Annotated in this window: 112 protein-coding genes, 2 tRNA genes and 3 riboswitches (2 of these 117 only partly in view); of the genes, 54 read left to right on the plus strand and 60 right to left on the minus strand. The window is 63.6% G+C overall.

Translation table 11 applies throughout. From position 1 onward, the window contains the following. The 18 genes from HCO70_RS16050 to HCO70_RS16135 all read right to left on the minus strand — a co-directional run. Positions 1-93, minus strand: the start of a protein-coding gene (locus HCO70_RS16050) for a PTS sugar transporter subunit IIA (protein ID WP_172297984.1). Its footprint begins 372 nt before the window's first position; 93 of the gene's 465 nt are visible here — the first part of the coding sequence; its start codon is at positions 91-93; its stop codon lies beyond the left edge, outside the window. Positions 94-136: 43 nt separating this feature from the next. Continuing rightward, positions 137-712: a ribosome hibernation-promoting factor, HPF/YfiA family gene (gene hpf, locus HCO70_RS16055; RefSeq protein ID WP_172297986.1), complete on the minus strand. Its 576-nt coding sequence runs from the start codon at positions 710-712 to the stop codon at positions 137-139. 274 nt (positions 713-986) lie between these two features. Next, a complete protein-coding gene (gene lptB, locus HCO70_RS16060) occupies positions 987-1,748 on the minus strand; it encodes an LPS export ABC transporter ATP-binding protein (RefSeq protein ID WP_172297988.1) in 762 nt (253 codons plus the stop codon). Next, positions 1,748-2,254, minus strand: a complete 507-nt coding sequence (gene lptA / locus HCO70_RS16065; protein ID WP_172297990.1) for a lipopolysaccharide transport periplasmic protein LptA — start codon at positions 2,252-2,254, stop codon at positions 1,748-1,750. The genes lptB and lptA overlap by 1 nt, the downstream gene beginning before the upstream one ends. Before the next feature lie 7 nt (positions 2,255-2,261). Beyond that, positions 2,262-2,870 (minus strand): hypothetical protein, encoded by a 609-nt coding sequence (locus HCO70_RS16070; protein ID WP_172297992.1) that lies wholly within the window; start codon positions 2,868-2,870, stop codon positions 2,262-2,264. A gap of 26 nt (positions 2,871-2,896) precedes the next feature. Continuing rightward, entirely contained in the window at positions 2,897-3,856 is a 960-nt protein-coding gene (locus HCO70_RS16075) for an SIS domain-containing protein (RefSeq protein WP_172298269.1), read from the minus strand. 20 nt (positions 3,857-3,876) lie between these two features. Further along, complete coding sequence (locus HCO70_RS16080) at positions 3,877-4,488, minus strand: ribonuclease D (protein ID WP_172297994.1); 612 nt, start codon at positions 4,486-4,488, stop codon at positions 3,877-3,879. A 69-nt stretch (positions 4,489-4,557) separates the two neighbouring features. Next, positions 4,558-5,052 (minus strand): gluconokinase, encoded by a 495-nt coding sequence (locus HCO70_RS16085; RefSeq protein ID WP_216665465.1) that lies wholly within the window; start codon positions 5,050-5,052, stop codon positions 4,558-4,560. Between the two features lies 1 nt (position 5,053). Then, positions 5,054-5,827: an SDR family oxidoreductase gene (locus HCO70_RS16090; RefSeq protein ID WP_172297996.1), complete on the minus strand. Its 774-nt coding sequence runs from the start codon at positions 5,825-5,827 to the stop codon at positions 5,054-5,056. Positions 5,828-5,876: 49 nt separating this feature from the next. Further along, complete coding sequence (cueR, locus tag HCO70_RS16095; RefSeq protein ID WP_172297998.1) at positions 5,877-6,269, minus strand: Cu(I)-responsive transcriptional regulator; 393 nt, start codon at positions 6,267-6,269, stop codon at positions 5,877-5,879. After that, positions 6,266-8,731, minus strand: coding sequence for a heavy metal translocating P-type ATPase (locus tag HCO70_RS16100; protein ID WP_172298000.1), 2,466 nt, complete (start codon positions 8,729-8,731; stop codon positions 6,266-6,268). The genes cueR and HCO70_RS16100 overlap by 4 nt, the downstream gene beginning before the upstream one ends. A 160-nt stretch (positions 8,732-8,891) precedes the next feature. Next, positions 8,892-9,833 carry an N-acetyl-gamma-glutamyl-phosphate reductase gene (argC, locus tag HCO70_RS16105; RefSeq protein ID WP_172298002.1) on the minus strand — a complete coding sequence of 314 codons (942 nt, stop codon included), beginning with the start codon at positions 9,831-9,833 and terminating at the stop codon, positions 8,892-8,894. A gap of 84 nt (positions 9,834-9,917) precedes the next feature. Then, the gene (locus HCO70_RS16110) at positions 9,918-11,033 is read right to left on the minus strand and encodes a 5-methyltetrahydropteroyltriglutamate--homocysteine S-methyltransferase (RefSeq protein WP_172298004.1); all 1,116 of its coding nucleotides are present in this window, start codon (positions 11,031-11,033) and stop codon (positions 9,918-9,920) included. A gap of 33 nt (positions 11,034-11,066) precedes the next feature. Beyond that, entirely contained in the window at positions 11,067-12,773 is a 1,707-nt protein-coding gene (locus HCO70_RS16115; protein ID WP_172298006.1) for a thiamine pyrophosphate-requiring protein, read from the minus strand. Further along, positions 12,773-14,131 carry a TRAP transporter large permease gene (locus tag HCO70_RS16120; protein ID WP_172298008.1) on the minus strand — a complete coding sequence of 453 codons (1,359 nt, stop codon included), beginning with the start codon at positions 14,129-14,131 and terminating at the stop codon, positions 12,773-12,775. Before HCO70_RS16120 ends, HCO70_RS16115 begins: the two co-directional genes overlap by 1 nt. A 9-nt stretch (positions 14,132-14,140) precedes the next feature. Next, on the minus strand, positions 14,141-14,650 hold the full coding sequence (locus HCO70_RS16125) for a TRAP transporter small permease (RefSeq protein WP_172298010.1): 510 nt from the start codon (positions 14,648-14,650) through the stop codon (positions 14,141-14,143). A 1-nt stretch (position 14,651) separates the two neighbouring features. Next, positions 14,652-15,689, minus strand: a complete 1,038-nt coding sequence (locus HCO70_RS16130) for a TRAP transporter substrate-binding protein (protein ID WP_172298012.1) — start codon at positions 15,687-15,689, stop codon at positions 14,652-14,654. 24 nt (positions 15,690-15,713) lie between these two features. Further along, positions 15,714-16,469: an FCD domain-containing protein gene (locus tag HCO70_RS16135; protein WP_172298014.1), complete on the minus strand. Its 756-nt coding sequence runs from the start codon at positions 16,467-16,469 to the stop codon at positions 15,714-15,716. 211 nt (positions 16,470-16,680) lie between these two features. On the opposite strand from HCO70_RS16135, the gene HCO70_RS16140 reads away from it, so the two are divergent. After that, on the plus strand, positions 16,681-17,376 hold the full coding sequence (locus HCO70_RS16140) for a fumarylacetoacetate hydrolase family protein (protein WP_172298016.1): 696 nt from the start codon (positions 16,681-16,683) through the stop codon (positions 17,374-17,376). Positions 17,377-17,431: 55 nt separating this feature from the next. Here HCO70_RS16140 and HCO70_RS16145 read toward each other — a convergent pair whose 3' ends face one another. Next, positions 17,432-18,418: a 2-hydroxyacid dehydrogenase gene (locus tag HCO70_RS16145; RefSeq protein WP_172298018.1), complete on the minus strand. Its 987-nt coding sequence runs from the start codon at positions 18,416-18,418 to the stop codon at positions 17,432-17,434. A 303-nt stretch (positions 18,419-18,721) separates the two neighbouring features. On the opposite strand from HCO70_RS16145, the gene HCO70_RS16150 reads away from it, so the two are divergent. After that, positions 18,722-20,560, plus strand: coding sequence for an ABC transporter ATP-binding protein (locus HCO70_RS16150; protein ID WP_172298020.1), 1,839 nt, complete (start codon positions 18,722-18,724; stop codon positions 20,558-20,560). Between the two features lie 159 nt (positions 20,561-20,719). Here HCO70_RS16150 and HCO70_RS16155 read toward each other — a convergent pair whose 3' ends face one another. Continuing rightward, positions 20,720-21,316 (minus strand): hypothetical protein, encoded by a 597-nt coding sequence (locus HCO70_RS16155; protein WP_172298022.1) that lies wholly within the window; start codon positions 21,314-21,316, stop codon positions 20,720-20,722. Positions 21,317-21,991: 675 nt separating this feature from the next. On the opposite strand from HCO70_RS16155, the gene HCO70_RS16160 reads away from it, so the two are divergent. Together HCO70_RS16160 and HCO70_RS16165 are read left to right on the plus strand one after the other, a co-directional pair. Then, on the plus strand, positions 21,992-22,228 hold the full coding sequence (locus tag HCO70_RS16160) for a hypothetical protein (RefSeq protein ID WP_172298024.1): 237 nt from the start codon (positions 21,992-21,994) through the stop codon (positions 22,226-22,228). A 70-nt stretch (positions 22,229-22,298) separates the two neighbouring features. Next, a complete protein-coding gene (locus HCO70_RS16165) occupies positions 22,299-22,688 on the plus strand; it encodes a hypothetical protein (RefSeq protein ID WP_172298026.1) in 390 nt (129 codons plus the stop codon). 383 nt (positions 22,689-23,071) lie between these two features. Here HCO70_RS16165 and HCO70_RS16170 read toward each other — a convergent pair whose 3' ends face one another. The 3 genes from HCO70_RS16170 to HCO70_RS16180 form a co-directional block, all read right to left on the minus strand. After that, entirely contained in the window at positions 23,072-25,591 is a 2,520-nt protein-coding gene (locus HCO70_RS16170; protein WP_172298028.1) for a tetratricopeptide repeat protein, read from the minus strand. An 826-nt stretch (positions 25,592-26,417) separates the two neighbouring features. Beyond that, positions 26,418-26,504, minus strand: a tRNA-Leu gene (locus HCO70_RS16175). Positions 26,505-26,659: 155 nt separating this feature from the next. Further along, on the minus strand, positions 26,660-27,460 hold the full coding sequence (locus tag HCO70_RS16180; RefSeq protein ID WP_172298030.1) for a hypothetical protein: 801 nt from the start codon (positions 27,458-27,460) through the stop codon (positions 26,660-26,662). A 223-nt stretch (positions 27,461-27,683) separates the two neighbouring features. Between HCO70_RS16180 and HCO70_RS16185 the strand changes: the two genes are divergently transcribed. Continuing rightward, a complete protein-coding gene (locus tag HCO70_RS16185) occupies positions 27,684-28,664 on the plus strand; it encodes a complex I NDUFA9 subunit family protein (protein ID WP_172298032.1) in 981 nt (326 codons plus the stop codon). Positions 28,665-28,755: 91 nt separating this feature from the next. Here HCO70_RS16185 and HCO70_RS16190 read toward each other — a convergent pair whose 3' ends face one another. After that, entirely contained in the window at positions 28,756-29,559 is an 804-nt protein-coding gene (locus HCO70_RS16190) for an undecaprenyl-diphosphate phosphatase (RefSeq protein WP_172298034.1), read from the minus strand. A 219-nt stretch (positions 29,560-29,778) separates the two neighbouring features. Here HCO70_RS16190 and HCO70_RS16195 point away from each other — a divergent pair, with 219 nt between their 5' ends. The 4 genes from HCO70_RS16195 to gltB all read left to right on the plus strand — a co-directional run bounded on the left by HCO70_RS16195 (position 29,779) and on the right by gltB (position 36,701). Then, positions 29,779-31,212, plus strand: a complete 1,434-nt coding sequence (locus tag HCO70_RS16195) for an NAD(P)-dependent oxidoreductase (RefSeq protein ID WP_172298036.1) — start codon at positions 29,779-29,781, stop codon at positions 31,210-31,212. Positions 31,213-31,287: 75 nt separating this feature from the next. Continuing rightward, positions 31,288-31,749: a GFA family protein gene (locus HCO70_RS16200; protein ID WP_253913329.1), complete on the plus strand. Its 462-nt coding sequence runs from the start codon at positions 31,288-31,290 to the stop codon at positions 31,747-31,749. A 52-nt stretch (positions 31,750-31,801) separates the two neighbouring features. After that, on the plus strand, positions 31,802-32,176 hold the full coding sequence (locus HCO70_RS16205) for a GFA family protein (RefSeq protein WP_371742244.1): 375 nt from the start codon (positions 31,802-31,804) through the stop codon (positions 32,174-32,176). Continuing rightward, the gene (gltB, locus tag HCO70_RS16210) at positions 32,163-36,701 is read left to right on the plus strand and encodes a glutamate synthase large subunit (protein WP_172298040.1); all 4,539 of its coding nucleotides are present in this window, start codon (positions 32,163-32,165) and stop codon (positions 36,699-36,701) included. The genes HCO70_RS16205 and gltB overlap by 14 nt, the downstream gene beginning before the upstream one ends. A gap of 50 nt (positions 36,702-36,751) precedes the next feature. Here gltB and HCO70_RS16215 read toward each other — a convergent pair whose 3' ends face one another. Further along, positions 36,752-37,414, minus strand: a complete 663-nt coding sequence (locus HCO70_RS16215) for a TetR/AcrR family transcriptional regulator (RefSeq protein WP_172298042.1) — start codon at positions 37,412-37,414, stop codon at positions 36,752-36,754. A 107-nt stretch (positions 37,415-37,521) separates the two neighbouring features. Here HCO70_RS16215 and HCO70_RS16220 point away from each other — a divergent pair, with 107 nt between their 5' ends. The 8 genes from HCO70_RS16220 to HCO70_RS16255 all read left to right on the plus strand — a co-directional run bounded on the left by HCO70_RS16220 (position 37,522) and on the right by HCO70_RS16255 (position 42,901). Beyond that, positions 37,522-38,307: an SDR family oxidoreductase gene (locus tag HCO70_RS16220; protein WP_172298044.1), complete on the plus strand. Its 786-nt coding sequence runs from the start codon at positions 37,522-37,524 to the stop codon at positions 38,305-38,307. A 140-nt stretch (positions 38,308-38,447) separates the two neighbouring features. Then, positions 38,448-38,729: a putative quinol monooxygenase gene (locus HCO70_RS16225; RefSeq protein WP_172298046.1), complete on the plus strand. Its 282-nt coding sequence runs from the start codon at positions 38,448-38,450 to the stop codon at positions 38,727-38,729. Continuing rightward, positions 38,726-38,998 carry a putative quinol monooxygenase gene (locus HCO70_RS16230; protein WP_371742246.1) on the plus strand — a complete coding sequence of 91 codons (273 nt, stop codon included), beginning with the start codon at positions 38,726-38,728 and terminating at the stop codon, positions 38,996-38,998. Before HCO70_RS16225 ends, HCO70_RS16230 begins: the two co-directional genes overlap by 4 nt. A 49-nt stretch (positions 38,999-39,047) precedes the next feature. Then, positions 39,048-39,767 (plus strand): monofunctional biosynthetic peptidoglycan transglycosylase, encoded by a 720-nt coding sequence (gene mtgA / locus HCO70_RS16235; RefSeq protein ID WP_172298048.1) that lies wholly within the window; start codon positions 39,048-39,050, stop codon positions 39,765-39,767. Between the two features lie 55 nt (positions 39,768-39,822). Continuing rightward, positions 39,823-40,488 (plus strand): glutathione S-transferase family protein, encoded by a 666-nt coding sequence (locus HCO70_RS16240; RefSeq protein WP_172298050.1) that lies wholly within the window; start codon positions 39,823-39,825, stop codon positions 40,486-40,488. Positions 40,489-40,575: 87 nt separating this feature from the next. Next, a complete protein-coding gene (queG, locus tag HCO70_RS16245) occupies positions 40,576-41,634 on the plus strand; it encodes a tRNA epoxyqueuosine(34) reductase QueG (protein ID WP_172298052.1) in 1,059 nt (352 codons plus the stop codon). A gap of 81 nt (positions 41,635-41,715) precedes the next feature. Further along, on the plus strand, positions 41,716-41,913 hold the full coding sequence (locus tag HCO70_RS16250) for a hypothetical protein (protein ID WP_172298054.1): 198 nt from the start codon (positions 41,716-41,718) through the stop codon (positions 41,911-41,913). A gap of 73 nt (positions 41,914-41,986) precedes the next feature. After that, positions 41,987-42,901, plus strand: a complete 915-nt coding sequence (locus HCO70_RS16255) for a DMT family transporter (RefSeq protein WP_172298056.1) — start codon at positions 41,987-41,989, stop codon at positions 42,899-42,901. Positions 42,902-43,084: 183 nt separating this feature from the next. Here HCO70_RS16255 and HCO70_RS16260 read toward each other — a convergent pair whose 3' ends face one another. From HCO70_RS16260 to HCO70_RS16270, 3 genes are all read right to left on the minus strand, one after another. Beyond that, positions 43,085-44,065: a hypothetical protein gene (locus tag HCO70_RS16260; RefSeq protein ID WP_172298058.1), complete on the minus strand. Its 981-nt coding sequence runs from the start codon at positions 44,063-44,065 to the stop codon at positions 43,085-43,087. After that, positions 44,062-45,219 (minus strand): hypothetical protein, encoded by a 1,158-nt coding sequence (locus tag HCO70_RS16265; RefSeq protein ID WP_172298060.1) that lies wholly within the window; start codon positions 45,217-45,219, stop codon positions 44,062-44,064. Before HCO70_RS16265 ends, HCO70_RS16260 begins: the two co-directional genes overlap by 4 nt. Positions 45,220-45,469: 250 nt before the next feature. Then, entirely contained in the window at positions 45,470-46,339 is an 870-nt protein-coding gene (locus HCO70_RS16270; protein ID WP_172298062.1) for a branched-chain amino acid aminotransferase, read from the minus strand. 163 nt (positions 46,340-46,502) lie between these two features. Between HCO70_RS16270 and HCO70_RS16275 the strand changes: the two genes are divergently transcribed. The 3 genes from HCO70_RS16275 (at position 46,503) to HCO70_RS16285 (ending at position 48,299) form a co-directional block, all read left to right on the plus strand. After that, a complete protein-coding gene (locus HCO70_RS16275; RefSeq protein ID WP_172298064.1) occupies positions 46,503-47,018 on the plus strand; it encodes a MarR family winged helix-turn-helix transcriptional regulator in 516 nt (171 codons plus the stop codon). Further along, a complete protein-coding gene (locus HCO70_RS16280; protein WP_172298066.1) occupies positions 47,015-47,713 on the plus strand; it encodes a response regulator in 699 nt (232 codons plus the stop codon). Before HCO70_RS16275 ends, HCO70_RS16280 begins: the two co-directional genes overlap by 4 nt. A gap of 79 nt (positions 47,714-47,792) precedes the next feature. After that, the gene (locus tag HCO70_RS16285) at positions 47,793-48,299 is read left to right on the plus strand and encodes a redoxin domain-containing protein (RefSeq protein WP_172298068.1); all 507 of its coding nucleotides are present in this window, start codon (positions 47,793-47,795) and stop codon (positions 48,297-48,299) included. A gap of 171 nt (positions 48,300-48,470) precedes the next feature. On the opposite strand, the gene sthA is transcribed toward HCO70_RS16285, so the two are convergent. Together sthA and HCO70_RS16295 are read right to left on the minus strand one after the other, a co-directional pair. Further along, entirely contained in the window at positions 48,471-49,862 is a 1,392-nt protein-coding gene (gene sthA, locus HCO70_RS16290) for a Si-specific NAD(P)(+) transhydrogenase (RefSeq protein WP_172298070.1), read from the minus strand. 144 nt (positions 49,863-50,006) lie between these two features. Beyond that, entirely contained in the window at positions 50,007-50,555 is a 549-nt protein-coding gene (locus HCO70_RS16295) for a hypothetical protein (RefSeq protein WP_172298072.1), read from the minus strand. Between the two features lie 28 nt (positions 50,556-50,583). Between HCO70_RS16295 and HCO70_RS16300 the strand changes: the two genes are divergently transcribed. From HCO70_RS16300 to dxs, 4 genes are read left to right on the plus strand one after another with little or no spacing between them, the layout of a single operon-like run. After that, on the plus strand, positions 50,584-51,519 hold the full coding sequence (locus HCO70_RS16300) for a histone deacetylase family protein (protein WP_172298074.1): 936 nt from the start codon (positions 50,584-50,586) through the stop codon (positions 51,517-51,519). Next, complete coding sequence (locus HCO70_RS16305) at positions 51,516-51,758, plus strand: exodeoxyribonuclease VII small subunit (protein WP_172298076.1); 243 nt, start codon at positions 51,516-51,518, stop codon at positions 51,756-51,758. The genes HCO70_RS16300 and HCO70_RS16305 overlap by 4 nt, the downstream gene beginning before the upstream one ends. Beyond that, positions 51,755-52,624, plus strand: a complete 870-nt coding sequence (locus tag HCO70_RS16310) for a polyprenyl synthetase family protein (protein WP_371742248.1) — start codon at positions 51,755-51,757, stop codon at positions 52,622-52,624. The genes HCO70_RS16305 and HCO70_RS16310 overlap by 4 nt, the downstream gene beginning before the upstream one ends. A gap of 28 nt (positions 52,625-52,652) precedes the next feature. Further along, positions 52,653-54,587: a 1-deoxy-D-xylulose-5-phosphate synthase gene (gene dxs / locus HCO70_RS16315; protein WP_172298078.1), complete on the plus strand. Its 1,935-nt coding sequence runs from the start codon at positions 52,653-52,655 to the stop codon at positions 54,585-54,587. 103 nt (positions 54,588-54,690) lie between these two features. Here dxs and HCO70_RS16320 read toward each other — a convergent pair whose 3' ends face one another. Next, complete coding sequence (locus HCO70_RS16320) at positions 54,691-55,560, minus strand: SDR family oxidoreductase (RefSeq protein WP_172298080.1); 870 nt, start codon at positions 55,558-55,560, stop codon at positions 54,691-54,693. A 77-nt stretch (positions 55,561-55,637) separates the two neighbouring features. On the opposite strand from HCO70_RS16320, the gene HCO70_RS16325 reads away from it, so the two are divergent. The 3 genes from HCO70_RS16325 to HCO70_RS16335 are packed head-to-tail and all read left to right on the plus strand — an operon-like array spanning position 55,638 to position 56,744. Further along, complete coding sequence (locus tag HCO70_RS16325) at positions 55,638-55,970, plus strand: helix-turn-helix transcriptional regulator (protein ID WP_172298082.1); 333 nt, start codon at positions 55,638-55,640, stop codon at positions 55,968-55,970. A gap of 2 nt (positions 55,971-55,972) precedes the next feature. After that, positions 55,973-56,407, plus strand: coding sequence for an SRPBCC domain-containing protein (locus HCO70_RS16330; protein WP_172298084.1), 435 nt, complete (start codon positions 55,973-55,975; stop codon positions 56,405-56,407). A 22-nt stretch (positions 56,408-56,429) separates the two neighbouring features. Beyond that, positions 56,430-56,744 (plus strand): YciI family protein, encoded by a 315-nt coding sequence (locus HCO70_RS16335; protein ID WP_172298086.1) that lies wholly within the window; start codon positions 56,430-56,432, stop codon positions 56,742-56,744. 38 nt (positions 56,745-56,782) lie between these two features. Here the strand turns inward: HCO70_RS16335 and HCO70_RS16340 are convergent, their stop codons facing one another. Beyond that, positions 56,783-57,535, minus strand: a complete 753-nt coding sequence (locus tag HCO70_RS16340; protein ID WP_172298088.1) for a class II aldolase and adducin N-terminal domain-containing protein — start codon at positions 57,533-57,535, stop codon at positions 56,783-56,785. A 476-nt stretch (positions 57,536-58,011) separates the two neighbouring features. On the opposite strand from HCO70_RS16340, the gene HCO70_RS16345 reads away from it, so the two are divergent. The 4 genes from HCO70_RS16345 to HCO70_RS16360 all read left to right on the plus strand — a co-directional run bounded on the left by HCO70_RS16345 (position 58,012) and on the right by HCO70_RS16360 (position 63,412). Continuing rightward, on the plus strand, positions 58,012-59,589 hold the full coding sequence (locus HCO70_RS16345; protein WP_172298090.1) for an ABC-F family ATP-binding cassette domain-containing protein: 1,578 nt from the start codon (positions 58,012-58,014) through the stop codon (positions 59,587-59,589). Between the two features lie 111 nt (positions 59,590-59,700). Further along, a complete protein-coding gene (ade, locus tag HCO70_RS16350) occupies positions 59,701-61,509 on the plus strand; it encodes an adenine deaminase (protein ID WP_172298092.1) in 1,809 nt (602 codons plus the stop codon). 17 nt (positions 61,510-61,526) lie between these two features. Beyond that, positions 61,527-62,990 (plus strand): AMP nucleosidase, encoded by a 1,464-nt coding sequence (locus HCO70_RS16355; protein WP_216665487.1) that lies wholly within the window; start codon positions 61,527-61,529, stop codon positions 62,988-62,990. A 134-nt stretch (positions 62,991-63,124) separates the two neighbouring features. Then, positions 63,125-63,412: an HU family DNA-binding protein gene (locus HCO70_RS16360; RefSeq protein ID WP_172298096.1), complete on the plus strand. Its 288-nt coding sequence runs from the start codon at positions 63,125-63,127 to the stop codon at positions 63,410-63,412. 63 nt (positions 63,413-63,475) lie between these two features. Here the strand turns inward: HCO70_RS16360 and cls are convergent, their stop codons facing one another. Both cls and HCO70_RS16370 read right to left on the minus strand, forming a co-directional pair. Continuing rightward, a complete protein-coding gene (gene cls, locus HCO70_RS16365; protein ID WP_172298098.1) occupies positions 63,476-64,918 on the minus strand; it encodes a cardiolipin synthase in 1,443 nt (480 codons plus the stop codon). A 95-nt stretch (positions 64,919-65,013) separates the two neighbouring features. After that, positions 65,014-65,628: a glutathione S-transferase family protein gene (locus HCO70_RS16370; protein ID WP_172298100.1), complete on the minus strand. Its 615-nt coding sequence runs from the start codon at positions 65,626-65,628 to the stop codon at positions 65,014-65,016. Between the two features lie 81 nt (positions 65,629-65,709). On the opposite strand from HCO70_RS16370, the gene HCO70_RS16375 reads away from it, so the two are divergent. The 4 genes from HCO70_RS16375 (at position 65,710) to HCO70_RS16390 (ending at position 68,513) form a co-directional block, all read left to right on the plus strand. Beyond that, positions 65,710-66,396: a YafY family protein gene (locus HCO70_RS16375; protein ID WP_172298102.1), complete on the plus strand. Its 687-nt coding sequence runs from the start codon at positions 65,710-65,712 to the stop codon at positions 66,394-66,396. A 55-nt stretch (positions 66,397-66,451) separates the two neighbouring features. Next, positions 66,452-67,315 carry a DMT family transporter gene (locus HCO70_RS16380; RefSeq protein WP_172298104.1) on the plus strand — a complete coding sequence of 288 codons (864 nt, stop codon included), beginning with the start codon at positions 66,452-66,454 and terminating at the stop codon, positions 67,313-67,315. A 68-nt stretch (positions 67,316-67,383) separates the two neighbouring features. Beyond that, on the plus strand, positions 67,384-68,097 hold the full coding sequence (locus HCO70_RS16385) for a cytochrome c biogenesis CcdA family protein (protein WP_172298106.1): 714 nt from the start codon (positions 67,384-67,386) through the stop codon (positions 68,095-68,097). Positions 68,098-68,108: 11 nt separating this feature from the next. Further along, entirely contained in the window at positions 68,109-68,513 is a 405-nt protein-coding gene (locus HCO70_RS16390) for a thioredoxin family protein (protein ID WP_172298108.1), read from the plus strand. Between the two features lie 10 nt (positions 68,514-68,523). Here HCO70_RS16390 and HCO70_RS16395 read toward each other — a convergent pair whose 3' ends face one another. The 4 genes from HCO70_RS16395 to HCO70_RS16410 form a co-directional block, all read right to left on the minus strand. Further along, the gene (locus HCO70_RS16395) at positions 68,524-69,468 is read right to left on the minus strand and encodes an AEC family transporter (protein WP_172298110.1); all 945 of its coding nucleotides are present in this window, start codon (positions 69,466-69,468) and stop codon (positions 68,524-68,526) included. A gap of 3 nt (positions 69,469-69,471) precedes the next feature. Then, a complete protein-coding gene (aroC, locus tag HCO70_RS16400; RefSeq protein WP_172298112.1) occupies positions 69,472-70,581 on the minus strand; it encodes a chorismate synthase in 1,110 nt (369 codons plus the stop codon). Between the two features lie 81 nt (positions 70,582-70,662). Beyond that, complete coding sequence (locus HCO70_RS16405) at positions 70,663-71,850, minus strand: MFS transporter (RefSeq protein WP_172298114.1); 1,188 nt, start codon at positions 71,848-71,850, stop codon at positions 70,663-70,665. Next, a complete protein-coding gene (locus HCO70_RS16410) occupies positions 71,851-72,432 on the minus strand; it encodes an NADPH-dependent FMN reductase (RefSeq protein WP_172298116.1) in 582 nt (193 codons plus the stop codon). A gap of 74 nt (positions 72,433-72,506) precedes the next feature. Between HCO70_RS16410 and soxR the strand changes: the two genes are divergently transcribed. The 7 genes from soxR to HCO70_RS16445 all read left to right on the plus strand — a co-directional run bounded on the left by soxR (position 72,507) and on the right by HCO70_RS16445 (position 78,642). Further along, entirely contained in the window at positions 72,507-72,974 is a 468-nt protein-coding gene (soxR, locus tag HCO70_RS16415) for a redox-sensitive transcriptional activator SoxR (RefSeq protein WP_172298118.1), read from the plus strand. A gap of 38 nt (positions 72,975-73,012) precedes the next feature. Further along, positions 73,013-73,111, plus strand: a riboswitch (TPP riboswitch). 33 nt (positions 73,112-73,144) lie between these two features. Then, positions 73,145-74,125 carry a thiamine ABC transporter substrate binding subunit gene (thiB, locus tag HCO70_RS16420; RefSeq protein ID WP_172298120.1) on the plus strand — a complete coding sequence of 327 codons (981 nt, stop codon included), beginning with the start codon at positions 73,145-73,147 and terminating at the stop codon, positions 74,123-74,125. Between the two features lie 36 nt (positions 74,126-74,161). After that, a riboswitch (TPP riboswitch) is annotated at positions 74,162-74,269 on the plus strand. Positions 74,270-74,303: 34 nt separating this feature from the next. Next, positions 74,304-75,296 carry a thiamine ABC transporter substrate binding subunit gene (gene thiB, locus HCO70_RS16425; protein ID WP_172298122.1) on the plus strand — a complete coding sequence of 331 codons (993 nt, stop codon included), beginning with the start codon at positions 74,304-74,306 and terminating at the stop codon, positions 75,294-75,296. A 149-nt stretch (positions 75,297-75,445) separates the two neighbouring features. Then, a complete protein-coding gene (locus tag HCO70_RS16430; RefSeq protein ID WP_371742249.1) occupies positions 75,446-76,999 on the plus strand; it encodes an ABC transporter permease subunit in 1,554 nt (517 codons plus the stop codon). Beyond that, positions 76,986-77,684 carry an ATP-binding cassette domain-containing protein gene (locus HCO70_RS16435; RefSeq protein ID WP_172298123.1) on the plus strand — a complete coding sequence of 233 codons (699 nt, stop codon included), beginning with the start codon at positions 76,986-76,988 and terminating at the stop codon, positions 77,682-77,684. The genes HCO70_RS16430 and HCO70_RS16435 overlap by 14 nt, the downstream gene beginning before the upstream one ends. A gap of 51 nt (positions 77,685-77,735) precedes the next feature. Next, complete coding sequence (locus tag HCO70_RS16440; protein WP_172298125.1) at positions 77,736-78,287, plus strand: RNA polymerase sigma factor; 552 nt, start codon at positions 77,736-77,738, stop codon at positions 78,285-78,287. Then, on the plus strand, positions 78,280-78,642 hold the full coding sequence (locus tag HCO70_RS16445) for a DUF6768 family protein (RefSeq protein WP_172298127.1): 363 nt from the start codon (positions 78,280-78,282) through the stop codon (positions 78,640-78,642). The genes HCO70_RS16440 and HCO70_RS16445 overlap by 8 nt, the downstream gene beginning before the upstream one ends. A gap of 146 nt (positions 78,643-78,788) precedes the next feature. Here the strand turns inward: HCO70_RS16445 and HCO70_RS16450 are convergent, their stop codons facing one another. The 3 genes from HCO70_RS16450 to petA form a co-directional block, all read right to left on the minus strand. Next, entirely contained in the window at positions 78,789-79,550 is a 762-nt protein-coding gene (locus HCO70_RS16450; RefSeq protein ID WP_216665489.1) for a cytochrome c1, read from the minus strand. A gap of 119 nt (positions 79,551-79,669) precedes the next feature. Continuing rightward, complete coding sequence (petB, locus tag HCO70_RS16455) at positions 79,670-81,007, minus strand: cytochrome b (RefSeq protein ID WP_172298129.1); 1,338 nt, start codon at positions 81,005-81,007, stop codon at positions 79,670-79,672. A gap of 11 nt (positions 81,008-81,018) precedes the next feature. Beyond that, positions 81,019-81,603 (minus strand): ubiquinol-cytochrome c reductase iron-sulfur subunit, encoded by a 585-nt coding sequence (petA, locus tag HCO70_RS16460; protein ID WP_172298130.1) that lies wholly within the window; start codon positions 81,601-81,603, stop codon positions 81,019-81,021. Between the two features lie 295 nt (positions 81,604-81,898). Here petA and HCO70_RS16465 point away from each other — a divergent pair, with 295 nt between their 5' ends. Continuing rightward, positions 81,899-82,579, plus strand: coding sequence for an outer membrane protein (locus tag HCO70_RS16465; RefSeq protein WP_172298132.1), 681 nt, complete (start codon positions 81,899-81,901; stop codon positions 82,577-82,579). A gap of 54 nt (positions 82,580-82,633) precedes the next feature. Here the strand turns inward: HCO70_RS16465 and HCO70_RS16470 are convergent, their stop codons facing one another. From HCO70_RS16470 to dapF, 5 genes are all read right to left on the minus strand, one after another. Continuing rightward, complete coding sequence (locus tag HCO70_RS16470) at positions 82,634-83,239, minus strand: glutathione S-transferase (RefSeq protein WP_172298283.1); 606 nt, start codon at positions 83,237-83,239, stop codon at positions 82,634-82,636. Positions 83,240-83,331: 92 nt separating this feature from the next. Further along, positions 83,332-83,751 (minus strand): cytochrome c, encoded by a 420-nt coding sequence (locus tag HCO70_RS16475; protein WP_253913330.1) that lies wholly within the window; start codon positions 83,749-83,751, stop codon positions 83,332-83,334. Between the two features lie 109 nt (positions 83,752-83,860). Beyond that, positions 83,861-84,484, minus strand: a complete 624-nt coding sequence (locus HCO70_RS16480) for an FMN-binding negative transcriptional regulator (protein WP_172298134.1) — start codon at positions 84,482-84,484, stop codon at positions 83,861-83,863. Continuing rightward, the gene (gene mtaB, locus HCO70_RS16485) at positions 84,484-85,746 is read right to left on the minus strand and encodes a tRNA (N(6)-L-threonylcarbamoyladenosine(37)-C(2))-methylthiotransferase MtaB (protein ID WP_172298136.1); all 1,263 of its coding nucleotides are present in this window, start codon (positions 85,744-85,746) and stop codon (positions 84,484-84,486) included. The genes HCO70_RS16480 and mtaB overlap by 1 nt, the downstream gene beginning before the upstream one ends. Next, positions 85,746-86,582 carry a diaminopimelate epimerase gene (gene dapF / locus HCO70_RS16490; RefSeq protein ID WP_172298138.1) on the minus strand — a complete coding sequence of 279 codons (837 nt, stop codon included), beginning with the start codon at positions 86,580-86,582 and terminating at the stop codon, positions 85,746-85,748. Before dapF ends, mtaB begins: the two co-directional genes overlap by 1 nt. Positions 86,583-86,689: 107 nt before the next feature. Here dapF and HCO70_RS16495 point away from each other — a divergent pair. Continuing rightward, positions 86,690-86,765, plus strand: a tRNA-Lys gene (locus HCO70_RS16495). A gap of 756 nt (positions 86,766-87,521) precedes the next feature. Here the strand turns inward: HCO70_RS16495 and HCO70_RS16500 are convergent. The 5 genes from HCO70_RS16500 to HCO70_RS16520 all read right to left on the minus strand — a co-directional run bounded on the left by HCO70_RS16500 (position 87,522) and on the right by HCO70_RS16520 (position 91,714). Beyond that, on the minus strand, positions 87,522-87,710 hold the full coding sequence (locus HCO70_RS16500; RefSeq protein WP_172298140.1) for a hypothetical protein: 189 nt from the start codon (positions 87,708-87,710) through the stop codon (positions 87,522-87,524). Beyond that, positions 87,703-89,532 carry a DUF927 domain-containing protein gene (locus HCO70_RS16505; RefSeq protein ID WP_172298142.1) on the minus strand — a complete coding sequence of 610 codons (1,830 nt, stop codon included), beginning with the start codon at positions 89,530-89,532 and terminating at the stop codon, positions 87,703-87,705. The genes HCO70_RS16500 and HCO70_RS16505 overlap by 8 nt, the downstream gene beginning before the upstream one ends. Next, positions 89,432-90,427, minus strand: a complete 996-nt coding sequence (locus tag HCO70_RS16510; RefSeq protein WP_172298144.1) for a toprim domain-containing protein — start codon at positions 90,425-90,427, stop codon at positions 89,432-89,434. The genes HCO70_RS16505 and HCO70_RS16510 overlap by 101 nt, the downstream gene beginning before the upstream one ends. Before the next feature lie 415 nt (positions 90,428-90,842). Then, positions 90,843-91,223 carry a hypothetical protein gene (locus HCO70_RS16515; protein ID WP_172298146.1) on the minus strand — a complete coding sequence of 127 codons (381 nt, stop codon included), beginning with the start codon at positions 91,221-91,223 and terminating at the stop codon, positions 90,843-90,845. 2 nt (positions 91,224-91,225) lie between these two features. Further along, positions 91,226-91,714 carry a hypothetical protein gene (locus HCO70_RS16520; RefSeq protein WP_172298148.1) on the minus strand — a complete coding sequence of 163 codons (489 nt, stop codon included), beginning with the start codon at positions 91,712-91,714 and terminating at the stop codon, positions 91,226-91,228. A gap of 775 nt (positions 91,715-92,489) precedes the next feature. Between HCO70_RS16520 and HCO70_RS16525 the strand changes: the two genes are divergently transcribed. From HCO70_RS16525 to HCO70_RS16535, 3 genes are read left to right on the plus strand one after another with little or no spacing between them, the layout of a single operon-like run. Beyond that, positions 92,490-93,092 carry an AAA family ATPase gene (locus tag HCO70_RS16525; RefSeq protein ID WP_172298150.1) on the plus strand — a complete coding sequence of 201 codons (603 nt, stop codon included), beginning with the start codon at positions 92,490-92,492 and terminating at the stop codon, positions 93,090-93,092. Then, positions 93,089-93,919, plus strand: coding sequence for a bis-aminopropyl spermidine synthase family protein (locus tag HCO70_RS16530; RefSeq protein WP_172298152.1), 831 nt, complete (start codon positions 93,089-93,091; stop codon positions 93,917-93,919). Before HCO70_RS16525 ends, HCO70_RS16530 begins: the two co-directional genes overlap by 4 nt. Then, entirely contained in the window at positions 93,919-94,503 is a 585-nt protein-coding gene (locus tag HCO70_RS16535; RefSeq protein WP_172298154.1) for a hypothetical protein, read from the plus strand. Before HCO70_RS16530 ends, HCO70_RS16535 begins: the two co-directional genes overlap by 1 nt. Here HCO70_RS16535 and HCO70_RS16540 read toward each other — a convergent pair. The 7 genes from HCO70_RS16540 to HCO70_RS16575 form a co-directional block, all read right to left on the minus strand. Next, the gene (locus HCO70_RS16540; protein WP_172298156.1) at positions 94,483-95,157 is read right to left on the minus strand and encodes a hypothetical protein; all 675 of its coding nucleotides are present in this window, start codon (positions 95,155-95,157) and stop codon (positions 94,483-94,485) included. The genes HCO70_RS16535 and HCO70_RS16540 overlap by 21 nt on opposite strands. After that, the gene (locus tag HCO70_RS24630; protein WP_216665468.1) at positions 95,138-95,665 is read right to left on the minus strand and encodes an ImmA/IrrE family metallo-endopeptidase; all 528 of its coding nucleotides are present in this window, start codon (positions 95,663-95,665) and stop codon (positions 95,138-95,140) included. The genes HCO70_RS16540 and HCO70_RS24630 overlap by 20 nt, the downstream gene beginning before the upstream one ends. Before the next feature lie 488 nt (positions 95,666-96,153). After that, entirely contained in the window at positions 96,154-96,918 is a 765-nt protein-coding gene (locus HCO70_RS16550) for a hypothetical protein (RefSeq protein WP_216665469.1), read from the minus strand. A 967-nt stretch (positions 96,919-97,885) separates the two neighbouring features. Beyond that, the gene (locus HCO70_RS16560; RefSeq protein ID WP_172298164.1) at positions 97,886-98,563 is read right to left on the minus strand and encodes a hypothetical protein; all 678 of its coding nucleotides are present in this window, start codon (positions 98,561-98,563) and stop codon (positions 97,886-97,888) included. 33 nt (positions 98,564-98,596) lie between these two features. Next, on the minus strand, positions 98,597-99,115 hold the full coding sequence (locus HCO70_RS16565; RefSeq protein ID WP_172298166.1) for an AlpA family transcriptional regulator: 519 nt from the start codon (positions 99,113-99,115) through the stop codon (positions 98,597-98,599). Between the two features lie 81 nt (positions 99,116-99,196). Continuing rightward, the gene (locus tag HCO70_RS16570; RefSeq protein ID WP_172298168.1) at positions 99,197-100,090 is read right to left on the minus strand and encodes a hypothetical protein; all 894 of its coding nucleotides are present in this window, start codon (positions 100,088-100,090) and stop codon (positions 99,197-99,199) included. 448 nt (positions 100,091-100,538) lie between these two features. Then, a complete protein-coding gene (locus tag HCO70_RS16575; RefSeq protein WP_172298170.1) occupies positions 100,539-101,807 on the minus strand; it encodes a site-specific integrase in 1,269 nt (422 codons plus the stop codon). 22 nt (positions 101,808-101,829) lie between these two features. Between HCO70_RS16575 and HCO70_RS16580 the strand changes: the two genes are divergently transcribed. The 7 genes from HCO70_RS16580 (at position 101,830) to HCO70_RS16610 (ending at position 108,635) form a co-directional block, all read left to right on the plus strand. Next, positions 101,830-102,129 (plus strand): hypothetical protein, encoded by a 300-nt coding sequence (locus HCO70_RS16580; RefSeq protein ID WP_216665470.1) that lies wholly within the window; start codon positions 101,830-101,832, stop codon positions 102,127-102,129. A 62-nt stretch (positions 102,130-102,191) separates the two neighbouring features. Beyond that, a riboswitch (cobalamin riboswitch) is annotated at positions 102,192-102,405 on the plus strand. A 132-nt stretch (positions 102,406-102,537) separates the two neighbouring features. Next, entirely contained in the window at positions 102,538-104,397 is a 1,860-nt protein-coding gene (locus HCO70_RS16585) for a TonB-dependent siderophore receptor (protein ID WP_172298173.1), read from the plus strand. 1 nt (position 104,398) lies between these two features. Further along, on the plus strand, positions 104,399-105,259 hold the full coding sequence (locus HCO70_RS16590) for an ABC transporter substrate-binding protein (protein ID WP_172298175.1): 861 nt from the start codon (positions 104,399-104,401) through the stop codon (positions 105,257-105,259). After that, positions 105,256-106,239: a FecCD family ABC transporter permease gene (locus HCO70_RS16595; RefSeq protein ID WP_371742250.1), complete on the plus strand. Its 984-nt coding sequence runs from the start codon at positions 105,256-105,258 to the stop codon at positions 106,237-106,239. The genes HCO70_RS16590 and HCO70_RS16595 overlap by 4 nt, the downstream gene beginning before the upstream one ends. Next, positions 106,236-106,994, plus strand: coding sequence for an ABC transporter ATP-binding protein (locus HCO70_RS16600; protein ID WP_172298177.1), 759 nt, complete (start codon positions 106,236-106,238; stop codon positions 106,992-106,994). Before HCO70_RS16595 ends, HCO70_RS16600 begins: the two co-directional genes overlap by 4 nt. Further along, positions 106,991-107,641 carry an adenosylcobinamide amidohydrolase gene (locus HCO70_RS16605; RefSeq protein ID WP_172298179.1) on the plus strand — a complete coding sequence of 217 codons (651 nt, stop codon included), beginning with the start codon at positions 106,991-106,993 and terminating at the stop codon, positions 107,639-107,641. The genes HCO70_RS16600 and HCO70_RS16605 overlap by 4 nt, the downstream gene beginning before the upstream one ends. Further along, entirely contained in the window at positions 107,631-108,635 is a 1,005-nt protein-coding gene (locus HCO70_RS16610; protein WP_172298181.1) for a hypothetical protein, read from the plus strand. The genes HCO70_RS16605 and HCO70_RS16610 overlap by 11 nt, the downstream gene beginning before the upstream one ends. 72 nt (positions 108,636-108,707) lie before the next feature. Here HCO70_RS16610 and nrdF read toward each other — a convergent pair whose 3' ends face one another. Continuing rightward, positions 108,708-109,685 carry a class 1b ribonucleoside-diphosphate reductase subunit beta gene (nrdF, locus tag HCO70_RS16615; RefSeq protein WP_172298183.1) on the minus strand — a complete coding sequence of 326 codons (978 nt, stop codon included), beginning with the start codon at positions 109,683-109,685 and terminating at the stop codon, positions 108,708-108,710. 79 nt (positions 109,686-109,764) lie between these two features. Then, positions 109,765-111,839 carry the 3' portion of a class 1b ribonucleoside-diphosphate reductase subunit alpha gene (gene nrdE / locus HCO70_RS16620; protein WP_253913348.1) on the minus strand. The gene runs 7 nt beyond the window's last position, so only the last 2,075 of its 2,082 coding nucleotides appear in the window; its start codon lies beyond the right edge, outside the window; it ends in the stop codon at positions 109,765-109,767.

Raw genomic sequence — 111,839 nt, forward strand, 5'->3', positions numbered from 1 at the left:
AATTTCGCCCAGTTCCTGGAACAGGCGCTTCTTGCTGGTCAAGGAATTGACGACCCGCACCGCGGACGGCTGCAAAATGCTCGAAAGTTCCATAAGCCTCTGCTCGTCTGCCATGGGTCTTTCGACCCTTCGCTATTCAGCTTGCGATGCTGGGATCTATCCAGCCGATGTTCCCGTCGTCCCGGCGATACACCACGTTCACACCGGAAGTACCCTCTTTACGGAACACAAGGACAGGCGCCCCGGCAAGTTCCATTTGCATCACCGCTTCACCAACGGACAGGGAGGGGATCTTCATCTCCATCTCCGCGACGATGATCGGCTGAAGCGACTCCGGTTCCTGCGCATGATCGTCCTCGCTTGCGGCGAGGATATACGAGGAAGCCTCGTAGAGTTCAACCGGCTGTGATCGCTCTTTATGGTGATCTTTCAACCTGCGCTTGTATCGGCGAAGCTGTTTTTCCATCTTTTCACAGCAGCTGTCGAAGGCGGAGTAGATTTCCGTCTCCTGCGCCTTGGCCTGTGCCGTCAGGCCCGTGGAGAGGTGTACGACCGCCTCGCAGACGTAGAGATGGGCGCTGCGAGAAAAGGTGATTACCGCCTCGGTGGGACGTTCCGCGTATTTGTCTACGACTTCGTCAAGCTCTGTCTCCACATGCGTTTGCAGGGCCTCACCGATGTCTATCTGTTTCCCACTGATCTGGTAGCGCATGGGTCCTCCCTCTGATGCTCTCAAGTAGACGCGACGTCGCCGTGTGCGGAAGATCCGCACGCCGGTGCCGAAGCGAAGAAATCCGGGTAATCCCAGCCGCTTTTGCGGCGGTAAGGCGTACATCCTGTGCGCGAATGGGAGCGCGGCGCACGAAGGGGAAATGACTGGTCACGCATCCCTTGCATTTGGCGCCTTCTTTGCCATCGCTGTCAACTGGACACGTAGCCACGGGGCGGAATCGTTAACCATTAGCTCAGATTTTGAACTGCAACTGTTAAGTGATTCTGAATGATTGGCCGAGATAGACCCGGCGCACATTCTCATCGCGTATTACCTCGTCGGTGGTGCCGCTCATCAGGACCTTGCCGTCATGTAATATATAGGCGCGGTCGACAATCTCGAGGGTTTCGCGAACATTGTGATCGGTGATGAGCACACCGATACCACGTGTCTTGAGGTCGGCGACAAGGCCGCGAATCTCTCCTACAGCGATCGGATCGACGCCGGCGAAGGGCTCGTCGAGCAGCAGATACTTGGGGTCTGCGGCAAGGCAGCGGGCGATTTCCACGCGACGCCGTTCGCCGCCCGACAGCGACAGGGCGGAGGCGCGGCGCAGGTGGGTGATCGAAAATTCCGACAGAAGCTCTTCCAGCCTGTCACGGCGGCGCTTCTTGCTGGACATCGAGATTTCCAGAATGGCGAGGATGTTGTCCTCTACCGTGAGGCCGCGGAAGATCGAGACCTCCTGCGGCAGGTAGCCGATGCCGAGCTTGGCGCGGCGGTACATCGGCAGATAGGTGACTTCGCGACCGTCTATGGTGACCTGCCCGCCCTCGGGCGAGATCAGGCCGGCGATGGCGTAGAAGCTGGTGGTCTTGCCGGACCCGTTGGGGCCGAGCAGCGCCACGACCTCTCCGCGGCCGAGTTCCAGGCTGACATCGCGGATAACGGTCTTTTTCCGGTAGCTTTTTCGCAGGTTGATGACACGCAGGCCGACCTGTCCTTCGGTGACGTCGAACTGCGGGCGCGAATCCATCAGTTCTGGCCCGGGTTCAGCACGGTTTTGACGTTGCCCGACACGGCACCGGAGCCCGACTGGAGATTGTAGGTCAGCTGGTTGCCGGAAATCGCGGTGGCACCCTGGGTGACGAGGACGTTGCCGGTCAGGACGATGGTGTCCTCGGCCAGGGTATAGACGGCTTCGTCTGCCTCGGCGGCCTCGCTGGAGCCGACGAAGGTGACGCCGCCGAACATGCGGATCAAGCGGATCTCGTTGTTGCCGCCGTCGCCGGAGCCGTATTCGACGAGCATGCGCTCGCATGTCATCACGAGGTCGCCCTGGCCAACGATGACGTTGCCGGTGAATTCCGCCTGGCCGGATTGCTGGTTTACCGACAGCTGTTCCGAGGTGATCTCGACGGGCTGGGTGCTGTCATGTCCCTCGATGCCGAGCGACACGGAGGTGCCCTGCGCCAGTGCGGGCGGCGTCAGGAGCAGGGCGAGCGAAACAAGCGCTGCGGAAATGCGTGCTGCGGCAATCATCGAAACCTCATTGGTCGAATTCGTATAGCAGGCGAACGTTGCCGTTGAAAACCAGCAGTTGCGGGCTGTCTTCGGTGCCGTCGCCCGTGAGTTCGAAACTGTCGGCGGTAAGGTTCACTCCGGGGCCGGTGACGGCGATGGCGGTGTCGGACCAGAGGCGCATCGTATCGAAGGTGACGTTCAGGCTGTCGCCATCGAGCCGGTAGCCGTTGGAGGCGATGACCGAAACGTCGCCGCCGAGGCCCGCGCTCTGGCCGTTGTCGCCGATCACGCCCTCACTGGCATTGATGCCGACATTGACACCGGAGGGCAGGTCGATATCGGCGGAGAGGTCGCTGGCTGTGAAACGGTCGGGCGTTTCGGGGTCGGGCCGGGCGCTTTCGGCCGAGACGGTGAAAGCCGCGCCGCCGCCGGTCATGCCGGTGAAGGTGGGCCGGCCTACGCGCTGTTCGCGGGTCAGTTCGTCGATGTCGACATCGGCATAGGGCAGGTCCTGCGCCGGATCGACGGCGCGGGCGACGAGGAACAGGGTCGACAGCAACGCCAGCGCCAACAGCGGCAGAAGTACCTTCAGCCACGAGACGACGCGGGAATAGGTATTGTCGTAGACGGCCATGCAGTCAGACGCCCGTTGCGGTGCGTCTAGACGATACCCGCGCGAAGGCAGTCATGCACGTGCAGGATTCCGACCACGTTGCGGCTTTTCGCCGGGTCCACGACGAAGAGACAGGTGATGCGGCGTTCGTTCATCACCGCCACCGCTTCCTCTGCCAGGGAATCCGGCCCGATGGTGCGGGGATCGACCGTCATCACCTCGCCCGCGGTGTGGGTCAGGAGGCCGTCCATGTGGCGACGGAGGTCGCCGTCGGTGACAATGCCGAGAAGCTTGCCGTCCGTGTCTGTTACGCCGACGACGCCGAAGGTCTTTTGCGTCATGACCAGCAGAGCATCGGCCATGACGGTGTCGCGCGGGACAAGCGGCATGTCGGTGTGCATCAAGTCACGCACCTTGGCGAGCTGGGCGCCGAGCTTGCCGCCGGGGTGGAATTCGCGGAAATGCGCGGGCGTGAACTGCCGGTGTTCCATCAGCGCGATGGCCAGCGCGTCGCCGAGGGCCAGCATCATCGTGGTCGAGGTGGTGGGCGCGATGCGGTTGCTGCACGCCTCTTCGACATTTGGCATCAGCAGCTTCACGTCGGCCTGGCGCATCAGGCTGCTGTCGGCGGCGCAGGCGATGCCGATCAGCGGAATCGAGAAGCGGCGGGTATAGGCGATGACATCGGCAAGCTCCGGGGTTTCACCGGATTTCGAAAGCACCAGCGCAACGTCGCCCTGCGCCATCATGCCAAGGTCGCCATGCGACGCCTCGGCGGGGTGGACAAAGTGAGCAGGGGTGCCGGTGGAGGCCAGCGTGGCCGCCAGCTTGCGCGCGATATGGCCGGATTTGCCCATGCCAGAGACGATGACGCGGCCGTGGGCGTTGAGGATCAGCTCTGCCGCCTCGACGAAGCTGTCGTCGAGCAGATCGGCAAGCATGGTCAGACCGGTAGCCTCGCTTTCGACGACGCGGCGACCGGCGGCAATAAAGGTGTTCTTGTCCATTTTCCTGAGCATTGCCGTTCCTAGTGCGCGAAGATGTCGATCTCGGGCCAGCCGGCAAGGTCGAGCCGGGCCCGGGTGGGGAGGAAGTCGAAGCAGGCCTGCGCCAGATCGGCGCGGCCCTCGCGCACGAGGCGCTTGTCGAGCTCTTCCTTGAGGCGGTGCAGGTAGAGAACGTCGGAGGCGGCGTAGTCGAGCTGTGCCTTGCTCAACTCTTCGGAGCCCCAGTCGCTCATCTGCTGCTGTTTGGAGATATCCACGTCGACCAGTTCCTGAAGCAGGTACTTCAGGCCGTGACGGTCGGTGAAGGTGCGGATCAGTCTCGAAGCGATCTTGGTACAATAGACCGGCGCGGCGAGCGTGCCGAAAGCATTGTACATCGCGGCGATGTCGAAGCGTCCGAAATGAAACAGCTTCAGCACGTTGGGATCGGCGAGCATGCGGCAGAGGTTGGGCGCGTCCGTCTGGCCCTTTGCCACCTGGATCATGTGCGCATGGCCGTCGCCGCCGGACATCTGGACCACGCATAGGCGGTCGCGGTGCGGGTTGAGGCCCATGGTCTCGCAATCGATGGCCACAACCGGGCCGAGATCGAGATCGTCAGGAAGGTCGTTCTGGTAGAGATGATTGGTCATGCGCCAATGTTCTTCGTGCTTCAGACCGCGAATAGGGGTTTCGCCCGGCCATGTAAACCGGGGCGGGACTCATGCGGACCGAAGTGCGGCTTCGAGGACCCGCACCAGCGCGGAAAATGGCCTGTCGATGTCGACGGTCAGGCCGATTTCGTCGTCCTGCAGCGGTTCGAGCGTGGCGAACTGGCTGTCGAGCAGGGAGAGCGGCATGAAGTGACCTTTGCGGGCCTTCATTCGCGTCTCTATTAAGGCCCGACTGCCGCTGAGATGCAGGAATCCGACCGGCTCCCGTGCGGCGTCCCGGATGATGTCGCGATAGGCCCGGCGCAGGGCGGAGCAGCCTATCAGGGTGCGGCCGGGGTGATCGCGAAGTTCTTCGCCGACGGCATGAAGCCAGGGCGCGCGGTCTGCGTCGGTCAGCGGTTGACCGGCGGACATCTTCGCAATGTTGGCGGGCGGGTGCAGGTCATCGCCGTCGATATAGGTAGCCCCAATCCTGCGCGCGACGGCGGCGCCGACGGTGGATTTCCCGCAGCCCGCGACGCCCATGACGACGAAGGCGCGCATGTCAGAGAGAGGCCGTGATACCGCCATCGACGTAAAGGATATGACCATTGACGAAGGTGGAGGCGGCGGAGGCGAGGAAGACGCAGGCGCCGACCAGTTCCTCGACCATTCCCCAGCGGCCGGCGGGCGTACGCTTTTCCAGCCAGCTGGTGAATTCGGGATCGTTGACCAGCGCCTGGTTCAGAGGTGTGTCAAAATAGCCGGGGGCGATGGCATTGCAGTTCAGGCCGTGCTGCGCCCAGTCGGTCGCCATGCCTTTCGTCAGGTTGGCGACGGCGCCCTTGGTTGCGGTGTAGGGCGCGATGCCGGGGCGGGCGAGCGCGGTCTGCACGCTGGCGATGTTGATGATACGGCCGGATCCGCGGGCGATCATGTGGCGCGCGGCGGCCTGCCCGGCATGGTAGACCGAGGCGATGTTCGTCTGCAGCAGGGCCTGGAACCTGTCTGGCGGAAAATCCTCCAGCGGTGCGCGGTGCTGCATGCCGGCGTTGTTGACGAGAATGGTGATCGGGCCGGTATGCGCCTCGAACCCGTCGATGGCGCGGCGGGTGGCATCGTGATCGGTGACATCGAAGCGTAGCTCGTGGGGCGAATGGCCTTCGTTGCGCAGTTCTTCGGCGGCGTCGCCCAGCTTGTTCGGGTCGCGGCCGTTGAGGACCACTTCGGCGCCCGCCTCGGCCAGCCCTCGGGCAAGGGCGAGGCCGATGCCCTGCGACGAGCCGGTGATCAGCGCGCGTTCGCCGCCGAGGTCGAATAGATCGGATCCGGTCTTCATGTGCTCCTCCGTGGAGGAGTGGTAGCAGGGCGGAATGCCGGGCGGAAGTCTACCGCAGCGTCCCGCCGAGATCCTCGAGGATCGGGCAGTCGGGTCGGTCATCCCCCGCGCAGCAATGGACGAGGTGCGAGAGCGTGCCGTGCATCGACTGCAGTTCGGAGATTTTCGTCTCTATCTGAGCCAGATGTTCCTTTGCGATGCGTTTGACGTCGGCGCTGGCGCGGGTCTCGTCCTCGTACAGCGCGAGCAGGGCGCGGCATTCCTCGATGGAGAAGCCAAGCGCCCGGGCGCGGCCTAGGAAGGTGAGCTTGTGCAGGTGCTTTTCGCTGAAAGACCGGTAGCCGTTGGCGCCCCGGTCGGGGCGGATCAGGCCGATATCCTCGTAATATCGGATCGTCTTGGGCGGCAGGCCGGACCTTTCGGCGACGTCGGAGATGTTCATGTGCGTGCCTCCTGTTTCGGGGCGACCCAGCGCAGGCGCAGGGCGTTGGAGAGGACGAAGACGCTGGACAGCGCCATGGCGCCGGCGGCCAGAATCGGCGAGAGCAGCAGGCCGGTGGCGGGATAGAGGACCCCGGCGGCGACGGGGATCAGCAGGATGTTGTAGCCGAAGGCCCAGCCGAGGTTCTGGCGGATGTTGCGCATGACGCGGTGCGACAGGTCGACGGCGTTGACCACGCCGGTCAGCTCGCCCGACATCAGCACGACGTCGGCGGCCTCGATGGCGATGTCGGTGCCGGTGCCGATGGCGATGCCGGTATCGGCGGCGGCGAGCGCCGGGGCGTCGTTGATGCCGTCGCCGACGAAGGCGAGCTTGCCCTGTCTGCGCAGATCCTCGACGGCCTGCACCTTGCCTTCGGGGAGAACCTCGGCGGTGACGTGGTCGATCCCGAGTTCCTGCGCGATGGCGTCGGCGGTGGCGCGAGCGTCGCCGGTGATCATGGCGACGGTAAGTCCGGCGTCGTGGAGGACCTGGATGGCATGTTTAGTGCCTTTCTTGATCGGGTCGGCGACGGAGAGGACGGCGGCGATCTGGCCGTCGGCGGCGATGTAGAGCGGCGTGCGGCCCCCGGCGGCGAACTCCGTTTCGGCGCTGCGCAGGTCGTCGGGGATGGCGACGTTTTCGCGTTCCATCAGGCGGCGGGCACCGATGAGCACGTGTTGGCCGCTGACGGTGGCGCGGGCGCCGAAACCGGTGATCGACTCGAAAGCGTCGGGCTGCGGCAGCTTGATGCCGCGGATCTCGGCGGCGCGGGTGATCGCCTGCGCGATGGGATGCTCGGACCGCGATTCGACGGCTGCCGCGAGGCGGAGGACGGTGGTTTCGTCATGCCCTTCGGCCAGATGCAGGTCGGTCAGTTCCGGGCGGCCCTCGGTCAGGGTGCCGGTCTTGTCGAGAGCGATGACGCGGGCCTCCTGCAGGGTCTGCAGCGCGTCGCCCTTGCGGAACAGTACACCGAGTTCGGCGGCGCGGCCGGTGCCGACCATGATCGAGACCGGCACGGCGAGGCCCATGGCACAGGGACAGGCGATGATCAGGACGGCGACGCCGGCGACGAGCGCGTTGCCGAGGGAGCCGGTGACGGCCAGCCAGACGACGATGGTCAGCAGGGCGGCAGCGATGACGGCGGGGACGAACCAGCCGGTGATGCGGTCGACGACGTTCTGGATCGGGAGTTTGGCGCCCTGGGCCTGCTCCACCATCTTGACGATGCGGGACAGCATGGTGTCGGCTCCGACGCGGGTGGCGCGGAAGGTCAGCGCGCCGGTGCCGTTGACGGTGCCGCCGGTGATCCCGGCGCCTTCCGCTTTTTCGACGGGGACGGGTTCGCCGGTGACCATGCTTTCGTCGACATAGCTGGTGCCGCCGGTCACCTCGCCATCCACGGCGATGCGTTCGCCGGGGCGCACGTGGATGATGTCGCCCACCGTGATCCCGGAAACGGGGCGTTCGACGATTTCGCCATTGCTTTCGACGCGGGCGGTGGCGGGCTGCAGGTCGATCAGCTTGCGGATTGCCTCGCCGGTCTGGCCCTTGGCGCGCGCCTCGAGCCAGCGGCCGAGCAGGATCAGCACGACGATGACGGCGGCGGATTCGAAATAGACGTTGTCAGAGCCTTCCGGCAGCAGGCCGGGAGCGAAAGTAGCGACTGTCGAGAAGCCATAGGCCGCGGCGGTGCCGAGGGCGACGAGCGAGTTCATCTCTGGCGAGCCGCGGAACAGGGCGGGGAAGCCGATGCGGTAGAATTCGCGGCCGGGGAAGACGAGGATCAGGGTGGTCAGGACGAATTGAATTAGGCGGCTGGCCTGCATGCCGATGGTGTTCATCACCAGCTCGTGCATGCCGGGGATCAAATGGCTGCCCATTTCCAGCACGAAGACCGGGAGCGCCAGCAGCGCGGCCAGAAGGGTGGCGCGGCGCAGGCGGGCGGCATCCTCGGCTTTCGTGTGGCTCATGTGGTCGTGGCCGCCGCGGGCGTGGTGCTCATGCCCGTGCGGCGTGGCCGGATAGCCGGATTTTCCGGTGGCCTCGGCGATCGACTTTGGCGTCGCCGTTCCGCAGAGGTAGCGTACCTGCGCCGTTTCGGTGGCGAGATTGACGCTGGCTTCCACCACGCCGGGGACGGCGCGGAGCGATTTCTCGACGCGGCCGACGCAGGAGGCGCAGTGCATGTTCTGGATATCCAGCGTCAGGTCGGCGACCTCGGCCGGGTAGCCGGTTTTTGCAAGCGCATCGACAAAGGACCCGGCAGTCGCCGGCGCATCGAAGGCGACCTGACCCGTTTCGGCGGCGAGGTTCACGTTTGCCTCGCGCACGCCGGGAACGGCGCGCAGAGCCTTCTCGGCCCGCCCGACGCAGGATGCGCAGTGGAGACCCTGGATGTGGAGTGTCAGATCAGTCATGTCGGCCCTGCCGGAGTGGTTACGGCAGGAGAGATAAGGCTTCCAGTCACTGGAAGGTCAAGGGATAGGCCAGGCGAAAGGCAAAATACTTTGTAAACCCCGAAGAAAAGTGGGCTTTTCCTCTTTTAGAGACATGTCAGATCCGCCTGGATGCGGAGAATTACTCCGCCGCGGCACGCAGACCGTCGTCGAGACCGGCTGCATCGTCGGCGCCGAGCATGATGTTCAGGTTCTGAACCGCCGCGCCTGACGCGCCCTTGCCGAGGTTGTCGAGCACCGCGACGAGCACGGCTGCGCCCGTTTCCGGATTGCCGTGGACCGACAGTTCCAGCCGGTTGGTGCCGTTCAGGCGCTGCGGCATTACGCGCGGGGCGTGGAGTTCAGCGGGAACGACCGCGACGAAAAGTTCGCCGTCATACGCGGTGCGCAGGGCGGTTTCGGCGGCGGCCATGCCGTCGGTGCCGAGGTTCGGCAGGTGGATCGCGACGGCCATGCCCTGAGCGTATTGCCCGACAGACGGCACGAAGACCGGCGGAAGGGATAGAAGCCCGTGCTTCACGATTTCCGGCAGGTGCTTGTGCGCCTGCGTGGTCGCGTAGAGGAAACTGCCGTCAATGCTGCCGCCTCCATACTCGGCGATCATCGACTTGCCGCCGCCGGTATAGCCGGAGACGCCGGAGATGGCGGGCGCCGAGCCGGGCTCGATGAGGCCGGCCCCGACCAGCGGGCGGATCAATGCGATTGCGCAGGTTGACCAGCAACCGGGATTCGAGACGTATTGCGCGGCGGCGATATCGGCGCGCTGGCTGCGTGTCATTTCGGGGAAGCCGAAGACCCAGCCGTCGGCCACGCGATGCGCGGTGGAGGCGTCAATGAACCGGGTGCCGCCATTGGCGAGGGCGACAGATTCGCGGGCGGCATCGTCGGGCAGGCAGAGGATGGCCACGTCAGCCTCGGCAAACGCCTCGGCCCGGGCGCCGGCATCCTTGCGGAGGGCGGGGTCGACCTGCACGAGCGTGATGTCCGAGCGGGTGGTCAGCCGGTCGCGGATCTGCAGGCCGGTCGTGCCGGCTTCGCCGTCGATGAACACCTTGTAGGACATAGCGCGCCTCCTGACGTCAGTGGGCGCGCAGATAGCAGAGACCGGGGCGAAAGGGAACGTTGCCGTTCGCCCCGGACCGGCGGATCAGACGCCGCCCCAGATTTCCTCGGCGCATTTGACGACGAGTTCCAGCTTTTTGCGCTGGTCGTCCTCGGTGACGGTGTTGCCTTCCTCGGTCGAGGAGAAGCCGCATTGCGGCGCGATGCCGAGCTGGTTGATGTCGCAGTATTTCGAAGCTTCCTCGAACTTCGACTTCAGCCAGTCCATCTTTTCCAGTTCCGGGGTCTTGGTGGTGATGAAGCCGGGCAGGACAATCTGTTTGCCCTTGGGCAGCAGGCTGAGCGGTTCCAGCCCGCCAGCGCGGTCGGTGTCGTATTCCATGAAGTAGATGTCGACGCCGGTGGAGAAGATCGCCTCTGCCGCCTGGTCATAGGCGCCTTCGGCGGCGTGGGTCGATTTGAAGTTGCCGCGGCACATGTGCATGCCGATGAACATGTCTTCGGGGCGGTCCTTGATCGATTCCCGCAGCATCCAGCCGTAGCGTTCGATCAGCCAGTCGGGATCCTGGCCCATCTCGGCCTTGGCGGCCCGGTGTTTCGGGTCGCAGAGATAGGCGAAAAAGATGTCGTCGAGCTGCAGATAGCGGCAGCCGACATCGTAGAAGGCCTGCACAACCTTTTTGTAGGTCTTCACAAGGTCGTCGAACATGTTCTGCGGATCGTCGCGATAGAGCGCGACGTGGTCATCCTCTGCCAGCGTGCGGAAGTGGCAGGCGGAAGGGCCGGGGATCGAGATCTTGGGGACGACGTTGGTGTGTTCCTTGACGAACCTGAAGTGCTCCAGCATCGGGTGGTCGGACGGGAAATCGAAGCGCTGGCGCACGACCGGGGTCACCGGGATCGCGGTGGTGTTGGAGAAGGTGATGCCGCCGGAGCGCTCCTCGAGCGAGAGACCGGTGAGGCCCTCCATGAAGTCGTAGTGCCAGTAGGCGCGGCGGGCTTCGCCGTCGGTCACGGCCTTGAGGCCAACCTCTTCCTGCATCTTGATGAGGGCCGGAATCTCGGCATCCTCGACCGCCTTCAATTCATCGGCGGAGATGGATTTGTCCTGAAAGAATTTCTTGCGCGCTTCCGCGATCGGCTTCGGGCGAAGAAGGCTGCCGACATGGTCGGCGCGGAACGGCGGCGTAAGGTCGCTCATGGGTTTCTCCCTGGAAATGTATACACCGGGGGGTTACCCCGGCAATGTTGCGATGTCGAGGAGGGCGAGGCGGCCGGTGTCGGCAATCTCGAGCGCCTCGCGGATCGCCTGGGCCACGTCTGCGGGGTCAGTGATCCGCTTTGCCCAGGCGCGGCTGGCCTCTGCCGTCCTGACGAAATCGGGCGTGGGTTTGAGGGCGGTCAGCGGCATGCGGTTAGCCTTGGCAGCGAAGCCGTCGGGGTAGAGCCCGGTGACGGACCCGCGGACGGCGCCCCATTCCTCGTTGTTGAGGATGATGACGACTATGCCGATCCCGTGCGCCTCTGCGATCTGGTGGCAGGCGGTGGGGTTGGCGAACATGTAGCTGCCGTCGCCCATGGTCGCAACGATGGTGCGCGACGGGTCGGCGAGCTTGGCGCCCATTGCGGCGGGGAAGGACCAGCCGAGGCCGCCGGAATGCGGCTCGACGAACCAGCTGATATGGTCTCGGCGGTCGAGCGGGCCGAGAAACGTCCCTAACTCGGAGAAAACCGAGGATTTCCGGCCTTCGAGAGCGTCACTGAGGCAGGCGCTGACATGGGCCTTTGTGATGCCCTGCGCGGTGTCGGCGGCGGTTTCGCGGGCGTTCTGGCGGGTCTTTTCGGACGCTGCCGCGATCTTCGCCCGGCGGGCGGCGATTGTGTCTTCGTCGCGGTCGCAGGCGGCGAGGGCGTCGGCGAGGGCGGGGATCGTCACTGCGTTCTCGCCTGCGATACTGAGGTCCGAGCGGAAGGTCCGGGTCGGGTAGCGGTGGAAGATCGGGTCGGGGCCGATGTTGATGACCTTTGCATCCGGGTTCAGGCGGTGCTGATCGGGCCACCAGGGGGCGAGGCAGTCTAGGACGACGACGACGTCGGCCCGTTCCAGCCAGGGCATCGGGTTGCCGCCGATATGGCAGGGATGGTCGGTGGGAATGGCGAGATGTGTCGCCCACCAGGAGCAGACCGGGATCGCCCATTTGTCGACAATCTGCGAGAAGCGCCGGAAACTGTCGGCATCGCCAGCGCCGCGCTGGGCGATGATCAGCGGCGCCTTCGCGCCGGCGAGCCAGCGGGCGGCGTCCTTTATCGCATGTATACCGGCGCCGGGTTCGGCGGGGCGCATGGAGGGACCGGCGCCGATGTCGGAGGCATCGATGGTTTCGCAGAGGATTTCGCGGGGGAGCGAGAGGTAGACCGGCCCCTTGGGGGTGGAATTGGCGACGGCAAGGGCACGGTCGAGAAACGGGGCGACCTGTTCCGGGAAGCGCAGCTCGTTTTCCCACTTGCAGGATTCGCGGACCAGCGCGCCCTGGTCGCGCATCTCTTGCCCCCAGCCGATCGGCACGGTGCGGGCGCCGAAGCGTTCGGATTCGGTGACCGGGGTCTTGCCTGACATCAGGATCATCGGGATGTGCTCGCAGGCGGCGTTGATTGCGCCGATGGCACCGTTGGCGAGGCCGACATTGGTGTGCAGCATCACCGCCTGCGCCTTGCCGGAGATCAGGTAATAGCCGTGTGCCATGCCCATCGCCGCGTGCTCGTGCGGGATGACGATGGCCTGCGGCAGGTCCTCTCCCTTGGCGGCGGCCTCGGCGAGGCCCTCGATGATTGGCGGGAAGTCAGTTCCGGAATTGGCGAAGACATAGTCGACGCCCAGCGCCTTGAGGCGGGGAAAGATCGCCCCGCCCGCGGTCAGCGTTCTGGTTTCACCCTTGGCCATTACCAGCCTTCCATGATCTTTGGCAGCCACAGCGTGATGGCAGGGAACAGGAACAGGATGGTGACGCGCACCATCTCTGCCCCGAAGAAGGGGAGAACGCCCTTGAACGTCTCTGACATTGGGGTTTCTTTCGCCATCGCCGAGATGACGAAGACGTTCATGCCCACGGGGGGCGTGATCAGGCCGAGTTCCACGACGATGAGTGCAAGGATCCCGAACCAGATCTTCAGGTCCTCGGTCGACATGCCGAAGCCGGAGCCGTCGGCGGGGGCATAGAGGCCGCCGTTGATTTCCACCAGAACCGGCCAGAAGAACGGGATGACCAGAAGGATCATCGACAGGGAATCCATAAGGCAGCCGAGGAAGATCAGCGCCAGCAGCAGGATCGCGACGACGGCCATCGGCGCCATGCCGGAATTGGCGATCCATTCCGCCATCGCCTGCGGCAGGCCGATGCGGGACATGAAGATCTTCATCAGTTCGGCGCCGAAGACGATCAGATAGATCATGCCGGTGGTGCCGGCGGTTTCCTTGAGCGAGTCGATCAGCTCGTGCCAGCCGATCTTGCGGCGAAGCAGGCCGTAGACCCAGACCAGCGCCGCACCGACCGCTGCTGCCGGGGTGGGGTTGAAGAAGCCGCCGTAGATGCCACCGAGGACAAGGCCGAAGATGACCGCAACAGGAACCATGCCCAGCGTCGCATCGCGCCATTCCTTGAAGTCGACGCCTTCGTGGCGCGGGCCGGCCTCTGGCTTGATGGCGACGTAGACGGCGATTGTCAGGATGAACAGGATCACGGCGAGGATGCCGGGGATCATTGCGGCTGCAAACATGGTGACGATGTTCGCCTCGACGATGATGGCATAGATGATCAGCACGACCGAAGGCGGGATCAGGATGCCGAGGACGCCGCCCGCGGCGAGCGAGCCTGTGGCGAGCGCGCCGGAGTAGTTGTAGCGCTTCAGTTCCGGAAGGGCGACCTTGCCCATGGTCGAGGCGGTGGCGAGCGACGAGCCGCAGACCGCGCCGAAGCCGGCGCAGCCGGCGATGGCGGCCATTGCGGTGCCGCCGCGGAGCCAGCCGAGCCAGGCGTTCGCGCCGCGGAACAGGGCCTGCGACAGCCCGGCACGGGCGGCCAACGCGCCCATAAGGACAAACATCGGCACGACCGAAAGGCCATAGTTAGAGAATGTTCCGTAGGCGAGCGTCTTGAGCTGCGCAAAGACCGGCAGCGACCCGGAATGCAGGATCGTGCCGACGCCGCCGACAAGGATCATGGAATAGGCGATGGGAATCCGGATCGCGATGAGCGCGACCAGGATGACGAGGCCGAGGATACCCAGAGTGATCGGATCCATCGTGCTGGCTTACCTTTTCATCATGCCGTGGCCGGCTTCGACGAGCGAGGCGAAGGCGGCGACGACGAGGAGTGCCAGCGACAGGAGACAGCCGGCGTAACCCCACCAGAGCGGGATCTGAAGAATGGCGGTGGTGGAGTCGTAGGTGCGCTGGTCGACCATGCCGTAATACATCCGCCACAGCAGGATCGCGCCGAAGGCCAGCGCCACTGTGGCGCCCAGCAGCGCGAAGAGCGACAGCCAGAATTTCGAGGCGCGGGCGGTGAAAATGTCGGCGGTGACATTCAGCCCTGCGATCTGGCAATAGGGCAGGAAGGCGAAGGCGGCGATGGCCACGCCCATTTCCGTGAGTTCGAAATCGCCGTCGAGCGCCTTGTTGTTGATGATCTGGTTGATCACCGAGGCGACGTTGATCAGCACGACGGCCAGTAGCACCAGACCACCCAGGATTGCCCAGGTGGTGCAGATGCGAAGGACGAGGCTGTGAAGCCTCGTCCCGGATTGAAGCGTATCGCTCATATCACATGCTGTTCTTTTCGATCAGCTCTTTGGCGGTGTTGACCAGACCGGAGCCGTCCATGCCCTTGCCTGTGACTTCCTCGATCCAGCGCTCCTGGACTGGGGTCAGGGTGTCGATGAAGGCCTGGGTCTCGTCTTCGTTCAGCATGATGTGTGTGCGGCCCGCATCCTCGGCCATCTTGATGCCGAAGTCGTCGCCGCCGCGCCAGACCTTGGCAACCTCGCCCCACCAGTCGCGGCCGGAGGCGTCGTTGAACGCGGCCTTGATGTCGTCGGGCAGGCTGTCCCATTTCGCCTGGTTCATCGAGACCTGGAAAGTGGTGGTGCCGAAACGGGTCTGATCGGCACCCTCGATGAAGTACTGGATCTGGTTCTGCAGCTTCAGCGGCGGAATGATCTCCCACGGCAGCAGGGTTGCGTCGACGACCTTCTTGGACAGGGCCGCAGGCACTTCGGGAACCGGCATGGCGATCGGCGAGGCGCCCAGCGCCTCGATCACCCAGGCGCCGGTGCGGGTCGGGATGCGGATCTTCATGCCGTCGACATCGGCGGGCGAGCGGACTTCCTTGTCGACCGTCATGATCGCCTGACCGGCGTGAACATGCAGCCAAAGCGGGTGCAGGCCCTTGTAGTCGTCGGCGAGGAACTCATCGAACATGTCGTACATGGCGAGGTTGGTCGCCTCGATGTCGTTCAGGTAGACGCCGGGCAGTTCGAACACCTCGGTGCGGGGGAACTGGCCGGGCGTGTAGCCATTCACCGTCCAGATGATATCGACCACGCCGTCGCGGGCCTGCTGGACGAGTTCGGGCGGGGTGCCGCCGAGGGTCATCGAGGGGTAGATCTCGATCTTGACCTTGCCGCCGGAGTTTTCCTCGACCTTCGCGGCCCAGGGCTCGAGCATGTTGGTTTGTGCCGGAGCCTGAGCGCCGAGCATGTGGTGCAGCTTGAACACGTATTCCTGCGCCGAGACCGACCCGGCCACGAGGGCCGAGACGGCGGTTGCCGCAAGTGTGGTGATAAGGGACTTCAGTCTCATAGATACCTCCCTGTTAGAGACTAATCAGGCCACCGGAATGGCTTCTCCGGCGACGATCATTGCGTATCCGGGGACCGTTTCGATCGATCTCCGGTCTTCGTACATAACGGCATCGTAGTTGGCCCCCGCGAGGCGGGCATGTTCGCGGCCCAGCGCCTCGGCGCGGGTGCCCTGGCCGTTGCGGATCGCCTGCAACATGCCGCGGTGCTGTTCCTGCGCACGGTAGAGCGAGATGCGGACGGCGGGCTTGTTGAACTTGCGGATCGGAAAGGCGTTGGGCGAGGCGAAGGGCAGGCGCAGGACCCGCATCAGCTCGCGCTTCATCGTCTCGGAGCCGGAGACGTGGGCGAGCCGTTCGTGGAAATCCTCGTTGAGCTGAGCGTAGCCTTCGAAATCTAGCCGTTCGATATCGGCGCCAAGCGCGATGTCGATCCGGTCGAGGATGTCCTCGCATTGTTTCAGTACGTCCGGTTCCGGCCCGCGTTCGGCAGCGAGGCGCAGGACCGTGCCTTCGAGCACGCCGCGCAGTTCGATGGCGTCGGTGATATCCTCGCGCGTGAACTGGCGGACGGTACACCGTCCGGACGAGGTGCGGGACAGGAGGCCCTCTTCGACGAGCTGCGCGAGGGCTTCTCGGGCGGGGGTTCGGGACGTGCCGGTCAGGTCGGCGGCGGCGGCCTCGGAAATATGCTCGTCGGGGCCGATATCGCCCGACAGAATCCGCGCACGCAATTCCCTAAGGGCATGCTCGGTGAGCTGTTTCTTTCCGGATTCGCGCACGACCCCTCCCAAAGTTCATGGCAGGACTTTGCTATACGGTATACCGATACCGGTCAATTGAATTCAAAACTTCCTTAACGATCGCGCGACCGTATACCGTTTGCCGGCGGGTTGTTTCGCATGCCGGAATATCCCGCCGCTGACGGGCGGGGCTGGCATTCGGTGGCGGTTTCTTTCACTGTCCGGGCGAACATCGTCCTGGAGGTCCGCCTTGTCTTTCGTTTTCGAACCCGCCCCCGTCCCTTCGGTCGCCGTTGCCGGCAGCGAGGCCCGTTTTCCTGTGCGCCGGATTTTCTGTGTCGGCCGGAACTATGCCGAGCATGCGCGGGAAATGGGGAACGACCCTGACAAGGAACCGCCGTTCTTCTTTACCAAGCCGGCGGATGCGGTGGTGGCGGATGGGGCGGCCATCGCCTACCCGCCGGAAACCGGGAACCTGCATTTCGAGGCGGAACTGGTGGTGGCAATCGGCAAAGCCGGGCGCGACGTACCGGAGGCCGAGGCGCCGGATCATGTGTGGGGCTATGCGGCGGGGAACGATTTGACCCGGCGCGACCTGCAGGCAAAGGCCAAGGAAATGCGGCGGCCCTGGGACTGGGCGAAAGGGTTCGACCGGTCTGCCCCGATTGGCGCGCTGCATCCGGTGGCCGAGGTCGGGCACCCGGAGACAGGGTTCATCCGCTGCGAGGTGAATGGCGAGGTGAAGCAGGATTCGGACCTGGCGGAGATGATCTGGAAGGTGCCGGGGATCGTCGCCTTCCTGTCAGCTTCGATGGAGATCCGTCCCGGGGACCTGATCATGACGGGGACCCCGGCGGGGGTCGGGAAGCTGGAAGTCGGCGACGTCTGCACGGTCTCGATTCAGGGGCTGGGATCGGTGACGACGACGATCGGGCCGAAGGGGTGAACTGAGGCCCGCGATTTCCGGACGGGACTTGCGGAATCGTCACTAAATCCGGGTTTCACTGTCTAGGTGGCCCATCGAATGCGGTGACCACGCTTTCAGGCTGCCGTCCCTCGCGCACCGCAAGGACGGCATCGACAGCGCCGTTCCAGCAGGAATTGTACATGTCGTCGGTGTTGCAGATGGCGTGGGGCGTGAGAATCACGTTTTCCAGTTGCATGAGCGGGTTTTCGGCGCCGGCCGGTTCCTCGGCGAAGACGTCGAGGGCGGCGCCGGCGAGATTGCCACCTGTCAGAGCCTCCAGCAGGGCGGGTTCATCCACGAGGCCACCGCGCGATGTGCTGATGAAGTAGGCGCCGGGCTTCATCGCGGCGAACTGTGAAGGGCCCATCATGCGGGCGGTTTCAGGCATCAGTGGGCAGGCGAGACAGAGGAAATCGGACTTTGCGACAACCGCGTCGAAGGGAAGCATCGTCACACCTTCCATCCCGCCGCGGCCTGAGCCGGTACAGGCGATGACATCCATGCCGAGACCCAGGGCGAGACGGGCGGTTTCCTTGCCGATGCGCCCGAGGCCGACAATGCCGAGAGTGCGGCCGTAGGGGGCGATGCCCTGAATCGCAGAGCGCTGGGACCAGCGGCCCGCACGGATCAGCCGGTCGAGCGGACGGATCTGTGTGGCGAGGGCGAGGGTCAGGGCGATGTTGCCCATCGCGACGGGCAGTGTGACGGCATTCGGCGTGGTCGAGACGGTGATGCGCAGGCGGTCGGCGCAGGCGATGTCCACCCGGTCGAACCCGGCGCCGAAACGGGCGACATGGCGGAGCGTCGGCGTTGCCTCCATCACCTCGGAGGAAACACGGGTCTGACGGACAATGAGGGCGGAGAGGCGGTCGAGATCGCCGGGCCGGTATTCGGTGCGTTTCGGCAGCGGGACGGGGATACAACCGGCGGTCTCGAGGCGGTCGTAGAGCGATTGCGGAATGATGGGCGTGCCGTCGAGGCGGTAGCAGTCGTGGGAAACACCCACGCGGTAATCGGTCATGGTAAGGTCCGGTCAGGTCTGATCCCCGTGGCTTACCGCCAAAGCGCGGCTTAATCCATTGATCGGATTGAGGCCGGAGGACGTAATCCCGCCGAGCGGGCTTTTTTGGGGTGACGGATCGGATCCAATCGGCTACACGGACCGCACACATGACGACGGAGAGATCGTAGGATGCGTAACTTTAGGACCCCATTTCAGCGTTAAGCGCCGGTCCTAAACGGGTGGGCGCGTGCCCCGCCCTTCTCTGACATCCCACGTCTCAATTTTCCGAAAATCCTGCTTCTACCCAACGGATGCATCGTCATGTTCCGATTCTTCGAAGACCTACTGGACCCGTTCAAGCCCTTTGACGAGGGCACACCCCCCGACCGTCTTGTGCCCTACATGTGGTCGCAGATCCGCACGCTGGGACCGTGGCTGCCGATCATGGCGCTGACCAGCCTGATCGTTGCCGTGGCCGAAAGCCTGCTGGTGTTCTATTCCGGCCGGGTCATTGACCTGATGGCCAGTGCCGGGATCAGTGATTTCTGGCAGGTGCATGGGATGGAGATGCTGGTGGCGGCGGTGGCGATCCTGTTGCTGCGGCCGGCGATGATCCTGGTCAACCACCTGCTGCTGGAGCAGACTCTGGTGGGCACCCTGCATGTTCAGTCGCAGTGGCGGGCGCATAAGCACATGCTTGGCCAGTCGATGAACTTCTTCCAGAACGACTTTGCCGGACGGCTGTCGAACCGGGTCATGCAGATGGGCCCGGCGACGGAGGATTCCGCCTATATGTTCCTGGAGGCGATCTGGTTCTCGCTGGTCTACATCATCGGCGCCGGGCTGATCGTGGCTCAGATCAACCCGTGGCTGGCGGCGGTGCTGGCAGTGTGGCTGGTGCTGTACATCCTCTACACCAAGTTCCTTGTGGTGCGGATCACCGTGGCATCCGAGAAGTGGTCGGACGGGCGGTCTGCCGTGACCGGCCGGGTCGTCGACGCCTATGCCAATATCGAGGCGGTGAAGCTGTTCGCCGGGGCGAAGGCAGAGGAGCGTTATGCGCTGTCCGCGTTCAAGCGGCTGCGGCTGCGGCTGCAGCGGTTCCTGCGGCTGGCGACCGAGATGCACCTGATGCTGAACCTGCTGAACGGCTTCCTGATGGTGGGCGTCGGCGGGCTGGCGATCTGGCTTTGGTCGCAGGGCATCATCACTATCGGCGAGGTGACGGCGGCGCTGGCGCTGACCCTGCGGCTGAACGGGATGAGCGGATGGATCATGTGGGTCACGATCCGGCTGTTCGAGCATTTCGGGGTGATCCGCGAAGGACTGCGCAGCATATCCGTACCGCATTCCGTGGTCGACGCACCTGCCGCGCCTGCGCTCATGCGGGGGCCGGGTGAGATCCTGTTCGACGATGTGAGCCATCACTTCGGCAAGGAGTCCGGCGGGCTGGATCACGTGTCGCTGCGGATCCGGGCGGGCGAGAAGGTGGGGCTGGTCGGGCCGTCTGGCGCCGGCAAGTCGACGTTGATCTCGTTGCTGCTGCGGTTCCGCGATGCCGAGGCGGGGCGGATCCTGATCGACGGGCAGGACGTGTCCGCCGTGACGCAGGAAAGCCTGCGCAAGGATATCGGCGTGGTGACGCAGGACAGCTCGCTGATGCACCGGTCGATCCGGGCGAACATCCTTTACGGCCGTCCGGATGCGGGCGATGCCGCGATGGTCGCTGCCGCGAAGCGGGCGGAGGCACACGGGTTCATCCAGGACCTGAAGGACCGGGAGGGGCGCGAGGGCTACAACGCCCATGTCGGTGAGCGCGGCGTGCGGCTGTCCGGCGGCCAGCGTCAGCGGATCGCGATTGCTCGGATGATCCTGAAGGACGCGCCGATCGTGGTGCTGGACGAAGCAACCTCGGCCCTGGACAGCGAGGTCGAGGCGGCGATCCAGCGGTCGCTTCATACGGCGATGGAAGGGAAGACGGTGATCGCGATTGCGCACCGGCTATCTACCATCGCCGAGATGGACCGGATCGTGGTGCTGAACGCGGGCCGGGTCGTCGAGGACGGGTCGCATGACGCGCTGCTGCGGAAGGGCGGGCTTTATGCCCGGCTGTGGCAGCGGCAGTCCGGCGGGTTCCTGGCCTACTCGGCGGCGGAGTAGGACGGGCCGCCTGTTCCGGATGTGAGCGAAAGTTACGCAGCCGCTGTGGTTCGCGCCAGCAACATGCCGGGCGATGGGCACCGATCCCACCGCCCGGACTGACTGAACCGGATCCGTTGCCGTCAAAAGGCAGCGACAGCAACGGGTCCGGACATGGCTTTAATGGCAGTCATGAAGGGGCACCAGGCCCAGACCCCAGCTATTGCGCTTGGCCCAGATGCCGTTGATCACCTCGCCGTCGACTACCGGAAAGACGAAGGGAACGTATTCGCCCTCTTCTTTTTCGTTGAATGACTTCCAGTGCGTGTCGCCACTCCATTTCACCTGGAAGTGAACTTCAAAGCCGTCCTCCCAAGGTACGTTGAAGATCGCAATGGTATTGGGCCGGTTTTTGACATGATCAACGAAAAGACCCTGAAAATCACGCACCTCCGTTTTCGTGATGTTTTCACTACGGGTTTTCTTGGCAACAAGGTTGCTGTCAGACGTGTTGCCGCCCTTGTAAACGGCCATCCTGATTTCGTTTATGTTCTTGTCTTCTCCATTTATGAGAAAGAACTTTCTTGTGGACGTCTCCGCGCTACCGCCGCGTTTCAGGTAGTCTTCCCAAAGGCCGGTATCCTCGTACTTTCGGGTGCCTTTGAATAACTTATCGCCTTCGAACCTGCACTTGGTTGCCAGAGCAGGGCTTGCAGCCGCAACAGCGAGCGGCAGGACCAGCGCGGCCAGGCTTAAGGGTTTCTTGAACCCGATCATGACATGCTTCCTTTCAGTATCGTTGCCGTGCCCCAAGCCCGCGGTGCCCACGGCTGAAAACACAGTTCGCCAGAATGGCCGATTGTGGCATCGATCTTTTCGCCGCGCTTGGAGAGTGGATGAAGAGTTCCGGGAGAAGATCTGCACAAGGCCCGGCGATTGGCAGAGGTTCGCTCTTCCATCTCGCCCGCATTGCATCGGCCCGGGCGCGGCCTATGGCGGGGGGCTGAAACGAAATGGCCCCGCAGTCATACCTGCGGGGCCCACTTGTCACCTGGAGCGGAGAGAGAATTTCGGGTGCGCTAAAGCGACAGCCAGAATGCGAATGCCGTCGCCGCGAACATCGCCAAATCGCCGAGCGGAACGCTCGACACATCAATCGAATGCATGAGTCCTGCCTTTGTGAACTGGTTAATTTTCTCCCCGTGCAGCTTCTATCGGCAGAAACCGATTCGATATATATAACCATTTGTACAGGCGTGATTTTCCAAGTCGGTAATGTCCGTAACCGTACACAGGGCCCGGCCGTCGACGGCCAAAAGCTGCCACCGATTGGCGCGATGCCGCCGCCCGTGCGATGGCGCCTTGGGTTTCGGCGGATCCAGCACATATGCTCTTAAAGAGTAGACGGTGCTGAAGTGTCTTCATGGCGGTTGTCTCATGCAGGAGGTGCCGATGAAATCCCCCGACCAGCGTGCAATCCAGGAATTCGAGGACAAGGCTGCCTACGTGGCCATGAACATCGAATCTCATCCGAAATTCAGTGTGAAGCAGTCCCGGCTCATGAACCTGATGATGGGCGCCGAGTTACCCGCCAGCTCGCCCGAAAGCGATGCGCTGGAAGCGGCGCTTTTCCTGCTCGAACAGGTGCATCCCGCCGAGGATTATCCAGCGCTGGCCCTTCGCCGATAATATGATAGCTGCACTGACTGTCTTTCGCCCAGGCGCGGCGCACGATGCAATGGAGCAGGTTGGCAGAATAATGTCGCTCTGCCGTTCCGGTCGGACCTTCGCCCTGTCCATCGTGCTGGCCGTTTGCATGGCCGTTCCCGGCCATGCGCAGGACCTGCCGCAGGCTTGGGTGCCGGAGCTCATCACGTTGCCAGCAGATACCGAAGTGATATCGAGCCGGGAGGTTGGCAGTGCAGTCAGGATGTTCTCCATCGCGACGGAGGAAGATCCGATTGCGCTGCTGGAAGGTTGGGCCGCGGCGCTGAGGGACGCTGGCTATGTTATCGAGACGGACCCGGACGAGAGTATTTTCGACGCGGTGGAGTTTTCCGGCGAAGGGCTGGTGAACGCGAAGATCGCGGTGTCTCCCACCCGGCAGGATGGGCGGGCCGTGATCGAGTTCGATGCGACGCTGCCGTAGGGAGGGTGGCGAGCCGCAGGGGTAACGTCGACAGTTCGATTGGTTCGTTCGCGCTTTGTCTTACCGGGACGCGTGCAGAACGTGCGCAGGCGTCCGGTGGAGCTTCGCCAAATTGGACGCCCGACGCGCCAGTCTCGCGGCGGGAGACGTCCGGACAGTCTCCGCCGGTTAGACTCTATTCGCGATACTCGGAGTGCACGGTGCCCAGGAGAGGACCATAGATCCATATCTGGGTGTACCGTGGAAAACCACTCGCCGGTCAGCCAGAAACCAAAAGGGATATCGGGCGCCTCGGTGAATCATCCCGAGCGCGGCCAACTTCGCAGCGTACGAAGCACCATAACCCGCCAAGAAACGGGACCTTCAGCAGATCGGGCTTAGCCTCACGGCTTCAGCAGCTCCGCGAAGGCGCGACATTGTTTTGCTTCTTGGAGCCGGCCCGATGCTTCCTGTGCGTCGGCAAGGACCCCGTATGCGGACCGGTTCGACGGATTGCTGACTAGCGCCTGCAGCGCGTAGAGTTCCGCGCGATCGAATTTGCCGACGCGGTACGCAGCGCGCGCTGCCAACAGCCAACGTTGAGAGATATGCGGAGTCGACAACGCGATATCCTCGCATAACCGCAGCAGTTTCGCGCCTTTGGCTTTGTCTTTGCTGAAGACGCGAAACAGCGTGGCGACTGGTGCGTTGTCGATTGGTGAAAGCCGATTGGCCCGTTCAAGTGCTGTTATCGCCTTACCGGTCCGGCCCTTTCGGGCCAGAACCTGGCCGAGCAGCAGATTTGCCTTCATGTTCTGCGGATGCAGTTCAACGGCGAGGCGGGCCTCTTTTGGCGAGGTCCTCTTTGCCGCCTCAACGCGGTCGCGGATCTTCCAAGACTTCCGGACCCGGCTGATTGATTTCAGCGCGCCGAGGACATAGATGGCCGCGCCGAATTTCACTCCAATTCGCAGTCGGGTAAGTCCGACGCCTGGCGGAAGGTCTGCATACTGCATAGCCGGTAGCTGCCGCGCCGTACGTTGTGTGTAAGCTTCCCACAGCCCGCGCAGGAATCGAGGTCGATTCGCAACAGTTGCCAATGGCGAATGCTGTCCAGCTCGGCGGCCCCGGACAAACATGTCGCGAGTGAACGCTTGCCAATGTGTATGCGCCGGGTGAATGGTCTGGACATCCCGAGCCCATGCGATGCAACTCCTGGGCCTGATGCGCCGATTGAATTCGGCATCTTCCGCGATGCGAAGGCCAGGGGCGAAATAGCCGAACCTCCGAAACAGGCGTCTGGCGTAGGACACGCCGAAATGGCCCACCTTGTCCGGCGGGGTATCGGGCAACCTCCAGGCATAAAGAGAGAGGTGTGACACCAGGCTGACTACTGTATCTCCCGGTTGCGGAACCACGGCCGAAGAGACTGCGTCCGCTCCGGCATGATGCCGTTGCAGCCGCCCGGATATCCAGCCCTGGCGCGCCCGACAGTCCGAAGCAAGAAATGCGACATACGCCCCCTCCGACGCATCGATGCCGATGTTACGCGCGGCCCCGACATACAGTCGTTCTTGCACATTGATCAGACGTATGTGGTCGAGGTGTTCAGCCAGCACAGCAATAGGGTCGCCGCCGCCCGAGTTGACGACAACTATCTCGGCGGCCGTGTCCTGAGCCCGAATTGATTTCACGGCCGATGCAAGGCCCTGCGGGGCTCTTAGACCGATGACCACGACAGCCATCTCGGCGGCCGTCACCAACTTCCCTTCGTGGATTTCGGCGTCACCCGAAACCCATCGCCGCCAGTTTGCGGTGTCCAATGAGAAGCGATCGGCGCCGTCCGACAGTTGGTGGAGCAGGCGGTCAGCCGGGATCATGCCCGGATCGACAGTCAGAAGCCGGCTTAGCCATTCGCGGGCCTCCACCGGTCGACCGGATGCCAAAAGCGCATTTGCCTTTAGCCAGAAGCCTGCAGTGAACTCTGGCCGGTTCCGAAGTAGTGCATCCGCAATCTCTACCGCCTCGCGAGCGGCACCCGCTTCGAGGGCAACTGCATTGCGCACGGCTTGCAGCGCAAGGACCTGTGGATTCCGGGACGCGAGCCTTTCCGCAACTTCGCCGGCCTGTTGAAGATTGCCCGTCCTGCGATGGTGTTGCAGAATGCCGAGTTGCGCGACCATAGGATCGTCGGCGGGAACACCTTTATTCTTACACGGGGCAGCAGCCCAGAGACCACAATCCTCAACATGGGCTGGACTGAATTCCCTTCCTGGGGGAATGGTCTCGAGTTGCAGGTCGGTTTCATCGGTCAGGTAATCATAGCCAATTGCTTGGTATCGGCGATCAGGATCGAGTCGGGCATATAGGTCCCTGCGAAGACGACGACGTTCTGGCAGTATCATTCTCAAGTGGTAAAGGTTCAGCCCGGTTTGCCTCATCTGCAGCCTTGCCTGCGGATCAACCCATCGTCCGTGCAGAGCCTCTCCGCTGGCTGCGACTCCGTCGAGCAAAGGAAAAAGCCGCATCTGCTTTTTTCGACCCCAGATCCCATCAACTCGATAGGCGTCCGGGGCATACAATTCCCGCGCGTCAAACACCCAGCCAACGGGCTCGGCCGTCGATGTCAGCGCCCGAATCTCGTCTGCCAAACGGTTCTCGAAGCGCTCGTCTGGATCGACTGCCAGCAACCAATCCGCCCCAGCCTTTCGGGCTGCGGCGATGAGGGCGCTTCGTCTCGCCGGTTCGCTGGAATAGGCATTCTCTGCGTCCCGGTCGTCCCAGGATACCCAGCCATCAACAATTGGTGTCAGGTTCTCAATCAGCGCAGGGACAAGATTGACGTCATAGCGAAAGGAAAAAGCGGCAAATACCGCGGTTGCTCTGGCAGCTCGCGGTCTTCCCGTAGTCTGGGTCTCAATCAATCATTCTGCTCCGGGGGATTCCTAGTATGTATCCTGCCTAGGCAATCTCCTTGCCGGGGTGGAATGTGCAGGTGCAAAGGCCGGCAGGCCCTTGTCCCATTCAGATTTGGAAAGGCGATAGTGGGCTGTTCAGCGGCGAGCTTTGATTCAGTGTATGTGATTTGTTAACTGCTTTTGCACCCTTGGGCTGGGCTTATGCAACCGCTTCCATATGTTCATCCGCGAGTGGCCCTCGCAGCGCCTCCCCCGCTCCATGGAGTGTTCGGCGCAGTCCCCCATTCCACTGGTATCCTCAGGTTACCGAATGGGTCGGTTGCGAAGTTGGTGTTTGGCGGAAAAGTCAGAAACCCATATGGGTCGTCTTCGGGTTTGCCGTCCTTCACCTTCCGAATTGATTTCGACTCGGGCACATGTTGGCGAGTCAGGAAAACGCACCGTCAGCGTCTCGGAGCTGAGAACTCTTGCTGCTGCGATTGATCGGTTCGGTGAACTGGCCAAACGGAACCACGTACGAGTGCTCGGGCCCCCAGCGCCGACAGTGCGGCGAACCGGTGTTGAGGATATTTGGTACGCCGCGATCCGCGTTCCTCTTGATGAACTGCGGTGGCGGCGCTCAGGGCAAATTCGATGCCGACGTGAAGCCATTACACAACTGGACCGCTACATGAGCAGCGGGAACCGTTCCGGTCCACCCGTATCTCGTAGGCGGATTCATGAACTTACTTCGCCAAACGGTTGTCTGGCGTCGCGAAGGTCGGCGGGAAAGTGGATTGGTTTCGCACTGCGGTCCATAAGATCCATATAACATGACGTTGCTTTGGATATATGGTGCCCAGGAGAGGACTCGAACCTCCACGTCCATACGGACACTAGCACCTGAAGCTAGCGCGTCTACCAATTCCGCCACCTGGGCCGGTGTCGTGAGAGCCGCATTTATACACCGTGCCGGGGGGTGTCAACGGGCGATCTGCGGGAAATCGGGAGGCGTGGAGGGGCGCATGTTACGGGCGTTCCAGGCGCCCGCCCCGGGGCATGATCCGGGGCGGGCGGGGATCGCGGGGCCCTGCGTCAGAGCAGGCTGGCGATGTTGTCGACGAAGGTGTCGCGGGTTTCTCCGAGCACGATTTGCGTCTCCTGGAAGGCGCGCTCGGTGAGGCTGATCAGAGCGTGATCCACCGGCAGTCCGAGCGCCGGGAACAGCGACACTTCGAGCACAGTGCGGTTGGTGTCCGTCGTGCGGACGCCTTCGACCACACCGATATGTTTCATGTCGCTGGACAGGACCGGCAGGCCGACCAGAATCGCGGGGTTGATCGGTTGACCGGGACCTGAGGCGGAACCGTTGCCGGTGCCGGCGGGCGAGGTGGCGACGAATTCAGCGGTGCCGGTCGCGGCCGAGGCGCCGGAGGTGCCTGTTCCGGCGGCTGGATCGGTGCCCGCAACGGCCGTGCCGCCGCCTTCAGATCCACCGATCTCGACATCGGTACCGACACCGGAGCCGGCACTGCCGTTAATGTCGGCTGTGGCTGTACCGCCGAGCAGGTCGATGTCGGCATTGGTTCCGTCGCCGCCGCCTATGTCCGCGTCGGCCCCGGCGACGTCGTTGCCGATATCGACATCTGCTTCGGCGCCGTCCCCGCCGCCGACATCCACATCGGCCTCGGCGACGCTGTCGCCGACGGAAGCGTCCGCCTCGGTCCCGCTGCCGCCGCCGATGCTGACATTTGCTTCGGCAGTGTCGGCGGCGCCCACATTGGCGTTGACGCCGTCATCGGTATTCACGTCGACATCGAGGGTTTGCGCATTGAGCACACCTGCGGCGCCCAGAACAGTTGCACTGACTACAAGGATTCTCGAGATACTACGCATGGTTCTCTCCTTTCAGTAGAGTTGGCCTGCGACGTAATGTCCCGATGCGCGACGGCGCGTATCTGCCATTTCAGCGCCACAATCTGAGCGGAAATCCGCCGATTCATGTCGACTCAGGAGTGGGTAAGTGGGTGGCTGGCCAGTACCGGCGCGACTTATTGGCGGGTTGTTCTGCGCGCGCGCGGCAGCTAAGGAATTGGCCAGCGAAAGGCGGAGGCTGGCCATGTCGAAACTCGTTACCATCTACGGCGGATCGGGCTTTATCGGGCGGTATATCGCTCGGCGGATGGCGAAAGAGGGCTGGCGCGTGCGGGTGGCCGTGCGGCGGCCGGAGCTGGCCGGTTTCGTGCGGCCCTATGGCGTGGTCGGGCAGGTCGAGCCGATCTTCTGCAATATCCGGGACGATGCCAGCGTGTGCGCGGCGATGCACGGATCTGACGCGGTGGTGAACTGCGTCGGCACCTTCGACGCGAAGGGCAAGAACAATTTCGATGCCGTGCAGCATGAGGGTGCCGAGCGGATCGCCCGGATCGCGGCGGAGCAGGGCGTTTCGCGGCTGGTGCATATCTCGGCGCTGGGCGCCGATGCCGAGAGCGAAAGCGGCTATGCCCGGAGCAAGGCCGAAGGCGAAGCGGCGGTTCTGTCGCATTTCCCCGGCGCTGTCATCCTGCGGCCTTCGGTCGTATTCGGCCCCGAGGACGAGTTCTTCAACCGCTTCGGGGCGATGGCCCGTTTCGGCTGGGTGCTGCCCGTTGTCGGCGGCGAAACGCGGTTTCAGCCGGTCTATGTTGACGATGTGGCGAGGGCCGCAGTCATGGGCGCGCTGGGACAGGCGGAGCCCGGCGTGTACGAGCTGGGCGGGCCGCACGTGGCGACATTCCGCGAACTGATGGAAGACATGCTGGAGATCATCCGGCGCAAGCGCCTGATCTTCAACATGCCGTTCTGGCTGGGCGGTCTGGTGGCCTGGCTAGGTGAGCTTGCATCCATCCTGACCGTCGGCCTGATCAATCCGCCGGTCACGCGCGACCAGGTGCGGCAGTTGCGCGCCGACAACGTCGTGTCGGAGGGCGCCAAGGGCTTCGCGGCGCTGGGCATTCAGCCGACGGCGATGGAAGCGGAACTGCCGGAATACCTGTGGGCCTACCGGCCATCGGGGCAGTATGCGGCGATCAAGGAATCGGCGCGGAACCAGCGGGCGTGAGCCGTTAGGCGCGCTGCCGCGCATGTGGATAGCGCGTTGTCAGCTTCTGGCTCACCATGGAAGATGCAGCCGTGGAAACCGTGTTCAGGGCCTAGCTGTACGCGTACCAGAGCAGGAATATGCCTAGGATGACCCGGTAGATCACATAAGGCGTGAAGCTTACCGTCTTCAGCAGCTTCATCATGAACCACAGGGCGAAAAGTGCCGCGAGGAAGGCGAAGACTGCTGCGATGGCGGCGTCGCGGGCGGCCTGTGCATCGGCATTGGCGGCGACTTCGGCGCCCAGCAGGAGGCCGGAGGCAAGGATGGTCGGGATAGACATCAGCATCGCAAGCTTGGCAGCGCCCTCGCGGCTGTAGCCGAGGAAACGTCCGCCGGTGATGGTGATGCCCGATCGCGAGGTGCCCGGGATCAGCGCCACCGCCTGCCAGAGACCCATGATGAAGGCGTTCTTGATCGACCAGAATTCCGCGGGCATGCCCTTGCCATCGCCGCGGTCGGACCACCAGAGCACGATACCGAAGATTAGCATCGTCCAGCCGATGACAGCGGTGGAGCGCATCATGTCGTCGAGGCCGGTGAGATTGAGGATCAGGCCGACGACGACCACGGGGATGGTGGCGATGATCAGGCAGAACATCAGCCCGGCGCCCGCGCCGTGGATGCGGCCGCGCAGCAGGTTCGGGATGCCGGACAGCGCCAGTTTCACGTCCTGCCAGAAGTATAGGATGACCGCGCCGAGGGTGCCGACATGGACGGCGACGTCGATGACCTGACCCTGATCTTCCAGCCCGGTGAGATTCGGCAGGAGAATCAGGTGACCGGATGAGGAGATCGGCAAAAACTCGGTAAGACCCTGGATGATGGCAACCAGAAGAAGGTGGAGTAGCGGCATACAGTGGGTTCCGGTGATTCGGCTCGCTCACACTAACCGCGTGCGAGTCAAAGGAAAGATGATAGATAGGTAAATATATATGACCTAAAATTGGGGCGGTTTGGGGTGCGGCGGGAATTTTGACCATTCGGACAGGAAATTATGGTCAGCATTTCTGACTTTATTTTAGTTTCGACTTTCCGTATAGCGTGCGGACACGGCTTTTGGAGGTTGGCCCGTATGGCTAAGCAGATGATGTTGAAATTCGTATCCGTGGAACGGGACATGCCCGAAAAGCGGCCGCCGGACCTGCGCCGGCAGGATTTCGACGAGATCTATGCGGAATACGCGCATGAGAAGGCGGCGATCCAGGCCGGGCGCTGCTCCCAATGCGGTGTGCCCTATTGCCAGTCGCATTGCCCGCTGCACAACAACATCCCGGACTGGCTGAAGCTGACTGCCGAGGGGCGGCTGCAGGAAGCCTACGAGATCAGCCAGGCGACCAATACGTTTCCGGAGATCTGCGGGCGGATCTGTCCGCAGGACCGGCTGTGCGAGGGAAACTGCGTGATTGAGCAGTCCGGGCACGGCACGGTGACCATTGGGTCGATCGAGAAGTACATTACCGACACGGCGTTCGAGATGGGCTGGGTGAAGCGGATCAAGGCAGCGGAAGACCGGGCCGAGAGCGTTGGGATCATCGGCGCCGGACCCGGCGGGCTGGCCGCGGCGGACCGGCTGCGCCGCGCGGGGCTGCAGGTGACGGTGTATGACCGCTACGACCGCGGTGGCGGGCTGCTGACTTACGGGATCCCCGGCTTTAAGCTGGAGAAGGACATCGTCATGCAGCGCGTGGAGCAGCTGCGCGAGGGTGGTGTCGAATTCGTGCTGAACTGCAATGTCGGCGAAGACCTGTCGTTCGAGGCGATCCGCGGCAAGCATGACGCGGTTCTGATCGCGACCGGCGTCTACAAGTCGCGCGGGCTGCAGGCGCCTGGCGTCGGCGCGCAGGGGATCGTGCGGGCAATCGATTACCTGACCTGCTCTAACAAGGTGAGCTTTGGCGACGAGGTCGAGGAGTTTGAGAGCGGCGAGCTGAACGCGGCGGGCAAGAAGGTCGTCGTAATCGGCGGCGGCGATACCGCGATGGACTGCGTGCGGACGGCGATCCGGCAGGGTGCAGAGAGCGTGAAGTGTCTCTATCGCAGGGACAGGGACAACATGCCCGGCTCGCAGCGTGAAGTGGCGAATGCCGAGGAAGAAGGTGTCGAGTTCGTCTGGCTGACCGCGCCGAAGGGATTCACCGGCGAGACCGTCGAGGGCGTGATGGTGCAGAAGATGCGCCTTGGGGCACCAGACGCGTCGGGACGACAAAGCCCGGAGCTGATCGAGGGCGCGGATTACATCGAAGACGCGGATCTTGTGGTGATGGCGCTGGGCTTCGAGCCCGAGGACCTGCCGAAGCTGTGGGGCGTCGAAGGGCTGGAAGTGACCCGCTGGGGCACGGTGATGGCCGATTTCCGTACCCATGCGACAAGCCTGGATGGCGTCTATGCGGCGGGTGACATCGTGCGCGGCGCGTCTCTGGTGGTCTGGGCGATCAGGGACGGGCGCGAGGCGGCGGACGCAATTCTCGACTATATCAATGCGCCGGCTCAGGTGGCGGCGGAGTGACATCGGCGACTGCCCGGAGGCGGGCAGCGTTTCGATCTGACAAGGGAACGACCCAATGACAATCCGGCGTGTCGGATGCGCGAAAGGGACGGCGCGATGAGCGGGCGCGAGGGCGGCTGCCTGTGCGGTGCCGTGCGCTTCGTCGCGGCGGCGGTGCCGGCGACGGCCGGGATCTGTCATTGTGAGATGTGCCGGCGCTGGACCGGCTCTGCCCTGATCGGGGTGACTGTGAAGGCCGAGGACCTGAGCTGGCAGGGCGCGGAGCATATCCAGGAAAAGCAGACTTCGGGCTGGGCAAAGCGCGGCTGGTGCGGGGAATGCGGGTCGAACCTGTTTTTCCAGGTGACGATGGACGGGCCCTATTTGGGCGGTGTCGAGATACCGATGGGGTTGTTCGACGATCCGAACGGGTTCGAGATCACCAACGAAATCTATATCGACCACAAGCCCCACAGCTATGCCTTTGCCGGTGAGGGCCGGCAGGTGCTGACCCGGCAGCAATGCGTCGAGAAATTCGCGGTGCTGGACGGTGAGTGAGATGCGCGGAAAATGCCTGTGCGGGGCGGTCAGGATCGCAGTGGCGGACCAAGTGGCGGAGATCAGCGCCTGCCATTGCGACCTGTGCCGTGGCTGGACCGGTGCCGCGCAATGGGGCTTCGAGGCACCCGCCCCGGGGGTGACCGTAACCGGCGATGTGAAGACCTATCGCGCGACGTCCTTTTCCGAGCGGGCGTTCTGCCCCAACTGCGGCACGCATCTTTGGCTGCGTGACGATGACGGCCCTTACGAATTCGTGCCGGGGCTCTTTGAAGAGCTCCGCGCTGTCCCGTTGGAGCGAGAAGTTTATGCCGACCGCGCCTTTGCCTGCGTCCGACTTGCGGGCGAGCACCGGCGCGTCACCCGAGACGCCTACGAGCGGGATCATCCGCACGTGAACACGGAGGTTTGCGATGACCAAGTATGACGCCGAATGGGTTGCCCGCGAGGAAGCGAAGCGTGCCTACATGGCAGAAAAGGGTCTGTACCGGCCGGATGACGAGCATGCCTCCTGCGGGGTGGGTCTTGTCGTGTCGGTCGACGGCAAGCCGAGCCGCAAGGTGGTGGAGAACGGGATCGCCGCGCTGAAGGCGATCTGGCACCGGGGTGCGGTGGATGCCGACGGCAAGACCGGGGACGGCGCGGGCATTCATGTGCAGATCCCGGCTCCGTTCTTCTTCGAGCAGATCGAACGCACCGGCCACAAGCCGCACGAGGATCAGCTGATCGCGGTGGGGCAGGTGTTCCTGCCGCGCACGGATTTCGGCGCGCAGGAGACCTGCCGGACCATCGTGGAATCCGAGGTCCTGCGGATGGGCTATTACATCTACGGCTGGCGTCATGTGCCGGTGAACGTGGATGTGCTGGGCGAGAAGGCGAACGCGACACGGCCGGAGATCGAGCAGATCCTGATCTCTAACTCGAAGGGCGTGGACGAGGAGACCTTCGAGCGCGAGCTTTACGTGATCCGGCGGCGGATCGAGAAGGCGGCCGCGGCGGCCGGTGTCGGCCAGCTCTACCTGGCGAGCCTTTCCTGCCGGTCGATCATCTACAAGGGGATGATGCTGGCCGAGCAGGTGGCGGAGTTCTATCCGGACCTGAAGGACGACCGGTTCGAGAGCGCGTTCGCGATCTATCACCAGCGTTATTCCACCAACACCTTCCCGCAGTGGTGGCTGGCGCAGCCGTTCCGCATGCTGGCCCATAACGGTGAGATCAACACGCTGAAGGGCAACGTCAACTGGATGAAGTCGCACGAGATCCGGATGGCATCCGGTGCGTTCGGGGATCTGGCAGAGGACATCAAGCCGATCATCGCGCATGGCTCGTCGGACTCGGCGGCGCTGGACGCGGTGTTCGAGGTGCTGGTGCGGGCAGGGCGCAACGCGCCGATGGCGAAGACCATGCTGGTGCCGGAGAGCTGGTCGAAGCAGGCGGTCGAACTGCCGGAATCCTGGCGCGACATGTATTCCTACTGCAACTCGGTGATGGAACCGTGGGACGGGCCGGCGGCGCTGGCCATGACCGACGGGCGCTGGGTTTGCGCGGGCATGGACCGGAACGGTCTGCGCCCGATGCGTTATGTCGTGACGGGCGACGGGATGGTTATCGCCGGGTCCGAGGCCGGGATGGTGCCGACCGACGAGTCGACCTGCGTCGAGAAGGGCGCGCTGGGCCCCGGGCAGCTGCTGGCCGTCGATATGGCGACTGGCACACTGTACCATGATGCCGAGATCAAGGACAAAATGGCCAACAGCCAGCCCTTCGGCGACTGGGTCGGCAAGATCCACGAGCTGGACGAAGAACTGGCCGGTTCTCCGGAGAAGGCGCTGTTTTCCGGCAGCGAACTGCGCCGTCGGCAGATCGCGGCGGGCTATTCGCTCGAGGAGCTGGAGTCGATCCTGTCCCCGATGGTGGAGGACGGGAAAGAGCTGGTCGCGTCGATGGGCGACGACACGCCATCGGCGGTGCTGTCGATGAAGTACCGGCCCCTGTCGCATTTCTTCCGGCAGAACTTCAGCCAGGTGACAAACCCGCCGATCGACAGCCTTCGCGAATATCGGGTGATGAGCCTGAAGACGCGGTTCGGGAACCTGAAAAACGTGCTGGACGAGGACTCGAGCCAGACCGAGATCCTCGTGCTGGATTCGCCATTTGTCGCGAACGCGCAGTTCGAGATTCTCGAGAAGAACTTCAACGCGCCCGCGGTCGAGATCGACTGTACCTTCCCGAAGGATGGCGGAATCGGCGCGCTGCGGGCTGAGCTGACGCGGATTCGGGAAGAGGCCGAGGATGCAGTGCGCTCCGGTGCCGGCCATATCGTGCTGACGGATCAGCACCAGGGGCCGGACAAGGTGGCAATGCCGATGATCCTGGCGACGTCGGCGGTGCATTCGTGGCTAACGCGCAAGGGGCTGCGGACCTTCTGCTCGCTGAACGTGCGGTCGGCGGAATGCGTGGATCCGCATTACTTTGCCGTGCTGATCGGCTGCGGGGCGACGGTGGTGAACGCTTACCTCGCCGAGGATTCAATTGCCGACCGGATCGAGCGCGGGCTGTTGGACTGTACGCTGAACGAAGCAATGGCGAATTACCGCGCCGCCGTCGATGCGGGCCTGCTGAAAATCATGTCGAAGATGGGAATTTCGGTGGTTTCGTCCTATCGCGGCGGGCTGAACTTCGAAGCCGTGGGGTTGAGCCGCGCGATGGTGGCGGAGTTCTTCCCCGGAATGCATTCGCGGATTTCGGGCATCGGTGTGTCGGGCATCCAGCAGAAGCTGCTGGAAGTGCACCAGGCCGGCTGGCTTGGCGGGCGCGACGTGCTGCCGATCGGCGGTTTCTACAAGGCGCGGAAGGCCGGCGAGACCCATGCATGGGAGGCGCAGTCGATGCACATGCTGCAGGCGGCGTGCAACCGGGCGTCCTATGAGCTGTGGAAGCAGTATTCGGCGAAGATGCGGGCGAACCCGCCGATCCATCTGCGCGACCTGCTGGATATCAAGCCGCTCGGTAAGTCGATCCCACTGGAAGAGGTGGAGTCTATCACCTCGATCCGCAAGCGGTTCGTGACGCCGGGCATGTCGCTGGGCGCGCTGTCGCCCGAGGCGCATAAGACACTGAACGTGGCGATGAACCGCATCGGTGCGAAGTCCGACTCAGGCGAAGGCGGCGAAGATCCGGCGCATTTCGTGCCCGAGCCGAACGGCGACAACCCGTCAGCGAAGATCAAGCAGGTCGCTTCCGGCCGGTTCGGCGTGACCGCCGAGTATCTGAACCAGTGCGAGGAACTGGAGATCAAGGTGGCCCAGGGCGCCAAGCCCGGAGAGGGCGGACAATTGCCCGGCATGAAGGTGACCGAGCTGATAGCGCGGCTGCGGCATTCGACGCCGGGCGTGACGTTGATCTCTCCGCCGCCGCACCACGACATCTATTCCATCGAGGACCTTGCGCAGCTGATCTACGACCTCAAGCAGATCAACCCGCGTGCCAAGGTGACCGTGAAACTGGTGTCTTCCTCCGGCGTCGGCACGATTGCCGCCGGCGTTGCGAAGGCGAAGGCGGACGTGATCCTGATCTCCGGCCATAACGGTGGGACCGGGGCGTCGCCGGCGACCTCGATCAAGTATGCCGGGCTGCCGTGGGAAATGGGCCTGACCGAGGCGCATCAGGTTCTGTCGATGAACAACCTGCGGAGCCGTGTGACGCTTCGGACCGACGGCGGGCTACGCACCGGGCGCGATATCGTAATGGCGGCAATGCTGGGGGCCGAGGAATACGGCATCGGCACCGCGGCGCTGATCGCGATGGGCTGCATCATGGTGCGCCAGTGTCAGTCGAACACCTGCCCGGTTGGCGTGTGTACGCAAGATCCGAAACTGCGCGAGAAGTTCACCGGCAATGCCGACAAGGTGGTCAATCTGATAACCTTCTATGCGCAGGAAGTGCGCGAGATCCTGGCGGATATCGGAGCGCGGTCGCTCGACGAAGTGATCGGGCGGGCGGATCTGTTGTCTCAGGTCAGCCGCGGCGCGGCGCATCTGGACGATCTGGACCTGAACCCGCTGCTGATCACGGTCGATGGTGCGAAGGACATCCGCTATGACCGGCTGAAGCCGCGTAACCCTGTGCCGGACACCATCGATGCCGAGATCGTCGAGGATGCCGCAAGGTTCCTTGAGGAAGGCGAGAAGATGCAGCTTTCCTACGCTGCGCGGAATACCGACCGAACCATTGGAACGCGGGTATCGAGTCATATCGTCAAGCGGTTCGGGATGAACAACAACCTGCAGCCAGACCACCTGACGGTGAAACTGTCGGGCTCTGCCGGGCAGTCGCTGGGCGCCTTTGCCGCTCCGGGCCTCAAGCTGGAGGTCGCGGGCGACGCCAACGACTATGTCGGCAAGGGTCTGTCGGGTGGCACCATCGTGGTTCGGCCGACCATGTCGAGCCCGCTGAAGGCGTCGGAGAACACGATCATCGGCAACACCGTGCTGTACGGCGCGACCGCCGGCTATCTGTTCGCCGCGGGGCGGGCGGGTGAACGCTTCGCGGTGCGCAACTCCGGCGCCCAAGTGGTGGTCGAAGGCTGCGGTTCGAACGGGTGCGAGTATATGACCGGTGGCGTCGCGGTAATTCTTGGCACCATCGGCGCCAACTTTGGCGCCGGTATGACCGGGGGCATGGCTTACATCTACGATCCCGACGGCAAGGCGCAGGACTTCATGAACATGGAGACGCTGGTGACCTGCCCGGTGACCGTGGATCACTGGGAAGAAGAACTGCTGAACCTGATCGGCCGTCACGCCGCCGAAACGATGAGTGTCAAGGCGCGGGACATCCTGCAGCACTGGGATGCCGAGCAGGCACATTTCCTGCAGGTCTGCCCGAGGGAGATGCTGAACAAACTGAAGCATCCGCTGGGAATCGAAGACGTGCGCGTCCCCGCCGAGTAACGACATGCGCCGCCGCCCATCCGGGCGGCGGTTCTGCATTCAGAGCGGGGTCAGTCGGCGGGCGTCAGCCTGAGGAACGCGGCCGTCATCCGCAGCGCGTCTTCGATGAAAGCGGCGTCGTCGATGGCCTGAAGGGATGCCGCGCGCTGGGCCGGGTCGATCCGGCCGCGCAGCATCGCGGCGAGCTGATCGATGGCGAAGGCTGCGGCATGATCCGGGTCAGGATGACCGATCTCGCCGCGCCGGCCCATCACCAGCCCAAGCAGCTTCTTGCGGGTATCTGCCTGTATTTCTGCATAGTGTGCTGCGAGTTCCGGTTCGTCCGCGATAACGGCCGAGACGGCTGCCTTGGCCGCGCCGGTTTCGCTTGCCGCCTGCAGCGTGATCTCGAGATAACCGCGGAACAGGTCGCGGATCGAGGCGCCTTCCCACAGTGCAGGATCGGAGGCGCGGGTGTTCAGCGCCTCGTAAGCGTCGGTCATCCGGTGGAAGAGCGCGTGGAACAGCGCGGTCTTGTCCCTGAAGTGGTGGTAGACGGCGCCGACGGAGTAACCGGCGCGCGCCGCGATGTCGGCGATGGACGTCGCTTCGGTCCCTTTTTCCAGGATCAGCGTCTCTGCCGCGTCCAGAAGGGCGGATTGCGTGCGCTCGCTGCGGGTCTGACGGCCCTCACGGCGCCAGTGTAGGTCGGATATCCAGCGGCTTTCGGCCATGTAGCGTCCTGAAACAGAATATGCGTTCGGTTTTATTGACAAGCTTTAGCGCCGCTGTCAAAACCGAATACAGATTCGGGTTTTGTCGAAACACAGGGAGAGACAGGATGCAGAACGTCGCGTTGATCACGGGAGCGTCCAGCGGGATCGGGGAAGCGATGGCGCGGCTGCATGCGGCGCGCGGCGGCGACCTTGTGCTGGTGGCGCGGCGACTGGACCGGTTGAACACGCTGAAGGCAGAGATCGAGTCCGAGCATGGCACGCGCGTTCTGGTGATCGCGGAGGACCTGAACGAAGAGGCGGCGCCCCAGCGGATTCACGACCGGGTGACGGACGAAGGGATCGCGCTTTCCTGTCTGATCAACAACGCCGGCTTTGCGCTGCGCGGCAAGTTCCACGAGCAGGACTGGACGCGAAACCGCGAGATGATCCAGGTGAATGTGGTGGCACTTTCGGCTCTAACTCGAGCATTTTTGCCTGGTTTTGTCGCGCGCGGCTCTGGCCGCATCCTGAACGTCGCTTCGACCGCCGCGCTGATGCCGGGGCCGCTGCAGGCAGTCTATTTCGCGTCGAAGGCCTTCGTTCAGTACTTCAGTAACGCTATTGCCGAGGAGCTGGTCGATAGTGGCGTAACCGTCACGACGCTGTTGCCGGGAGCGACCGCCAGCGAATTCGCACAGACCTCGGGGATGGACGGGACGCCGCTGTTCAACCGGACGACGCCGGCGGAGGAGGTTGCGCGGCTGGGCTACGACGCGATGCTGCGCGGGGATCTGGATGCGTTCGCTGGGGTCACGCTGCGGCGGCGCATCCTGATGCGCATCGCGCCGCTATTCCCGAAACGATACCTGCTGAAATCTGTGCGCCGCATGCAGGAAGTGCCCGCGGCATAGGACCGGGAAAACGGCTGTATCCGTGCGCGCACCCGGGGAGGCCTTGGCGGTGCAGGAATGGCGCGGTTTTTCAGTTTTTGATCCTGATCATGGACAGTCGACCCCTCGAAGCACAACTTCTGCAGCAAGTGGAGTGACGAATGTTCGAGTTATCCGGGTACATACGGTGCAGGAACGAGACCGAGACGGAACGGGTGCGCCTGTTAGTCGCGGAGCATGTGCGTTTGACCCGTGCAGAGCCCGGCTGCCTGTCCTGCGACATCGTCGAGACCGACGATCCGCTGGTCTGGCTGGTGGTGGAGCGATTTAAGGACCGCGCGGCCTTCGACCTCCACCAGGTGCGGGCGCTTAAGAGCGATTGGGGGACGGCCACAAAGGGCATCGTCAGGGACTATCACCTGCGCGAGGAGGTCGGGGTGTGATCGAGCTGACCGGGTTCTTGCGCTGCGCGGATGAAGCAGAAGCGGCGCGGGTGCAGAAATTCCTGCCGGAGCATATTCGGCTGACCCGGGCGGAACCGGGCTGCCTATCCTTCGATGTGACCGAGACGCAGGATCCGCTGGTCTGGTCGGTGGCGGAGCGGTTTCTGGATCGCGCGGCCTTCGATGCGCACCAGGCGCGGGCGGGCGCGAGCGCCTGGGCGGAGGCCACGAAAGGTATCGCGCGGGACTACGAGATCGTCGAGCGATGAGCGCGGCTGAGCGCTTGACCGGCTCGGGGCGCCATGCTTTGGCTGCCGAATGGCGAAGAAGACGCGCAAACGGAAGACCCGGACCTCTCGGATCCGGACATGGCGGGGCTGGCTGTTCCGCTGGGCCGTGCGCGCCGTGGTCGGGCTGTCGGTGCTGACGCTGTTCTTCGTCATGCTTTACGCGGTCTTCAACCCGCCCACGACGCCTTACATATTGTCGGAAGGCCGCCGGCTGGGTGACGTCGAGCGGGTCTGGGTGGATTTCGAGGATGTCGCGCCGGCAATGCCTCGGTCGATCGTGGCGGCGGAGGATGCGAACTTCTGCCTTCACTGGGGCTTTGACATGACAGCGATCCGGGCGGCGCTGGCCGAGGGCGCGAACCGCGGCGCATCGACGATCAGCCAGCAGCTGGTGAAGAACGTGTACCTGTGGCACGGGCGTTCCTGGCTGCGCAAGGCGATGGAGGCCGGGCTGACCCCGGTGGTGGAAATGATCTGGTCGAAACGCCGGATCCTCGAGGTCTACATGAACGTGGTGGAGTTCGACGAAGGCGTGTTCGGCGTCGAGGCGGCGGCGCAGCACTACTTCGGCGTATCGGCGAAAAACCTGACGGACCGGCAGGCCGCGCTGCTGGCCGCGGTGCTGCCGGACCCGAAGGGACGCAGCGCTTCGCAGCCATCAAATTCCGTGTCGCGCCGGGCGCAGGCGATACAGGGCGGCGCCGCGACGATCCGCGCAGACGGGCGCGACGATTGCTTCGAGAGTTGAACTCGGCGCGCTGTCGCGGCATTGATGTGCGGACTTTTTACGGGACTTCTGACCTATGAACCGCCTGTTCCACGTACCGCTTTCGCCTTTCTGCCGGAAGGTCCGGCTGTCGCTCGCAGAGAAAAAGATCGAGGTGGAGCTGGTCGAGGAGCGCTACTGGGAGCAGGATCCGGACTTTCTGCGGCGCAACCCGGCGGGCAAGGTGCCGGTTCTCAAGATCAAGGGGCTGACCCTGGCCGAGAGCGGACCGATTTGTGAATACATCGAGGAAATCCAGCCCGATCCGCCGCTGATGCCGCGCGATCCGAAGGGGCGGCACGAGGTGCGGCGACTGGTGATGTGGTTCGACGACAAGTTCCACAACGAGGTGACCTCGAAGCTGCTTTACGAACGGGTCAACAAGAAGCTGATGGGCCAGGGCTACCCAGAATCGAAGAACGTGAAGATGGGGGCACAGAAGATCAAGTTCCACCTCGACTACATGGGGTGGCTGCTGGATCAGCGGCGCTGGCTGGCCGGGGATTCCATGACGCTGGCCGATTTCGCCGCGGCGGCGCATCTGTCGTCGCTGGATTACATCTCGGATGTCGACTGGAACCGGAACGCCTCGGTCAAGGACTGGTACGCGAAGATCAAGTCGCGTCCGGCCTTTCGCTCGATCCTCGCCGACCAGGTGCCGGGATTCCCGCCGCCGGCGCATTATGCCGACCTGGATTTCTGAAATCCGGCGTCGCGATGGGGGGCTCTGCCCCCCGCCGCCTTCGGCGACTCCCCCAGGGATATTTCTGACCAGAAGAAGACAGGGGATTTGTCCGCAGAGCTGAAAGCCAAGCTGATCGACCGGGCGCTGGCCGAGGGGTTCGCGGCGGTTCGCGTGACGCGGCCGGATGCGATCCCGGAAGCGAAGCCGCGGCTGGAGCGATTCGTCGCCGAAGGACGGCACGGGCAGATGGGCTGGATGGAGGAGCGCATCGGCTGGCGCGGCGATCCGGCGGCGCTCTGGCGCGAGGCTCGGTCGGTTGTGATGCTGGCGGAGCCTTATACGCCGGAGACGGACCCTCTGGAAGTTCTGGAGCGGCGAGGCCGCGGCGCAATCTCTGTTTATGCGCAGGGTCAGGATTACCACGATGTGGTGAAGAAGCGGCTGAAGCGGCTGGGGCGCTGGCTGCTGGAGGAGGCGCGGCGGGACGCAGTGGCGGAGGACCCCGCCATCAAGGTGTTCGTCGACACGGCGCCGGTGATGGAAAAGCCGCTGGCGCAGGCGGCTGGGCTGGGCTGGCAGGGCAAACACACCAACCTGCTGTCTCGGGAGCTGGGGAACTGGTTCTTTCTCGGGAGCATTTTCACCACACTGGATTTGCCGTCGGACGAACCGGAGCGGGAGCATTGCGGATCTTGCACCGCCTGTCTCGACATCTGCCCGACCGAGGCGTTTCCGGCGCCGTTCCAGCTGGATGCGCGGCGCTGCATTTCCTACCTGACCATCGAGCACAAGGGGCCGGTGGCTGAGGACCTGCGCGGCAAGCTGGGGAACCGGATCTACGGGTGTGACGACTGCCTTGCAGTGTGCCCGTGGAACAAGTTCGCGAAGGCGGGGCGCGACGCGAAACTGGCGGCGCGGGAGGATCTGCTGGCGCCGGACCTGGCGTACCTGGCGGGGTTGGACGATGCGGCGTTCCGTGCGCAGTTTTCCGGGTCGACGATCAAGCGGATCGGGCGCGACCGGTTCGTGCGGAACGTTCTCTACGCCATCGGGAATTCCGGTTTGGCGCGGTTCTTGCCGGTGGCGCAGAGTCTGACGGAGGATCCGGATCCGGCAGTGAGCGATGCGGCGCGCTGGGCGGTTGGGCAGTTGCACGATCTTTAGGCTGGCTTGCGGCGGGTGACGGCGTTTAAGCTTTGTAGGACTGCCCTAATTAGGATGCAGGACGCGAAAGAGGAGGTACGCATGTCGAAGAACATCATCGACCACGACCATGACGTTCGCGGGGGACGGGCGCCGCAATATTCCCGGCTTGACCGGATCAAGGCCGGTGAGGCCGGGCACCCGAATGTGAAGCAGCTGGACCGGCGGCGGCGCAAGGGCCAGAAGGATGCGACCCGGGTGAAACAGTTCCTGCGGATCGAGCGCGGCTACCTCGCGTAATCGTACAGGCACTTATGGGCATTCGGGAATCGGTCTGCTAGGCAGGACAGGCGAAACGCCTTCCGGATCCTGAATGCAGCCCCTGCGCGGTATTTTCCTTATGGTCGCGGCGATTTCCTGTTTCGCCGTGATGGCCACATTGGTGAAGTCGGCTGACCGTATCCCTGCGGGGGAGACGGTCTTTTTTCGCGCGTTCTGCGGCCTGCCGGTGATTGCCGCGTGGCTTTGGATGCGGGGCGAGCTGCCGTCGGGCCTGCGGGTAGCGAGCTGGAAAGGGCATGCGGTGCGGGGCATCGCGGGCTCGATGGCGATGGGGCTGGGGTTTCTTGGGCTGAAGCTGATCCCGCTGCCAGAGGCGACGGCGATCCGGTTCGTCACGCCGATCATGATCGTGATCTTCGCGACAATTTTCCTGGCCGAGCGGATCCGGATGTTCCGGATCTCGGCGGTGGTGATCGGGCTGGTGGGCGTGGCCATCGTGATGTGGCCGCAGCTGAGTTTCGAGGGTGGCGGCACGGCGCGGGTCGGGGCGCTGGTGACGCTGGCGTCGGCGACGCTGGCGGCGCTGGCGCAGATCTTCATCAAGGCGATGGCGGGGGTCGAGCGGACCGAGGCGATCGTGTTCTGGTTCTCGCTGACGGCGAGCTGTTTCGCGCTCTTCAGTATTCCGTTCGGCTGGGTGATGCCGGTGGGGCGGGAGTGGGTCTGGCTGATCGGGTCGGGGCTGGTCGGCGGGGCGGGGCAGATCCTGCTGACCTCGAGCTATAAATATGCCGATGCGGGGACGCTGGCGCCGTTCACCTACCTGTCGATGATATGGGCGCTGATCTTCGGGTATTTCATCTTCGATGAGCTGCCGACGGTGCCGATGCTGGCGGGGGCGGCGCTGGTGATCGCGGCGGGCGTGGCGATCGTGCTGCGGGAGCGGGCGCTGGGGCGGCAGCTGGCGGCGGAGCAGAAGATGCGGAGCCTGATGAAATCGGGCTGAGCCGGGGCGTCCCCATGGGGACGGGGGGTCAAGTCATTGATTTCAGGCATGTTAGCGCAAACGTCGGATTGAGGGCGCTGCCCCAACTGTTGCAGTCCGGCCTTTGTGCAGACTGCAGGCGTGGGCCCCACGGCGCGATACCGAACTGCAACAGCAGGCGGTCCAGACCGTTACCGGCCCGCGTCAGTCGTTGGCGACCTGCTTGAAGTTCGACCCGCCCGCACTTCGGAATGCTCCGCCGCCTTTCAGCACGGTCGGCTTTGCAGCGGCGTCCGTGCTGGCGGGAGCGCTGGAGTCGTCGCTGCCGCCGCCAATGGCGTTGGTGACCGATTTGAAGAAGCCGGAGACGCCCGTTGGTTCGGCCTGCGCGACCTCGGCGTCAGCATTGGCGTCGGTCTTGAGCCAGGACAACGTGGCGTAGGCGGAGACGGTGAAGCTGCCGGGATTTGTGCTGTCTTCCTGTTCGTCGATGGTGATGTAGCGGACGACGCAGCTTCCGACCCGGTCGCGCAGCTCGCGGCACTGGCGCTGGGCCTCGGAATAGAAGGTCGCGCGCAGGGCGGGCAAATCGACTTCTGCGACGCGGGCGCTGTAATCGCGCGGCGTCAGCCGGATCGATTCCCGTTCTTCCGTCGCCGAGGAGATGCCGGAGATGTCGCCGGCGGGATCGGCGGGCAGAAAGCCGATGCGCATCGTCAGCTCGTGGCGGCCCTTGGAGTCGGTATCGATTTCGACCTTCGACACGGCGCAGGCGGTGGCGAGATCGGAAATCACCGACGGGCATTCGCGCATGACAAGGGCGGGCGCGCGGGCGAGGATGTAAAGCTCGTGCAGATCCTTGCCGGGATCGGGCTCTCCCTCTGCCAGGACGTCCTCGATCTCCATATAGCGGTTCCAGACGATGGCGCGGTGCGGCGTCGGCGTGGTCACGTCGAACACCGCGGCCTTTTCGCTTTGCTCGCGCCGGTCATGCACGAAATCGAACACGCCCTTGCCGACCTTGCCGAGCGCCTCGGGCGGGGCGTTGGCCTCGGCATTGGGATCGAGGCCTGCGAGGGGACGGGTAAAGGTTTCCCACGCGCCGATGGCGTAGAGGTTCACACCGATCATCGGGACCGTGACGATTCCGAAGAAGATGAGACCACCGATCAGTTTGAACTTCATTTTGCCGCCTCCCGGTACAGCGGTTCGGGGAAGAGCATCGCAAGGTCGCCACCCGCCGCGTTGCGGGCGATTTCCGTCTGATGTTCGATGAGAAACGCGGAGCGTTCCGGCTCTGACGCCGTAAAGACGTAATCCGCTTCCTGCACAAGCACGGTGGCGCCGGTCACCGGGCGGTAGGCCACACGCTCTTCCGGGCGGGACGGGATCGGCCCGACCAGAACATGCTGGGTGGTGTCGAAGCCGACCACGCCGGTTTCGGCGCCCTGGCCGAAATTGCGGCGGAACCAGGCGTCATAGGCGGCGAATTCCGCCCTGGCGCGGGGTTCGTATTCTTCCAGCCGGACACCGACGCGGGAGTACATATCCCAGGTCGGGCGCGGTTCGCGCGCGACGCGCGGTACGCAGTCGCCGCCGGTGGCGAGGTGCTGAATATCGTAGTTGCCCGGCGCCGGGTTGATTGACGCGCCGTTGCCGATCATCACGACATGGGAGATGGTGACGCCCTTGGCCGGGACGATGTTCCACAGCACGCGGCCGCGATGATGCTGCAGCACCACGTATTGCGGGGCGGAGGCATCGGTGAGGATCACGTCGACCATGGGGACCGCGTGATCGCCGACAAGGTCGCTTTCATCGGTCCAGAGAGACTTGCGCAGCGTGCCTTCGAGCCAGCGCCGGGTGTCTTTTGCCATCTCGCTGACGGTGAAGACCTGCAGGCCACTGTCGAGATCCGCCTGGCCGATGCTGACATTGGCGATCCTGTCGCCGGGCTGCGGTTTCGCCGGGGAGCAGGTGGGGTCGGATTTCAGGATCCGGTGATTGGCCGGAAGCTGCGGCACGCGGATGCCCGGATAGCCGGAGACGGCCTCGGACAGTCCGACGATCAGGTCGTCCTGAACGGCGAGGCCGGGATGCTTGGCCTTCCAGCCGTAGAACTCGGCGCGGCGGAGCCTGGCGGGGTCTGTTTCGGTTTCTTCCTGCGCGCCGACCGTTGTCAGTTTCGCCGTCCCGAAGAGTCCGCCGAGAAGGCCGTTGCCTTCGGCGGCGGTGGTGACGGTTTCGGCCCCGGGCGCGACCTTTTCCTTCATCGAGGACAGGAAGAACATCACGCCAAGAAGGACGGCGAAGGTGAGAAACAGCTTTGTTGGGTTCATGGCCCGCTACCCCGTAGTGCGATGCAGCCAGGATAGGTAAGCATTCGGGCGACAATCTGGCGGAGGCGGGGTAATTAGTGGCGGGTTCTGTGGTGGGGTCGGCGCCACTGTCGCCGACCGGACAGATGGTGAAGCAACAGCAACCGCAGACCGATAAATTTCGCGGCTGCCGCTGGCTGGAGCCATGCCATGACCCAAAAAGAAAAGGCGCGGAACCAGTCCGCGCCTTGTCGTGGAATGTCCGGTTTGCCTAGCTGCGCACCAGCTTTTCATAATCCGTTGCGATGTCTTTCGTCAGCGCGCCGACCTCGAAGTTGTAGTCGCCGATCTGGCCGACGGGCGTGACCTCTGCGGCGGTGCCGGTGAGCCAGCACTGCTGGAAGCTTTCCATCTCGCCCGGGTCGATATGGCGTTCGTGCACCTTGATCTGGCGGTCCTTGAGCATGCCGATGACCGTCTGCCGGGTCAGGCCGTTCAGGAAGCAGTCGGGCAGCGGCGTGTGCACTTCGCCGTCCTGGACGAAGAAGATGTTGGCGCCGGTCGCCTCTGCCACGTAGCCGCGGTAATCCATGAACAGGGAGTCGGAGCAGCCCTTGGATTCGGCCACGTGCTTGGACGCGGTGCATATCATGTAGAGACCGGCGGCCTTGGCGTGGACCGGGATGGTTTCCGGGCTGGGCCGCTTCCATTTCGAGATGTCGAGTCTGGCGCCCTTGAACTTGGAGTCGCCGTAATAGGCGCCCCATTCCCAGCAGGCGACCGCCATGCGGACGGGGTTGCGGGCGGAGCTGACCCCCATGTCCTCTCCCGCGCCGCGCCAGGCGACGGCGCGCACGTAGGCGTCGGTCAGGCCGTTGGCCTTGAGGACCGCGTATTTCGCCTCTTCGATCTGGTCGACGGTGTAGGGGATTTCCATGTCCAGCTCGTTGCCCGAGAAGATCAGGCGTTCCGAGTGTTTGCGGCCAAGGAAGATCTTGCCGTTGTAGCAGCGCTCGCCCTCGAAGACCGAGGAGGCGTAGTGGAGCGCGTGGGTCAGGATATGTACGTTGGCGTCGCGCCACGGCAGCAGTTTGCCGTCCATCCAGATGAACCCGTCGCGATCGTCATAGGCGCCAGCCATGGTCTGTTCCTTCCTTCAGCGTTTACGGATGTTGCGCGAATTAGGGCCGATGTGGACATAATGTTGCGCAAAATCTGCGATTCGGTACCAGTTGAGTCTTGGAATGTCAACAAGGCTGACATAAACTGCCGCGAAAGACGGCAGATTGTGAACGGGCTTACAGATGGTCGAGGGCAGCGGAGGACCGGGGACACCCGGCGGCGAGAGCCTTCTGTTTCTGACGGACGAGCAGTTGCGGAAGGGCATCGAGGCGATGTTCTTCGCCTATCGCGGCTTTACCGCAGATCCGGACCGGATTCTCGAGAAACACGGCTATGGCCGGGCGCATCACCGGGCTGTACATTTCATCAACCGCTCGCCGGGCACCACGGTCAACAACCTGCTCAGCATCCTCGGCGTCACGAAGCAGTCGCTGAACCGCGTGCTTCGGACGCTGATCGAGGACGGGCTGGTGGAAAGCCGGGTGGGCAACCGTGACAAGCGGGAGCGGCACCTGTACCTGACCGAAGAGGGGCATGTGCTGGAGGCGGAGCTGTCGACGGCGCAGCGGGCGCGGATGCGGGATGCGTTCCGGCATGCGGGGCCCGAGGCGGTGGCGGGGTTCCGGACGGTGCTGGAGGCGATGATGGATCCCGAGATGCGGCGGCACTACGGCCGCCTGAAGGAAGGTGGGCAATGAGCGCGCCGGACGCGCACCTGCTGATCGTCGACGACGACGAGCGGATCCGGGGGCTGCTGCAGAAGTTCCTGATCCGGCACGGGTTCCTTGTGTCCGCCGCGCGGGACGCGGCGCAGGCGCGCCGCCTGCTGGCGGGGCTGGAATTCGACATGCTGGTGCTGGACGTGATGATGCCGGGGGAGGATGGCGTAACGCTGACGCGGTCGCTGCGCGAGGAGATTGCGACGCCGATCCTGCTGCTGACGGCGAAGGGCGAGACCGAGGACCGGATCGCCGGGCTGGAGGCCGGGGCGGACGACTATCTGGCCAAGCCGTTCGAGCCGAAGGAGCTGCTTTTGCGGATCAACGCGATCCTGCGGCGGGTGCCGGCGCCGTCGGAGGCCGAGGCGCCGAAGCACCTGCGGCTGGGGCCGATCCGCTATGACGTGGAGCGAGGCGAGATGTGGCGCGGCGAGGAGCTGGTGCGGCTGACCGCGACCGAGGCGCAGCTGATGCGGATCTTCTCGGCCCAGCCGGGCGAGGCGGTCAGCCGCTCGAAGCTGGTCGAGGATCTGGGCCGCGACCGGGGGCAGGCGCAGGAGCGGGCGGTGGACGTGCAGATCACGCGGCTCCGGCGCAAGCTGGAGTCGGATCCGAAACAGCCGCGTTACCTGCAGACGGTAAGAGGCGCGGGCTACATGCTGGCGCCGGACTGAACGCTCCTTCGGAGCGTGCCTCCGGCTGGGATATTTCTGACCAGAAGAAGGGCGGATCGGTGCCCCGGGGAGATGTGCGATGAGGGTGATGCCGGGAACGCAGGCGCCGGAACTGGCGTTGCCGCTGGCGGGAGGCGGATCATGGTCGCTGGCGGAAGACGCGCCCGAGGTGCTGACCATGATCGTGGTCTATCGCGGCTATCACTGCCCGATCTGCAAGGGATACCTGGGCAAGCTGGTCGGGCTGCTGGACCGGTTCGAGGCGGACGGCGCGTCGGTCATCGCGGTGTCGATGGACCCGCAGGACCGGGCCGAGGCGGCGAAGGCGGACTGGGGTCTGGAGCGACTTCGGATCGGTTACGGGATGAGCGAGGCCGTGGCGCGGAGCTGGGGACTGTACCTGTCGAGCGCTATCCGGGACGGGGAACTGGCGCTGTTCCCGGAACCGGGGCTGTTCTGGGTAAAGCCGGACGGGACTCTGTACCTTGTCGACGTGGGGTCGATGCCTTTCGCGCGGCCGGACCTTGAGCTGCTGGCGGCGCGGGTGCAGCGGGCGCGGGAGTATCCGCCGCGTGGGACGGCTTAGGCGCTTTGGTGGTCGGCGAAGTCTCTGTTTCGGGGGAATTGACTCTGTGAGCCGGGTGGCCGGACGCTCCTGCGGAGCGTGCCTCCGGCGGGGATATTTCTGGCCAGAAGAAGCTGGATCGGCGCTCTGCCTTCGCGGCGGTGTAGCGGCAAGGCCGAAGGCGTTATCCGCCTACGGCTGGCCCATCCGGTTCCAGGCGTCGAGGCCGGCGACCTTGTAGGCTTCGGCGAGGGTCGGGTAGTTGAAGGTGTTCTCGACGAAGAAATCCACGGTGCCGTGCAGGTTGATCACCGCCTGGCCGATATGGATCAGTTCGGTCGCGCCTTCGCCGACGATATGCGCGCCGAGGAGGCGGCGGGTGTCGAGCGCGAAGATCAGCTTCAGAAAACCGGTGTCGACGCCCATGATGTGGCCGCGCGAGGTTTCGCGGAAGCGGGCGATGCCGCATTCGTAGGGAATGCCGGCGGCGCGCACCTCTTCCTCCGACTGGCCGACGGTGGAGATCTCGGGCACCGCGTAGATGCCATAGGGAAAGGTTTCGGGCGGCGGCGGGGGCGGCATGTCGAAGGCGTGGCAGGCCGCGACGCGGCCCTGTTCCATCGAGGTGGAGGCGAGCGACGGAAAACCGATGACGTCGCCTGCGGCATAGATGTTTTCTACGGCCGTCTGCAGGGTCTTGCCGTCGACGGGAATGCGGCCGCGCTTGTCGGGTTCGATGCCGATCGCCTGCAGGTTCAGGCTTTCGATGCTGCCGGAGCGGCCGGCGGCGAACAGCAGGATCTCTGACCGGACCTTGCGGCCGTCTGTCAGCTCGGTGATCACGGCGCTGTCCGTCTTGGTGATTTCCTTCACCTGCGCGCCGAGCCGGATGACCATGCCGCGGTCGCGCATCTGGTGGATGAAATCCTCGACAATCTCGGTATCGACGAAGTTGAGGATCGAATCCCGCGCCTCGATCAGGGTCACCGGCACGTCGAGGGCGGAGAAAATTGTGGCGTATTCGACGCCGATCACGCCGCCGCCGATCACCGTCATGGTGCGGGGCAGATCTTCAAGTTCGAGGATCTCGTCGCTGTCGAAGACGCAGGTCCGGTCGAAGGGGACATGCGGCGGGCGGTAAGGATGGGTGCCGGTGGCGATCAGCGCCTTGTCGAATTCGACCGGCACGATTTCATCGTCCTCGGTGCGGATCTCGGCATGGTGGGTGTCGATGAACCGGACCTCGCCCCAGTCGGACTGCACCATGTTACGCATGAACTGGTGCTGCAGCACCTCGACCTCGTGATCCAGCGTCTTGTGCAGGCGCTGCATCAGGTCGGCGGCGGTAATGTCCTTTTTCACCCGGTAGCCGCGGCCGTAGAAGCCGCGTTCGCGCCAGCCCGAGAGGTTGAGCACCGTTTCGCGCAGGGTCTTCGACGGGATCGTGCCGGTATGGACCGAAACGCCGCCGAGCCTGCGGCCGCGGTCCACCACCAGAACCGATTTGCCGAGCTTGGCCGATTGTACGGCCGCGCGCCGGCCGGCCGGGCCGCTGCCGATCACCAGCATGTCGTAGGATTGCATGCCTTGCTGTCCCCTTCCGGTTTGTCGCTGCGGCTCTTCTAGCCACCGGATATGACCGAACGGTTGCATTGCCGCGGCGGCGAAGGCAACGGCGCGTCCGGCAGGTTCGGGGCGTTTCCGGGCAGCTGCCCAAGAATTGGGCGTTCAGCCGGTCTCTCGGCTGCAGACGGCCGGAACCGGGACGTCGTCTTTCCACTCGGTGATGGGTCGTGCGGGGACGGTGTGCGTGATTGCGTGTTTGGGTCCTTCGCCGTGCCGGACGAAACCCTTGCCGTTCAGAAGGTTGAGGTCGCAGGCGCCGGTATTGGCGGGATCGAGCGTGTCGTACCAGTCGAAGGTGTAGCCGGCGACCATGTAGGCGCCGCCCCGGTAGGCGATGGTCAGCGTCAGGTGCCAGCGGTCGCGGCCGATGGATTCGTTCATCGAGGTGAGCCGCACAGAGCCGTTGGGGGCGAGGTCGAGTTCGGGTTCCTGGCCGATGCCGCCAATCCAGGCGATGTCGGGCGCGGAGACAAGGCCGGACGCGATTTCCTCGACGATCAGGTCGACGATTCCGTCGCCGTGGTCGATGATCGTGAAGCGTTCGCGTGTGCCGTCGCCGTCGAGATCGGACAGGGTGCTGTCCACGACGGTCTGAGCGGCGGCGGGAAGGGCGAGGAACAGGGCGAGGAATGCGGCGAGACCGGTTGTCATGGGTCGGGAAATCCGGTTGGGTCTGACTATGGTTACGGCGCTTATCACACATGACTCGAGCCTCAAACATGTCACCCCGCCGGGGCACCCGGAGCGGGTGGCGCGGTATGAGGCGGTCATGGAGGCGCTGGGCGCGGAGCGGTTCGGGGCGCTGGAGCGGCGGGAAGCGCCGGTCTGCGAGCGGGCAGAGATCCTGCGCTGCCATCCCGAGGCGCATGTGATGGAGATCGAACGGGCGATTCCGGCGACGGGGTTCACGTCTCTGGACCCGGACACGCATGTATCCGCGGGATCCCTGGAGCCTGCGTTGCGCGCTGTCGGCGGCTGCGTGGCGGCGGTGGACGCGGTTCTGGCGGGCGAGGTGGCGAATGCCTTTGTCGCAATGCGGCCACCGGGGCACCATGCCGAGACGGCGCAGGCGATGGGGTTCTGCCTGTTCGGGAACGCGGCGATCGCGGCAAAGCGGGCGCTGGACCATCACGGGCTGCGGCGCGTGGCGGTGCTGGATTTCGACGTGCATCATGGCAACGGCTCGCAGGACCTGCTGTGGGAGGAGCGGCGGGCGCTGTTCGCCTCGTCGCATCAGATGCCTCTGTACCCGGGGACCGGGGCGGCGAGCGAGACCGGGATTGCGGGCAATGTGCTGAACGTGCCGCTGGCATCGGCGACCGGAAGCGCGGAGATGCGGGCGGCGTGGGACGGTGCGATCCTGCCGGCGGTGGAAGCCTGGGCGCCGGAGCTGATCATCATCTCGGCCGGGTTCGACGCGCATCGCGACGATCCGCTGGCGAACCTTTACTGGACGACAGAGGACTTCGGCTGGCTGACGCGGCGGATCTGCGAGGTGGCGGAGGGCTGCTGCGGCGGGCGCGTGGTCTCGACACTCGAAGGCGGATATGATCTGCAGGCGCTGGCCGAGAGCGTGGCCGCGCATGTGGATGTGCTGATGGAGTTTGGGGCGTGACGGACAAACCTGTGACCGAGATGAGCTTCGAGGAAGCGATGAAGGAGCTGGAGGCGGTGGTCGGCCAGCTGGAATCCGGGGATGTCGAGCTGGAAAAATCCATCGCGCTGTACGAGCGCGGCGCGGCGCTGAAGAAGCGCTGCGAGGAGAAGCTGAAGGAAGCCGAGGAGAAGGTGGCGGCGATCACCTTCGATGAAAACGGCGAGCCGAAGGGGACGACTCCGGTCGAGGGGCTGTGAACTTCGAGACAGGGCTGGCGGAGCGCGCCGCGTCGACGCGGGCGTTTCTGGATGCGTATCTGGAAGGTGACGGGCGGCGGAATGTCGTGCTGGCGGCCATGCGGCATGCGCTGGCGGGCGGCAAGGGGCTGCGCGGGTACCTGGTGACGGAATCGGCGCTGGTGTTCGGTGTCGGCAGCGCGTCATCGGCGGGTGCTGCGGCGGCGATCGAGGCGATGCACGCCTATTCGCTGGTTCACGATGACCTGCCCTGCATGGACGATGACGACATGCGGCGCGGGCAGCCGACGGTTCATGTGAAATGGGACGAGGCGACGGCGGTGCTGGCGGGCGATGCGCTGCAGACGCTGGCCTTCGAGCTACTGGCGGAGATGCACGCGGCGCCGGAGGTGAAGCTTGCGCTGATCGCCGGGCTGGCGCGGGCGGCGGGACATCGCGGTATGGTTCTGGGGCAGGCGCAGGATCTGGCGGCGGAGGTGGCGGAAGTGTCGCTGACGCTGGACGAGATCGTGGAGCTGCAGGGCAACAAGACCGGCGCGCTGATCGAGTGGTCCTGCGAGGCGGGCGCGCTGCTGGCCAGTTCCGATCCCGGGCCGCTGCGGCGATACGCGCGGGCCATCGGCCTTGCCTTCCAGATCGCGGACGACATCTTGGACGTGGAAGGTGACAGCGAGGCCGCCGGCAAGCGGCTGCGCAAAGACGAGGCCGCGGGAAAGGCGACCTTTGTGTCTCTCCTCGGGCTCGACGGGGCGAAGGCACGGGCGGCAGAGCTGGTGAAGGAAGCGGAAGCGGCTCTTGCCGAATATGGAGACGCGGCGGAGAACTTGCGGGAGGCGGCCCGGTTCGTTATTTCGCGCCGGACTTGAAGAGTGACACCCTTAAGGGGGGACGCACATGGCAGACAGACCGCTGACACCGACGCTAGACCGCGTTCACGCTCCTTCCGACATGAAGGCGTTGACGGATGCCGAGCTGCATCTGCTGGCCGACGAACTGCGGGCCGAGACGATTTCGGCCGTGTCCGAAACCGGCGGGCATCTGGGCGCGGGGCTGGGCGTGGTCGAGCTGACCGTCGCGATCCACGCGGTGTTCGACACACCGCGCGACCGGCTGATCTGGGATGTCTCGCACCAGTGCTATCCGCACAAGATCCTGACCGGACGGCGTGACCGGATAAGGACGCTGCGCCAGAAGGATGGGCTGAGCGGGTTCACCAAGAGGTCGGAATCCCCCTACGATCCGTTCGGAGCGGCGCATTCGTCGACCTCCATCAGTGCGGCGCTGGGTTTCGCGATGGCGCGGGAGTTGGGCGGCACGCCCGAGCCGGCGCTGGGCGACGCGATCGCGGTGATCGGCGACGGCGCGATGAGCGCCGGTATGGCCTACGAGGCGCTGAACAATGCCGGGCATCTGAAGAAACGCCTGATCGTCATCCTGAACGACAACGAGATGAGCATCGCGCCGCCGGTGGGCGCGATGTCGACCTACCTGTCGCGGCTCTATGCCGAGGGGCCGTTCCAGGAACTGAAGGCGGTCGCCAAGGGCGCGGTCAGCCTGCTGCCGCCGCCGTTCCAGGAAGGCGCGCGCCGGGCGAAGGAAATGCTGAAGGGCATGGCCGTTGGCGGCACCATGTTCGAGGAGCTGGGCTTCAGCTATATCGGGCCGCTGGACGGGCACGATCTGGATCAGCTTCTGTCGGTGCTGCGGACGGTGAAGGGCCGGGCGACCGGGCCAATCCTGATCCACGCGGTGACGAAGAAGGGCAAGGGGTACGCGCCGGCCGAGGCGGCGGCGGACAAGGGGCACGGCGTGTCCAAGTTCGACGTGATTACGGGCGCGCAGAAAAAGGCCCCGTCGAACGCGCCGGCCTATACCAAGGTCTTCGCGCAGTCGCTGATCGAAGAGGCGGAGCGTGACAGCAAGGTCGTCGCCGTCACCGCGGCGATGCCGGACGGGACCGGGCTGAACCTGTTTGCCGAGCGGTTTCCCAAGCGGTGCTTTGACGTCGGCATCGCCGAGCAGCATGCGGTGACTTTCTCTGCCGGGCTGGCGGCGGGCGGGATGAAGCCGTTCGCGGCGATCTATTCGACGTTCCTGCAGCGCGGGTACGATCAGGTCGTGCATGACGTGGCGATCCAGCGGCTGCCGGTGCGGTTCGCCATCGACCGCGCAGGGCTGGTCGGTGCCGACGGGGCGACGCATGCGGGTTCCTACGATATCGCGTTCCTGTCGAACCTGCCGGGTTTCACCATGATGGCCGCCGCCGATGAGGCGGAGCTGAAGCACATGGTGGCGACCGCCGTGGCACATGACGACGGGCCGATCGCGTTCCGTTTCCCGCGGGGCGAGGGTGTCGGCGTCGAGATGCCGGAGCGCGGCGAGGTGCTGGAAATCGGCAAGGGCCGGATCATGCGCGAGGGCGCGCAGGTGGCAATCCTGTCCTTTGGCGCGCGGCTGAAGGAAGTGCTGGAGGCCGCGGATGCGCTGGGCGCGCGGGGGATCACCCCGACCGTCGCCGATGCACGGTTCGCGAAGCCGCTGGACCGGGAGCTGGTGCTGGATCTGGCCGCGAGGCACGACGCGCTGATCACCATCGAGGAAGGCGCGGTCGGCGGCTTTGGCAGCCATGTCGCGCAGTTGCTGGCAGACGAGGGCATGTTCGATGCGGGGTTGAAGTACCGGTCGATGGTGCTGCCGGATATCTTTATCGATCAGGCGAGCCCGAGCGACATGTACGCAGTTGCCGGGATGAACGCCGAGCATATCGAGGCGAAGGTGCTTGAAGTGCTGGGCGTGGCGAGCCTGACAACGCGGCGGGCGGAAGCCTAGAGCGTTGTCGTATTGATCAGACTCACGCAACGCGGCCTGAAATCAGAGATTTCAGCGCATTGCGCGATGCGATCTGGTTCAGGTTAACATCGAAAGGCTTCGGTCAGCCGTCTTCGCCATCCGCCAGCAGCGCGGCGAGACCGTCGCGGTAGGTCGGGTATTTCAGTTTCACGCCAAGCTCTTCCTTGATGCGGTCGTTCGTGACGCGCTTGGATTCGGCGTAGAAGCTGCGCGCCATCGGGGTCAGTTCGGCCGTGTCGAAATCTTCCGCGGGGGGAAGGGGGAGACCGAGCAGTTCCGCCGCGTGGGCGATTACATCCTCGGGCGGGGCCGGGTCGTCGTCGCACAGGTTGTAGATGGCGCCGGGGTTCGGCCGCGCGATGGAGGCGGCGAGGACCTGGGCGATATCCTCGACATGGATGCGGGAAAAGACCTGGCCGGGTTTGACGATGCGCCGGGCCGTGCCGGCGCGGACCTTGGCGAAGGGGCCACGGCCGGGGCCGTAGATGCCGGCGAGGCGGAAGATGTGGAGCGGCAGGCCGGTTTCGGTAGCAAGGCCCTGCCAGGCGGCTTCGGCGTCCACGCGCAACTTGCCGCGTTTCGTGGTGGGGCTGAGCGGCGTGGATTCGTCGACCCAGCCGCCCCCGTGATCGCCGTAGACGCCGGTGGTGGACAGGTAGCCCGCCCATTCGATATGCGGCGCGGCATTGACGAGGTCGGCGCGGAGGGCGTTGAGGACGGGGTCGCCCTCGGCCCCCGGACCGGCGGAGATCAGCAGGTGGGTGGCCTGTTCGAGGTCTGCCGAGATGTCTGTTCCCGGCCAGATTCGTGGCGAAATGCCCTCATTCCGCAGCTCTTCTGTACGGTCGGGCTTGCGCGTGGTTCCGATGATCCGCCATCCAGTGGGCAGCAAACGCCGTGCAAGCGCCCGCGCGGAATAGCCATGACCGAATGAAAGCAGCGTCTTTGCCATGACGCGACCCTTGCCCGCCGCCGGTGCGATGGCAAGCGGGTTGACTGCTTATGCTTCGAGGGGTAGTTAATTAACCAATGGATGAAACAAAGGAACCGACCCTGGTCACGACTTTTGCGGCACTGGGCGACCCGACACGGTTCGCAATCGTGGAACGCCTGCTGGAACACGGTGCGCTGTCGGCCGGGTCGTTGCAGGACGTGGCGGATATCTCGCCGCCCGCGATCTCGCGGCATCTGAAGGTGCTGCGCGAGGCGGGGCTGATCACGCAGACGGTGGATGCGCAGAGGCGGATCTACGCGGTTGCGCCCCGGGCGGTTCAGGCGATCAACGTCTGGACGATGAGCCACGCGGATTTCTGGAATGCCAGCCTCGACAGGCTGGCGGGAGCGCTGAACGAAGTGGAGTGAGCATGCCGACCCTGACCATCGAGCGCAGGCTGGACGCGGATGTCGAGAAGGTGTTCGCCTTCGTCACCCGGACGGAGAATCTGCTGAAATGGTGGGGGCCGGAGGGGATGCATGTGCCGGAGCACCAGCTGTCCTTCGAGGAGACGGGACCGTGGATGTCGGTGATGCAGAACGCCGAAGGGCAGCGGTTCAAGGTATCCGGGCAGGTGACCCATGTGGATCCGCCGAAATCCGTCGGGTTCACCTGGGCGTGGCATGACGAGGCGGACAAGCGCGGCGTCGAAAGCCACGTGACGATCAGGCTGGTGCCGGCGCAGGGCGGCGGGACCGACCTGACCCTGACCCATGTGGATCTGCCCGACGACGATGTCGCGGCGCGGCACGAGATGGGCTGGACCTCTTCGCTGCGGAAGCTGGAGGCTATGGCGAACGGCTGATTTTGCAACAGGGAGAGAGAAGATGCCGGACTACATGTTCATCTATCACGGCGGGAAGAAACCGGACACGCCCGAGGAGGGCGAGAAGGTCATGGGCCAGTGGAACGACTGGTACGCGTCCATGGGCGCTGCGCTGAAGCATGGCGGAGGGCCGGCCGGGATGTCGAAGACGGTTTCGAAGGGCGGCGTCGCAAATGACGGCGGGGCGAACCCGGTGTCGGGCTTCACGCTGGTCGCGGCGAAGGATCAGGACGCGGCCTGCGAGATCGCGAAGGGCTGTCCGATGGTGATGGACGGCTCGGGTTCCGTCGAGGTGGCGCAGCTGATCGAGATGTAAGCGGACGGCCCCCGGTGGATGCCGGGGGCCGTTTGAAGTCAGGTGGCGTAGTTGCTGCCTTCCTCGTCGAGGATCGCCTTCAGCTCGCTCAGGTGCCTGTCGTTCTGGCCGGGATAGGCGTCGATCTCGTCCGCGGTTTTCGCGGCGATCTCGTCGGACAGCACGCGAAGCGGTTTGCCGGTCTGCAGGGCGCGGACATAGGTCTCTGCCGCGCGCTCGAAATAGTAGAGCCGGGTGAAGGTTTCGGCGACGGTTTTGCCGATGACCATGATGCCGTGGTTCCCCATGATCATCACCGTCTTCTTCGGGTCGGCGAAAAGCTGGGCGCAGCGTTCGCCTTCCTCCTCGAAGGCAAGGCCGCCGTATTGCGCGTCGACCACCTGCCGGTCGAAGAACATCGCGGCGTTCTGGTCGACGGGGGGCAGGACAGAGTCCTCGAGGATTGCCAGCACGGTGGCGTGGATCGAATGCACATGCATGGCGCAGCGGGCATGCGGACAGTGCCGGTGGATCGCGCCGTGCAGTCCCCAGGCGGTCGGATCCGGCGCGTCGGGACCTTCGAGCGTGGAGGGATCGTTGGCGTCGACCAGCAGCAGGTCGGAGGCGCGGACCCGCGAGAAATGCTTCTGGTTCGGGTTCATCAGGAACTGCGTGCCGTCGCCGTTGACCGCGAGCGAGAAATGGTTGGCCACCGCTTCATGCATGTTCAGCCGCACGGTCCAGCGGAAGGCTGCGGCGAGATCGACGCGTTCGGGCCAGTGGTCGATATTGGGAATTCGGGCGGGTTCCATGGCGGGCTCCATCAGTGTGGGGTCGGGTGCAGGGTAGCCGGGGTTGCGGGTTTGGTGAAGGGCGGCTGAACGGCGCGCTGCCGCGCACGCCCATTGTCCCCGGTGGCGAGGCGACGCCTCTGCCCGGTGGTGGCGTGCGTGTCCGGTGCGGAGGTCAGCTTCTGGCTCACCAAAGCAAAGGCTTCGGTTCCGCCATCACCCGAGCCTTGCCTGACAGGCCCCGACACGCCGCTCAAGAAGAATGGCCGTCTCCCCTTCGGGGTCCCTCGGCAATTCTTCCTGACCGTCGCGCCGCCGCCTGTCCGTCCGGCCTCGGGCGGTGGCGGCTCCGAAGCAAAGGCTGGTGCGGGTTGAACGCCCGGGCGGGGAGGGCTAGATGAGGCGGGACGCGGCTGGCGCGTCCATTCGGAGTGAGACGATGGAATTCCACCCTGCAGCCTTCGCCCTGACGGTTCCGCAGCGGGAAAATTCCAACCATGCCCAGCACGATCACCCTTTCCAGTCTTTCCTGGTCCGCGCCTGACGGGCGCAGCCTTTTCAGCAATCTCGATCTGACTCTCGGCGCCGAGCGCACCGGGCTGGTCGGGCGCAATGGCGTCGGCAAGACGACGCTGCTGCGGTTGATCGCCGGGGAACTGGCGCCGTCTTCGGGGTCTGTGTCCGTTACCGGGACGGCCGGCTGGATGCGGCAGAGCGTACAGACGCCGGAGGCGACGGTCGCGGACCTTTTCGGGGTGCGGGACGGGCTGGCGTTATTGGCGAGAGCCGGGGCCGGCAAGGCAACGGTCGAGGAACTGGCGGAGGCGGACTGGACGCTGGAGGAACGGGTGTCGGCCGCATTGGGGCGGCTGGGGCTGGAGGCGGATGCGTCCGTGCCGCTGGCGGCGCTGTCGGGCGGGCAGCGCACGCGCGCGGCGCTGGCGGCGCTGGTCTTTGCCGAGCCGGATTTCCTGCTGCTGGACGAGCCGACGAACAACCTTGATGGCGAGGGGCGCGCGGCGGTGCTCGGGCTGCTGGAGGGTTGGCGCGGAGGCACAGTGGTTGTTAGCCATGACCGGGAATTGCTGGAAGGCATGGATGCGATTGTCGAGCTGACCTCGCTGGGGGCGCGGCGCTATGGCGGCGGGTGGTTGTTCTATCGCGAGCGGAAAGCGGCGGAACTGGCCACGGCGGCGCATGATCTGGAGGTGGCGGAGCGGCAGGTGGCGGAGGCTTCAAAGGCGGCGCAGGCGCGGGCAGAGCGGAAGGCGCGGACCGACAATGCGGGGCGTCGGCAGCGGCTGAAGGGGGATCAGCCGAAGATGCTGCTCGACAAGGCGAAGGAGCGGAGCGAGGCAACGGGAGGCGCGAACGCGCGGCTGGCGGAGGCGCGGAGTGCGAAGGCGGAAGAGGCGGCGCAGGCGGCGCGGGCGCGGGTCGAGGTGCTGGAAGGGGTGCGGATGGCGCTGCCGTCCTGCGGGTTGCCGGCGGGGCGGACGGTGCTGACGGTGGAAAGGTTGGCGGCCGGGTATGGCAGAAAGCCCCTGTTTAGGGACTTGTCTTTCGCGATGACGGGGCCGGAGCGGGTGGTGGTGACAGGGCCGAACGGGTCGGGGAAGACGACACTGTTGTCGGTGATTGCGGGGCGGATGGCACCTTTGGCCGGGTCGGCGACGGTGCATGTGGATTTCGCGATGCTGGACCAGACGGTGGGGGCGCTGGATCCGGGCCTGTCGGTGCGGGAGAGCTTTCTGGCGCTGAACCCGGAGGTGGAGGAGAACGCGGCGCGCGCGGTGCTGGCGCGGTTCCTGTTCCGGGGCGATGTGGCGCTGCAGAGGGCCGGGGAGCTGAGCGGGGGTCAGATGCTGCGGGCCGGGCTGGCCTGCGCGCTGGGCGGCGGGGCGGTGCCGCAGCTGCTGATCCTCGACGAGCCGACGAACCACCTGGACCTGGAGGCGATGGAGGCTTTGGAAGCGGCCCTGCGGGGGTATGACGGCGCGCTGCTGGTGGTGAGCCACGATGCGGCGTTTCTGGAGGCGATCGGGGTGGAGCGGCGGGTGGAGTTGTCAGTTTGAGGTGGGCAGATTGCCCACCCTACGGGTTGGGGCGGCGGCTGTTACAGAAGGTTCAAGCGGGGGTGTCGGCTGGGGGGTTGCGGAGGACTGCGATCTGTTGATGATCGCGACATGAAAGCGACTCCATTCAAAACATGGGCCGAGGCCGCGCCGGAACTGGTTGCCGTGGCCGCCGGCAGAGCGCCCGCCGACCTTGTGATCCGGGGTGGAAAGCTGGTGAACGTGCACAGCCGCGAAGTGCTCGACGGCTGGCAGGTGGCGGTGAAGGCGGGGCGGTTCGCCTATGTCGGGCCGGATGCCTCGCATTGCATCGGCGATGGGACGGAGGTTGTCGAGGCCGGGGGCGATTACCTGATCCCGGGGCTTTGCGACGGGCATATGCACATCGAAAGCGGGATGCTGACGCCGGCGGAATTCGCGCGGGCGGTCACGCCGCATGGCACCACGACGATGTTCACCGACCCGCATGAGATCGCCAATGTCATGGGGCTGGAGGGTGTCCGGCTGATGCATGACGAGGCGCTGCTGCAGCCGGTGAATATCTATACTCAGATGCCGAGCTGTGCGCCGTCCGCGCCGGGGCTGGAGACGACGGGTTACGAGATCGGGCCGGAGGAGGTTGCCGAGGCGATGACCTGGCCGGGGATCATCGGGCTGGGAGAGATGATGAATTATCCCGGCGTGGTGGCGGGCGACCCGAAGATGCTGGCGGAGATCGCGGCGACGCAGGAGGCGGGGAAAACGGTCGGCGGGCATTATGCGTCGCCCGATCTGGGGCCCGATTTTGCGGCTTATGTCGCCGGCGGGCCGGCGGACGATCACGAGGGGACGCAGGAAGCGGACGCGATGATGCGGGTCCGGCAGGGGATGCGCGCGATGCTGAGGCTGGGCTCTGCCTGGTACGACGTGAAGGCGCAGATCACAGCGGTGACCGAGAAGGGGCTGGATCCGCGCAACTTCATCCTTTGCACCGACGACTGCCATTCCGGGACGCTGGTGAACGAGGGCCATATGAACCGGGTGGTGCGGCATGCGATCGAGTGCGGCTGCGAGCCGCTGATCGCGCTGCAGATGGCGACGGTGAACACGGCGACGCATTTCGGGCTGGAGCGGGAGCTTGGCTCCATCGCGCCGGGGCGGCGGGCGGATGTGATCCTGACACCGGACCTGCGGACGCTGCCCATTCATAGGGTGTATGCGCGCGGCGTGCTGGTCGCCGAGGACGGTGTGGCGAAGGTCGAGTTTCCGCATGGCGACTGGCCGGCGAAAGCGCGGGCGTCGGTCAACATGGGGGCGGACAAGACGGCGGCGGATTTCGTGGTCGCGGCGCCGGCGGGGGCGAACCGGGTCAAGGCCAAGGTGATCGGCGTGGTCGAGAACCAGGCGCCGACGAAGGCGCTGACCGCGGAGCTGGAGGTCGCGGACGGCGCGGTCGAGGGCGATCCGGCGCAGGACGTATGCCAGATCGCGCTGGTCGAGCGGCACCGGGCGACGGGGCAGGTGACAAACGGGTTCGTGTCCGGCTTCGGCTATCAGGGCGAGATGGCGATTGCGTCGACGGTGGCGCATGACAGCCACCACATGATCGTGGTCGGGACCTCGCGCGAGATGATGGCGAAGGCGGCGAACCGGCTGGCGGAGATCGGCGGCGGCGTGACCGTCTGGAAGGACGGGGCGGAGATCGCGCTGGTGGAACTGCCGGTGGCGGGGCTGATGTCGGACGATCTGGCACAGAACGTCGCCGCGAAGGCGCAGGCGATGGTCGAGGCGATGGCAGCCTGCGGGTGCACGCTGAACAACGCCTATATGCAGCATTCGCTGCTGGCACTGGTGGTGATCCCGGAACTCAGGATCTCTGACATGGGGCTGGTGGATGTGACCAAGTTCGAGGTGACGGACGTGTTCGAGGCGACGACGTGACGGTATCGCACAGACAATTGCCGGTGCAGGCGCCGGAGCTTGCCGGGCCGGAGCGGTTCAACGATGCGACGGCTGCAGTAGACCGGCTGACCGAGCTTTACGAGGCGGGAGTCGCATTCCTGCGCGAGAAGTTTGCTGCGACGGTGAACGAAGGGATGCCGGCCTGCCGGTTCCGGGCCTATTACCCGGAAATACGGTTCACGACGGCGAGCTATGCGCAGATCGACAGCCGTCTGAGTTTCGGTCACGTGGCGGAGCCCGGGACCTATGTGACCACGATCACGCGGCCGGACCTGTTCCGGAATTACCTGATCCAGCAGGTCGGTCTGCTGATCGAGAACCACGGGCTGCCGGTGGCGATCGGGCCGTCGGCCACACCGATCCCGGTGCATTTCGCGATGGGCGGGTCCGGGGCGATGACTGTGCCGCAGGAGGGCGTGCTGGAATTCAGCCTGCGCGACGTGTTCGATGTGCCGGACCTTGGCACGACGAACGACGATATCGTCAACGGCTACGGATTTCCCTATGGCGACGGGGTGGCGCCGCTGGCGCCGTTCACGGCGCAGCGGGTCGATTATTCGCTGGCGCGGCTGAGCCATTACATGGCGACCGATCCGGAGCATTTTCAGAACCACATCCTGTTCACCAACTACCAGTTCTACGTCGAGGAATTCGAGACGGTCGCGCGGGCGATGCTGGCCGATCCGGACAGTGGCTATACCTCTTTCGTCGGGCCCGGAAACAGCGAGATCACCGCGGCGGACCAGCCGCTGGATGTGCCCGCCAAGCTGCCGCAGATGCCGACCTATCACCTGAAACGGAAGGGGTCGGCCGGGATCACGCTGGTGAATATAGGGGTGGGTCCGTCGAACGCGAAGACGGCGACGGACCACATCGCTGTGCTGCGCCCGCATGCGTGGCTGATGGTGGGACATTGCGCGGGGCTGCGAAATTCGCAGCGGCTGGGGGACTTCGTTCTGGCGCATGCCTATCTGCGCGAGGATCACGTGCTGGACGACGACCTGCCGGTCTGGACGCCGATCCCGCCGCTGGCGGAGATCCAGACATCGCTGGAACAGGCGGTGGAGGATGTCACCAAGCTGGAAGGCTATGAGCTTAAGCGGATCATGCGGACAGGGACGGTGGCGACCATTGACAACCGGAACTGGGAGCTTCGCGACCAGTCGGGGCCGGTGCAGCGCCTGAGCCAGAGCCGGGCGATTGCGCTGGACATGGAGAGTGCCACCATTGCAGCGAACGGGTTCCGGTTCCGGGTGCCATATGGCACGCTTCTGTGCGTCTCGGACAAGCCGCTGCATGGCGAGCTGAAGCTGCCGGGAATGGCGAGCGAGTTCTACCGGACGCAGGTGGCAAATCACCTGCTGATCGGGGTGCGCGCTATGGAGCTGATCCGCGAGATGCCGCTGGAACGGATCCATTCGCGGAAGCTGCGGAGCTTCGAGGAGACCGCCTTTCTGTAGTGGGCTGGCAAAAATGCGCCACAAAATGCAGGAAAACATGGGGAAAAGGCACACTAATAGTTGTGTTTACCCCATACATTCCGGTAGATTCTCCCGAGAACCCGCTAGGACGGGCGTGTACGAGGAGACCTATCATGGCCAAACCAATGACCAAGACCCAGCTTGTGACCGCCCTGGCGGACGAAATGGGCACCGATAAGAAATCGGCTTCGGCTGCGCTGGACGCGATCAGCAGCGTGATCACCAAGGAAGTCGCCGATGGCGGCGCGGTGACCCTGCCCGGCGTCGGCAAGATATATTGCCGTGAGCGCCCCGAGCGCATGGTACGGAACCCGGCCACCGGCGAACAGATCAAGAAAGAAGCCGACAAGGTGGTGAAAATGACCATCGCCAAGGCGCTGAAAGACAGCGTTAACGGCTGAATTTCTTGCAGAATTCATGGAGAAGGCCGCCCTCGGGCGGCTTTTTTCATTTGGGCGGTCCGGTCAGAGAACCGGGCCCATCATCGCGACGGTGTTGTTCCAGAGACGCCGGTAGACGGACCAGTCGCGGACCTCTTCGAGCAGGATTTCCCGCGAGGCGGCGATGTAGTCTTCCTGCCTTGCACGGAGGCCGGCGGTGAGCTCGGCGTCCTGCAGCAGGATGTTGTTTTCGTAGTTCAGCTCGAAGCTGCGGCGGTCGAGATTGGCGGAGCCGACCAGCGCGACCGAGTCGTCGAGCGTGAGCAGCTTGGTGTGCAGAAGACCGTGCGGATATTCGAAAATCCGCACTCCGGACTGTAGCAATTCGAGATAATAGCTGTGGCTGGCGGCGGCGACGACCCAGCTATCGTTGCGTTCCGGCATCACCATGCGCGTGTTTACGCCACGTTGCGCGGCGGCGCAGAGCGCGGTCTGGATCGCTTCGTTCGGGACGTAATAGGGCGTGGTGACGGTCAGGTCGCGGTTCGCGCCGTGCAGCAGCGCGACGAAGACCTCCGGCATGGCGGAGTCGCGGACGGTGGGACCGGTGCCGATGGCCTGGGCCACGATTCCCGGGCCATCGGTGGCGGCTGATACGTCGGGCGGTGTTTCGGGCAGCGGCTCTTCGACGTGAGACAGCCAGTCCTGCGCGAAAAGCGCCTGGTTCTGCATGGCGACCGGACCTTCGAAGCGCAGCATCAGGTCGATCCAGGGGCCGTATTTCGCCTTGGGCAGGAATTCGGGGTCGGCGCAATTGCGGCTGCCGCAATAGGTGATGCGGTTGTCGATGACGATGATCTTGCGGTGGTTGCGCAGGTCGATCCGGCCGCGGATCGGGTGCAGGAGAGGGTTGCCGATGGGCAGAGCCTCGACGAGTTGAACGCCGGCCTTTCCCATCGCGACCCAGTGGCGGGAGCCGATCAGGTTGCGCGAGCCGAGCCCGTCGGCCATGGCGCGGACGGTGACGCCGCGTTGCGCGGCGCGGATCGCTGCTTCGGCAATGCGGAGGCCGGTGGCGTCCTCGAGCCAGATGTAGAACAGCAGGTGCACGTGGTCCTGCGCGGCGTCCATGTCGGCGATGATGGCGTCGATTTCGGCCTGGGCGTCGGACAGCAGCGTCGCGGTGTTGCCGCCGACCGGGGCGAAGCCGCTGATCGACCGGCCGGTGCGGAACAGGTGCAGGTGGCGTTCCTCGACAAGGTCCCAGCCAGCCTCGCGTCGCTGAGCGACGAGGTCGGCGAGCAGGCGCTTGGTTTCCTTGTACCGGGCGACCCGGCCGCGGCCGATATTGGTTTCCCCGAACAGGGTGTAGAGGACCATGCCCAGGAGCGGGATGTTGAAGATCACCATGACCCAGGCGATGCGCGAGGCCGGTTCGCGCCCTTCGCGCAGGAGTGCGCGCAGGATGAAACTGAGAGCCGCAGCGACGTAGAGTACTGCGAAGATTGGTCCCAGCTGGGTCAGCATGCGACGGAGGACCGTCGCGAGGTGGTGGCCGATTGCATCCCGGTACTATTTGCAATTGTTTGTGCCGGGTCAATCGGCCTTATCCACAGGGCGGATCAGGTGCTTTCGGCCATCAGCTCGCCGTCGAAGGCCTGCGCGGCCTTGTTGGCCGGGCGGTTGCTGCACCGGGCCGCCCAGCCCTGGATCACCGGATCCTCGGGCATCAAGTGCGGCGCCCAGGCGAAGGTGGAGGCGATGATCAGGTCGGCGACTGTGTAGGTGTCGCCGGTCAGATAGGGCTTGTCCTGCAATGCGTTGGAGAGCCGGGCGACGGCTTCGGGCATGCCGCGGAATGTCGTGTGGAACAGGGGATGCTCGACGTTGGCGAAGGAGATCACAAGAACCGGTTCGAGCACGTCACCGTACCAGGCGAGCCAGCTGAGGAACGGGCCGCGGCCGGGCGCGCCGGCGGGTATCGCGAGGCCCGCGTCGGGGAACAGTTCGGTCAGGTAGAGCGCGATGGCGGTGCTTTCCCAGATCTCGACGCCGTCATGAACCAGCAGCGGGACCTTGCCTTCGGGATGCGGGTTTTTCGGATCGTGAACGCCGGTACCGTCCCGGCGCGTGACAGCCACCGGTTCGATGGCGACCTTGTCGCGGACACCGAGTTCTTCGAGCAGCGCAACGATGCGGGTCGAGCGGGTGCGGGGAGCGTGGTAGAGCGTGAGCATCGGAAATCTCCATTCCGGTTGATGAGAAGATAGCACCCGTTATGCTCCGGCTATCCTGTCAGATTCCGTCAGGAGGCCCGCATGGCCCGCCCCGACCGCCTGTTCCGCCTTTTGCACCTTTTGCGGACCCTGCCGCCGCCGGTCACCGCCGCGCGGCTGGCGGAGGAGACGGGCGTTTCGGAGCGCACGCTTTACCGGGACATCGACAGCCTGCGGGCGGCGGGAGCGTTGATCGACGGCGAGGCGGGGTTCGGCTACCGGCTGACCGAGGACCCGGCGGTGCCGCCGCAGATGTTCGACCGGCTGGAGGTGGAGGCGCTGGTTCTGGGGCTGGCGGAGGTGCAGGCGACCGGCGACGGGGCCCTAGCGGAAGCGGCGGGCGCGGCACTGGCCAAGATCACCGCGCGCCTGCCGGAGCGGGTGGCGCAGCAGGTCGCGCATTCGGTGACGCTGGTCTACCGCTACGAGAGCGGGCGGCGTGCGTCGGAACTGCTGGCGCCGCTGCGGCAGGCGTCATGGGACGAGGTGGCGGTGGACATCGCCTATCGCGATGCGGAGGGGCGGCGGACGCGGCGGCGGATCTGGCCGTTGGCAGTGGCGTTTCTGGAGCAGCGGCAGCTTGTTCTGTCATGGTGCTGCCTGCGGCAGGATTACCGGAAATTCGACCCGGAGCGGATGGAGGGGCTGGAAGTAACTACGGACTCGTTCCGGCCGCACCGGGTGTCGATGTTGCGTGATTACGTGGAGCGGTTGCGGCGCGGGGGGTGACCTTCACCCGACGGCGAGATAAGCCGTGCTTCGGGCAGTGAACCGGAGGCAGGTCTTGGATATCCGCGCGATCTTCATGGGGGTGGTGTTCGCCTTTATTTGGGCGTCCGCCTTTACCTCTGCGCGGATGATCGTGGCGGACGCACCGCCGCTGACGGCGCTGGCGCTGCGGTTCCTGATATCCGGGGTGATCGGGGTAGGACTGGCGCTGGCGCTGGGCCAGAGCTGGCAGCTGACACGGCGGCAATGGGTGGCCATCGTCGTTTTCGGACTCTGCCAAAATGCCCTTTATCTGGGACTGAATTTCGTCGCCATGCAGACAATCGAGGCGTCGCTGGCGGCGATCATCGCCTCTACCATGCCGCTGCTGGTGGCGCTGGGCGGGCTGCTGTTCTTTGGCGAGCGGGTGCGGCCACTGGGCCTGATCGGGCTGGTGCTGGGGATGATCGGCGTGGCGCTGATCATGGGATCGCGGATCTCGGGCGGGGTCGACATGTACGGGCTGGTGCTGTGCGTGCTGGGGGTGCTGTCGCTGACTGTCGCGACTCTATCGGTTCGCAGTACCGGGTCCAGCGGCAACGTCCTGATGATCGTCGGGCTTCAGATGCTGGTGGGGGCGTCGGTGCTGGGGATCGCGGCGGTGCTGCTGGAAAGCTGGGAGGTGAACTGGACCTGGCGTTTGGGCGCCGCCTTTATCTACACAACGCTACTGCCCGGGCTTGGAGCGACATGGATCTGGTTCCTGCTGGTAAACCGGATCGGGGCGGTGCGCGCCGCGACCTTTCACTTCCTGACTCCATTCTTCGGGGTCGCGGTGGCGGCGGCGCTGCTTGGCGAGGCGCTGGGCGTGATGGATGTGGCAGGCGTCGGGGTCATCATGCTGGGCATCCTGGCGGTTCAGCTTTCGAAACAACGCTGACGGGCATGTGATCGCCTGTCAGTGATGTTCAGGTGACTTGAGGTCACGCATCGCCAATCCTGCGGGCGATGGAACTTATCCTGGCATATGGCGCGGGGCTGCTGACGCTAATCAACCCGTGTGTCCTGCCGATCCTGCCGATCGTGCTGGCGAGCGCGCTGCAGGCGGGGCGCCACGGACCGCTGCTGGTTGCCGCGGGGCTGAGCGTGTCTTTCGTAGTGCTGGGGCTGGCGGTGACGACGCTTGGCTACGCCATCGGGCTGACGCCGGAAATGGTGGCCGATGCGGGCGCGGTGCTGATGATCGGGTTCGGGCTGGTGCTGCTGGTGCCACAGTTTTCTGCACGGTTCGAGACGGTGACGGCGGGCGTGTCGGCACGGGCCGATGCGGGGATCGACGGGCTGGAGCGGACCAGTGCGCGGGGCCAGTTCCTGGGCGGCATGCTGCTGGGCGCGGTGTGGAGCCCCTGTATAGGGCCTACTTTGGGCGGCGCGATTTCCCTGGCGAGCCAGGGCGAGAGCCTGCTGCGGGCGGGGGCGATCATGGTGGCCTTCGCGGCCGGCGTGTCGACGATCATCGTGGCGCTGGGATACGGCGCGCGCCAGGTGATCCAGAGGCGGCAGGCGTGGATGCGGACGGTCGCCGGGAAGGCCAAGCCGATCCTTGGCGCGGTCTTCGTGATGGTGGGTGTTGGGATCCTGTTCCGGGTCCATCACTACCTTGAATTCTGGGCGCTGCAGGTGCTGCCGCCCTGGCTGACGGATCTATCGGTGTCCTTGTAAGGGAGAGAGTGATGAAGCGACGTGCATTTCTGGCCGGAACCGGAGCGGTGATGATGGCCGGCCCCGCGCTGGCGGTGACGGCCTACATGCCCGGGTTGGTGACGAAGGAACTGAACGCGGGGAAGACGGTATTCCTGGATTTCAAGGCGAGCTGGTGCACGACCTGTGCCGCACAGGAACGGGTAATCAATGCGCTGAAAGCGGAGAACCCGGCCTATGAGCAGGCGATCAGCTTTATCAACGTGGATTGGGATGAGTACGGCCGGTCGGACCTGGCGCGGTCGCTGAAGATACCGCGACGGTCGGCTCTGGTGGTGCTGAAGGGCAACCGTGAGCTTGGGCGGATCGTGGCCGGAACCGGGCGCGACCAGATCAAGGCGCTGATGGATACGGCGCTGGCGGCGGCGGTGGCCTGAAAGTCAGTCTCTAGACCAGGATCGCGAGCAGCGCCGTCAGGGTGACGAAGGCGCAGGTGGTCGCGGTGACCACGGCGATGGCGGCGATACCTTCGTGGCCGTAGGGCTGGGCGAGGATCGTGTAGATCGACACCATCGGCATCGCGGCGGTGAGGATCGCGGCGACGCGCAGGTCTGGTGCGAGGGGTGCGAAACCGAGCAGCACGACCAGCGTGGCGGCGAGGGCGACCAGTGCGGGATGGAGGATCAGCTTGCCAGCGGTAATCTGCAGCGCGAGGGCGCGGTTTCCCTTGAGCGGCAGGCCGAAGAGCGAGCCGCCGATTACCGCGAGCGCAAGCGCGCTGGCGGAGGCGGCGAGCAGGCCCAGCATTCGGGTCAGCGGTTCAGGCATGGGCAGGCCCGTGAGTGAGACGGCGAGGCCGAGCAGAAGACCGATGATGAAGGGGCGCGACAGGAGTTGCCGGAGGATGTTGCCGAGGATCCTGAGCGGGCCGCGGTTTTCCTGCGGTCGCGACAGTTCCAGAAGGCCGAGGCAGATCGGCATGAAAACGAAGTTCTCGGCGATGAAGTTCATCGCGAGGATGCGGCCCGCATCTTCGGGGAACAGCAGCAGCATCACCGGGTAGCCGATGAAGGCGGAATTCGGGAGCGACATGCCGAGCACGGCGATGGCGCGGCGGGCGGGGCCGGTGCCAAGCGCCGAGAAGGCGGCGTAGCCGACGGCGATGGTCGCGAGGCCGCCGATCAGGATGGTCGTCAGGTAAGCGGGGTCGATCACCTCTGACAGGTTGCGGCTGGCGACGGCGCTGAACAGCAGGGCGGGGAGCGCGATGTTCAGGACATACTTGCCGAGCGTGCGCATGTCGGCGGGGCTGAACAGCCCGCGCGCGGTGACCACGTAGCCGATCCCGATGATGGCGAAGATCGGGAAGGTGATGCCGAGGACCTGGAGCATGTGTCAGGCCGGCCCGATCGGGCCTCTCTGGCCACCGGTCTGGGCCCGGTCGAGCAGGATGTGGTCGAGGAGCACGCAGGCGGCCATGGCTTCGCCGACGGGAACGGCGCGGATGCCGACGCAGGGGTCGTGGCGGCCCTTGGTGACGATCTCTGCCGGTTCGCCCGACTTGGTGATCGTCTTGCGCGGTTTCAGGATCGAGCTGGTGGGTTTGACGGCGAAGCGGACGACGATGTCCTGCCCCGTCGAGATGCCGCCGAGGATGCCGCCGGCGTGGTTGGAGCTGAACTGCGGCTGGCCGTCATTGCCCATGTAGATCTCGTCGGCGTTCGCCTCTCCGGTCAGCTCGGCGGCGGCCATGCCTTCGCCGATCTCGACGCCTTTCACGGCGTTGATCGACATCATCGCGGCGGCAAGATCGGTGTCTAACTTGCCATAAACCGGGGCGCCGAGGCCGGGCGGGAAGCCCTTCGCCGTGATCTCGATGACAGCGCCGACGGAGTTGCCGGATTTGCGGAGGTCATCGAGATAGGCGGCCCAGGTTTCGGCGGACTGCGCGTCGGGGGTCCAGAACGGGTTATTGCCGATCTGGTCCCAGTCGAAGCGGGCGCGGTCGATTTCATGCGCGCCCATGCGGGTCATGTAGCCGGTGATTTCGGCCTTTGGCAGCAGCGCCCTGATCGCTTCGCGCGCCACGCCACCCGCCGCTACACGGGCGGCGGTTTCGCGGGCGGAGGACCGGCCGCCGCCGCGATAGTCGCGGATGCCGTATTTCTGCCAGTAGGTGATGTCGGCGTGGCCGGGGCGAAATTTCTCGGCGATGTCGCCGTAATCCTTGGACCGCTGGTCGGTGTTACGGATCATCAGCTGGATCGGGGTGCCGGTTGTGGTGCCTTCGAAGACGCCCGAGAGGATCTCTACCTCGTCGGCCTCGCGCCGCTGCGTCGTGAACTTCGAGGTGCCGGGTTTGCGGCGGTCGAGCCAGTGCTGGATCATCGCGGGTTCCAGCGGCACGCCTGGCGGGCAGCCATCGACGGTGGCACCAAGCGCGGGGCCGTGACTTTCGCCCCACGTGGTGACGCGGAACAGGTGGCCGAAGGTGTTGAACGACATGGACGTTTCCCCGAGGTCGGTGGCCAGCGGTTAGCAGAGCGCCGCGCGCAAGGCAACGAGGGCCGGCGGCCCCGGGGCTGGTCAGGCGGTGACCCCGGATTCGTTGCGCGGGCGGCGGAAGCCGACGAGGACCGCGGGGACGAAGAGGGCGAGAACGCCCGCGCCGATGAAGAACGCGGTCCTGTAGCCGAGATTGTCGATCAGCGGCTGGCTGAGGAACGGCGAGACGAACTGGCCGAGGAAGATTGCGGTGGTGATGGCGCCGCTGACTGTGCCGCGCCGGTGCGGCGGGGCGACGTCGAGCGCGATGGCGACGAAGGTGGGCATCACGATGCCGACGCCGATACCGACGAGGGCGGCGCCCGCGCCGATTACCGGCAGGCCGCCGGAGAGGTGCAGGACCCAGAAGCCGATGGACATGAAGACGTAGCCGGCAGCGGGGGTGCCGGCGCGGCCGCACCAGCGGCGGATCGCGCCGAAGAACAGAGATGCGGTGCCGGCGGCGAGAACCACGACGCCCATGGCGAGGCCGGCGAGCTTGGGGTCTTCATGGCCGCTGGAGGCGAGGAAGTAGGGCAGCTGCGTCGGCATCACGTAGAACAGCGCGAAGGTCAGGCCGCAGAGCAGGATCGTGAGGCAGAGAGTGAAGAGCCAGCCGGGTTCGCCGCCGCTGGCGCCGGGGCCGTCGTGGCCCGTGGGCTCGGGCGCGTGGCTGTCGGGGAGCGCGCGTTGGAGGAAGGGGATGTAGAGCAGGGCGATGCCGTAGAGGGCGAAGGGGAAGATCGGGTTCAGCCCGGCGAGCCAGCCGGCGGCGGCGATGAAGAAAAATCCGCCGAAATTGACGGCGGACATCTGGTAGCCCATGAAGCGGCCGCGTTTTTCGCCGGCGAAGATGTCACCGAGGAGCGCCGCCTGCGCCGTCATGACGAGGGCCACGGAGAAGCCGAGGATCAGACGGCTGGCTAGTAGGATGTGCAGGTCGCGCAGGTAGAGCCCGGCGGTGCCGGCGATGGCGAACAGGCCGACGCCGAAGATCAGCTGTTTCTTGCGGCCGAAGCGGTCGGCGGCCATGCCGGCGAAGGGCGCGACGAAGGCGATCAGCAGCGCCGGCGCGGTGACCAGCAGGCGGGTCAGCAGCGCGGCGTTCGGCGTTTCGGAGAACATCGCCTCGATCCCCGGCAAGCCCGGGCTGATCGTGGCGTTCGACATTATGGTGAGCGAAGCCGCCAGAAGCAGCGCGATCGCCCGGGGGTCCCGGAGTATGTCCATTCAGGCGGCTCGTTGTTCGTAGGGGTTTTCGGCGCGGGCACTGCGCAGGGCTCGCGCCCACCATGTAAGGCAGGCGGCGAAGGCGTCCATGGCGGTTTCCGCGGTTACCGCGACGTCATCCTCTATCAAGGTGCTTCCGGGGCCGAATTTTTTCCAGGGCGACGAGAAGCTGACCGTTTCGCGGATGGTCACGGCGTGCAGCTCGGCAAAGACGGGGCGGAGTGACTCCACGGCGCGCAGGCCGCCGGACAGGCCGCCGTAGGAGACGAAACCGACCGGTCGCGCGGCCCATTCCGGCTTGGCCGCGTCGATCAGGGTTTTCAGAGGGCCGGGCGCGGCGTGGTTGTATTCCGGCGTGACGATGACGAAGCCGTCCATGCCTTCGAGCTGCCAGCGCAGGGTTTCGACGGCATGTGCCTCGCCGGTCTGAACCGGAAGCAGGGCCGGGGTCTGCGGGTCGATGACATGGGTGGCGAGGCCGCGCTTGCGCAGCTCGCGGTCGGTCCATTCGGTGACAGTGTCGTTGAAACGGCCGTCGCGAATGCTGCCCTGGATCAGGGCGATGTCGAGTTGGGCGGGCATGGGAAATCCTTGTGTCCTGAACAGGTTTCAGCCACCCTACGGCCTTAACTATAGTTGAGGACAAGGGGAAAGATATGAGGAAAAACAAAGACAAAGCTCATCCACCGAAATATCTTTCCGTTGGCATGCTGTCGGAGCGCAGCGGCGTGCCGGTCTCTGCGATCCACTTTTACGAGCGCAAGGGGCTGATCCGGTCGGAGCGGGATGCGGCCAATCACCGGCGGTTTCCGCGGTATACTTTGCGCGTTCTGGCGGTGATCCGGGTCGGGCAGAGCGCGGGGATCCGGCTGGAGGAAATCCGCGAACGGCTGGGCGACGCGACGCGGGGCAAGGCGCTGAGCCGGGAGGACTGGGCAGCGATCTCGGACGGATGGCGCGCGGATCTGGAGGCGCGGATCGCCGCTTTGGCCCGTATCAGAGACAAACTGACAGGGTGCGTCGGCTGCGGTTGCCTGTCGATGGACAAGTGTCCGGCGGTCAATCCGGGCGACCGGGTGGCGGCGCAGGGGCCGGGTGCGCCGGGGCTGGACGGGCGCATGTGAGGCGGTTCTTGTCATCCCCGTGACAGCGCGCTAGGTCTTCCGGCACCTCGGGGAGCCCGCAAGGGCTGAGACGCGAAAGCGGACCCGTCGAACCTGATCCGGTTAATACCGGCGGAGGGAAGGTTAATGGATATGCCTCCAGCCTGACCCCGTCACAATGGAGGACTGTCATGAGATATTCGATCATCGCCACGGCCCTGTTCGCGTTTGCCCAGCCCGCGCTGGCGCAGGACAAGCCCGTTCTGACCGTTTACGCGCCCGATTACTTCGGCTCCGAATGGGGGCCGGGGCCCGCTATCGAGGAGGGGTTCGAAGCGCGGTGCGACTGCGACCTTGAATATTCCATCGGTGCGTTGCTGCCGCGGCTGTTGCTGGAGGGCGAGGACACCAAGGCCGACATCGTCATCGGCTTCAACACCGACGTGACCAAGCGGGCGCGGGAGACCTGGCTGTTCGCGCCGCACGGGCAGGACAATGCCTCGCTGGACCTGCCGATCGAGTGGACGGACGACATCTTTCTGCCGTTCAACTGGGGGCACACGGCCTTTGTCTACGATACCGACCGGGTGGAGAACCCGCCGAAAAGCTTTGCCGAACTGCTGGAACGCGACGACCTGAAGATCGTGATCCAGGATCCGCGGACCTCGGCCTCTGGCCTGGCGCTGCTGTTGTGGGTCAAGGCGGTGTTCGGCGACGAAGCCGGCGCGGCGTGGAAGGAACTGGACGACAGCATCCTGACCGTCACCAAGGGCTGGTCAGAAAGCTATGGCATGTTCACCGACGGCGAGGCGGACATGGTGCTGAGCTACACGACCTCTCCTGCCTATCACCTGATCGCAGAGGACGACCCGACGGTGAAGGCGGCGATCTTTCCGGAAGGGCATTACTTCATGACCGAGCTGGTCGCGCAGGTGAAGGGCACCGGTCAGCCGGACCTTGCGCAGGCGTTCATGGACTACATCCTGACGGAGGAGTTCCAGTCGACGATCCCGACGGCGAACTGGTCGCTGCCGGCTAAGATGCCGGAAGCGGGGCTGCCGGACGGGTTCGACACCCTCGACATGCCTGAAAAGGCCTTATTCTACGACGAGAACGAGGCCGACGCGCTGCGTGAGCCGGCGCTGGCGGAATGGCTGGAGGCGCTGTCGTAACGGCGCTTGTGGCCGGCGGGACCTCGCGTTACGGTCCCGCCTACCTCGGGGTGCGCCGGACGATGTCCGGGGCTGAGATGCGCAAGCGAACCCGTCGAACCTGAACCGGTTAATACCGGCGGAGGGAAGGTTGGATGTCTCCAAACTGCCCGTTTCCGTCGGCCATGGAGGACATCCGATGCGGACACCCATCATCGCCACGGCCCTGATTGCCACGTTTGCCGGGCCCGTTCTGGCCCAGGACAAACCCGTTCTTCGGGTGCTGACCTATGACAGCTTTATCACCGAATGGGGGCCGGGCCCGCAGATAGAGGCGGCTTTCGAGGAAACCTGCGGCTGCGACCTGCAGCTGATCGGGTCCGGGGACGGCGCGGCCCTGCTGTCGCGTATCCGGCTGGAAGGCGCGCGGAGCGACGCGGACGTGGTGCTGGGGCTGGACAACAACCTGATGGCGCTGGCCAAGGAAACCGGGCTGTTCGCACCGCACGGGATCGAGGCGGAGCTGGACCTGCCGATCGCGTGGGACGACGACCTGTTCCTGCCGTTCGACTGGGGCTATTTCGCTTTTGTCTATGACACGACGAAGCTGTCGGACGTGCCGGGGAGCCTGGAGGAGCTGGCGGCGAGCGATCTGCAGGTGATCCTTGAAGATCCGCGCACCTCGACGCCGGGGCTCGGGCTGCTGATGTGGGTCGAGTCGGTGTTCGGCGATACTTCGGGCGCGTATTGGGAGGCGCTGTCGGACAATATCCTGACGGTGACGAAAGGGTGGTCGGAAGCCTATGGCCTGTTCCTCGATGGCGAGGCGGACATGGTTCTGAGCTACACGACCTCTCCCGCCTATCACATCGTCGCAGAGGACGATGCGACCAAGGCGGCCGCGGCGTTTTCGGAGGGGCATTACATGCAGGTCGAGGTGGCGGGAAAGCTGGCGGGAACGGACCAGCCGGAACTGGCGGACACGTTCCTGCGCTTCATGCTGACCGACGGGTTCCAGGGGGTGATCCCGACGACGAACTGGATGTACCCAGCGGTGCTGCCCGAGGTCGGTTTGCCGGATGGGTTCGGCGGGCTGGTCGAGCCGGATGTTGCGCTGATGTACCCGCCGGAAGAGGCCGACAGCGCGCGGGAGGCGGCGCTGGAGAAATGGCTGGCGGCGCTGGCGCGGTAGGGGGCGGCGCTTATGGCTATGTTGTGCGATGGGGGGCTCTGCCCCCCGCCGTCCATCGTGCTTGCACCGATGGCGCACTCTGGACGGCCCCCGGAATACTTGCGGCCAGAAGAGGCTAGGGTGGATTTCCCTTCGCTGGAGACGTTCGCGTGCGGGTGATCGGCGGGCTGATACAAGCGCTGGCGGTGGCCCTGGTTCTGGCGCTGACGCTCGGCACGCTGGCTGCGGTCGCGTGGCGTGCGGAGGAGGCGCCGCGGCTGGGGCCGGCGGAGTGGGCGGCGATCCGGTTCACGCTGATACAGGCGGCGCTGTCGGCGGTGCTGAGCGTGGCACTGGCGGTGCCGGTGGCGCGGGCGCTGGCGCGGCGGTCGTTCCCGGGGCGAAGCGTGCTGGTGACGCTGTTGGGCGCGCCCTTCATCCTGCCGACCATCGTCGCGGTTCTGGGGCTGCTGGCAGTGTTCGGGCGGAACGGGCTGCTGTCGGTCTTGCTGGTTTTGCTCGGGTTAGAGCCTGTCCAGATCTACGGGTTGCATGGCGTGGTGCTGGCGCATGTGTTCTTCAACCTGCCGCTGGCGACACGGCTGATCCTGCAGGGCTGGCTGGCGATCCCGGCGGAACGGTTCCGGCTGGCGGCATCGCTGGGAATGGGACCGGGCGAGGTGACGCGGGTGCTGGAATGGCCGATGCTGCGGTCTGTCGTGCCCGGGTGCCTGCTGGTGATCTTCCTGATCTGCACTACAAGTTTCGCGGTGGCGCTGGCGCTGGGCGGGGGGCCCCGGGGCACGACAGTGGAACTGGCGATCTACCAGGCGTTCCGGTTCGAGTTCGATCTTGGGAAGGCGGCGTTGCTGTCGCTGATCCAGTTCGGGATCTGCGCGGTTGCGGCGCTGGCGGCGTGGCGGGTGGCGCTGCCCGGTGGGTTCGGCGGCGGGCTGGACCGGGTGGTGGAACGCTGGGGGATCGGATCGTTCTGGCTGCGGGCGCAGGACGCGGCGGTGGTGGTGCTTGCGGCGGCGTTCCTGCTGGTGCCGCTGGGTCTGATCGTGGCGCGGGGCGTGCCGGGGATCGGGTCGCTTGGCGCGCCGGTCTTTGCGGCGACGGGTCGGTCGCTGGCGGTGGCGCTTTTATCGGCCCTGCTGACTCTGGTGCTGGGGCTGGCGCTGGCGGAGTTGGCGCAGCGGCGGCGCGGACGGTACGCGGCCTGGGTTGAGGCGCTGGCGGCGTTGTCGATCGCGGTGTCGCCGCTGGTGATCGGGACCGGGCTATTCATCCTGATTTTCCGGCTGACGGATCCAGTGGCGCTGGCCCTGCCGATCACGGCGGTGGTGAACGCGCTGATGAGCCTGCCCTTCGCTTATCGGGCGATGGCGCCCTCCTTGGCGGAAATAGAGACTGTTTACGGGCGGCTGGGGGACAGCCTGGGGATGCGCGGCTGGGCGCGGCTGCGGTATCTGGTGCTGCCGAGGCTGGCGCGGCCGATGGGGTTTGCCGCCGGTCTGGCGGCAGCCCTGTCGATGGGGGACCTCGGGGTGATCGCGCTGTTCGCCGATCCGGACCGGGTGACGTTGCCGATGCAGCTCTATGCGCTGATGTCGGGGTACCGGATGGAGGAAGCGGCGGCGGCGGCGCTGTTGCTGCTGTTGTGCAGCCTCGGGCTGTTCTGGGTGTTCGACAGAGGAGGACGGCTGCGTGCTGGCGCTTGAGGGGATCGTTGTGGAGCAGGGCAATTTCCGCCTGACGGCGGATTTCGTCGTGGAGGCCGGAGCGCGTGTGGCCGTGCTGGGGCCGTCGGGGGCGGGCAAGTCGACACTGCTTAGCGTGGTGGCGGGGTTTCTGGCTCCGGATGCGGGGCGTGTGCTGTGCGACGGGCAGGACCTGACCGGGCTGGAGCCGGGGGAGCGGCCGGTGTCCATCGTGTTTCAGGACAACAACCTGTTTCCGCACCTGACGGTGGCGCAGAATGTCGGGCTGGGGGTGAAGCCGTCGCTGCGGTTGTCGCAGGAGGAGGCGGCGAAGGTGGAGGCGAGCCTGAAACGCGTCGGGCTGGAGGGATTCGGCGGGCGAAGACCGGCGGAGCTGTCGGGCGGGCAGGCGAGCCGGGTGGCGTTGGCGCGGGTGCTTCTGCGGGCGCGGCCGGTGATGCTGCTGGACGAGCCGTTTGCGGCGTTGGGCCCGGCGTTAAGGACGGAAATGCTGGAACTTGTGAGAGAGGTCGCGGCGGAGACGGGCGCGACAGTTCTGATGGTTACGCATGATCCGGGCGATGCGGCGCGTCTGGGCGGGCAGACCGTGCTGGTGGCGGATGGCATGGCGCGGGCGCCGGTGGAAACGCAGGCGCTATTGGCCGACCCGCCGCCGGAGCTGCAGGAATATCTCGGCGCGGGTTGAACCGGATCGCGTCGCGGCGTCACCTTTAGGGTGTGACAGCGGCGGGACGCAATGCGCGACAAGGCGAGGATATTCGAGGAGCTGCTGGTGATGCGGGCGCAGGCGGGGGACCGCGGGGCGCTCGATCAGCTGGTGCGTCGCCGACATCCGCGGATGCTGGCGCATGCGGCGCGGCTGCTCGGGAATGCGGACCAGGCGGCGGACGCGGTGCAGCAGGCGTGGATGGATATCCTGCGCGGGCTGTCCGGGTTACGCGATCCGCGGGCGTTTCCGGCGTGGTCCCTGCGGATCGTCACGCGAAAGACGGCGCGTACGATCGACGGGGCACGGCGGCAGCGGGAGCTGGCGGGTGCGGTCGAGGTGCAGACCGAGACAGTCGTGCCGGAAGACGGGCCGGCAGCAGTGGAGGCGGCCGCGGTGCGGCGGGCGGTATCGGCGCTGCCGCCGGCGCAGGCGGCGACCGTAGCGCTGTTCTACCTCGAAGATATGAGCATCGCCGAGGTGGCGATGGCTTTGGATATTCCGCCGGGTACTGTGAAAACCCGGCTGATGCATGCGAGAGCGGCGCTGAGGGCCGCTTTGGATGGAGGCAAAGATGACTGAGAGACTGGACAAGCTGATTGAGGAGGCGCTGCGCGCAGAAGATAGCGCGATCTGGGAGGCGACGCAGGAAAAGGGCTATTTCGCCCTTGGAATGAGCCTGTTTCGCGGACGGTTGGGCTGGATGACCTGGGTGATCATGGTAGTGCAGACCGTCATGTTCCTGGCGGGCGCGTGGTGCGCGGTGCGGTTCTTTGGCACGACGGATGTTCTGATGGCGCTGCGCTGGGGGTTGAGCGCGACGGTGCTGTTCATCCTTGCGACCCAGCTGAAGCTGAGCCTGATGCCCCAACTGCAGGCGGAACGGATCCTGCGGGAGCTGAAACGCGTGGAGCTGATGCTGGCGCAGAAGGAGTGAGAGGCGGCGGGGTACTGGTGGTGCCGGCCCGTACGCGGTGCCTGCAACTTCGCCTATTGCGCTTTGCCGAACTGAAAACGCCCCCGCAGAAAGTTGCGAGGGCGTCTTTTTGATTGAGTGGCTTTCCGAACCGTGCCGGGCCGCGATTACTCGGCCGGTGTGGCCTTGCCCTTCTTGATCGGCGCCCAGATGCGCTTGTTGGTCAGGTAGAGCAGCGAGGTCAGCAGCACGAGGAAGATCACCGCGACGAGGCCGGTCTGCTGGCGGGCCATCATCTTGGGTTCCGCCGTCCACATCAGGAAGGCGGCGACGTCCTGAGCCATCGACTCCACGTCGTTCGGGGAGCCGTCCTCGAATTCCACCGCCTCGTCGTAAAGCGGCGGGGCCATCGCGATCCAGCCGCCGGCGAAGGCGGTGTTCTCGTAGAAGGTCGTGCCCGCCTCGACCTTTTCCTCGCCGGTATAGCCGGTGAGGATCGAGGTGATGTATTCGGCGCCGCCCATGCCCTTGAAGAACTGGTTGATACCGGTGCCGTAGGGACCGTGGAAGCCGGCGCGGGCCTTGGCCATCAGCGACAGGTCCGGTGCGCCGACAGAGTCGTTTGCCGGGAAGTGGTCGGTCGGGATGGCCGGGCGGTAATCGTCCAGCTCGGCATCGAAGACCTCGAAGTTCTGTTCCGCGTAGGCGCGAACCTGATCTTCGGGCAGGCCGACCCCGCCCTCGTCACCGAGGGTACGGAGCGGAACGAATTTCAACCCGTGGCAGGAGGAGCAGATCTCTGTGTAGACCTGCAGGCCGCGCTGCAACTGGTACTGGTCGTAGGTACCGAAGGGACCTTCGAAGGAGAACTGGTAGTCATGCGTGTGGCCCTCGGCATGAGCGGCGTCGGCATGCTCCTCTTCGGCCATGGCGCCTTCGCCATGGCTATCTTCTTCCTGGGCCCAGGCGGCCATCGGCGCAGCGCCGAGGGCCAGGGAGATGACGAAGGCGGAAAGGGTCTTGTTGCGGATCATCAGTCTCGCCTTTCTCACTCGGCCGGTTTCACGTCGCCGGAGGCCACGGAGTCGGGATAATGCTCGGCAAAATCCTCTTCGATGGTCGCAGGCTGCGGCAGCGGTTTCTCGATCACGCCGAGCAGCGGCAAGATCACCAGGAAGTAGGCGAACCAATAGGCCGCGCCGATCAGAGAGATCGTCGAATAGGGCGGTTCGGCCGGCTGTGCGCCGCACCACATCAGGACGACGAAGTCGATGGCCAGAAGCCAGAACCACCATTTGAACATCGGCCGGTACTTGCCCGAACGGACCGACGAAGTGTCGAGCCAGGGCACCAGCGCCATTACAAGTATCGCGCCGAACATCGCCAGCACGCCGAAGAACTTGGCGTCAACGATGCCGCCGGTGATCCAGCTTGCGAACATCACCACCCAGACGTCGGAGGTGAAGGCGCGCAGGATCGCGTAGAACGGCAGGAAGTACCATTCGGGCACGATATGCGCGGGCGTCGCGAGGGGGTTCGCCTCGACATAGTTGTCGGGGTGGCCGAGGTAGTTCGGCATGAAGCCGACAATCGCGAAGAAGATCAGCAGGATCAGCGACAGCGCGAACAGGTCCTTGATCACGAAGTAGGGCCAGAACGGCAACGTGTCCTTGGCCGCTTCTTCCTTGGAGCCGCGGCGGACCTCAACCCCGGTGGGGTTGTTGTTGCCGGTGGTATGGAAGGCCCAGATGTGCACGATTACCAACCCGGCGATGACGAAGGGCAGGAGATAGTGCAGCGAGAAGAAGCGGTTCAGCGTGGCGTTGTCCACGGCGGGTCCGCCAAGCAGCCAGGTCTGGATGTCGGGGCCGACGAACGGAATGGCGCCGAACAGGCCGGTGATCACCGTGGCGCCCCAGAAGGACATCTGGCCCCAGGGCAGCACGTAGCCGAGGAAGCCGGTGGCCATCATCAGCAGGTAGATCAGCATGCCGATGATCCATGTCACCTCGCGCGGGGCCTTGTAGGAGCCGTAGAACAGGCCGCGGAAGATGTGGATGTAGACGGCGAAGAAGAACAGCGAGGCGCCGTTGGCATGCAGGTAGCGCAGCATGAAGCCGCCGTTCACGTCGCGCATGATGTGCTCGACCGAGGCGAAGGCATTGGAAACATGCGGCGTGTAGTGCATCGCCAGGACGATGCCGGTGACAATCTGCAGTGCGAGGCAGAATGCCAGAACGATGCCCCAGATCCACCACCAGTTGAGATTCTTCGGGGTGGGGATCATGATCGTGTCGTAGATCAGCGAAACCACCGGCAGGCGCACGTGCAGCCACTTTTCGAAGCCGGTCTTGGGTTCGTAATGGTCGTGGGGAATTCCAGCCATGATATCCTCCCTTAGCCGAGCACGATGGTATCGGCGCCGTCGAAGGCGGCGACCGGAACCGGCAGGTTTTCAGGCGCGGGACCTTTGCGGATCCGGCCGGCGGTGTCGTAGTGCGAGCCGTGGCAGGGGCAGAACCAGCCGCCGAAGTCGCCGGCATTGCCGAGCGGTACGCAGCCCAAGTGGGTGCAGACGCCCATCATGACCAGCCATTCCTCGGGATTCGCGACCTCGGCGCCTTCAGCCGGAGGCAGGGCGCGGTTGGCGTCGGTCGCGGGTGCGTCGTCATCCAGGTTGGCGTTGCGCGCGTTCGGGTCCGGCAGCGTATCGACGTCGACGGCGTTCGCCTCTTCGATTTCTTCCTGCGTGCGGCGACGGATAAAGACCGGCTTGCCCAGCCATTTTACAGTGAGCTGCGTGCCTTCGTCGACGCCGCTGACATCGACGCGAATCGAGCTGAGTGCCTGGACGTCGGCCGAGGGGTTCATCTGGTTGACCAGCGGCCAGGCGACCGCGCCGGCGGCCACAACGCCGGCACCGGCAGTCGCGTAGTAAAGAAAGTCGCGACGCGTGCCTTCGTGATCATCTGCGTGGGACACGAGCGTTTCTCCATTCCTGGGCCGTTTTCGGCCCGAATTCCGATCTTGGGCGCGGAAGAGCCCCCGCACCTTATGCACCGCCGTAATATTCGCGAAGCCGTGAGGGGTAAAGCGGGCATTCGCCCGTGGCTGGGGCGCATTGTCGCAATCAGGCCCGGAAAGTTAAGAAATCCTGTTGAATCTACAGGAGATGTTACCCATTTGCCTCTGGCCAAGCGGTGCGGGATTTGAAATTCTGCGGCCGGACAAGCCGAAAAGCCCGTGGAAAAGCGGGAACAGAAGGGGCCCTTGTGGCATGAGCGGAAAATACATCGTTCGGAGCCTGGTAGCAGGCGCGTTCGCATGCCTGTTTCTGGCTGCGCCCGCCACGGCGGAGACCGAGCTTAGCTTTTACACCGGATACCAGACGGCGCCGCACAGCCGCGTCGAGGGCAACGACCCGACCGGGGTGGGTTCGTTCAGCTTCCTGTCGGAATGGGAGGGCCGGTCCTTCGAGATGCCGCCTTACTGGGGGGTTCGCGCCACCTGGTGGACGCCCCGCAACCCGAATCTCGGCTTTGGCCTCGATTTCTCGCACAACAAGGTCTACGCGTCCGACGAGACGCTGGCCGATAACGGGTTCAATACGCTCGAATTCTCCGACGGCATCAACACGGTGACGGCGAATGTCTGGTACCGCTGGCCCGGGCAATGGGCGAACGGACGACTGACGCCCTATGTCGGCGCCGGTGCGGGCCTTTCGATTCCCCACGTCGAGGTGGATACCGGCGGTGTGGAGACGTTCAACTACCAGATGACCGGCGTCGCGGTGCAGGCGGTGGCCGGGCTCAAGTACAATATCAACGACCGCTGGGGCCTCTTTGGCGAGTACAAGGGCGTGTACTCGATGAACAAGGCCGACCTGGACGGCGGCGGTACGCTTGAGACCGACCTGATGACCAACGCGCTGAATGTCGGGGTGTCCTTCAGCTTCTGACGCTGTCCGGACAAGGCTCGGGTTTGGACCGTCCTAGGGTTATCTGGCTCTGAGTCAGGCTTTTGGCGTCGTTTCAGCCATGGTTTTGCGCGTCGAGAAGGTCTCGTACCACGCGGCCAGGCCGTCGCGACCCTTGCGCCAGTCGCGGTCGCCATGGCGGAAATCGAGATATCCCAGTGCGCAGGCGACCGCGATCTGCCCCATATTCAGCGGTCCGGCGAGGTGGCCCATCCAGCGGCTGCCGACGGCGTCGAGGGCTCGGGCGACCTTGTCCCATTGCGCGTCGACCCAGGCGGCGTAGCGGATGCCCTCGGGCCGCGAGCGGCCCTCGTAGACCATCAGCACCGCCGCATCCATGATGCCGTCCGCCGTTGCCTCGAGCGTCAGGATTTCCCACAGCCTTGCCTGCGGGTAGAGGCCGGTGTTGGCGCGGGCGTCGAGGAACCGGCATATCACGCGGCTGTCATAAATCGCTGGGCCATCGTCGCGTGTCAGGCAGGGGATCTTGCCCAGCGGGTTCTGCGCGACCGGCATCTGTTCCGTCGCGAGGGGGTGGCCGATGGCGAAGACCGTCTCGACCTCGTCGAACTGGCCGGTTTCGCGGAGCACCACCTGCACCTTGCGGCAGAAGGGTGAGGCGGGGTTGTCGTAGAGCTGCATCATCGGCGGATCCTCCTGCCGCGGACCGTAGGGTCGCGGCGCAGGGATGTCCATTGGCCGGGCGCCGTGTGGCGCCCGGCCGTTTGTATCGTTTACTGCTGGATCGATTCCAGGTAGAGCGCCAGCGACAGTATTCGGCCGCGTGTCTCCAGCACATCGCTGATGTCACCGGTCATCGGCGTCGATTCATCGGCCAGATTGGCCATGAACACGTCGCCGAAGGTCGGCATCGGCCCGCCATGGCCGCGCAGCCCCGTCCGCCCGTCGATGATGTGGATCACGTCGAGCATCGGGAATGCGCCTTCATTTCCGGCCGCCAGCGCGGTCAGGTCCGGGACCTTTTCCGTCAGCAGTTCGGTCAGCGGGCCATCGCCCTTGCCGGCCTCGCCGTGACAGGTTGCGCAATGCTGTGCGTAGAGCGCTGCGCCGTAGCCGGCATCTTCAGCCTTGGCGGCAGTCGTACCTAACGCGATTCCGAGCATGGCTGTGGCAGCAATGATCCTTGGCTGCATTTGCTTTACTCCTCCCAACAGGAACATGCGCGTTTCCGTAGGGGTATGCTGCTGGTGGCGCGGGAGGGTGCGCTTTGACATACATCATTGCGAATATGAAATGCGTGCGTTATTCGGCGGGCGGAGACTGCATCGCGGCCGCTAGGGCCGCGAGTTCTGCGCCGATGCCGTCGCGGGCGATGGCGTCAGCCGCGCGCAGGCGCACTTCTTCGTCCTTATTCTGGCCGAGTTTCCAAGTGCCGTCGATCTGGCTGACGCGGAACGTGAACGGCACGATCATGCGTAACAGGCGCTGCAGGACGTCTTCGGTCATCTTGGCGCTTTGCCAGACCGGTTTGGGGGCGAGCTGTATTTCGAATTGCTCCGACAGGCGGTCGAGCATCGGCAGGAGTTCTTCCTGCGGGCGGCGTTCCAGGGTGCCGCGCAGGTGGACCGCGACGTAGTTCCAGGTCGGGACCTGATCGTCGATGCCGTACCAGTCGGGGGAAACGTAGCTATCGGGGCCCTGTACGGCGATGGCGGCAGATAGCGTTTCCCTGCAGGCGGTGGCGATGGGGTTGGAGCGGACGAGGTGCAGCTCTGCCTGCGAGCCATCTTCGTTCAGGACGAAGGGAATGTGCGAGAGCATCGGCGCGGGGTCGCCGTTGACGGCGAGGATGCCGAAGCCGCGGGTGTGCGCGAAGGCGATGTTCTGTGCGTCGTCCGCTTTCCGGAAAATCGGGTTCGGATGCATCAGGCCGCGATCAGGCGGTTGCCGTCATGGCTAGCGATGCGGGTGCTCACGATCTGTCCCTCGGGCTGCGGTGCGGTGAAGGTGACCTCGGCGAACTGCGCGGTGCGGCCGAGGGTTGGGCTTTCCATCAGCACGGCATGATCCTGACCTACCTGCGCGGTGAGGTGCTTTGCGACGGCTTCGGTGCCGGCGGCGCGCAGGCGTGCAGCGCGGTTCTTGATCGCGGTGCCGTGGACCTGCGGCATGCGCGCGGCGGGGGTGCCTGGGCGCGGGGAATAGGGGAAAACGTGGAGCCAGGTCAGGCCGCAGTCCTCGACGAGTTTCAGAGAGTTCTCGAACATCACTTCGGTCTCGGTCGGGAAACCGGCGATGATGTCGGCGCCGAAGGTGATGTCGGGGCGTAGTGCGCGCGCCTCTTCGCAGAAACGGATCGCATCGTCGCGGAGGTGGCGGCGCTTCATCCGTTTCAGGATCATGTCGTCGCCGGCCTGCAGGGAAAGGTGCAGATGCGGCATCAGCCGCGGTTCCTCGGCGATGGCGCGCATCAGGTTCTCGTCCGCCTCGATCGAGTCGATAGAGGAGATGCGCAGGCGCGGCAGGTCGGGGACCAGTTTCAGGATCCGCATGACGAGATCGCCGAGGCGTGGTTCGCCCGGCAGGTCCTGACCCCAGGAGGTCAGGTCGACGCCGGTCAGCACCACTTCGTTATAGCCGCGCTCGACCAGCCGCCTGATCTGATCCACGGCGACCCCGGCGGGGACAGAGCGGGAATTGCCGCGGCCGAAGGGGATGATGCAGAAGGTGCAGCGATGGTCGCAGCCGTTCTGGATCTGGACGTAGGCGCGGGACCGGGTGCCGAAGCCGTCGATCAGGTGGCCGGCGGTTTCCGTCACCGACATGATGTCGTCGACCTGCACCGGTTCCGTCTGTCCGATCAGGTCGGGGGCGAGGCCGCGCCAGGTGGCGGGCTGCATCTTTTCCGCATTGCCGATGACATGGTCGACCTCTGCCATGGCGGCGAAGCTGTCGGGGTCGGTCTGCGCGGCGCAGCCGGTGACGATGACGCGGGCCGTCGGATTCTCGCGCCGGAGGCGGCGGATCTCCTGCCGGGCCTTGCGGACGGCTTCCTGCGTCACGGCGCAGGTATTGACGATGACGGCGTCGCCGACGCCGTGGGCAGCGGCGAGTTCTTTCATCGCCTCGGTCTCGTAGGCGTTCAGGCGGCAGCCGAGGGTTGTGAATTTGGGGGCGGCGCGGTCCATCACACCGTCTCCAGGAAGGCTTCGGTGAGGTGGCCCGAGAAAACATGGGCGGTGGGGCCGGTCATCCAGACGCCTTCTTCCTCCCAGTCGATATAGATGTCACCGCCGTCGAGGGTGATGGTTACGCTGTGCCCGGTCAGGCCGCGGCGCACGGCGGCCACGGCGACGGCGCAGGAGGACGAGCCGGAGGCCAGCGTAATGCCAGTGCCGCGCTCCCACACCCGCATGCGCAGGTGGTTGGGGCCGATCAGATGGGCGAACTGTACGTTGGTGCGTTCCGGGAAAAGCGGGTGATGCTCCAGTTCGGGGCCGCGCGTGGCGAGGTCGACAGCCTCGGCATCGTCCACGAAGAAGGTGCAGTGCGGATTGCCCATGCCGGTAGCGACGGGGTCGCCCTCTATCGGCAGCTGCAGGGTGTCGGTTTCCCGGGCGAGCGGGATGTCGGCCCAGTCCGTGATCGGTGCGCCCATGTTGACGCGAGTCATCCCAGCGCCGGCATCTTCGCAGTCCAGCATGCCGCGCTCGGTGCGCAGCATCAGCTTGTCGGTGCCGGTTTCCTGCATCAGAAACCGGGCGATGCAGCGGGTGGCGTTGCCGCAGGTGGCCGAGGGCGAGCCGTCGGCGTTGTAAAAGATCAGGCGCGCGTCGGCGTCGGGATCCGATTCGACGACCGCGAGCTGGTCGAAACCGACCCCGCGATGCCGGTCGCCAAGCCGCTCTGCCAGGGCTTTGGTCACGATGGGTCCGCCTTCGCGGCGATCTATCACCACGAAGTCGTTGCCCAGCCCGTGCATCTTGTGGAAGGCAAGGCCCATATGTCCGCCCTGATCGCGCATGGCGCGGCATATAGACCCCTGTGGATATGGAATCCAGTACCCGTGTTTTTCAGGGCGTTTTTGGCCTTGACCGGGCAGAGCGGTTTACCTAGGTAGGCGCCTCGAGTGGGCCGTTAGCTCAGTTGGTAGAGCAACTGACTTTTAATCAGTGGGTCGCAGGTTCGAATCCTGCACGGCTCACCACTTTATCAAAGCCTTAGGTGGAAGCGGCTAAGCCTTTCGCTTTTCTTGGCTACCACATGGCTACCACAGCGCCGGTCATGATGGCGAGCCATTGAAGGCCGCTTCCAGTCCATTCGCCTGCCATTCGCGCGGGCGTGGCGAGGGCCCTGTCGCGTGAAATTTCCACCTGTCCCAATCCCGTGAAACTTGAGATGGCATCCTGCGCGCCAGGCATCGAAATCCGAAGCTACAGAAATCGCTGTTACTTCTGTTACCTTGTTACCACTCTATGTAACTTATTGAATTTGCGTAACTTAATCGGGCCAAAATGGTAACAAAACCGGTAACAGAGCTGGGCAACTCTGTTACCAGTAAGCCGCTGAAATCCATTGATAATCAACTTATGACCACGGCCGTTGAGGGTCATTTCCCCTCCAATGAGTGATGTGATGTTGCCCCAGAAATCAGATCCCACTGAATGCTTTGGTCGCTTGAACCCGGTGCCCAGGCAAGCACGACGCACACGCTGTAGTTGCTAGGGATTGGGGCGCAACCGTTGCAACCGGCTAAATAGTTGCACCCCTCCAGAAAATGGCAGTCGAAAAATCGATATGCTCAGCGCGACCGTATACGCCCATCTCTCAGAAGGACCCGCGATCTATCGCACCAGACCCCGGTTCCAATCCGATCGGCACGCGCCGCCGGCTTCTCTCTGTTCGAGGCCTCGGGTTGAGTGTGTTGGACGCGACCCCGATTGGCGCGACCCCCTCCTGAGGACTAGGGGCGCGGGGAGTGCTTTTCGAACGCTTCGCGTTCGGCCTCTTTGCGGCTCAGTCCGCCTTCGTACTGCATGATCGCTGCACGCTCTTCGGCGAGGTCAAGCGCCAGATCTTGTTCTGTCTGGCGCAACCGATCAGGCAAGTATCGGAGGCGCTCCCAGTCCGGCGTTCCGCGCCGATTACGCATCTCCGTCTCCATCCGCCATCACGGCCGTGAAGTTCAGCTCGTAGAGCCGCTTCGTGGTCTTTTCGCTTGGGACCTTGAAGCCCTTGTTCAATGCGGATTTGGTCTCACCCTTCTCTTCGACGTCCTGCCGGACGATCACGCCGATCTCGGCAAGCCCTTCGAGGACTGAGCGCCGATCGAGACCGTTGAGCAGTTCGCTTATTCCCGACGCGTGAAGATAATAGACCGGCGGACGATCGGGCTGATCGTCGTCCTCACGCCGCACGTAACCCAGAGTGTTCATGCGGAGGACAGTACGCGGATCCCGTTGCCAGGGTAGGAACCTGCTATGGCCGTCGACTTCAATAGCGCGCCGGATTCGAAGACGGGCGTCCGATACCTCGCTTGACCCGAGCCCCCCCCGCTCGGCAATCCAATCGTTAAAGCACCGGTGCACTGCGCTGAGCGCTTCCCCCTCTTCCCATCCCGTGATTCCGAGACCTGTGGCCAATTCCCCCGCGGCCGCGACAAGTGCGAAGCGGTCCGCGACGCGGCTGACTTGTCCGGCCGCGTCGGCAGGGAGAATACTGCGCTTATATTCGTGGCGCATCTTCGCGAGCTCTTCCCTTGCTTTCGGGAGGTCCGAAACAACGGAGGCGATCAGGGCGCGCGCGGCGGTGCCGTAGCACCGCGTAGAAGCGGCCTTTAGTTCCTGGGCAAAGGCACCCGGGTCAGATGCACCGTGCAGCTGCTCGAAAAGCCCCAACCCCGCGCCGGCGTCCGCACGAAGATCAATGACCCTAACTTCCATGCCGGCCGCAATCCTTGCTCCGCTTTCGCTGATCTTGTCCGAGAGGCCCATCTCGCCACTTGATAGAAACAGGAGTCGCCACTCGTGGCTTTTCCTCGCTTGCCCTTCGCGTCCAGCGCGTGCTTTGCCGACCCCGTTGGCAAGCATATAAGCGGCGGCACCGGCCGATTTCGACTCGATCTGGGATATCTCGTCCAGGCACAGAAGTGCGTCGTCATGGGTCGCACACAATGCCTCAAGGGCGTTGTCTGTGGTCCGCCAGCTCTGGACATATCCACGGGCACCACCTCCGCCCCAGACCGACCCTGCAACCGTCAGCGTAGTTGACTTGCCTGACGACGACCCGCCTCGAAAGTGGAAGCCGCCACCTTCATCGGCGGTCAGGTTTAGCAATGGGGCAGCGAAGCCGGCCGATACAGCGAGCACCAGGCGGGAATTGCCTGCGGCCTTGGACGAAACTTGCTCGCGCCACTCTTCCAATGTCCCCGCCGTGTTGAGCGAGTGGTCAAGTCTGTCAGTGCTCTGCAAGATGACCCGTTCTGGGTTGCTCTCGGCCGACAGCGTTTCATCTGGAAGAACGAAGGATCTGTCGTGCCAGCCGATTGAGGAGACGCAACGAACGCGTTCTAGTGGTTCCGCTGTGAGGATGTACTCTATCACCCATTGGCGCCACTTGCGTCCGACAGTCGGGACCGGTTCCATGCCAAGCCGGAGGAGCTCAGCAAAAATCGCTTCACCGCTGCTGGCTAGCAGCGCGGCCGGCATGGCCCAAACATGGCTTCGACCATCGCAATCGATGACCTCGAGGAGGCGCCCATGGTCCTCGCCATCCGCATTGCGGGTGCGGGCAAGGATGTTCACTTCGGAGACAAATGCCACCCAACGCTTGCTCGAACTCTCGTCTTCGAGTTCTCGCCAAACCTGTCCGTATTCAACTTTGAACCGACCGTGTTTCGTCCGCCGCTTTGATTTGGCTTTCGCTTCGGCTGTCGCCTCTTCGACCATCTCCGCGATCTTTTTGGAACTGCTCATCGTCGCCCCTTAGTAGGTCATTGAAATCGGTGCCTGGCTCGTGAGGCTGGATGATCGAGACGGCCCGACCTTCGGCTTCAAAGTGTTCGCCAGCGCTTTGCGCCGCTGCCATGCCTGCGTCATCATGGTCGGCCGCAATGATCACCACCTCGGCCACCGGTGGTGGCGGGAGTACAAGAGCCTTCAGCCCCGAGGTCGACAGGGTTGCCCAGACCGTCATGCGTGAAGCCAGGGAAATCGACAGCGAGGTTTCGATGCCTTCAGCCAAAGCGATCACCGGTGCATTCGGTCCAAACCGCACCGCACCACCCGACGAGGGCCCAAGCATCATTTTAGCGGGTTTCACGTCGGCCTTTCCCGAGCCGTCATCGCGCAGGAAGGTCCGGTGGATCCCGAGCGCCTCACCATTCGAGCCTCGGATCTGCGCGAGCATCGCGGGCAAATGACGGCCACTCAGGCCGTGCAGGGCGCTTGGGTGAAACCGAAGCGTTCTGTTCATTTTCCCAAATTTGAGACCCACAATCCCACGGCTTTCGAGATAGGTTTGCGCGATCGTTCCGCCGCAGCTAATACCGGCCTCGAAGAGCTCGTGTGAGGCGCGCAGACGAGTGGCATGACGCTTCCGCTCAGCCTCCCGCTTCCGCCGCTGTTCCGCCGGGTCAAATCGTTCCTGATTGCCCGTTCTCTTTTCGGCAATACCGCGGCGCTGCAGTTCGGCCAGCGCGTCACAGCCCCGCTTGTGGCAATGGACCAACAATCGGCCCTGGCTATCGGTCAGTGAGAGTGCCCGCTGATCCTGCCGACCCTCCGGCTGACAAACCGGGCAAGGTGCCGATCCCGAACCTCCACGCCAAACTCCGCCGAGAGCACGGGTAATGCGCTCCGCTTCGCTCATTGCTTTGCCCTTCGAGCTTGAACAGGGTCACTCATTCGGGGAGATCCTGCGAAGTCGATAGAACCCGGTGACTTTCGATCCATTCACGAAGATCGCAGACCTTGTACTTTACTGAGCGATTGAGCCGGATCATGGGAGGCCCATCGCCACGCACGGCAGATATTTCAAGAAAGCGTCGGGAAATGCCAAAGTGATCCTCAACCTCAGTCCGAGTCAGAAGCCGATCCGCCGAGAGAACCGCGTTTGCCTGTGTCATGTTTTGTCATCCTTTTGCGGTGAAACGCGCATTGATGCTTCCCGCATAGACGGCTGACCGGTTGCAGTCGCTTCCGATTAATCCTGAGATTTCGCCGAACCGGCGTTGCACCGCCTGCGAGATTGCAGGTGACGCAACGCCAATCCCGCCGAGAAAAATTCAGGTTCCGCCGAGCGCATTCAGCGCCGAGGCAAGTGCCTCTTCGTGTCCGGCGTACGTGAATTCGCCTGCCGACTCTTCTAGTATGTAGCCGATTTGAGCTGCGGCACCCTTGATCGTTCGGGCCGGGGTTCGTTTGAGTTCATTTTCGAGGAAAGTCAGACGACTCCAAATCTTGTCACTCTCCGGAGTTGGATGTCCGGTCAGGCCGATCGCGTCATTGTAGCGCATGCGCGTGTCACGCCATTCCGCGAGCCATTCGCTGTGGGGATCGCTGACCGCCATCGCCGGTGTTCTAGCGAATGCAAGGAAAGCGATCGAGGAGTTCAGCGTAGGGAAAAATGCCAGAAGGGCGCGACGGGTGAAGCTGATTTTTGTCATAGTCAATCCGCCGCAGCCATATGCACTTCGGGCCCTTGACCGAGCATGGTGGTCACCTCCGTCCAGAATAGCGCGTGTTCGGAGCCTTCCGGCAACCCGAGATAGCCCCAGCTAGTCCAGGCTACGACCTTGGCCAATACATCGCGGCCGTCTTGGGCGGGCATTTCCATCATCTCACTAGCGATGGCGCACATCGAGTCGAACAGACGATCACATTCGTCCTCAGGAACGCCGCTCGTGGCATCCCTAAGCCGCTGCCATTCGCCAAAGCTGCGCATAATTGGGCTCGGAGACTCCGCCGCCGAGGGCAGCGCCTGGAACGCCAGTGCTGCGCCCGAGGCGGGCAATGCAGCCAGAAGCGCACGACGGGCCATGCCACTCTGACGCGGCAGTGTCAGCGGCTCGCGCCGGCGGAACGCGGTACAAGGATCAAAGAGATAATTCAGGTTTAGCGCACAACGGCGCCCGATTTTCGCGATGACATGATACATGGCGCAAGTCTCTCATTGTGGGTTTCTATGGCTCGTGCCCGGAACAGCCAGGCGCCGGGGTGCTAGAAACCCGCCGAGAGACGGGCGTGACGATTTTCCGCGAAGGTCTTGTATAGCGTCACCACCCCGACATAAGCTGTCGGAGGTCGCAACGCCGCCAAGCGTTCGCGAATTCGACCGTCCTTCCGCGCCAACGGAAGGTACCTCGCGAAAGGTGGTACGGTCTATCTCGGTCCGGGTTTCTAGGCCCGTGGACACTTTAGCTCTCATATGCAACGGCTATCAAGAGGGCCCTTTGGGGAGCGCTGTCCTTTAGCCGCGCCAAGGCTTCGGACCGGCACTTTGGGACAGCCCGAACGCTATGTCAGCTCCGGCCTCCGGGTCGTCGAGTTTGGATAAGCGTCCGCGAAAACGGCCAATGTCAATCTGTCGTACAAACACTTCTCTCCGATTCTTCCTGTCGCGAGATTCAGCGTGCGATGGGTCGAAGCCGAACGAACGGAACTTTTGTCGAAACTCACCCACGCGGCACACGAGCGTCGGCTTCATACTGCTGGTCTCCTGCATTTTCGGTTAGTAGCAACCAAAATTCAAACTAGTGCTCAAGAGCTGAGCGCAGATCGGGCCGCCGACTGATCTTTGGGGTATGCACAATCTCGGCAACTTTGCGGGAATTTCGCAGCTAAATCAAACAAGCCCGGTGATAAGCATAAAATTACTTCCACAGTAGGTAGAATCGGGCAATTGTCGTTTTCTGAAACTCGGAAACAGAATAATGAAGACAGTTTACCTAACAGGAGCGCCGGGGTCTGGAAAAACGACTTCTTTAGATGCTTTGGTTCTCAAGATGCCGGGCCTGGCCACATGGAAGTATAGCGAACAGCTGGCCCGCCATATTCAGGATCGCGTATCGAACGCGGTTGACAATAAGGAGCTGCGCCGGGCGTCTGCTAGCTTAGTTTCCCCGGAAGATATCCTCGCGGTGGACAATAAGCTTGCCAACTTCGCCAAAAAGAAGCGGACAAAGCAGCATCTAATCATTGATAGCCACCCTGTTACCAAGGAACCTTACGGATTTCGCTGCACAGCCTTCACTTCCAACCGCCTTACGTCATTGGGCCTAGACGAGATATGGGTCACATATGTCGATCCGGACACGACACTATCGCGTCTTCATCCTGAACTGACCGGAAGACAGCCGATCAGCCGCGAGGAGGCCGTAATGCACACCCAGCTTCAGGCCGCTCTCGCCATCCAATATGGGGTCTTATCAGGCTGCCCCGTGCATTTCTTCGACACCTCCGAATCGAAGGAGAAAATTGCCGCTCGAATGCAAGAACGGCTGATGAAAACAAGACTTACAGGGGGTGACACATGACGGATCAGGTAGATCTTCGCGAGGCTGTAAATGCCGTCTCGGATGTAGTCCAGAATAGACCAAGGCCACTACGGAACTTTGATCAGATCCACATGAAAGTGGGTGACATGGTCATGCAGAGCGAAATTGTAGCCGACTGGGCGGACGGGAAACGATTAGCATTCATTGGAGATGGTGACGCCATCAGTGTTTGCGTTGCTTACTTGAGGGCACGTGACGTTTTGAACTTCGGACCTACGCGGATCACCGTTTTTGATTTCGATGAGCGTACAGTTCAGGCGGTAAAGCGATTTGCAGACAAAGAGCGGATTGAGCATCTGGACGCACACCTTTACAACGTTCTTGACCCTTTTCCCCAAATGCCCGAGTTCGACCTTTTTTACACAAACCCGCCTTGGGGCGCTTCAAACGCCGGCGAGAGTGTCAACGTTTTCGTTGACCGAGGAATCGAAGCCATCAAGAGGACTGGTGAGGGCATGATCGTTATCGCTGATGATGACGAAAGACCTTGGCCCAAGGTTGTCTTGGCTAATGTTCAGCGGCATGCGAGTCGGGCAGGTTTCTATGTGTCTCGAATGCAGCGAAAGTTGCACCGGTATCATCTTGATGATGACCCAGATCTTCTGTCCTGCAATCTCTACATCTCTTCATTGCCGGATAATGCGCCTATCTTAACCCCAAGCGAGCCAATTGCCACTGAACGGCTCACCAACTTTTACGGCATGGATCAACCGCCGACGGTTCGCTACGTGCGAGAGAAGAAACGGCCCGACTACGGCAAAGCGCCCGATGAAGAGTATTTCGTGGAGCTTTTTGGAGGTGAGTAATGAACGACATATTCAAGCCCGGAGCAGGTGTACTTTTCATGAAGGTCGGTACCCACGCCCGGGAAGATCTGGCAGAGATCATTGCGCGTAAGCGCAAGGAGATCGACGACGCCGGGTACGCAATGTGGGGCTATGGTGGCAACACTTGCCACCCCAGTACCATGGTCCAGCCTTTTGCCAAAACACACGAGGCCAACGGTGCACCGATCCATCTAATGATGGAGCCAATGAACTCCAATCATTTTGCTGAGCAACTGGAAGCGGCAGAATGTTCTCCAGACAATATCAACTGGTCAACGATTCCGCCCGAAATACGGGTCCTTGGATCGCGGTTTGCATTGTTGATTGACAGTCTTGAGCAGGTGGACATGAAACTGCCGCTAGACCAAACCATCGTCCCAGTTGGTCCGAGCAGCGGGCGGATTGGGAGCAAGTATGTCTCCGGAAGGGTAGACAAAGCCTGTCTGGAAGTGCTGGACGCTCCCAGATTGTTGAATGATCAGGTGCCGAATACGCGGGAAATCAAGCTAGTAGCTACGCTAAGATCTCCCTACGCCGTATTTCTACGCAATTTTCGTGAGTGAAACACCAGCGCCTTCAACGAGTAAGCTGCCAGTATCGGATCTGAGGGCGTTGGTGTAACTCACCAGCGCGCTCTGAACTGCAGCGGCATCAACCTGTGGTGACGCACACTGGAAGCAGATTGCCGTCGCTCTGTCCGCATTCACTTCGCGGCAAACTGCCCTGCGTATGGGATCGAGCCCGAGGTCCGTAACAAGAGTGTGCATGACTTGTTCCAAACATGCCAATCTGCGCTCCAACTCTGGTAGAATTTCGCTGATCGCTTTTGCCGCCCGTTTGTCTCCGCTAATGAAGACAAGGCCATTACGCGCGATCAGCATCGCAACCAACTGGCTTTCTCCAGCGTCAAAAGAAAGGTTTGCCGCCATGGCTGCTGACTCAAGCTCCGCAGCAGCCATAATTTCGTCTGGTGTAGGTTCCAAAAGGCGGACGCGATCGAGAAGCTCGCACAGTTGGTTGGCCGCTGTGGATTGATCTACGATCGTTCTTGATCGCCGGACCGTTGAACAAAGTGTGTACTTGGCGAGAGCAAGTATTGCCGGCACGAGGGTTCCGCAAGTACTCATCTTAACGAGATCTGCTCCAACGCCGTACGCGCATGTCTTTAACACCACGTCGTTGTCTAGATAGCAGCCGTCAGAGGTCATCGAGATCAAGTAGCGCTCTCACGAAATCCCCATCGTCTTCGCTCATTGATTCCCAGTCTATTTCCGCACGCGCAACACTGTTCACGGCTTTCCAAATTGCAACCGGTTGCGAATAGATGAAGCTCAGCGCAGACATGACAACCGCCCAGTTACGTTGCCTGTGCCCAACACAGAGAGCGAGTGTGCCCGGCTCGATCCGATGGATAGGTCCGGCGCTCATTACCGCCGCGGCAAGCGTTGGCGCGTTGTATCTCTCGAGCTCGGTAGTAATTTCGGGCTCCGGGGCACCAGTTAAAAGCGACATTGCGTACTCGTCCGCTCTGCGCTCTTCTTCATCATCTACCAGGGCCAAAGCCGGGTCTTCAACATCAATCAATGCATTTCCGGCGTGCACATGACCTAGGGCTATGTGGCCGATCTCGTGAGCCAGTGTAAAGGCCAAGAGAGCAGGATAACTTGCATCTCGTCCGAGCAAAATCGCCCCGCCACCACTCGCTCCGACGACCATGGCGTGCATTGCCTTCACTTGCAGCGGGAATATGCGAAGATGCACCACCGGGATACCAACCGCCCAACACGCACTGACTAAGGCACGTAGATCAACGTACTGTGAGGAGCTCAAAATCGAGTTGCGGAGGTCCAGAGGATCGAGACCCAAAATATCCCGTCTTTTTGACTCAGCCCTTGTCAAAAGCCGACCAAAGGACATTGCGAACGAGCTCAAGACTTGCCGATCTGCAGCCGATTCCGTCCCAAGGTGCTTGAAACGGGCTTTGTCCTTCCAAACGAACTCTACCCGTTCGCCGAGAAGTGGCTTTGGGGCAAGTCCCAATTTCCGAGCCAATGCAAATCGGAGTTCAGCCTGGGCGGACGGGCTTTCGGAGGCATCGTCGCTCCACCACGCCGGCCATGCTGCGTCAATCGCCGCAGTACTAATCCCGGACTTGCGAAGCTGTTTCCGTAGCCTAGTGGAAGAATTCTCCGCCAAAATCAGTAGCTTCTCCGTCAGAATAGAGTTGGCTGTAGGGCCGGAGTCTCTGTTACCCTCGGTCCAAGTCGTATCTTAGCCACTGCCGCCAGCCATTCTTGGGGTGCCGTCACGTCGCTTGTCTTCGCGATTTCTTCAGCATCTGCCAATACCGGGTCAGTCAGCCTAACCCAGTAGCTTCCGACAAGCATGGCGGTCAAATTGGCTGAATAGTCGCTGGACGAACCGGGACCAGTCCTTTGCAGTAGCGCCGTTACCTGAGAAGCACCTACTGGCCCCCCCTTGCTGCCGATGTTGCGGTAGGCTGCAGGATCAAAGCATTGGCCGTGACGAACTACCAATGGAGTCTCGCTTCTACACATCAATGCGTAGTGCCGCTTCTTGAAGCCGCCATCTGTTTCACCACGGCTTGTGACCAGCGCTTGGCTCGGGAGCTCGCGCTCATTGCCATGCATATCCAAATATCGGCGCCAAACAAGTAGGGAACGCGGGGCCGTGTCGCTTGCTCGAGGCCGGCTTTTCATGATTGAGAAGACAACCTGCACGGGCGTTTGAAGTCGCGCATAGGCTGAAGTAGCGACGGACGGTGCGTTGCCTACGCCCCAGAAAAAAATCCCCTTTCCGGCTCGGCGTTCAACTTCCTTACGCGCGATAATGGTCTGCAGCCCCTGACCCGCTTCGGCCTGCATCCGGGTCCAACAAACCAAGTCTTGATTGGCTTCGGTTTGAACGTTGTGGTCCCCGGATAATGCCATGAAAGATGCCTGTAGATTTATTCCCATTTTCTTTACTTTCGCACCTGTTCCTGGGTGTCGCAAGTAGAAACCTCCGTACGGCGTGGCCACGATGGGAAGGGTTCACAACATAAAACCGGGGGATAATTACTCGTAAAGGCAGTGGAAAACCTGTGAACAAGATGATAGGCCGTGCAAGGTAATTTTTCCCAGATTGTCCCATGAAGACAGGTCGACCCCCAACTTGGAACCCCGTCGCAGATCTAACTGATACGATCTGGACTGAGGTCGTCGCGGTAACAACCAAGTCTCGCGTACACTTGCCAGCGTCGGTCAGGAGCCGGCTTGCGTGGACGATCGGCGACGCTCCAATTTCCGTATTCGCCCGAATTGAGCCCACTCGGCATGCGGAACTTGCTCCATGGGAACCGGCCGGTCAGGCGACCATTCATGCTCTGACCAAACGACTTGCTCAAGCTTCCGTGAAAGAGCGCGAACATTTGGCCTTGATCGCAATGGATCGATATCTCCGACTTACCCTTGAGCCAGATGGCCGAGTGTCATTACCCGAGAATCTCGCGCATCACTTGGATGCAGCGGCCAATTCTGCCGTCAGAGTAGTTACAGTCGCCGGGAGGTTATGGATCTGGTCGGAATCGGCTTGGCACGATGAACGGCCAAATCGTTTGGCCTCTGTAGAAAGAGAGCTGCGCGCAATTGAGGGCGCAGCCGCCCCAGAACGAAATTAAGCCAGACGAGTGTGGGGGACTCGACTGGTTTCGATTTCTGCAAGCACACTTGGTAAGAGGAACCGAAGAGGCTGCATCTCACATGAGCATGTCCCCATTGGGAAATTGAGCTGCGACAAGGCATATGCCTAGTCGCAGCTCTCGATGGGCTCGCGCCGAAAAGTGTCCCTGCCACGGCCATACCCTGTCGCGGTTTGCCCACTCACGACTGACGGGAGGTATTTGCGCGGATTGGGAAGCGCCCGGCTACCTCGGCCGGCTCGGTTTCAGAGTTCGCCGTGGCGGACCATGGATTCTAGCTGCTGAAGCGAGACCCGCGGAGCACCCGGGTACGGATTGAACTTCGGCGGCCAGGACGCGGTAAGGCAATCTTGGAACTTCGGCACAACCATCTCCGCGATGGTCACTGGCCCGCCACCACGGAAGGCGCCCGAAGTACTGTCAGGGAAAGATCTGGCCATCGCTTCGGGCGTCAAGAGTATTGGTGCTTCATCGGGCAGGTCGGCGTTAGCGTCGCTGACTGCAATGTTGGCGCGGATGATTTCGAGAATCAGTTGCGAAAGCTTCCGTTCCAGGTTGGGATACTCCGCCTTAATCAGATCAGCGACCCGTTCGGTTTGTGCTTGAGCTCGATTGTAAGCGGACCACTTCGTGGCCTGCTCTTCCTCGTCGGTGCGTTCGTCCACGAGATCCTCGAGTCGTTCCGCTGCGACGCGGAAACGGTCCGCTTCAAACTGGAGTCGTTCAGCTTCCTGATAAGCCACTGCCGCCTCGCTCTGCCCGAGTGCTGGTTCGAGCGCCCGCATACGGGCTGAAACAGCCTCACTGCGGCGTGTGTCCGCAGCTTCCGTCACTCGCATTTGCAGATCGCGAAGCGCGTCAGAGGAAAGCGAACTATCCTCGAAGGCGGTGGCGATTTCGTTCTCAATGGTAGACTTGGTCATCTTCAACGTTCCATCTCTTCAGGATTTAGGCTCTTAGGACCCTGCGCTCTGTTTCTTGCGGTGCAGGGCTCGCAGGTCTGAAAGGCACCGCTCAAGGCCATCTTCCATCGATCGAGCTTCTTCGAAATCCTGGCGGATCTTGGAAAGTCGTGGCCCGGTGTTGCGGTCTGTGAGTTTCATCTCGGCCAACGCGAGGGTTCGTTCGGCGTAAGCGTCGCAGGCGGCATCCGTCTCGGCGATCAACGCCTCGACTTCGTCGGCCGATGCTGCCGTATCCTTTTTCAGGGTAGCGATAATACGAAGCGGCAGATCCGCCTTCATGCAAGGTTCTGCGCGGTCAGCCCCCTGGCTAGAAATGGGGCTCACTACCTGATGGGCTTCGATCCAATCGCGCACATCACCGGCGCGATATCGGACCATCCGACCTAGCTTCGAAAACGCTGGGCCCTGCCCCTTTGCGGCCAAGTCTTCCAGGTGGCGCGTGGTGAGCCCAAAGTGCTCTTGAACCTCCGCGCGGCTCAGCAGCCGCCCATCGGAGAATTTTTCCGCCATTTGTCATGCCTCCACATGCTTGTTGTGGATCGATGAAGCATGACGTGGCTCTGACGGTCTATTTTGATAAATTCCTATTTTTTACTGAAGAGTCATCGGCCGGCGCAACTGTGATGCAATTGAGCCAGAAGCGAATTCGACTACATCACTGTTCAAGATCAGAAATGGCAAACTGATCGCCAGCGCTGTTTCTCGATGCCCTAGGGGCTCCATTCGGATGCACGCTCTTGCCTCGTCATCCGACACTCGCTTCATCATTTCCCGAACCTGGCTTCGCTCGCTACCACTTTGAGTGGTCGAGTAGATGACATATGGCTGAAAATCGCTGTTCTCCCGCGGAACCTGAATCTCGAAATGTTTAAGAACCATATCGACTGCGCGGAACGGGCCGATCGACTCGGACAGATGTTCTTTGGCCGCCAATTGGATAGCCTTGGCCAGGCTCGCAGCGAGCAATTTGTCGTCCGGGTAGGGCTCCCGACCACGCGTATTACCAGACGCATCGCAGTACGGAGCCGTAAGGCACTGAAATGCCCATTCGAGGTTGAAATTACGCGGCACAGGCAGCTTGGGAAGCGGAACGCCGTTGAAATCGGGCGTCAAACCACGTGCACACTCTAGGAACAAATCGGTGAGTGCTTCGAGCACCTTCACTTCTCGCGAAGCGGGTATGGGCAGAGAACGATCCGGAGGCTCTGGTCCTTGATCTGGCACTCTCTCAATGATCCAAGGCACCAGCACTCCAAACCTGTAGAGATGCTGCCAGTGAAACCTAAAGCTGGCTATCGAAACATTGGCACCTTTTTCCAGGATCGAGCCGTCTAAAGCGCCGATGTACGCAAGGTCATACAAACTCGGCCCTTCCCAAGTCCGCCAGGGCTTCTGGTTTTGGCTACTGAGATGGAGAGCTGCTCCCAGTACGGCCAGCCCGTGACGGTCCAGCGGCAGCCGTTTCTGCCATTCTTCGTTTGTCATTCTGCTGCCTCTCGCAAGGCGCCCGCACGGGAAAGAGCGTGGCAACGGGGTGCGAGTTCGCCCGCGTTCGGTGATCAGCCTAGCCACGCTCGAATTCAGGTAACCAATCCTTTAACGAACAAGCAATGAGAATCGGCGCGACCTACTACATTTAGTGTTAGCGATTCACGAAAACACAGCTCATTTTTTGTCACCCAAACCGTGTTTGGAGACGGGTCGGCCATCCATCGAGTCCACGGCTAGCCACGTATTCCTTCAATTAGGGACAGAAATGGTAACAGGTAACGGGACAGTGTTACCTTGGCCGTCTGAATCTGTTACCTCCTTTATCGTTTAATAATAAACCCTTAAGCGGAAAGGTAACAAAGGTAACAGGGTAACAGCGATTTCGGGAGGGTAGAGCAACGAAAACGAAGACCGAGGCACACAAGATATAGATTTCCCGGCGCTAGTCCTTCTGACGCAATGCGACGATTTTCGAAGCCTCTGGCGGGCCCTTCATCGCGTCAGAAATCCGGCCAGCGATCAGCTCGGCCGCGGCCCTTTGCGGATCGTCGGCGAGGTGGGCGTAGCGCTGAGTGGTTCTGGTCTCCCGATGACCCAGGAGGGCGCCGATCATCGGGAGCGACAACCCGCCGGCAACCGCGATCGAAGCGTAGGCATGGCGCAGGTCGTGCAGGCGTACATCCTCTAGGTCGGCCTCCCGCCTTATCACACCCCAGGGACCTTTGAGGTTCGTGAGCGGCACTTCTGGGTCATCGCCTCGTCGGCCGCGAATCACGAAGCCCTTGCCCGAAGCGGGACGGTCCGCCGTCGCCAGAACTTCGAGCGCAGGGGCCGGCAGTTGGATGGGCTTCTTGCCGGTTTTCGAGTCAGGCAGGTTCGCCCGCCCGGCATCGATGTCTACATGCTCCCATCGGAGGCCCAGGACCTCCCCGACTCTTGCGCCCGTGAAGATGAGCAGCCGGATTGCTCGGATCGCTTCCGCGTTGACCCTGGTCTCTGCAGCTGCTCCATCCTTTGCCCGCACCAGGAGAGGTTCCCGTTCCGCACGGATCAGAACATCACTGAGCCGATGAAACTCAGTCGCGCTCAGGAAGCGTTCCCGAGATCGCTCAGGGTATCGATCGACACGACGACACGGGTTCGAATGATCCGGACGCATGCCCCAGACTTCGGCCAATTCCATTGCCTTTGAGAGCACGGCCAAAGCGCGATTTGCCTGATACGGAGCGCCAGAGTTTCCGGAGTGAAACCGGGCGACATCCGCCACTGTCAAATCCGAGACCTTCAGACGCCCAAGGCTCGGCCGGATCAGGTTGTCGACAAGCGAGCGAGCGTTCGCGGCTGTGCTGGCCTTGTTCTTCACCTTTGCGTGCTCATCTAGATAGCGATTCAGCAAGTCGGAAACGGTTGGCGCTTTTCGTCGCTCTTCCTTTGCACCAGCCGGATCTGCGCCAGCAGCAACCTCAGCCGCCCAACCGCGTGCAACGGCACGCGCCTGGTCAGGTGTCATGCTCCCGTGTGTCCCGATCGTCGCCCATCGTGGCCGGCCATTCCGGCCGCCACCGACCCGGTACTTCAGTACGTACACTTTGCGCCCGGTCGGGTTAACGCGGACGCCGAATCCAGAGACCTCGTTGTCCCAGAGAACGTATCTTTTGGCCTCCGGTTGGAGCGCGTCGACCGAGCGTTTCGTGATCCGTGCCGTCGCCATCGAGGCTACTCCTGGCTATCACATGGCAACCACCAAACGCGATTTGGCTACCACATGGCAACCACGCAAGGCGCAACGGAATGCAAGATCGCGCAAAGATTTGCTGCAATTTGTTAATCATTCACAACAGATTACGCAAGCTGACGCAAGAGCACGCATCAGCGCGCAACAACTGCATTTGGACACTTTTAATCAGTGGGTCGCAGGTTCGAATCCTGCACGGCTCACCACTGAAATCAGACATGCCCTTGACCTGATAGGCAGGCGGATTGCCTGGCGGCTGGTGCCTTCACCGCGCCTGTCGCAGCTCGGGCCGGTTTGAGCACGCTCGGGTCCCTATCACGCATATGGCGTTGTGCACCTTTACAGGGTCGGTGCATGCCGGTAACAAATTCTTGCTTCGGTTCGAGCGGTACTGCCGTTCGAGTAACAGGGAATGCGGTCCGGCCTCTCTACGGTGCCAAATCCGCAACTGCCCCCGCAACTGTAGGCGGATAGCGAAGCCGGAACATGCCACTGCCGCTCTGCGCGCGGCGGGAAGGCCCGGTGGAGCGATGACCCGCAAGTCAGGAGACCTGCCGAAGTGTTCACCCTGCCGGGCGCGAGGGGCGCCTCAGGCAACGGTATCTTCCGTCGTGGTGGCAATGCGCCGTGTCCGGAAGCTGCGAATTCCGGATGCACATTGACACGTTTCGGCGCCCACGCGCGCCGATTGATGGGGAGCATAGTCATGTCCCGCCTGCATCGTATCGCATTCAATGCCCTACTCGTCCTGTCACCGGTTCCCGCCGTGGCGCAGGACGCCGATTTCCTCGGCACCGTCATCCTGTCCGGCGGATTCACACCGATCGAGGCCGCCCGGTACGGCCGGTCAGTCAGCGTCATTTCAGGCGACGAAATCCGCGCCCGCGGCATTTCGTCTGTCCAGGATGCGCTGCGTGCGGTACCCGGCGTGTCGGTCAACGGGACAGGAAGCAACTTCACCCAGGTCCGCATCCGCGGCGGCGAGGCCAACCACACACTGGTTCTGATCGACGGGATCGAGGCGGCCGGCGGCGACGGCGAGTACATTCTGTCAGGTCTGAGCACCGCGAATGTCGAGCGGATCGAGGTTCTGCGTGGTCCGCAATCGGTTTACTACGGCTCTAACGCGTCGTCCGGCGTGATCAACATCGTCACCAGGATAGGCACCGACGGGCAGGGCGGTTCGCTGTCGCTTGAATACGGTGCGGGCTTGAACGGCTCGCTTTTCCTGTATTCTCGCGATGATCGCGGCGGCGTTTCGCTGTCATTCTCGTCCTTCGATGACGAAGGTTACGACTTTTCCGGATCGGACGGGGAAAAGGACGCGACGAAACGCACAACTGTGATCCTGTCTGCCGATTACTTCGTGACCGAGGATCTGCAGTTCGGCCTGACCCTGCGCCGGGCGCATGAGGACTACGATTACGACAGCAACTCTTACGTCGCCACGGATTCTGACGGTTACGTTGTCGACGACCCGTTTCCGACCAGTACCCGGAACGAGCTGACCGCGGGTCTCTGGACGGAGTATGCGATGATGGACGGAAGGGTCCTGAACCGGCTGTCCTACGAGATGACGCAGAACGACCAGAGCTATTATGGCGGCACGCCGACCGAGACCGAGACATGGGCGCTGAAGTACCGGCTGAGCTTTGGGCTGGAAGGGCAGGCCGCGGCCCGTTCCGACCACCTGATGAACCTATTCCTCGAGTACAGCGAGGACAGCAGCACCTCCGCCCCCGGATACGACCGGGCGACAACGTCCTATGCGCTGGAATACCGTGGCAGTTACGATTTCGGGCTGGATGTACAGGCGGGATTGCGGTTCGACGACAACAAGGTGTTCGAGGATATCGCAACCTGGAACACAGCCGTGTCCTATACATTCGGGTCGGGCGTCCGGCTGCACGCCTCTGCCGGTACCGGTTCGGTGAACCCGTCCTATTTTGAGCTCTATGCCGACGCCTATGGCTATGTCGGCAATCCTGACCTGAAACCGGAGCGCAACCGCAGCTTTGATCTTGGCGTCGAGGTGCCGTTCTTCGACGGCCGCGGACATTTCGACGTCACATATTTCAACGAAACGCTGACTGACGAGATCAGCACGGTCTTCGATGGCGCGAACTTTGTCTACGTAAATCAGGGCGGCGACAGCACTCGTGAGGGTCTCGAAGTTTCCGGTGCCTGGGCGGCGACCGACTGGTTGGATTTGCGGCTGGGCTATACCTACCTGGAGGCGGCGAACCCGGATGGCAGTGTCGAGGTGCGGCGGCCGAAACACGAGCTGGCGCTCGGTGCGACGGCCACTGTGCTGGACGGGCGCGGTTCTATTTCGGCGGACCTGCGTTACGTTGCAGGGAACTATGACACGCAGTACTGGGGCGTGTATGCGACCGAAGAGCTGCCGGACTTCACCACCGTGGATCTTGCCGCCCAGTATCAGCTGAGTGATCATGTCGAGCTGAAGGCGCGGGTGCAGAACCTGTTCGACAACGAGGCGATGGAAGCCTGGGGCTATATCGGTCGTCCACGTACTGTTTACGTCGGTTTGGGAGCGACGTTCTGAGGTGACTGCGAAACGGATTCTGGCATCCATTCTGCTCGGGGCGGTGGTCGCCGCCGCCCCTGGTCCGTCCCAAGCACAGGAACCGGACGGCGCGGCGCCGGTGCGGGTGGTTTCCATGAATCTCTGTACCGACCAGCTTGCGATGTTGGTGGCAGCGCCCGGTCAGCTTTTGTCCGTGTCGTATCTCGCCGCGCAGCCACGCAGTTCCGCAATGGCAGAAGAGGCGCAGAACTACGTCGTAAATCACGGCTTGGCGGAAGAGATCTATCTGCTGGAACCGGACCTTGTAATCGCCGGGACATTTTCGACCCGGGCAACCGTTGCCATGCTGAAGAGGCTGGACATACCGGTCGCGGTTCTCAGCCCGGCCTATTCTCTCGACGAAGTCCGCCAGCGGATCATCGAGATGGGGGAGGTGCTGCATCGGCAGGAGGCCGCGGAGGGTCTGGCGGCGGAATTCGACGCGCGGCTTGCGGCGCTGCGGGACAAGGTAATTCGCCAGCCACGTGCCGCGCTTTTCTTTGCCAATGGCTACACGTCGGGCGACCGAACGCTGGCGGGGCAGATCCTTTCCGCTGCCGGATTTGACAACATCGCGGACGAGGTGGGCCTGCCCAGTGGCGGGCGGATGCCGCTGGAGGTTCTGGCGATGGCCGACCCCGAAGTCCTGATCCGTGGCAGCCGTTATGAAGGCAACTCGCGATCCGAAGAGATCCTCGATCACCCGGTGGTGGCGAAGCTGCGGGAAGCGCTGCCGGGCGCGGCCGTGACCGATCGCGACTGGGTCTGCGGTACGCCTTTCGTATTGCGCGCCATCGAAGAGCTGGCCGAAACCCGCCGTAAGCTGGAGACATCGCCGTGAGGCTGCTGGGTTTTGGTCTGACGGGGCTTGTAGTGCTGCTGGCTCTTATCAGCCTGGTGCTGGGTCCGGCTGCGATCGGACCGGCCGAAAGCCTGTACGCGCTGTTCACCGATACCGGCACGCCGCTGACGCTGGTGATGCGGGAGATCCGCCTGCCGCGCATGGTGCTTGCGCTGGGCATCGGTGCCAGCCTGGGCCTGTCCGGCGCCGCGATGCAGGGCTATCTGCGCAATCCGCTGGCCGATCCGGGGCTGATCGGGGTTTCCGCCTCTGCCGCTCTTGGGGCGGTTCTGGCAATACAGACCGGCATTGCTGCACATTTTGCATTCGGGCTGCCACTGTGCGCCCTTGCGGGGGCCGTGGTGGGCGTGTCGTTGGTGATGCTGCTGGCAGGGCCGCGCGGCTCGTCGCTGACGCTGATCCTGGCCGGAATTGCCATATCGTCGCTGGCAGCGGCCTTTACGTCGCTGGTGCTGAACCTGTCGCCAAATCCTTTTGCCGCGAACGAGATCGTGTTCTGGATGATGGGATCGCTGTCGGACCGGTCGATGAGCCATGTCTGGCTCGCGCTGCCGCTGATGGTTGTGGGCTGGGCGCTGCTGGGCAGCCTTGGCCGCAGCCTCGACGCGCTGACGCTGGGCGAGGACGCTGCGGAGGCGATGGGCATCGGCCTGCGCCGGGTTCGGTGGCAGGTGGTGCTGGGCACGGCGGCCGCAGTCGGTGCCGCGACCGCCGTGGCCGGTGCGATCGGGTTTGTCGGCCTTGTCGTGCCGCATATCCTGCGCCCGCTGGTCGGGGCCCGGCCCGGCGCTTTGCTCTGGGCCTCTGCTCTGGGCGGTGCCGCGATGTTGCTGGCCTCGGACGTGGCTGTCCGAGTTGTTCTGCCTTCGGGCGATCTAAAGCTGGGGGTGGTCACTGCGCTGGTCGGCGCACCGCTGTTCCTGCACCTGATCTATCGGACGCGGAGGGAGATGGCATGAGCCTTCTGCGCCTGTCCGACATTTCGGTGACGCTGCGCCAACGCACGGTTCTGGAGAGAGTATCGCTGGAGATCGGCGCAGGCGAATTGGTTGGGTTGATCGGCGCCAACGGGGCCGGCAAGACTACATTGATGCGCGCGGCGCTTGGCCTGATCCCGGCTCAGGGTGATAGTTCCCTCGCCCAGATGGCTCCGCGTGCGCGCGCGAAGGCCGCCGCCTGGCTGCCACAGGCGCGCGAGGTATCATGGCCCGTCGATGTCGAGACGTTGGTGACGCTGGGCCGGATTCCGCATCTGGGTACGGGTCAGCCAGTTGGCGAGATGGATCGCGCGGCCGCGGAGCGGGCGCTTGACCGGATGGGCCTGAAGGAATTGCGGGCTCGGACGGTCACCCGCCTGTCGGGGGGCGAGCAGGCGCGAGTGCTGATCGCGCGGGTGCTGGCACAGGAAACGCCGCTGATCCTGGCAGACGAACCGATTGCCGGACTGGATCCGGCGCACCAGATCTCAACCATGCGGATCTTTCGCGAGTTGGCAGCGGAAGGGCATTCAGTCCTGGTCTCTATCCACGACCTTGGGCTTGCGGCACGGCATTGCACGCGGCTGGTACTTCTGGGCGGGCATGCGAAAGTGGCGGATGGGGTGCCGCGCCAAGTGTTGACGCCGGACAACCTGCGCGACCATTTCGGTATCTGCGCGCATTTCGAAGAAACGGCGCAAGGCCCGATTTTTCAGGCAACCGAGGTGGTGGGATGAGTGGCATCATCCTCGACCGGCCTTGGCTGGAGCTGGATCTCGGTGCCGAATTGCAGGTGTTGAGCTGGGTGATTAACCGGCCCGGCCCGGTCATGGCCAGCAAGATCCTGTGGCGGGAAGTGTGCAATGCGGACCTGCATCCGGGGCTGGATGTCAGCGGCTGGGTGAAGGCGGAGCTTGACCACCGCGGTGTCGCAGATTGCCCCTGTTTCCTGACCTCGCGTGACCTGCGCCGTCATGTCGTTTCCGAGGCCGTTGCGGGTTCTGCGACGGTGCGTTGCGTTGCGACTGTCGGGCTGTCCAATGCGGAACGGGTGGGCGCGCGGATGGATTATGCCGACACGAACTGGGGAACGATCAACATCGCGGTTCAGCTGGGGACTGGCATGAAGCCCGCGGCGATGCTTGAGGCCATGACCATCGTAGCGCAGGCGCGCACGCTTGCAGTGGTTGAGGCGGGCCCGATGCTGCCTGGCGGGCCTGCCACAGGTACCGGCACGGATTGCATAGCGCTTGCCGCGCCGAAGGGCGAAGGCGCATATGCCGGGCTGCACACCGATCTGGGCGAGGCTATCGGGCGCGCCACCTACGAAGCGATCCGGCGTGGCACGGAGGACTGGATGCGCGAGCGACACGATGAACATTGAAAGCTTTCTGTGGGATGCGCTGAGCGACGAGGAGACCGGCTGGAGCATGGGGTCGTTCGGCGCGATTGCCGAGTTCCACCACGTTTCCGGTGAGTCCGCGACGCCGCGTCCCGCTCCTCTGGCGTGCGTGACGGAGCGAGGCGGTATCCGAATAGACCGGCTGAGCAGGGTGCGGCCCGTCGCTTATCAGATGCTGAGTCCGCGCCCGCATCGGTGGTCGCATGGTGTATCGCTTTGCCTGCCAAACAGGGAAGCGGCGATGCGGTCCCGCGGTGTTCTGACCGAGATCGGAGCCGACGCAGATGCACTGCGCCCGGAGGATCGGGAGGCTGTGCTTTTTGATTTGGGCCTTGGCCAACACCAGGTAGATTTTTGTATCCGCACAACCAATCCGGCGTTGCTGCAAGTGCTGCGCGCTGCCGAGGGACGGCCGCTGATGGAGCAAGGCAATCCGGCGATGAGCGCCATCCTGAAGGCGCATCCACATCGCGTTACCTTGACGCGCATAGGGCGCGTGGAGGTATTTCAGCCGATCGGTGGCCCCGATACCGGCGGCTTATCACCGGAAGGACCGCATACCCACGTCCTGCCGAAACTGCTGCGGACCGGTCGCACCCATTCCGCAAATGTGCCAGTCCCGGACGGCTGGGTTCCCTGTGCGATGGTCCATCCGGCGAATCCGGTGACGGACCGAATGGCGCGGGATCGCGCCTTTGACCGGGTGGCATTCGACCGTTTCCAAGAGTTGCTTTCTGCCTGGGGTATGCCGGACTACCTAGCGGCCAAGCAGGCGGTATGGAATGCGGTTGCGAAAGGCGATACGCCCGAGGCAAGAAATGAGCCGGGAAGTCGTATCGGGCGGACGGGGCTTCGCAATGCCATCCGGCAATGGCACCGCCTACATCCGGAGGATACTCGCCTTGATGCCTGGCGTGCCATGTTCGACCGCGGCAACTCGGGTGATATCGAGGAGCGGCAGGATATCGGGCATTGAAGGTTTCGCGCCGATTCCGGGCGATGTACCCGTCGCATTGCCTCTCCGCTCGCCGCCAGGCGAGAGCCAAATCTAGAAGTCCCAGTCCTCGTCTTCCGTCGCGACGGCCTTGCCAATGACGTAGGACGAGCCCGAGCCTGAGAAGAAATCATGGTTCTCGTCGGCATTCGGCGAGAGCGCCGCCATGATCGCCGGGTTCACCTTGCACACATCGTCGGGGAACAGCGCTTCGAAGCCGAGGTTCATCAGCGCCTTGTTTGCGTTGTAATGAAGGAAATGCTTCACATCCTCGGTCAGCCCCAGCGGATCGTAGAGCAATTCGGTGTAACGGCTTTCGATCTCGTACAGGTCGAAGAGCAGGGCAAAGGCGAAATCCTTGATCTCCTGACGTTCGGACTCGGTCAGGCGTTCAAGGCCACGCTGGAACTTATAGCCGATGTAATAGCCGTGCACCGCCTCGTCGCGGATGATCAGGCGGATCAGGTCGGCGGTGTTGGTCAGCCGGGCGCGGCTGGACCAGTGCATCGGCAGGTAGAAGCCGGAATAGAACAGGAAGCTTTCCAGAAAGACACTGGCGACCTTCTTTCGCAGCGGGTTCGCGGCAGAGTCGTATTCGTCGAGGATCAGGCGCGATTTCTGCTGCAGCTGTGCGTTTTCCTCGGACCAGCGGAATGCCTCGTCGACCTCGGGCGTCGAACACAGTGTCGAGAAGATCGAGGAATAGGACCGGGCATGAACCGCCTCCATGAAGGCGATGTTCGACAGCACCGCCTCTTCATGCGGGGTAATCGCGTCCTGCATCAGCGTCGGCGCACCCACCGCGTTCTGGATCGTGTCGAGCAGGGTCAGGCCGGTGAAGACGCGGATGGTCAGGCGCTGTTCCTCTTCGGTCAGCTGCGACCAAGACTGGATGTCATTCGAAAGCGGCACCTTTTCCGGCAGCCAGAAGTTCACCGTCAGGCGGTTCCAGATTTCCAGGTCCTTGTCGTCCTGCATCCGGTTCCAGTTGATGGCACGGGGAATACGGCGGGTTTCGGTCATATCTTTCATCGTCGGTGCCTTTCGCGGGTGGCGGGCCGAAGCCCGCCCTACGAGTTGCGGATCGGGCGGGCAAGGGCCCGCCACTGGATCAGAGCGAACAGGAAACGCAGCCCTGCACCTCGGTCCCTTCAAGGGCCATCTGGCGCAGGCGGATGTAGTAGATCGTCTTGATCCCCTTCTTCCAGGCGTAGATCTGCGCGCGGTTGATGTCCCTCGTCGTCGCCGTGTCCTTGAAGAACAGCGTCAGCGACAGGCCCTGATCGACATGCTGCGAAGCGGCGGCATAGGTGTCGATGATCGCCTCTGCCCCGATCTCGTAGGCGTCCTTGTAGTATTCAAGGTTGTCGTTCGACATGAAGGCAGCGGGGTAATAGACGCGGCCGATCTTGCCTTCCTTGCGGATCTCGACCTTGGCCGTGATCGGGTGAATCGAGGAGGTGGCGTTGTTGATATAGCTGATCGAACCGGTCGGCGGCACCGCCTGCAGGTTGCGGTTGAAGAGACCGTGTTTCATCACCGCCTCTTTCAGCGTGCCCCAGTCGGTGCGGCTGGGCAGGGTAACGCCCAGTTTCTCGAACAGTGCTTTGACCGCATCGGTTTCCGGCAGCCAGTCCTGTTCGACATATTTGTCGAAGAAAGAGCCGTCGGCGTATTTTGATTTTTCGAACCCCTTGAAGCTTTGGCCGCGCTCCTTCGCCAGCAGGTTCGACGCGCGAAGGCAGTGATAGAGCACCGTGGCGAAGTAGATGTTGGTGAAATCCACGCCTTCGGCCGATCCGTAGTGGATCCGCTCGCGCGCCAAAAACCCGTGCAGGTTCATCTGACCAAGGCCGATCGCGTGGCTCTCGTCGTTGCCCCGCCTCACAGAGGGAACGGAGTCGATCTCCGACATCTCCGACACTGCCGTCAGCGCGCGGATCGCGGTTTCCACCGTGGCGCCCAGGTCGCCGCCATCCATCGACTTGGCGATGTTCAGCGAGCCGAGATTGCAGGAAATATCGGTACCCAGATGCTTGTAGGACAGGTCGTCGTTGAATTCGGACGCCTCGTTCACCTGCAGGATTTCTGAACACAGGTTCGACATGGTGATCCGCCCCGCCACCGGGTTGGCGCGGTTCACGTTGTCCTCGAACATGATATAGGGATAGCCGCTTTCGAACTGAATCTCGGCAATGGTCTGGAAGAACGCGCGCGCGTTGATCTTCTTCTTGTGGATGCGCGGGTCGTCGACCATCTCGTGATATCTCTCGGTGACCGAGATCTCCGAGAGGGGCTTGCCATACACCTTCTGCACGTCATGCGGCGAGAACAGGTACATGTCCTCGTTCTTCTTCGCGAGATCGAATGTGACGTCGGGGATGACGACGCCGAGCGACAGGGTCTTGATGCGGATCTTTTCGTCAGCATTCTCTCGCTTGGTGTCGAGGAAGCGCAGGATGTCCGGGTGATGCGCATTCAGATAGACCGCGCCGGCACCCTGCCGCGCGCCAAGCTGGTTGGCGTAGGAGAATGAGTCCTCCAGCAGTTTCATCACCGGGATGACGCCCGAGGACTGGTTGGCGATACCCTTGATCGGCGCGCCGTGCTCGCGGATGTTGGTCAGCATCAAGGCCACGCCGCCGCCGCGTTTCGACAGCTGCAGCGCCGAGTTGATGCCGCGGCCGATGCTTTCCATGTTGTCTTCCAGCCGCAGCAGGAAGCAGGAGATCAGCTCGCCGCGTTGCGCCTTGCCGGCGTTCAGGAAGGTGGGCGTCGCGGGCTGGAACCGGCCGCCGATGATCTCTTCCATCAGCTTCATCGCAAAGCCTTCGTCGCCGCGCGCGAGGCAAAGGGCGACCATGACGACGCGATCTTCGAACCGTTCGAGATAGCGTTTCCCGTCGAAGGTCTTCAGCGTGTAGCTGGTGTAATATTTGAAGGCGCCCAGAAAAGTCGGGAAGCGGAACTTTTTCGCAAATGCCGCATCCCAGATTTTATGGATGAAGGTGCGGTCGTACTGGTCAAGGACAGCGGCCTCGTAATAGCCCTCGTCCACCAGATATCGCAGCTTCTCGTCCAGTGAATGGAAGAAGACGGTGTTCTGATTCACATGGCTCAGGAAATACTGCCGCGCGGCCATTCGGTCTGCGTCGAAGCGGATCTTCCCCTCGTCATCATAGAGGT

The organism is Pseudoruegeria sp. HB172150 (assembly GCF_013184805.1).
GTDB lineage: Bacteria > Pseudomonadota > Alphaproteobacteria > Rhodobacterales > Rhodobacteraceae > Psychromarinibacter.

Excerpts from the sequence above, each read along its gene's own strand:
- hpf (WP_172297986.1), bottom strand. The coding sequence starts at position 712 with ATGCGCTACCAGATCAGTGGGAAACAGATAGACATCGGTGAGGCCCTG.
- lptB (WP_172297988.1), bottom strand. The coding sequence starts at position 1,748 with ATGGATTCGCGCCCGCAGTTCGACGTCACCGAAGGACAGGTCGGCCTG.
- lptA (WP_172297990.1), bottom strand. The coding sequence starts at position 2,254 with ATGATTGCCGCAGCACGCATTTCCGCAGCGCTTGTTTCGCTCGCCCTG.
- HCO70_RS16070 (WP_172297992.1), bottom strand. The coding sequence starts at position 2,870 with ATGGCCGTCTACGACAATACCTATTCCCGCGTCGTCTCGTGGCTGAAG.
- HCO70_RS16075 (WP_172298269.1), bottom strand. The coding sequence starts at position 3,856 with ATGGACAAGAACACCTTTATTGCCGCCGGTCGCCGCGTCGTCGAAAGC.
- HCO70_RS16080 (WP_172297994.1), bottom strand. The coding sequence starts at position 4,488 with ATGACCAATCATCTCTACCAGAACGACCTTCCTGACGATCTCGATCTC.
- HCO70_RS16085 (WP_216665465.1), bottom strand. The coding sequence starts at position 5,052 with ATGCGCGCCTTCGTCGTCATGGGCGTCGCGGGCTGCGGGAAATCCACC.
- HCO70_RS16090 (WP_172297996.1), bottom strand. The coding sequence starts at position 5,827 with ATGAAGACCGGATCCGATCTATTCGACCTCGGCGGCGAACGCGCGCTG.
- cueR (WP_172297998.1), bottom strand. The coding sequence starts at position 6,269 with ATGAACATCTCCGACGTCGCCGAAAGGTCCGGCCTGCCGCCCAAGACG.
- HCO70_RS16100 (WP_172298000.1), bottom strand. The coding sequence starts at position 8,731 with ATGACTGATCTGACACTCCACATCCAGGGTCTCCACTGCGCATCCTGC.
- argC (WP_172298002.1), bottom strand. The coding sequence starts at position 9,833 with ATGTCCTACAAGGTGTTCATCGACGGCGAAGCCGGCACGACCGGCCTG.
- HCO70_RS16110 (WP_172298004.1), bottom strand. The coding sequence starts at position 11,033 with ATGAGCGACCTTACGCCGCCGTTCCGCGCCGACCATGTCGGCAGCCTT.
- HCO70_RS16115 (WP_172298006.1), bottom strand. The coding sequence starts at position 12,773 with ATGGCCAAGGGTGAAACCAGAACGCTGACCGCGGGCGGGGCGATCTTT.
- HCO70_RS16120 (WP_172298008.1), bottom strand. The coding sequence starts at position 14,131 with ATGGATCCGATCACTCTGGGTATCCTCGGCCTCGTCATCCTGGTCGCG.
- HCO70_RS16125 (WP_172298010.1), bottom strand. The coding sequence starts at position 14,650 with ATGAGCGATACGCTTCAATCCGGGACGAGGCTTCACAGCCTCGTCCTT.
- HCO70_RS16130 (WP_172298012.1), bottom strand. The coding sequence starts at position 15,689 with ATGAGACTGAAGTCCCTTATCACCACACTTGCGGCAACCGCCGTCTCG.
- HCO70_RS16145 (WP_172298018.1), bottom strand. The coding sequence starts at position 18,418 with ATGACCGATTACCGCGTGGGTGTTTCCCACGACTGCTACCGCCTCGAC.
- HCO70_RS16150 (WP_172298020.1), top strand. The coding sequence starts at position 18,722 with ATGTTCCGATTCTTCGAAGACCTACTGGACCCGTTCAAGCCCTTTGAC.
- HCO70_RS16155 (WP_172298022.1), bottom strand. The coding sequence starts at position 21,316 with ATGATCGGGTTCAAGAAACCCTTAAGCCTGGCCGCGCTGGTCCTGCCG.
- HCO70_RS16160 (WP_172298024.1), top strand. The coding sequence starts at position 21,992 with ATGAAATCCCCCGACCAGCGTGCAATCCAGGAATTCGAGGACAAGGCT.
- HCO70_RS16165 (WP_172298026.1), top strand. The coding sequence starts at position 22,299 with ATGTCGCTCTGCCGTTCCGGTCGGACCTTCGCCCTGTCCATCGTGCTG.
- HCO70_RS16180 (WP_172298030.1), bottom strand. The coding sequence starts at position 27,460 with ATGCGTAGTATCTCGAGAATCCTTGTAGTCAGTGCAACTGTTCTGGGC.
- HCO70_RS16185 (WP_172298032.1), top strand. The coding sequence starts at position 27,684 with ATGTCGAAACTCGTTACCATCTACGGCGGATCGGGCTTTATCGGGCGG.
- HCO70_RS16190 (WP_172298034.1), bottom strand. The coding sequence starts at position 29,559 with ATGCCGCTACTCCACCTTCTTCTGGTTGCCATCATCCAGGGTCTTACC.
- HCO70_RS16195 (WP_172298036.1), top strand. The coding sequence starts at position 29,779 with ATGGCTAAGCAGATGATGTTGAAATTCGTATCCGTGGAACGGGACATG.
- HCO70_RS16200 (WP_253913329.1), top strand. The coding sequence starts at position 31,288 with ATGCGCGAAAGGGACGGCGCGATGAGCGGGCGCGAGGGCGGCTGCCTG.
- gltB (WP_172298040.1), top strand. The coding sequence starts at position 32,163 with ATGACCAAGTATGACGCCGAATGGGTTGCCCGCGAGGAAGCGAAGCGT.
- HCO70_RS16215 (WP_172298042.1), bottom strand. The coding sequence starts at position 37,414 with ATGGCCGAAAGCCGCTGGATATCCGACCTACACTGGCGCCGTGAGGGC.
- HCO70_RS16220 (WP_172298044.1), top strand. The coding sequence starts at position 37,522 with ATGCAGAACGTCGCGTTGATCACGGGAGCGTCCAGCGGGATCGGGGAA.
- HCO70_RS16225 (WP_172298046.1), top strand. The coding sequence starts at position 38,448 with ATGTTCGAGTTATCCGGGTACATACGGTGCAGGAACGAGACCGAGACG.
- mtgA (WP_172298048.1), top strand. The coding sequence starts at position 39,048 with ATGGCGAAGAAGACGCGCAAACGGAAGACCCGGACCTCTCGGATCCGG.
- HCO70_RS16240 (WP_172298050.1), top strand. The coding sequence starts at position 39,823 with ATGAACCGCCTGTTCCACGTACCGCTTTCGCCTTTCTGCCGGAAGGTC.
- HCO70_RS16250 (WP_172298054.1), top strand. The coding sequence starts at position 41,716 with ATGTCGAAGAACATCATCGACCACGACCATGACGTTCGCGGGGGACGG.
- HCO70_RS16255 (WP_172298056.1), top strand. The coding sequence starts at position 41,987 with ATGCAGCCCCTGCGCGGTATTTTCCTTATGGTCGCGGCGATTTCCTGT.
- HCO70_RS16260 (WP_172298058.1), bottom strand. The coding sequence starts at position 44,065 with ATGAAGTTCAAACTGATCGGTGGTCTCATCTTCTTCGGAATCGTCACG.
- HCO70_RS16265 (WP_172298060.1), bottom strand. The coding sequence starts at position 45,219 with ATGAACCCAACAAAGCTGTTTCTCACCTTCGCCGTCCTTCTTGGCGTG.
- HCO70_RS16270 (WP_172298062.1), bottom strand. The coding sequence starts at position 46,339 with ATGGCTGGCGCCTATGACGATCGCGACGGGTTCATCTGGATGGACGGC.
- HCO70_RS16275 (WP_172298064.1), top strand. The coding sequence starts at position 46,503 with ATGGTCGAGGGCAGCGGAGGACCGGGGACACCCGGCGGCGAGAGCCTT.
- HCO70_RS16280 (WP_172298066.1), top strand. The coding sequence starts at position 47,015 with ATGAGCGCGCCGGACGCGCACCTGCTGATCGTCGACGACGACGAGCGG.
- HCO70_RS16285 (WP_172298068.1), top strand. The coding sequence starts at position 47,793 with ATGAGGGTGATGCCGGGAACGCAGGCGCCGGAACTGGCGTTGCCGCTG.
- sthA (WP_172298070.1), bottom strand. The coding sequence starts at position 49,862 with ATGCAATCCTACGACATGCTGGTGATCGGCAGCGGCCCGGCCGGCCGG.
- HCO70_RS16295 (WP_172298072.1), bottom strand. The coding sequence starts at position 50,555 with ATGACAACCGGTCTCGCCGCATTCCTCGCCCTGTTCCTCGCCCTTCCC.
- HCO70_RS16300 (WP_172298074.1), top strand. The coding sequence starts at position 50,584 with ATGGTTACGGCGCTTATCACACATGACTCGAGCCTCAAACATGTCACC.
- dxs (WP_172298078.1), top strand. The coding sequence starts at position 52,653 with ATGGCAGACAGACCGCTGACACCGACGCTAGACCGCGTTCACGCTCCT.
- HCO70_RS16320 (WP_172298080.1), bottom strand. The coding sequence starts at position 55,560 with ATGGCAAAGACGCTGCTTTCATTCGGTCATGGCTATTCCGCGCGGGCG.
- HCO70_RS16325 (WP_172298082.1), top strand. The coding sequence starts at position 55,638 with ATGGATGAAACAAAGGAACCGACCCTGGTCACGACTTTTGCGGCACTG.
- HCO70_RS16330 (WP_172298084.1), top strand. The coding sequence starts at position 55,973 with ATGCCGACCCTGACCATCGAGCGCAGGCTGGACGCGGATGTCGAGAAG.
- HCO70_RS16335 (WP_172298086.1), top strand. The coding sequence starts at position 56,430 with ATGCCGGACTACATGTTCATCTATCACGGCGGGAAGAAACCGGACACG.
- HCO70_RS16340 (WP_172298088.1), bottom strand. The coding sequence starts at position 57,535 with ATGGAACCCGCCCGAATTCCCAATATCGACCACTGGCCCGAACGCGTC.
- HCO70_RS16345 (WP_172298090.1), top strand. The coding sequence starts at position 58,012 with ATGCCCAGCACGATCACCCTTTCCAGTCTTTCCTGGTCCGCGCCTGAC.
- ade (WP_172298092.1), top strand. The coding sequence starts at position 59,701 with ATGAAAGCGACTCCATTCAAAACATGGGCCGAGGCCGCGCCGGAACTG.
- HCO70_RS16360 (WP_172298096.1), top strand. The coding sequence starts at position 63,125 with ATGGCCAAACCAATGACCAAGACCCAGCTTGTGACCGCCCTGGCGGAC.
- cls (WP_172298098.1), bottom strand. The coding sequence starts at position 64,918 with ATGCTGACCCAGCTGGGACCAATCTTCGCAGTACTCTACGTCGCTGCG.
- HCO70_RS16370 (WP_172298100.1), bottom strand. The coding sequence starts at position 65,628 with ATGCTCACGCTCTACCACGCTCCCCGCACCCGCTCGACCCGCATCGTT.
- HCO70_RS16375 (WP_172298102.1), top strand. The coding sequence starts at position 65,710 with ATGGCCCGCCCCGACCGCCTGTTCCGCCTTTTGCACCTTTTGCGGACC.
- HCO70_RS16385 (WP_172298106.1), top strand. The coding sequence starts at position 67,384 with ATGGAACTTATCCTGGCATATGGCGCGGGGCTGCTGACGCTAATCAAC.
- HCO70_RS16390 (WP_172298108.1), top strand. The coding sequence starts at position 68,109 with ATGAAGCGACGTGCATTTCTGGCCGGAACCGGAGCGGTGATGATGGCC.
- HCO70_RS16395 (WP_172298110.1), bottom strand. The coding sequence starts at position 69,468 with ATGCTCCAGGTCCTCGGCATCACCTTCCCGATCTTCGCCATCATCGGG.
- aroC (WP_172298112.1), bottom strand. The coding sequence starts at position 70,581 with ATGTCGTTCAACACCTTCGGCCACCTGTTCCGCGTCACCACGTGGGGC.
- HCO70_RS16405 (WP_172298114.1), bottom strand. The coding sequence starts at position 71,850 with ATGGACATACTCCGGGACCCCCGGGCGATCGCGCTGCTTCTGGCGGCT.
- HCO70_RS16410 (WP_172298116.1), bottom strand. The coding sequence starts at position 72,432 with ATGCCCGCCCAACTCGACATCGCCCTGATCCAGGGCAGCATTCGCGAC.
- soxR (WP_172298118.1), top strand. The coding sequence starts at position 72,507 with ATGAGGAAAAACAAAGACAAAGCTCATCCACCGAAATATCTTTCCGTT.
- thiB (WP_172298120.1), top strand. The coding sequence starts at position 73,145 with ATGAGATATTCGATCATCGCCACGGCCCTGTTCGCGTTTGCCCAGCCC.
- thiB (WP_172298122.1), top strand. The coding sequence starts at position 74,304 with ATGCGGACACCCATCATCGCCACGGCCCTGATTGCCACGTTTGCCGGG.
- HCO70_RS16440 (WP_172298125.1), top strand. The coding sequence starts at position 77,736 with ATGCGCGACAAGGCGAGGATATTCGAGGAGCTGCTGGTGATGCGGGCG.
- HCO70_RS16445 (WP_172298127.1), top strand. The coding sequence starts at position 78,280 with ATGACTGAGAGACTGGACAAGCTGATTGAGGAGGCGCTGCGCGCAGAA.
- HCO70_RS16450 (WP_216665489.1), bottom strand. The coding sequence starts at position 79,550 with ATGGCCGAAGAGGAGCATGCCGACGCCGCTCATGCCGAGGGCCACACG.
- petB (WP_172298129.1), bottom strand. The coding sequence starts at position 81,007 with ATGGCTGGAATTCCCCACGACCATTACGAACCCAAGACCGGCTTCGAA.
- HCO70_RS16465 (WP_172298132.1), top strand. The coding sequence starts at position 81,899 with ATGAGCGGAAAATACATCGTTCGGAGCCTGGTAGCAGGCGCGTTCGCA.
- HCO70_RS16470 (WP_172298283.1), bottom strand. The coding sequence starts at position 83,239 with ATGCAGCTCTACGACAACCCCGCCTCACCCTTCTGCCGCAAGGTGCAG.
- HCO70_RS16475 (WP_253913330.1), bottom strand. The coding sequence starts at position 83,751 with ATGCAGCCAAGGATCATTGCTGCCACAGCCATGCTCGGAATCGCGTTA.
- HCO70_RS16480 (WP_172298134.1), bottom strand. The coding sequence starts at position 84,484 with ATGCATCCGAACCCGATTTTCCGGAAAGCGGACGACGCACAGAACATC.
- mtaB (WP_172298136.1), bottom strand. The coding sequence starts at position 85,746 with ATGGACCGCGCCGCCCCCAAATTCACAACCCTCGGCTGCCGCCTGAAC.
- dapF (WP_172298138.1), bottom strand. The coding sequence starts at position 86,582 with ATGCGCGATCAGGGCGGACATATGGGCCTTGCCTTCCACAAGATGCAC.
- HCO70_RS16500 (WP_172298140.1), bottom strand. The coding sequence starts at position 87,710 with ATGCGTAATCGGCGCGGAACGCCGGACTGGGAGCGCCTCCGATACTTG.
- HCO70_RS16505 (WP_172298142.1), bottom strand. The coding sequence starts at position 89,532 with ATGAGCAGTTCCAAAAAGATCGCGGAGATGGTCGAAGAGGCGACAGCC.
- HCO70_RS16510 (WP_172298144.1), bottom strand. The coding sequence starts at position 90,427 with ATGAGCGAAGCGGAGCGCATTACCCGTGCTCTCGGCGGAGTTTGGCGT.
- HCO70_RS16515 (WP_172298146.1), bottom strand. The coding sequence starts at position 91,223 with ATGACAAAAATCAGCTTCACCCGTCGCGCCCTTCTGGCATTTTTCCCT.
- HCO70_RS16520 (WP_172298148.1), bottom strand. The coding sequence starts at position 91,714 with ATGTATCATGTCATCGCGAAAATCGGGCGCCGTTGTGCGCTAAACCTG.
- HCO70_RS16525 (WP_172298150.1), top strand. The coding sequence starts at position 92,490 with ATGAAGACAGTTTACCTAACAGGAGCGCCGGGGTCTGGAAAAACGACT.
- HCO70_RS16530 (WP_172298152.1), top strand. The coding sequence starts at position 93,089 with ATGACGGATCAGGTAGATCTTCGCGAGGCTGTAAATGCCGTCTCGGAT.
- HCO70_RS16535 (WP_172298154.1), top strand. The coding sequence starts at position 93,919 with ATGAACGACATATTCAAGCCCGGAGCAGGTGTACTTTTCATGAAGGTC.
- HCO70_RS24630 (WP_216665468.1), bottom strand. The coding sequence starts at position 95,665 with ATGCACGCCATGGTCGTCGGAGCGAGTGGTGGCGGGGCGATTTTGCTC.
- HCO70_RS16550 (WP_216665469.1), bottom strand. The coding sequence starts at position 96,918 with ATGGGAATAAATCTACAGGCATCTTTCATGGCATTATCCGGGGACCAC.
- HCO70_RS16560 (WP_172298164.1), bottom strand. The coding sequence starts at position 98,563 with ATGACCAAGTCTACCATTGAGAACGAAATCGCCACCGCCTTCGAGGAT.
- HCO70_RS16565 (WP_172298166.1), bottom strand. The coding sequence starts at position 99,115 with ATGGCGGAAAAATTCTCCGATGGGCGGCTGCTGAGCCGCGCGGAGGTT.
- HCO70_RS16570 (WP_172298168.1), bottom strand. The coding sequence starts at position 100,090 with ATGACAAACGAAGAATGGCAGAAACGGCTGCCGCTGGACCGTCACGGG.
- HCO70_RS16575 (WP_172298170.1), bottom strand. The coding sequence starts at position 101,807 with ATGGCGACGGCACGGATCACGAAACGCTCGGTCGACGCGCTCCAACCG.
- HCO70_RS16580 (WP_216665470.1), top strand. The coding sequence starts at position 101,830 with ATGGCAACCACCAAACGCGATTTGGCTACCACATGGCAACCACGCAAG.
- HCO70_RS16585 (WP_172298173.1), top strand. The coding sequence starts at position 102,538 with ATGTCCCGCCTGCATCGTATCGCATTCAATGCCCTACTCGTCCTGTCA.
- HCO70_RS16600 (WP_172298177.1), top strand. The coding sequence starts at position 106,236 with ATGAGCCTTCTGCGCCTGTCCGACATTTCGGTGACGCTGCGCCAACGC.
- HCO70_RS16605 (WP_172298179.1), top strand. The coding sequence starts at position 106,991 with ATGAGTGGCATCATCCTCGACCGGCCTTGGCTGGAGCTGGATCTCGGT.
- HCO70_RS16610 (WP_172298181.1), top strand. The coding sequence starts at position 107,631 with ATGAACATTGAAAGCTTTCTGTGGGATGCGCTGAGCGACGAGGAGACC.
- nrdF (WP_172298183.1), bottom strand. The coding sequence starts at position 109,685 with ATGAAAGATATGACCGAAACCCGCCGTATTCCCCGTGCCATCAACTGG.